This is a genomic window from Pinibacter soli (assembly GCF_029961145.1).
Taxonomy (GTDB): domain Bacteria; phylum Bacteroidota; class Bacteroidia; order Chitinophagales; family Chitinophagaceae; genus Pinibacter; species Pinibacter soli.
Genome location: NZ_JASBRG010000003.1, coordinates 1 through 115,343, shown reverse-complemented (window position 1 = coordinate 115,343; position 115,343 = coordinate 1). Strand labels below are relative to the sequence as shown.

The 115,343-nt window shown below is 41.1% G+C and carries 92 protein-coding genes (1 of these 92 running past the window's edge); 36 read left to right on the top strand and 56 right to left on the bottom strand.

Annotation, left to right across the window (positions count from 1 at the left end; all coding sequences use genetic code 11):
• From QJ048_RS04940 to QJ048_RS04930, 3 genes are all read left to right on the top strand, one after another.
• Window positions 1-782 carry the 3' portion of a hypothetical protein gene (locus QJ048_RS04940; RefSeq protein WP_282333221.1) on the top strand. It extends 373 nt beyond the left edge of the window, so only the last 782 of its 1,155 coding nucleotides appear in the window; the start codon falls outside the window, past its left edge; the stop codon is at window positions 780-782.
• Between the two features lie 247 nt (window positions 783-1,029).
• Entirely contained in the window at window positions 1,030-1,890 is an 861-nt protein-coding gene (locus QJ048_RS04935; RefSeq protein ID WP_282333220.1) for a hypothetical protein, read from the top strand.
• A gap of 217 nt (window positions 1,891-2,107) precedes the next feature.
• Window positions 2,108-2,536, top strand: a complete 429-nt coding sequence (locus QJ048_RS04930) for a CBS domain-containing protein (protein ID WP_282333219.1) — start codon at window positions 2,108-2,110, stop codon at window positions 2,534-2,536.
• 117 nt (window positions 2,537-2,653) lie between these two features.
• On the opposite strand, the gene QJ048_RS04925 is transcribed toward QJ048_RS04930, so the two are convergent.
• The gene (locus tag QJ048_RS04925) at window positions 2,654-4,762 is read right to left on the bottom strand and encodes an endonuclease MutS2 (protein ID WP_282333218.1); all 2,109 of its coding nucleotides are present in this window, start codon (window positions 4,760-4,762) and stop codon (window positions 2,654-2,656) included.
• Between the two features lie 145 nt (window positions 4,763-4,907).
• On the opposite strand from QJ048_RS04925, the gene QJ048_RS04920 reads away from it, so the two are divergent.
• Window positions 4,908-6,110, top strand: a complete 1,203-nt coding sequence (locus tag QJ048_RS04920) for a lactonase family protein (protein ID WP_282333217.1) — start codon at window positions 4,908-4,910, stop codon at window positions 6,108-6,110.
• Window positions 6,111-6,264: 154 nt separating this feature from the next.
• Here QJ048_RS04920 and QJ048_RS04915 read toward each other — a convergent pair whose 3' ends face one another.
• The 9 genes from QJ048_RS04915 to QJ048_RS04875 all read right to left on the bottom strand — a co-directional run bounded on the left by QJ048_RS04915 (window position 6,265) and on the right by QJ048_RS04875 (window position 16,239).
• Window positions 6,265-6,747, bottom strand: a complete 483-nt coding sequence (locus QJ048_RS04915) for a VOC family protein (protein WP_282333216.1) — start codon at window positions 6,745-6,747, stop codon at window positions 6,265-6,267.
• 126 nt (window positions 6,748-6,873) lie between these two features.
• The gene (locus tag QJ048_RS04910; protein ID WP_282333215.1) at window positions 6,874-7,473 is read right to left on the bottom strand and encodes a YdeI/OmpD-associated family protein; all 600 of its coding nucleotides are present in this window, start codon (window positions 7,471-7,473) and stop codon (window positions 6,874-6,876) included.
• Between the two features lie 22 nt (window positions 7,474-7,495).
• Window positions 7,496-8,872 carry a glucuronyl esterase domain-containing protein gene (locus QJ048_RS04905; protein ID WP_282333214.1) on the bottom strand — a complete coding sequence of 459 codons (1,377 nt, stop codon included), beginning with the start codon at window positions 8,870-8,872 and terminating at the stop codon, window positions 7,496-7,498.
• Between the two features lie 5 nt (window positions 8,873-8,877).
• Window positions 8,878-9,675, bottom strand: a complete 798-nt coding sequence (locus QJ048_RS04900; protein WP_282333213.1) for a polysaccharide deacetylase family protein — start codon at window positions 9,673-9,675, stop codon at window positions 8,878-8,880.
• Between the two features lie 46 nt (window positions 9,676-9,721).
• The gene (locus QJ048_RS04895) at window positions 9,722-11,842 is read right to left on the bottom strand and encodes a S9 family peptidase (protein WP_282333212.1); all 2,121 of its coding nucleotides are present in this window, start codon (window positions 11,840-11,842) and stop codon (window positions 9,722-9,724) included.
• Window positions 11,843-12,152: 310 nt separating this feature from the next.
• A complete protein-coding gene (locus QJ048_RS04890) occupies window positions 12,153-12,902 on the bottom strand; it encodes a succinate dehydrogenase/fumarate reductase iron-sulfur subunit (protein WP_282333211.1) in 750 nt (249 codons plus the stop codon).
• 186 nt (window positions 12,903-13,088) lie between these two features.
• Entirely contained in the window at window positions 13,089-13,391 is a 303-nt protein-coding gene (locus QJ048_RS04885; protein WP_282333210.1) for a four helix bundle protein, read from the bottom strand.
• Window positions 13,392-13,450: 59 nt separating this feature from the next.
• A complete protein-coding gene (locus QJ048_RS04880) occupies window positions 13,451-15,424 on the bottom strand; it encodes a fumarate reductase/succinate dehydrogenase flavoprotein subunit (protein WP_282333209.1) in 1,974 nt (657 codons plus the stop codon).
• A 116-nt stretch (window positions 15,425-15,540) separates the two neighbouring features.
• Window positions 15,541-16,239 (bottom strand): succinate dehydrogenase cytochrome b subunit, encoded by a 699-nt coding sequence (locus tag QJ048_RS04875; protein ID WP_282333208.1) that lies wholly within the window; start codon window positions 16,237-16,239, stop codon window positions 15,541-15,543.
• Between the two features lie 728 nt (window positions 16,240-16,967).
• Between QJ048_RS04875 and accD the strand changes: the two genes are divergently transcribed.
• The 3 genes from accD (at window position 16,968) to QJ048_RS04860 (ending at window position 19,655) form a co-directional block, all read left to right on the top strand.
• Window positions 16,968-17,882, top strand: a complete 915-nt coding sequence (gene accD, locus QJ048_RS04870) for an acetyl-CoA carboxylase, carboxyltransferase subunit beta (RefSeq protein WP_282333207.1) — start codon at window positions 16,968-16,970, stop codon at window positions 17,880-17,882.
• A gap of 105 nt (window positions 17,883-17,987) precedes the next feature.
• Window positions 17,988-18,425 (top strand): SsrA-binding protein SmpB, encoded by a 438-nt coding sequence (smpB, locus tag QJ048_RS04865; protein WP_282333206.1) that lies wholly within the window; start codon window positions 17,988-17,990, stop codon window positions 18,423-18,425.
• Between the two features lie 99 nt (window positions 18,426-18,524).
• The gene (locus QJ048_RS04860) at window positions 18,525-19,655 is read left to right on the top strand and encodes a hypothetical protein (RefSeq protein ID WP_282333205.1); all 1,131 of its coding nucleotides are present in this window, start codon (window positions 18,525-18,527) and stop codon (window positions 19,653-19,655) included.
• A 138-nt stretch (window positions 19,656-19,793) separates the two neighbouring features.
• Here the strand turns inward: QJ048_RS04860 and QJ048_RS04855 are convergent, their stop codons facing one another.
• Window positions 19,794-20,837, bottom strand: coding sequence for a Gfo/Idh/MocA family oxidoreductase (locus tag QJ048_RS04855; RefSeq protein WP_282333204.1), 1,044 nt, complete (start codon window positions 20,835-20,837; stop codon window positions 19,794-19,796).
• Window positions 20,838-21,225: 388 nt separating this feature from the next.
• Between QJ048_RS04855 and QJ048_RS04850 the strand changes: the two genes are divergently transcribed.
• The gene (locus QJ048_RS04850; RefSeq protein ID WP_282333203.1) at window positions 21,226-23,898 is read left to right on the top strand and encodes a valine--tRNA ligase; all 2,673 of its coding nucleotides are present in this window, start codon (window positions 21,226-21,228) and stop codon (window positions 23,896-23,898) included.
• 178 nt (window positions 23,899-24,076) lie between these two features.
• Here QJ048_RS04850 and QJ048_RS04845 read toward each other — a convergent pair whose 3' ends face one another.
• The 8 genes from QJ048_RS04845 to QJ048_RS04810 all read right to left on the bottom strand — a co-directional run bounded on the left by QJ048_RS04845 (window position 24,077) and on the right by QJ048_RS04810 (window position 36,467).
• Entirely contained in the window at window positions 24,077-25,261 is a 1,185-nt protein-coding gene (locus tag QJ048_RS04845; RefSeq protein WP_282333202.1) for an acetyl-CoA C-acyltransferase, read from the bottom strand.
• Between the two features lie 163 nt (window positions 25,262-25,424).
• On the bottom strand, window positions 25,425-26,276 hold the full coding sequence (locus tag QJ048_RS04840) for an RDD family protein (protein ID WP_282333201.1): 852 nt from the start codon (window positions 26,274-26,276) through the stop codon (window positions 25,425-25,427).
• Between the two features lie 29 nt (window positions 26,277-26,305).
• Window positions 26,306-27,532 (bottom strand): hypothetical protein, encoded by a 1,227-nt coding sequence (locus tag QJ048_RS04835; protein ID WP_282333200.1) that lies wholly within the window; start codon window positions 27,530-27,532, stop codon window positions 26,306-26,308.
• Window positions 27,486-29,915: a DUF2339 domain-containing protein gene (locus QJ048_RS04830; RefSeq protein ID WP_282333199.1), complete on the bottom strand. Its 2,430-nt coding sequence runs from the start codon at window positions 29,913-29,915 to the stop codon at window positions 27,486-27,488. Before QJ048_RS04830 ends, QJ048_RS04835 begins: the two co-directional genes overlap by 47 nt.
• A 252-nt stretch (window positions 29,916-30,167) precedes the next feature.
• Window positions 30,168-31,190 (bottom strand): tetratricopeptide repeat protein, encoded by a 1,023-nt coding sequence (locus QJ048_RS04825; RefSeq protein WP_282333198.1) that lies wholly within the window; start codon window positions 31,188-31,190, stop codon window positions 30,168-30,170.
• A gap of 111 nt (window positions 31,191-31,301) precedes the next feature.
• Window positions 31,302-33,347 (bottom strand): 1,4-alpha-glucan branching protein GlgB, encoded by a 2,046-nt coding sequence (gene glgB / locus QJ048_RS04820; RefSeq protein WP_282333197.1) that lies wholly within the window; start codon window positions 33,345-33,347, stop codon window positions 31,302-31,304.
• A 301-nt stretch (window positions 33,348-33,648) separates the two neighbouring features.
• Complete coding sequence (locus tag QJ048_RS04815) at window positions 33,649-34,923, bottom strand: glucose-1-phosphate adenylyltransferase (protein ID WP_282333196.1); 1,275 nt, start codon at window positions 34,921-34,923, stop codon at window positions 33,649-33,651.
• 122 nt (window positions 34,924-35,045) lie between these two features.
• Entirely contained in the window at window positions 35,046-36,467 is a 1,422-nt protein-coding gene (locus tag QJ048_RS04810; RefSeq protein WP_282333195.1) for a glycogen synthase, read from the bottom strand.
• Between the two features lie 389 nt (window positions 36,468-36,856).
• Between QJ048_RS04810 and QJ048_RS04805 the strand changes: the two genes are divergently transcribed.
• The 3 genes from QJ048_RS04805 (at window position 36,857) to QJ048_RS04795 (ending at window position 40,478) form a co-directional block, all read left to right on the top strand.
• Window positions 36,857-38,308, top strand: a complete 1,452-nt coding sequence (locus QJ048_RS04805; protein WP_282333194.1) for an MFS transporter — start codon at window positions 36,857-36,859, stop codon at window positions 38,306-38,308.
• A 129-nt stretch (window positions 38,309-38,437) separates the two neighbouring features.
• Complete coding sequence (locus tag QJ048_RS04800) at window positions 38,438-39,397, top strand: ROK family protein (RefSeq protein WP_282333193.1); 960 nt, start codon at window positions 38,438-38,440, stop codon at window positions 39,395-39,397.
• Between the two features lie 178 nt (window positions 39,398-39,575).
• Window positions 39,576-40,478 (top strand): histone deacetylase family protein, encoded by a 903-nt coding sequence (locus QJ048_RS04795; protein ID WP_282333192.1) that lies wholly within the window; start codon window positions 39,576-39,578, stop codon window positions 40,476-40,478.
• Here QJ048_RS04795 and QJ048_RS04790 read toward each other — a convergent pair whose 3' ends face one another.
• Window positions 40,479-41,318: an alpha/beta hydrolase gene (locus tag QJ048_RS04790; protein WP_282333191.1), complete on the bottom strand. Its 840-nt coding sequence runs from the start codon at window positions 41,316-41,318 to the stop codon at window positions 40,479-40,481.
• An 18-nt stretch (window positions 41,319-41,336) separates the two neighbouring features.
• Between QJ048_RS04790 and QJ048_RS04785 the strand changes: the two genes are divergently transcribed.
• Window positions 41,337-42,107 (top strand): Rossmann-like and DUF2520 domain-containing protein, encoded by a 771-nt coding sequence (locus QJ048_RS04785; protein WP_282333190.1) that lies wholly within the window; start codon window positions 41,337-41,339, stop codon window positions 42,105-42,107.
• 112 nt (window positions 42,108-42,219) lie between these two features.
• Here the strand turns inward: QJ048_RS04785 and QJ048_RS04780 are convergent, their stop codons facing one another.
• The 4 genes from QJ048_RS04780 to pdhA form a co-directional block, all read right to left on the bottom strand.
• Entirely contained in the window at window positions 42,220-42,942 is a 723-nt protein-coding gene (locus QJ048_RS04780) for a (Fe-S)-binding protein (RefSeq protein ID WP_282333189.1), read from the bottom strand.
• A gap of 96 nt (window positions 42,943-43,038) precedes the next feature.
• Window positions 43,039-43,539: a 6,7-dimethyl-8-ribityllumazine synthase gene (ribH, locus tag QJ048_RS04775; protein WP_282333188.1), complete on the bottom strand. Its 501-nt coding sequence runs from the start codon at window positions 43,537-43,539 to the stop codon at window positions 43,039-43,041.
• A gap of 73 nt (window positions 43,540-43,612) precedes the next feature.
• A complete protein-coding gene (locus QJ048_RS04770; RefSeq protein WP_282333187.1) occupies window positions 43,613-44,293 on the bottom strand; it encodes a tetratricopeptide repeat protein in 681 nt (226 codons plus the stop codon).
• Window positions 44,294-44,339: 46 nt separating this feature from the next.
• Window positions 44,340-45,335, bottom strand: a complete 996-nt coding sequence (gene pdhA / locus QJ048_RS04765; protein ID WP_282333186.1) for a pyruvate dehydrogenase (acetyl-transferring) E1 component subunit alpha — start codon at window positions 45,333-45,335, stop codon at window positions 44,340-44,342.
• Window positions 45,336-45,572: 237 nt separating this feature from the next.
• Here pdhA and recF point away from each other — a divergent pair, with 237 nt between their 5' ends.
• The 3 genes from recF to QJ048_RS04750 all read left to right on the top strand — a co-directional run bounded on the left by recF (window position 45,573) and on the right by QJ048_RS04750 (window position 49,701).
• Window positions 45,573-46,655 (top strand): DNA replication/repair protein RecF, encoded by a 1,083-nt coding sequence (recF, locus tag QJ048_RS04760; RefSeq protein WP_282333185.1) that lies wholly within the window; start codon window positions 45,573-45,575, stop codon window positions 46,653-46,655.
• Window positions 46,656-47,458: 803 nt separating this feature from the next.
• Window positions 47,459-47,740: a DciA family protein gene (locus QJ048_RS04755; protein ID WP_282333183.1), complete on the top strand. Its 282-nt coding sequence runs from the start codon at window positions 47,459-47,461 to the stop codon at window positions 47,738-47,740.
• A gap of 389 nt (window positions 47,741-48,129) precedes the next feature.
• On the top strand, window positions 48,130-49,701 hold the full coding sequence (locus QJ048_RS04750) for a hypothetical protein (protein ID WP_282333182.1): 1,572 nt from the start codon (window positions 48,130-48,132) through the stop codon (window positions 49,699-49,701).
• A 121-nt stretch (window positions 49,702-49,822) separates the two neighbouring features.
• Here QJ048_RS04750 and QJ048_RS04745 read toward each other — a convergent pair whose 3' ends face one another.
• A complete protein-coding gene (locus QJ048_RS04745; protein ID WP_282333181.1) occupies window positions 49,823-50,875 on the bottom strand; it encodes an ABC transporter permease in 1,053 nt (350 codons plus the stop codon).
• Between the two features lie 232 nt (window positions 50,876-51,107).
• Window positions 51,108-51,419: a ferritin family protein gene (locus QJ048_RS04740; RefSeq protein WP_282333180.1), complete on the bottom strand. Its 312-nt coding sequence runs from the start codon at window positions 51,417-51,419 to the stop codon at window positions 51,108-51,110.
• A 269-nt stretch (window positions 51,420-51,688) separates the two neighbouring features.
• On the opposite strand from QJ048_RS04740, the gene QJ048_RS04735 reads away from it, so the two are divergent.
• From QJ048_RS04735 to QJ048_RS04695, 9 genes are all read left to right on the top strand, one after another.
• Window positions 51,689-52,300: a TetR/AcrR family transcriptional regulator gene (locus tag QJ048_RS04735; protein WP_282333179.1), complete on the top strand. Its 612-nt coding sequence runs from the start codon at window positions 51,689-51,691 to the stop codon at window positions 52,298-52,300.
• A 54-nt stretch (window positions 52,301-52,354) separates the two neighbouring features.
• A complete protein-coding gene (locus tag QJ048_RS04730) occupies window positions 52,355-53,617 on the top strand; it encodes a TolC family protein (RefSeq protein ID WP_282333178.1) in 1,263 nt (420 codons plus the stop codon).
• A gap of 101 nt (window positions 53,618-53,718) precedes the next feature.
• The gene (locus tag QJ048_RS04725; protein ID WP_282333177.1) at window positions 53,719-54,654 is read left to right on the top strand and encodes an HlyD family secretion protein; all 936 of its coding nucleotides are present in this window, start codon (window positions 53,719-53,721) and stop codon (window positions 54,652-54,654) included.
• Window positions 54,655-54,680: 26 nt separating this feature from the next.
• A complete protein-coding gene (locus QJ048_RS04720; RefSeq protein WP_282333176.1) occupies window positions 54,681-55,619 on the top strand; it encodes an ABC transporter ATP-binding protein in 939 nt (312 codons plus the stop codon).
• 17 nt (window positions 55,620-55,636) lie between these two features.
• Window positions 55,637-56,380: an ABC transporter ATP-binding protein gene (locus tag QJ048_RS04715; RefSeq protein ID WP_282333175.1), complete on the top strand. Its 744-nt coding sequence runs from the start codon at window positions 55,637-55,639 to the stop codon at window positions 56,378-56,380.
• A gap of 110 nt (window positions 56,381-56,490) precedes the next feature.
• Entirely contained in the window at window positions 56,491-57,597 is a 1,107-nt protein-coding gene (locus tag QJ048_RS04710) for an ABC transporter permease (protein ID WP_282333174.1), read from the top strand.
• The gene (locus tag QJ048_RS04705) at window positions 57,594-58,712 is read left to right on the top strand and encodes an ABC transporter permease (RefSeq protein WP_282333173.1); all 1,119 of its coding nucleotides are present in this window, start codon (window positions 57,594-57,596) and stop codon (window positions 58,710-58,712) included. Before QJ048_RS04710 ends, QJ048_RS04705 begins: the two co-directional genes overlap by 4 nt.
• A gap of 367 nt (window positions 58,713-59,079) precedes the next feature.
• Window positions 59,080-60,090 (top strand): glycosyltransferase family 2 protein, encoded by a 1,011-nt coding sequence (locus QJ048_RS04700; protein ID WP_282333172.1) that lies wholly within the window; start codon window positions 59,080-59,082, stop codon window positions 60,088-60,090.
• Window positions 60,091-60,315: 225 nt separating this feature from the next.
• Entirely contained in the window at window positions 60,316-61,365 is a 1,050-nt protein-coding gene (locus QJ048_RS04695; protein ID WP_282333171.1) for a glycosyltransferase family 9 protein, read from the top strand.
• A gap of 71 nt (window positions 61,366-61,436) precedes the next feature.
• Here QJ048_RS04695 and QJ048_RS04690 read toward each other — a convergent pair whose 3' ends face one another.
• From QJ048_RS04690 to QJ048_RS04675, 4 genes are all read right to left on the bottom strand, one after another.
• Window positions 61,437-64,499, bottom strand: coding sequence for an ATP-binding protein (locus tag QJ048_RS04690; protein WP_282333170.1), 3,063 nt, complete (start codon window positions 64,497-64,499; stop codon window positions 61,437-61,439).
• A 13-nt stretch (window positions 64,500-64,512) separates the two neighbouring features.
• Window positions 64,513-64,908: a response regulator gene (locus QJ048_RS04685; protein WP_282333169.1), complete on the bottom strand. Its 396-nt coding sequence runs from the start codon at window positions 64,906-64,908 to the stop codon at window positions 64,513-64,515.
• Window positions 64,909-65,138: 230 nt separating this feature from the next.
• Window positions 65,139-65,648, bottom strand: a complete 510-nt coding sequence (gene purE / locus QJ048_RS04680) for a 5-(carboxyamino)imidazole ribonucleotide mutase (RefSeq protein ID WP_282333168.1) — start codon at window positions 65,646-65,648, stop codon at window positions 65,139-65,141.
• Window positions 65,649-65,875: 227 nt separating this feature from the next.
• A complete protein-coding gene (locus tag QJ048_RS04675; protein WP_282333167.1) occupies window positions 65,876-66,577 on the bottom strand; it encodes a tRNA threonylcarbamoyladenosine dehydratase in 702 nt (233 codons plus the stop codon).
• Between the two features lie 176 nt (window positions 66,578-66,753).
• On the opposite strand from QJ048_RS04675, the gene dnaG reads away from it, so the two are divergent.
• On the top strand, window positions 66,754-68,751 hold the full coding sequence (gene dnaG / locus QJ048_RS04670) for a DNA primase (RefSeq protein ID WP_282333166.1): 1,998 nt from the start codon (window positions 66,754-66,756) through the stop codon (window positions 68,749-68,751).
• Window positions 68,752-68,984: 233 nt separating this feature from the next.
• On the opposite strand, the gene QJ048_RS04665 is transcribed toward dnaG, so the two are convergent.
• The 6 genes from QJ048_RS04665 to rpsO form a co-directional block, all read right to left on the bottom strand.
• Entirely contained in the window at window positions 68,985-69,662 is a 678-nt protein-coding gene (locus QJ048_RS04665; protein WP_282333165.1) for a YdeI/OmpD-associated family protein, read from the bottom strand.
• 190 nt (window positions 69,663-69,852) lie between these two features.
• Complete coding sequence (locus tag QJ048_RS04660) at window positions 69,853-70,683, bottom strand: M48 family metallopeptidase (RefSeq protein ID WP_282333164.1); 831 nt, start codon at window positions 70,681-70,683, stop codon at window positions 69,853-69,855.
• Window positions 70,684-70,785: 102 nt separating this feature from the next.
• Window positions 70,786-71,445 (bottom strand): glycerol-3-phosphate 1-O-acyltransferase PlsY, encoded by a 660-nt coding sequence (gene plsY, locus QJ048_RS04655; RefSeq protein ID WP_282333163.1) that lies wholly within the window; start codon window positions 71,443-71,445, stop codon window positions 70,786-70,788.
• A gap of 72 nt (window positions 71,446-71,517) precedes the next feature.
• Window positions 71,518-72,330 carry a 50S ribosomal protein L11 methyltransferase gene (gene prmA, locus QJ048_RS04650; RefSeq protein WP_282333162.1) on the bottom strand — a complete coding sequence of 271 codons (813 nt, stop codon included), beginning with the start codon at window positions 72,328-72,330 and terminating at the stop codon, window positions 71,518-71,520.
• A 188-nt stretch (window positions 72,331-72,518) separates the two neighbouring features.
• Window positions 72,519-74,690 carry a polyribonucleotide nucleotidyltransferase gene (pnp, locus tag QJ048_RS04645; RefSeq protein ID WP_282333161.1) on the bottom strand — a complete coding sequence of 724 codons (2,172 nt, stop codon included), beginning with the start codon at window positions 74,688-74,690 and terminating at the stop codon, window positions 72,519-72,521.
• 156 nt (window positions 74,691-74,846) lie between these two features.
• Window positions 74,847-75,119, bottom strand: a complete 273-nt coding sequence (gene rpsO, locus QJ048_RS04640) for a 30S ribosomal protein S15 (protein WP_282333160.1) — start codon at window positions 75,117-75,119, stop codon at window positions 74,847-74,849.
• Between the two features lie 237 nt (window positions 75,120-75,356).
• Here rpsO and QJ048_RS04635 point away from each other — a divergent pair, with 237 nt between their 5' ends.
• From QJ048_RS04635 to QJ048_RS04625, 3 genes are all read left to right on the top strand, one after another.
• The gene (locus QJ048_RS04635; RefSeq protein ID WP_282333159.1) at window positions 75,357-76,364 is read left to right on the top strand and encodes a Gfo/Idh/MocA family protein; all 1,008 of its coding nucleotides are present in this window, start codon (window positions 75,357-75,359) and stop codon (window positions 76,362-76,364) included.
• 67 nt (window positions 76,365-76,431) lie between these two features.
• Entirely contained in the window at window positions 76,432-77,298 is an 867-nt protein-coding gene (locus QJ048_RS04630) for a glycosyltransferase family 2 protein (protein WP_282333158.1), read from the top strand.
• Window positions 77,299-77,483: 185 nt separating this feature from the next.
• A complete protein-coding gene (locus QJ048_RS04625) occupies window positions 77,484-78,611 on the top strand; it encodes a glycosyltransferase (protein ID WP_282333157.1) in 1,128 nt (375 codons plus the stop codon).
• A gap of 20 nt (window positions 78,612-78,631) precedes the next feature.
• Here QJ048_RS04625 and QJ048_RS04620 read toward each other — a convergent pair whose 3' ends face one another.
• The 4 genes from QJ048_RS04620 to QJ048_RS04605 all read right to left on the bottom strand — a co-directional run bounded on the left by QJ048_RS04620 (window position 78,632) and on the right by QJ048_RS04605 (window position 81,703).
• On the bottom strand, window positions 78,632-79,318 hold the full coding sequence (locus tag QJ048_RS04620; protein ID WP_282333156.1) for a cell division ATP-binding protein FtsE: 687 nt from the start codon (window positions 79,316-79,318) through the stop codon (window positions 78,632-78,634).
• 128 nt (window positions 79,319-79,446) lie between these two features.
• Window positions 79,447-79,686, bottom strand: a complete 240-nt coding sequence (locus tag QJ048_RS04615; RefSeq protein ID WP_282333155.1) for a DUF2188 domain-containing protein — start codon at window positions 79,684-79,686, stop codon at window positions 79,447-79,449.
• Between the two features lie 6 nt (window positions 79,687-79,692).
• Window positions 79,693-80,148, bottom strand: a complete 456-nt coding sequence (locus QJ048_RS04610; RefSeq protein ID WP_282333154.1) for a hypothetical protein — start codon at window positions 80,146-80,148, stop codon at window positions 79,693-79,695.
• Between the two features lie 61 nt (window positions 80,149-80,209).
• A complete protein-coding gene (locus tag QJ048_RS04605; RefSeq protein WP_282333153.1) occupies window positions 80,210-81,703 on the bottom strand; it encodes a nucleoside recognition domain-containing protein in 1,494 nt (497 codons plus the stop codon).
• 281 nt (window positions 81,704-81,984) lie between these two features.
• On the opposite strand from QJ048_RS04605, the gene ychF reads away from it, so the two are divergent.
• On the top strand, window positions 81,985-83,085 hold the full coding sequence (ychF, locus tag QJ048_RS04600) for a redox-regulated ATPase YchF (RefSeq protein ID WP_282333152.1): 1,101 nt from the start codon (window positions 81,985-81,987) through the stop codon (window positions 83,083-83,085).
• 133 nt (window positions 83,086-83,218) lie between these two features.
• Here ychF and QJ048_RS04595 read toward each other — a convergent pair whose 3' ends face one another.
• Window positions 83,219-83,719 (bottom strand): phosphoribosyltransferase family protein, encoded by a 501-nt coding sequence (locus QJ048_RS04595; protein ID WP_282333151.1) that lies wholly within the window; start codon window positions 83,717-83,719, stop codon window positions 83,219-83,221.
• 201 nt (window positions 83,720-83,920) lie between these two features.
• Here QJ048_RS04595 and QJ048_RS04590 point away from each other — a divergent pair, with 201 nt between their 5' ends.
• Window positions 83,921-85,237: a 4Fe-4S dicluster domain-containing protein gene (locus QJ048_RS04590; RefSeq protein WP_282333150.1), complete on the top strand. Its 1,317-nt coding sequence runs from the start codon at window positions 83,921-83,923 to the stop codon at window positions 85,235-85,237.
• Window positions 85,238-85,496: 259 nt separating this feature from the next.
• On the opposite strand, the gene QJ048_RS04585 is transcribed toward QJ048_RS04590, so the two are convergent.
• The 8 genes from QJ048_RS04585 to QJ048_RS04550 all read right to left on the bottom strand — a co-directional run bounded on the left by QJ048_RS04585 (window position 85,497) and on the right by QJ048_RS04550 (window position 97,237).
• The gene (locus QJ048_RS04585) at window positions 85,497-86,705 is read right to left on the bottom strand and encodes an MFS transporter (RefSeq protein ID WP_282333149.1); all 1,209 of its coding nucleotides are present in this window, start codon (window positions 86,703-86,705) and stop codon (window positions 85,497-85,499) included.
• A 234-nt stretch (window positions 86,706-86,939) separates the two neighbouring features.
• Complete coding sequence (locus QJ048_RS04580) at window positions 86,940-90,128, bottom strand: efflux RND transporter permease subunit (RefSeq protein ID WP_282333148.1); 3,189 nt, start codon at window positions 90,126-90,128, stop codon at window positions 86,940-86,942.
• Between the two features lie 112 nt (window positions 90,129-90,240).
• Window positions 90,241-91,380: an efflux RND transporter periplasmic adaptor subunit gene (locus QJ048_RS04575; protein WP_282333147.1), complete on the bottom strand. Its 1,140-nt coding sequence runs from the start codon at window positions 91,378-91,380 to the stop codon at window positions 90,241-90,243.
• Between the two features lie 31 nt (window positions 91,381-91,411).
• A complete protein-coding gene (locus tag QJ048_RS04570) occupies window positions 91,412-92,737 on the bottom strand; it encodes a TolC family protein (RefSeq protein WP_282333146.1) in 1,326 nt (441 codons plus the stop codon).
• A 298-nt stretch (window positions 92,738-93,035) separates the two neighbouring features.
• Window positions 93,036-93,917 (bottom strand): DMT family transporter, encoded by an 882-nt coding sequence (locus QJ048_RS04565; RefSeq protein ID WP_282333145.1) that lies wholly within the window; start codon window positions 93,915-93,917, stop codon window positions 93,036-93,038.
• A gap of 293 nt (window positions 93,918-94,210) precedes the next feature.
• Window positions 94,211-95,005: a polyprenol monophosphomannose synthase gene (locus tag QJ048_RS04560; RefSeq protein WP_282333144.1), complete on the bottom strand. Its 795-nt coding sequence runs from the start codon at window positions 95,003-95,005 to the stop codon at window positions 94,211-94,213.
• A gap of 74 nt (window positions 95,006-95,079) precedes the next feature.
• Complete coding sequence (locus tag QJ048_RS04555; RefSeq protein WP_282333143.1) at window positions 95,080-95,850, bottom strand: 3'-5' exonuclease; 771 nt, start codon at window positions 95,848-95,850, stop codon at window positions 95,080-95,082.
• 34 nt (window positions 95,851-95,884) lie between these two features.
• Entirely contained in the window at window positions 95,885-97,237 is a 1,353-nt protein-coding gene (locus tag QJ048_RS04550; protein WP_282333142.1) for a UDP-N-acetylmuramate--L-alanine ligase, read from the bottom strand.
• Between the two features lie 617 nt (window positions 97,238-97,854).
• Here QJ048_RS04550 and ytxJ point away from each other — a divergent pair.
• Window positions 97,855-98,181 carry a bacillithiol system redox-active protein YtxJ gene (ytxJ, locus tag QJ048_RS04545; protein WP_282333141.1) on the top strand — a complete coding sequence of 109 codons (327 nt, stop codon included), beginning with the start codon at window positions 97,855-97,857 and terminating at the stop codon, window positions 98,179-98,181.
• A 93-nt stretch (window positions 98,182-98,274) separates the two neighbouring features.
• On the opposite strand, the gene QJ048_RS04540 is transcribed toward ytxJ, so the two are convergent.
• Complete coding sequence (locus tag QJ048_RS04540) at window positions 98,275-98,895, bottom strand: DUF3347 domain-containing protein (protein WP_282333140.1); 621 nt, start codon at window positions 98,893-98,895, stop codon at window positions 98,275-98,277.
• Between the two features lie 384 nt (window positions 98,896-99,279).
• On the opposite strand from QJ048_RS04540, the gene QJ048_RS04535 reads away from it, so the two are divergent.
• Both QJ048_RS04535 and QJ048_RS04530 read left to right on the top strand, forming a co-directional pair.
• Window positions 99,280-101,244 carry an ABC-F family ATP-binding cassette domain-containing protein gene (locus QJ048_RS04535; RefSeq protein WP_282333139.1) on the top strand — a complete coding sequence of 655 codons (1,965 nt, stop codon included), beginning with the start codon at window positions 99,280-99,282 and terminating at the stop codon, window positions 101,242-101,244.
• Window positions 101,245-101,421: 177 nt separating this feature from the next.
• A complete protein-coding gene (locus QJ048_RS04530) occupies window positions 101,422-103,665 on the top strand; it encodes a patatin-like phospholipase family protein (RefSeq protein WP_282333138.1) in 2,244 nt (747 codons plus the stop codon).
• A 336-nt stretch (window positions 103,666-104,001) separates the two neighbouring features.
• On the opposite strand, the gene QJ048_RS04525 is transcribed toward QJ048_RS04530, so the two are convergent.
• The 6 genes from QJ048_RS04525 to QJ048_RS04500 form a co-directional block, all read right to left on the bottom strand.
• Window positions 104,002-105,060 carry a formimidoylglutamase gene (locus QJ048_RS04525; protein ID WP_282333137.1) on the bottom strand — a complete coding sequence of 353 codons (1,059 nt, stop codon included), beginning with the start codon at window positions 105,058-105,060 and terminating at the stop codon, window positions 104,002-104,004.
• Between the two features lie 187 nt (window positions 105,061-105,247).
• Window positions 105,248-106,480 carry an imidazolonepropionase gene (gene hutI, locus QJ048_RS04520; protein WP_282333136.1) on the bottom strand — a complete coding sequence of 411 codons (1,233 nt, stop codon included), beginning with the start codon at window positions 106,478-106,480 and terminating at the stop codon, window positions 105,248-105,250.
• Window positions 106,481-106,589: 109 nt separating this feature from the next.
• Complete coding sequence (locus QJ048_RS04515; protein ID WP_282333135.1) at window positions 106,590-107,042, bottom strand: nuclear transport factor 2 family protein; 453 nt, start codon at window positions 107,040-107,042, stop codon at window positions 106,590-106,592.
• Window positions 107,043-107,114: 72 nt separating this feature from the next.
• Window positions 107,115-108,794, bottom strand: coding sequence for a urocanate hydratase (hutU, locus tag QJ048_RS04510; RefSeq protein ID WP_282333134.1), 1,680 nt, complete (start codon window positions 108,792-108,794; stop codon window positions 107,115-107,117).
• A 54-nt stretch (window positions 108,795-108,848) separates the two neighbouring features.
• Window positions 108,849-110,405, bottom strand: a complete 1,557-nt coding sequence (gene hutH / locus QJ048_RS04505; RefSeq protein ID WP_282333133.1) for a histidine ammonia-lyase — start codon at window positions 110,403-110,405, stop codon at window positions 108,849-108,851.
• 76 nt (window positions 110,406-110,481) lie between these two features.
• A complete protein-coding gene (locus tag QJ048_RS04500) occupies window positions 110,482-110,967 on the bottom strand; it encodes a MarR family winged helix-turn-helix transcriptional regulator (protein WP_282333132.1) in 486 nt (161 codons plus the stop codon).
• A gap of 329 nt (window positions 110,968-111,296) precedes the next feature.
• Here QJ048_RS04500 and QJ048_RS04495 point away from each other — a divergent pair, with 329 nt between their 5' ends.
• The 3 genes from QJ048_RS04495 to QJ048_RS04485 all read left to right on the top strand — a co-directional run bounded on the left by QJ048_RS04495 (window position 111,297) and on the right by QJ048_RS04485 (window position 115,109).
• Complete coding sequence (locus QJ048_RS04495) at window positions 111,297-112,676, top strand: serine hydrolase domain-containing protein (RefSeq protein WP_282333131.1); 1,380 nt, start codon at window positions 111,297-111,299, stop codon at window positions 112,674-112,676.
• A 408-nt stretch (window positions 112,677-113,084) separates the two neighbouring features.
• Complete coding sequence (locus QJ048_RS04490) at window positions 113,085-114,239, top strand: MFS transporter (protein WP_282333130.1); 1,155 nt, start codon at window positions 113,085-113,087, stop codon at window positions 114,237-114,239.
• Between the two features lie 153 nt (window positions 114,240-114,392).
• A complete protein-coding gene (locus tag QJ048_RS04485; protein ID WP_282333129.1) occupies window positions 114,393-115,109 on the top strand; it encodes a hypothetical protein in 717 nt (238 codons plus the stop codon).
• The last annotated feature ends 234 nt before the right edge of the window (window positions 115,110-115,343 follow it).

Genomic DNA, 115,343 nt, shown 5'->3' with positions numbered 1-115,343 from the left:
GCACTTTTGTGGCAATGAATACTTTGGATAGCAGTTTCTGCGGCCGAGGCACTGTTTTCCTTCGAAAAGAGGCTATTTCCGATTTTTATAAAGAACCTTTTGTTGCGCGTAAAGAAAAAGAAATCGCGAAAAAATTAGCCGCTGTAAATGCAGTTCCAAAACCTATAGATACTGTGCAAACCAAGCCTGCGCCGGTTGCTAAAACAAAAACGGCACCAGTTGCCAAAACATCTCCAAAACCAGCGACAGGTACGCCTGCAAAAAAACCTGCAACTAAGGAGGCTGCACCGATAGCAAAAGCCGCACCTCCCAAAAAGCCGGAGACAAAGCTAACACCACAAGAGATAGAACCTATTTCCCGACCAGACACGCCTAAAAAAACAGTGGTCGTTTCACCGGGTAAAAGCTTTTCAACAAATATTCCTTCTGTGATCAAAAACAGGGAAAACGAGGTGACAAAAACAATTATCGTTAAGAGTAACGAGGTTGATCTGTACATTTACGATAATGGTACCATTGACCATGATACCATTTCGGTTTACCTGGATAACAAATTGGTAGTATCTCACAAAATGTTATCACTCGAACCAATCATTGTGAAAGTAAAACTTGATACAACAAACAATTATCATGAAGTGGTGATGGTGGCAGAAAATCTTGGTGATATACCTCCCAACACTTCGCTTATGGTGGTAAAAGCAGGCGATCAACAATATGAAGTACGCATTAGTTCAACGGAACAGAAGAATGCGGTTGTGATATTTAAGTATGCGGGGGATTAACAGTAACTGAATAACTGAATTCTCATACGATTACTTAACTGCGAATATACCTAACCGTTACCATTAACTCACACCTGTTGGCGTGTTTCAAAAAATAATGGCATAGAAAAATAATATAGTGCGCAGTGTAAGACGTCTACTTTTTTAACACTCCCTAAAGCCTTCTTTAAACTCAACAATAACTTTTCTTTTACCATTTCCTTTGAAAGCGTGTTGAGCAATTAATTACTTTTAATGGTATCAAACCATGATTAGAAAACACCCGCTGGCATTTACCATCATTGCATTGTTTTGTTGTTGTGCATGTACTGCGCAGGATCTGGCAGGGATCTGGCGGGGATCGCTTATCCAGGATTCCGGCGGCTGTTTTCCCGTGTACAATATTGAAATGCAGATCAACTTTGCCAATAATAATTTGCAAGGCAAATCCTATGATTTTTATGATACCGAAAGACTGGTGCAGTTATCTTTCTCAGGAAAGTTCAATCCGCTTTCAAAACGGATTGTCATCATTGAGAACAAAGTAATTCGTTATAGCATTCCTTCTGACTGTGTTCCGTGCATTAAAACTTACATGCTGCAGTACGATTCAGCCAACCACGAAGAAGTTTTGAAAGGTGAGTTTAAAGGTTATGCGATGGATACAAAGCAGCCGTGCCCTTCCGGCAAGATCATTTTACGACGTGCTACTACACCTGTCTTTAAAACCGATATTGACCAAAGCGACGAATTGGCCCAGCTACAGGAAACCGTTCAACTTAAGCCTCGTAAAAAGGAACTGGAAAAAGAGCTTGTGTTTCATACTCCTACTATTAAAATTCAACTGTACGATAATGCAGAACTTGATGGCGATACAGTAACCGTATTACTAAATAACCGTCTGCTGCTGTACAAAAAAATGCTCACGGACAAGGCACTTAACCTCGAAGTAAATGCATTTTCTGACGTAGACTACGAATTGATTATGTATGCCGATAACCTCGGCCGCGTGCCACCAAATACAGCCGTGATGGTGATCACCGCCGGCAAGCAGCGATACGAGGTACATATGACGTCTACGCTGGAAAAAAGCGCGGTAGTGAGGTTCAGATACGAGAGGGAGAAATAACTGAATAACCGAATAACTGAGTAACTGAATAACTGAAAGTTTCCATTTTTAAAGGCCTTTTAGCATTTCAAACCTATCAGTTATTCAGTTACTCAGTTATTGACTACTTCGCTCATTATCAATCTAAAGCAAATGCAACAATTACAGATCTCCGCTGCATTTTCTTTTTTGCATTTTCTTTCTTATCTTATAGCAACTAAAAACAAAAGGGATTGCTATGAAAAAAGTATCAGACATTTTAACCCAAAAAAAGTACACTTTGATTGCTGTCACGCCAGACACTACAGTGCTGGAAGCGCTTAAAGTGATGGCAGAAAAAAACATCGGATCCGTATTGGTGATGGAAGGTGATGAATATTTCGGACTGCTCACCGAACGTGATTATGCACGTAAAGTGATCTTGAAGTCAAAAGCTTCTACCGACACAAAGGTCTATGATATTATGTCAATCGGCTTGCCGAGAATTACTCCCGATAATTCTATTGAGGTGTGCATGCATTTAATGAGTGAGAACAATATCCGCTACCTGCCTGTATTTGAGAACGATAAAGTAACTGGTATTATTTCTGTGAACGACGTGATCAAAGCGATCGTTTCACATCATGAAGAAACTATTGCTCATTTAGAGAGCTATATACACAGTTGAAAATTGAAAGTTGAAAGTTGAAAATGCAGAGTGCGTTTACTCAAATTTTCGATTGACCTTCAAACAATTTAAAAAGGACTTCAATAAGTCCCATTTTCAACTTTCAATTTTCAATTTTCAATTACCTTCTACTATTTTCTCTTTCACCAAAACCAAGTCCTTCATATCAACCTGCATAGGTAGCAAGCCGATCTTCACAACGGCTTTTTTGCCGCGTACTTCAAGAACTTCTCCTACCTGGTGATTCTTTTTCATTTTTACTTTGCTGCCCACGGCGATCTCCCCCTGCACTTCCGCAAATTTTGATTCCACTTTTTTCTGCAATTTGTTCACCACTTTTGTTTCATCTTTCTTGAACAAAAGGGCGAACATTTGCTTCATCACTTTTTCCTTGTCATCCGTTTTTTTCCACTCGATCAGTATCTGTTTTATTTTACGATCCATGTCTTTCAGATAAGCGATGCGGTCCTCGGTTATCTTGTTTTGTTCTTTTAAAACTTCTACCTGCTGGCGATGACGCTCTTTGTCCATTACCTGCTGCATTTCTTTTTTCAGCTTCTCATTTTCGCGAAGCAAATGATTCAGCTCTTTTTCTTTCTTCTCAAGATCGCGGAGGTCCTGCTCTGTTGCATTGAGCAATTTATCCAAACGGAAATGATCTTCATCTACCATTTTTCTCGCACGGGCAATCAATGATTTATCAAGACCAATTCTTTCAGCGATAGAGAAGGTGTATGAGCTTCCGGGTTTGCCAACGATCAGTTTATACATCGGCAGCAAACTGGCTTCATCAAAAGCCATTGCGCCGTTTATAATACCCGGCGTTTTATTCGCCATTACCTTAAGATTAAGGTAGTGCGTAGTAACTATACCGAACGAATGCTTGCGGGCCATTTCTTCCAAAATTACTTCTGCAAAGGCGCCACCAAGATTCGGATCACTACCGCTTCCCAACTCATCGATGAAGAACAAAGTTTTTCCATTTGCACTTTCTATGAAATACTTCATGTTCTTCAGGTGTGAACTATAGGTGCTCAACTCAAATTCTAAACTCTGTGTATCACCAATGTGAATCATGAGTTGCTTGAAAATACCCATTTGCGAAGATGGATGTACAGGCACCAGCAAACCGGCTTGCACCATCATTTGCAATAATCCCACGGTTTTTAAAGTAACCGTCTTACCACCGGCGTTAGGTCCGCTGATCACCAATATTCTGTTTTTCTCATCCAACGTTACAGCAACCGGAATGGTTGGTTTGCCAGATTTTTTATTGTACAAAAACAACAGCGGGTGCATGGCTTGTACAAGATGCACATGGGCTTTGTCGTTTACAACGGGATATTCGCCATTATAGTCAATCGCCAGTTTTGCCTTGGCGCGAATGAAATCATATTCGCCCACAATGTTGTGATAGTGCTGCAGCAACGGCGCATGAACAGAGAGTTTGGAAGTAAGCTCACGCAAAATGCGATACACCTCACGGCTTTCTTCGTGCTCCAGGGAAAAGACTTCGTTGTTCAGTTCAATTGTTTCTTCTGGCTCAATAAAGGTGGTGCGTCTTGTGTCGCTTTCGCCATGCAAAATACCTTTCACCATTCTTTTTTGCTCCGCAAAAACGGCAAGGACTCTCCTTCCATTAAGGAACGCTTCTTCAATGTCGGCCAGATATCCCTGCTTGTTCAGTTTGGAAACGATCTTGTCGAACACACGACGCAAGTCAGTCCGTTTGCGGTATAGATTCATTCGAATACGCTGCAGGTCCTCAGAGGCATTATCCAGCACATTACCATTGTCATCCAGTATTTCGTTGATGTGTTGTTGAATGGCTTTTTCATAATGCGAACCTTCAATCACTTTTGCTAATGCATCGTAAACTTGTCTTCTTTCTGCATCGAACCAGCGGAATATATTTTGAATGCTCTCCGACAGTTTTTTTATCTGCATGAATTGATCACCGCTGAGCACAGCCCCCGGGATCCCCAGCAACTTCAGGTCCTTCGACAGGTTCAGTGTGTAATCATTAGGAAAATAAATGCCATTCAACACCAGTTGCCTGTATTCATGGCTTTGTTTTAATTCAACCTGTATGAATTCATTTTTTGTATGTATGCGTAATTGCTCAGCTTTCTTTTTTGCGTACTCACTTTTGCAATGTGCCGTCAGCAAGTCCTTTACTTTATCAAATTCCAATTGGTAGACGGCCGATTCCGGAAATAATTTCAACTGCTGTATAATTTAGGCTGCAAATTTCGGCCAAAGTTTATTATAATTGACATACTTTTTTCAGGAATTAGAAGTTAGGAATCAGGAGTCAGAGAAGACTAAGAAATGATCAATTATTACGAAACCTATACAAATCAAAAATTGCATGAAAAATCCTTTAACCCCGATAACCGTTTTAACGATTATTGCATTGCTTTCATTTTCAGGAGCTTTTGCGCAGAAGAAAAAGAAAAAATCAACTGCACACAAGCAAAGCTCCACGAAACCTGCATCCACAGCTAGTTCGGCTTCTCCTTCGGAACCTTACTTATTGTTGGGGACGTATACCTTTAGCGGCAAAAGCAAGGGAATTTATGTGTACAAATTCGATGCTGTTACCGGCGAAGCGACAGAGGTAAATAATGTACCGAGTTCCAACCCATCTTTCCTGGCACTTTCTCCAGACCGGAAAACGGTTTTCGCTGTCAATGAAGACAAAGGCCCGGGAGCCGTATCTTCCTATGCTTTTGATAAAAAAGACGGGGCTCTTTCTTTCATAAATACCGAGCCAACTTCAGGTGAAAACCCATGCTATGTAGCAACGAGCAAAAACGGGAAATTTATTGCCGTAGCGAACTACAGCTCGGGCAATTATCTTATTTATCCTGTAGAAAAAGATGGCAGCATTGGCGAACCCGTTGAAAAAATAAAAGATGAGGGAACGGGACCAAATACAAAAAGACAAGAAAAACCACACGCCCACGCAACGGTTTTTTCTCCTGATAACAAATACCTTTTTGTAAATGATCTGGGCACCGATAAAATAATGGTGTATCATTTCAATGCATCGACGGGCAGCCTTACTCCTGCAAATACGCCCTTTGTAAAAGTAAAGCCTGGCAGCGGTCCGCGCCATATGACGTTTGACGCCAGTGGTAAATTTGCTTACCTGATGACCGAGCTCAGCGGCGAAGTGGTAGTGTACAAATACAATGAAGGTCAGTTCAAAGAGGTTCAAACTATATCAAGCCACCCTGCAGATTTCAAGGGAGCAATCGGTTCTGCCGACATTCATATTTCTCCCGATGGCAATTTCCTTTATGCATCCAATCGCGGCGACGCCAATTCCATTGCTATCTTTAAAAGAGATGCAGCTACAGGTAAATTAACATCAGTTGGTTTTCAGCCAACTTTAGGTGTTACTCCCCGCAACTTTAATTTCGATCCTTCGGGAAATTTCCTACTGGTGGCCCATCAGCAAAGTGATAATGTAGTAATTTTTAAAGTAGATAAAAAAACAGGTCTGCTAACGGATACTGGCAAACGCATTAATGTGGGAAGTCCGGTTTGTGTGTTTTGGGTGAAATAGAGGAATTCAATTAAGAATTAAGAATTGTTTCTGTGTTGCATCCGGAGAGTGAGTTTAATCTCCGCTTTGCTAAGGAGAATTATGTTTAATAACGAAATTTCGACCTAAAGCATTCTTAATTCTTAATTCTTAATTCCTAATTCTTAATTGACATTTAAATCAATGCCAGAATCGCATCCAAATCCAAATGCTCCGTTACCATCATAAGGTTTCCATCGGCATCCAACGGCCATTCTTCTTTTGGTCTGTCCCAGTATAATTCTACTCCGTTGCCATCGGGATCATCAAGATAGATGGCTTTAGAAACTCCATGATCGGAGGCTCCTGTCAATGGATATTTCGCGTCCAGCAATCTTTTTAAGGCAACTCCTAAATCTCTTTCTGTGGGATACAATATCGCTGTATGAAACAAACCAGCAGCATGAACCGGAGCTGGCCCGGTGTTCTTGCTGTACCAGGTATTCAGGCCAATGTGATGGTGATAGCCTCCTGCCGAAAGAAACACAGCCTGTGTTCCGTACCGCTGCATGATCTCAAATCCAAGAATGTCTTTATAAAATGCCAGCGCCTTATCAAGGTCGGTCACTTTTAAATGCACGTGACCGATTCGTGTTTGTGGTGGTATGGTGTACGTCATAGTAAACAATTTAATAATTGAAAGTTGAAAATAAATGAAGTTGTCAGGCTTTAGTTTTGAAATATTTTCATCAATTCCTACAGTTGTGCCAGCAGCCAATTTTCAATTTTGAATTTTCAATTTCCCCTACCGGTATTTATCGTTCAGCTTTCTTTCCTCCGCGCACATCGCAACTATTTTGGCGATGCGGTCGTTGCGGGTTTCTTCGCGCTTGGCAGTGGTTACCCATTCAACAAATTCTTTCTTGTAACCGTATGTAAGTTCATCGTAAAATGTTTTTGCATTCTTATTTTTTGCCAATGCTTTTTCAAGATCTTCTGGCGTTTCAACCTCTTTGTTTTTAACCACTCTTTTATAACCTTTCTTATTGATCGCAACAGATTCTTTGATGTAAGCCGTTAATGTTTTCTCATCTATTTCGCTTATGTCAACATATTTTATAGAACGGCTAAATTCGTTGTCAACGCAGTGATTAAAAAGTTTCTTTGCATCCTTCATTGCGTCTCCATTGAAGAAAGTAAGCTTCACGTGCTGCTTGAAAGCACCATAGCCGCAAACCATTCCATTGGACGCATAATGCGGCCCCCACTTCCATTCTTCCGCAAGACTGTCGTCCGCATTCAAAATAATGGAGCGTAGCTTTGTGCAGATTGCCTTAGAAAATTCCGGCAATTCTTTGATATAATCCGTAATCTCTTTTGACGCGTTCTTCTTTGCTGTAGGCATAATTTCTTTTTAAGTAATCAAATCATTTCTTCCAATACTTATCGGTATAAGATAAGAATGTCGGCCAGTTTGGCCCGGTGGTGTGTCCGCCGCCATGTTGACGAAATGCAATGTCACCGTCGCTTAAGCCCGTTTCTATCGGAGGCATTTGCGTAGTGCCCAGTCCTTTTTTCCCAAGTAATTCATAAACAGGTCCTGCATACAACCCGCCAAGGAACAGACCTTTTCCGTCGATCCAATTGCCTTCCACCAACGGAGAACCTACGCTGATAAACACCGGTCTTGGTGCGCAAAGAGCCACCAATTCGTGCGCATCGACAGGAAGGTCATTAGGCGTTAAGGGACCTGCATATTTAATAAAATTTCCTGCGAACCAATGATACTCTGATGATGACGCAAGGTTCTCTACCTGCTCACCAAATGTTCGACGCAATATTTTGCCGCCTCCTGCTCCGGAAGAGCCGATGAACCCAATGGAAATGCGCGGTTCATAAGCCATGGCAACAAGTGCGGCTTTGCCGTAGCGTGAAAGACCTTCAATGGCAATTCGTTTTTTGTCGACCGCTTTATCTGTTTCAAAGTAGTCAATTGCGCGACTCGCACCCCATGCCCATGCACGCAATGTGCCCCAGTCATCTGGCTTGCGAGGTTGACCCTTATTGACCAAACCTATAATACCCTGCGTTAATCCTGCCCCATTGTCTGCCTGATAACTCGTTGGTACAAGAATCGCATAACCATAACCTTTAGCCAGCACCTGTTGCTGCCATGTCGGTTCTTTGCTGGTATTTTGCGCCCGCATTCTAAAGCCCGGTGGAAATACGAAAGTAAATTCCATGACAACCGGCACCGGCGTTACTACATTTGCGGGCGTTGTTAAAGTGAGGTCAATATCGACTTTTATATCGGAGTAAGCGCTGTTGTCAACGTGTCCGAGCAACTTTTTTGTTACAACAGAAATGTCTCCATTTTTTTCATTCACTACACTCACTACCTCCCATTTTACAGTCGGTACATTGGCAGGAAGGCGGCCATATATTTCACGATCAAAATCTTCTACAATCTCCGGCCGGCGCTTGTTCCACCAGGTGTTGGCGTTTTTAACTTTTGCGCCGTTCTTTAAAACAAGAGGATCGGGCAAAGACGTGTATGTCGTGGCTTTCGACTCATCCGCATTTGCTGCATTCGGTGCTTTCGGGTCACCGGATGGGCCGGGACGCAAAGAATCTATATGCAACAACTTCATCATTTTTTGGTGATCCGCCTGCGATGCCGCCTGGATAGCTTTCCTATCTGCGCGCCACAAACTGTCACGCTTCAAACTATCAGCAACATTGCTTTGGGCAAATGCTGTCGTTAATAGGATATGGGAAATGAACAGGCAAGCGATCCTTTTCATGTGGTTTACTTTGATGATGATTGATAACGTTGAATATAGTCTGCTACTTCTGTCATCGGCGCGGTCCATATCTCCTTTTCGTGCTGTTTCAGGAAATGCAGTAACTGGCTATGTGCCTGCAGTGAAACGTTAAGCGAATGTCCACCTCCCACTCCGTGAAATAAGAACACGATCAATGTGTGCGAGGCCATTGCTTTTTGAACAAGTGAAATAAGCTGCTCTCCTGATTCTCCGTTGATGCCATAGCATCCTATATCGTAAAGCTTCACATCCTGAATGTGCATCATTTCCGGCCTTACGCTGCGAGCGCCTGTAAATTCTTTTTTTATCGGATCGAGATAAAATGAATCACTGATCTTTATATCTCCACACGGATAGGCAAACGTTCGCGAAACCTTACCATCAACGGCTTTCAGCAAAGAGTTCATCATGTGTATCTCCCGATCAATTTGCTGAACGGTATAATTGTTCAGGTCATTATCTGCTTTCACAAATTCCCTTCCCGGCCTGTTTCCAATACATGGATGATAATATGTGTGGTTTCCCAATTCGTGTCCCTTATCTGCGATGACTCGCCAGTCAGCTATTCGCCTATCGACGTTACCTGCATGATTCGACAAATAAAATGTCCCCCTTAATCCAAGCGAGTCAAGGGCCGGAGCCACATTGACTATGTCTTCATCAATCGCGTCATCATAAGTTAAAACGACAGCACATTTTTTATGGTGCCACAAAGTATCCTGCGCGTTAACCCAATAGCCAAACAGCAAAAAAAGAAGCAGGCAATAGATTTTGATATTCATATGGTTTAGTTGTTGGTTGTGTTTTGAAGTTGCTGGCTACCTGCCACTATTCTTTTATTCCCTCCAGATCAATCAGGAACGCATAATCCCTCGCAACTTCTTTCAATCGCTGGAACCTGCCGCTGGCACCTCCGTGGCCCACGTCCATATTTATGTACAGCAATAGTTTATTGTGATCTGTTTTTAATTCACGCAGTTTTGCGACCCATTTTGCAGGTTCAAAATATTGCACCTGGCTATCGTGTAAACCGGTTGTTACCATCAGGTTTGGATAAGCTTTCTTTTCTACATTGTCATAAGGAGAATAGCTTTTCATGTAGAAATAGCTGTCTTTATTTTTTGGATTTCCCCATTCATCAAACTCACCTGTTGTTAGAGGAATGCTTTCATCAAGCATCGTTGTAACAACGTCTACAAAAGGAACCGCAGCAACGACTCCACGCCACAAATCCGGACGCATGTTCATCACAGCACCCATCAACAAGCCTCCGGCGCTTCCGCCATTTGCATATAAATGCTTAGTGCTCGTGTATTTATTCTTGATTAAGAATTCTGCGCAATCTATAAAATCAGTGAAGGTATTTTTCTTGTTAAACATTTTTCCATCTTCATACCACTGACGTCCCATCTCCTCACCACCACGAATGTGTGCGATGACAAATGCGAAACCTCTGTCAAGCAAACTTAACCTGGCACTGCTGAACGAAGGATTCATGCTGTTTCCGTAACTGCCATAACCGTATAACAACAATGGTTGGTTTCCATCTCTCTTAAATCCTTTTTTGTATACAATTGACAACGGAACTTTTGTTCCATCGTGTGCGCTTGCCCACAGGCGCTCTGTTTCATAGTTTGCAGCATTATAGCCACCTAATATCTCTTGTTGTTTTAATAGAAAATTTTCTTTTGTCGCCATATCAATATCAAACGTCGATGGCGGCGTGATCATTGATTGATAATTGTAACGGAGTTTTGTGGAATTGAAATCCGGATTGTATGCGACAGAAGCAACGTAAGCTGACTCTTGGAAATCGAGATAATATTCTTTTTTATCTGCCCATCTGATTACGCGAATTTGAGTAGCGGCTTTGCTTCTTTCGCTTAGCACCAGATAGTCGTTAAAGAGTTCCATTTCATCCAGCAATACATCCGTGCGATTCCCGATTTCTTCATGCCATGCATCTTTAGAAGTATTGTTGACAGGGCATTTCATCAATCTAAAATTAAGAGCGTTCCAGTTTGTACGTACGTAAAAATCGCTTTTGTAATGATCTACAGAATACAACATGTCCTTTTCTCTTGGTGCAAAAATTGTAAACTCATCATTTGGATTACTTGCTTTGATAAATCGTACCTCAGACGAAAGCGTGCTGTTGCTGTAGATAAAAATATAGTCTTCGCTTTTGGATTTTTCTATCCACGTATTGTAGGTTTCATCCTGTTCAAAGAAAACTACTTTATCTTCTGAAGCTGGCGTGCCTATTACGTGTTTCATGATCTTTTCACTGCGAAGGGTGTGATCATTCTGCAAAGTATAAAAAACCGTTTTGTTGTCATTTGCCCAAACGACGTTGCCAGTTGAAACGGGAATGATGTCTTGCAACAACTCTCCTGTCGCAAGATTTTTAAAATAGATCTGGAATTTTCTCCGACTCAAAGTGTCCACTGCATAAGCGAGTATATTATTATCCGGACTTACAGCAAGCACCCCAACAGAATAATATTTGTAACTGGCGCCTTCAACGTTCGCATCGAGCAACAATTCTTCGTCGCTGCTCATCGAAGTTTTTCGGCGCGTATATTTTGCGTACTCCTTTCCTTCTTCGGTTTTGGTGATATACCAATACCCTTTTTTGAAGTAAGGAACAGATTGATCTGTTTGTTTGATACGACCGAGCATTTCGTTGTAAAGCTTGTCCTGCAAGGCTTCAGTATGCTTCATGTTTGCATAAAAGTAATCGTTCTCTTTTGTGAGATAATCAACAACCTTATTGCTATCCGGCCCTTTGAGCCAGTATTCATTGAGCCAGTAATAATTGTCAACTCTTTTATCGCCGTGCTCTTCTAATATTTTGGCTTTCTTTTCGCAAACCGGTGGCTGCAATTGCGCTTCAACTATAGTGTTCATAACGGAAATCAGTAAAATGGTTAAAAATGCAAGTCTCATAAAAGGGTTAGGTTTAGGTATGAATTTAAGATTAAATACGGGAAAACGGAACGCAGATAACACTGATTGGACCATTTACACAGATTTTTTCCGGGTGCATTAACCCGTTTCATATTCAAGCACTTTGCGGAGACTATTTGAGATTTGAAATTTGATATTGGGCAACCCTTCTGATTTCGAATATCAAATCTCAAATTAGAAAATCAGTGCAAATCAGTCCAATCAATGTCATCTGTGTGCTCACTGTGCTCACCATCAAACAAAAAAGACCGCCTTTCAGCAGTCTTTCGAAATAAATATTTTGGAAAAATTAGTTATTCACTGTCAATCCTGCTCCAAGGTATTCGTTGTTCAGACGAGCAATGTTTTCCAAAGAAATTTCTTTAGGACAAACCGCTTCACAAGCACCGGTATTTGTACATGAACCGAAACCTTCTTTATCCATTTGAGCGATCATGTTCAATGCGCGACCCTTATGCTCTGGCTGCCCTTGTGGTAACAATGCCAGGTGAGAAACCTTTGCAGAAACGAACAACATTGCAGAGCTATTTTTACAAGCTGCTACGCAAGCACCGCAACCGATGCAAGCCGCTGCTGCAAAAGAAGCATCAGCATCGTCCTTATTGATTGGAATTGCGTTTGCATCTACCGCGTTACCAGTGTTTACAGAAATGAAACCTCCCGCCTGAATGATGCGGTCGAATGAAGTTCTGTCTACCATCAAATCTTTGATCACAGGGAAAGCGTTTGCTCTCCATGGCTCTATAGTGATGGTGTCACCGTCTTTGTAAGCACGCATGTGCAACTGGCAGGTTGTGTTTGCATGCCATGGACCATGCGGCTTTCCATCAATGTACATGGAACAGGTTCCACAAATACCCTCACGGCAGTCGTGGTCAAATGCAATAGGATCCTGCCCTTCTCTGATCAACTGCTCGTTCAAAACGTCTACCATTTCCAAGAACGACATTTCCGACGAAATATCGCTCAGCTTGTACGTTTCAAAACCACCTTTTGCTTTATTGTTTTTCTGGCGCCACACTTTGAGTGTGAGATTCATGTTATAATGTTCCATAGCTATATAAATGTGGAAATGTGATAATATGGAAATGTGATAATTTATTTCAAATGCAGAAACCTAATTTTCGCATTCCCCATTCAATATTTTTTTAATGGTCCAAATAATTGTTTTAATAATTTTTATTGTACAGCTTTCTTTGTTGACAAAATAATTTTTGAAATAATTCTAATTACTTCTTCCGCATCCGCCTTCAAACAAATTGTTCGTGGGATAATACTCGCTTCTTTCGCACAAGGCTATCCAATACAATGCTTCATTCGCCTCTTTTACAGCAATTTTCATTTTGTGGATAAAGTCCGATCTACTCTCAGCATGTTGAGCTTCAAAAACATTAGCACCAACACTTGTTCCGCAACGTAATAGTTGATTAGCTATTGCAAATTTTCTTAACCTCTCCAGAGTTTCGCAGAACTCTATTACTTTAATTGAAAAATTCATAGATTTTTCTAAAATAACATTCGTCTGCATTTATCCGGCGTTATTTCGGCTCTGAATTTTCACATTCATCACATTTTCATATTTCCACATTACTTATAGGAACGTTGCGTAGGTTTAGCTACATCAAACGTCAGATCTTCTTTATGCAACTCCCACTGGTGTTCGCCTTTGTATTCCCATGCGGAAACGTAGGAGAAGTTAGCGTCGTCGCGTTTTGCTTCGCCTTCTTCGGTTTGGCTCTCTTCGCGGAAATGACCGCCGCAGCTTTCGTTACGGTTCAGTGCATCGATACACATCAACTCACCTAACTCGATGAAGTCTGCAACACGGTTTGCTTTATCCAACTCAGGGTTCATCTCGCCGATTTCGCCCGGAATTTTAAGATCGCTCCAGAATTCTTTTTTCAATTGCTGGATCTCTGTGATCGCTTCCTGCAAGCCTTGGGCGTTACGGGCCATGCCGCATTTGTCCCACATGATCTTACCAAGACGTTTGTGGAAACTTTCAACAGTTTGTTTACCCTTAATGCCCATCAGCGTGTTAATGCGATCAGATACTTCTTTTTCTGCCGCTACAAATGCAGGATGATCTACTGGTATTGCTTTGGTCGCAATTTCATCTGCCAGGTAGTTACCTACAGTATAAGGTATTACGAAGTAACCGTCCGCAAGGCCCTGCATCAAAGCAGAGGCACCCAAACGGTTTGCACCGTGGTCGCTGAAGTTTGCTTCACCAAGACAATATAAGCCAGGAATTGACGTCATTAATTCGTAGTCAACCCACAATCCACCCATTGTGTAGTGAACTGCAGGGTAAATGCGCATTGGCACTTCGTATGGATTTTCACCGGTGATCTTGTCGTACATGTCAAACAGGTTACCATATTTCTCTTTTACTACAGCTACACCATGTTCGCGAACCACTTCGGCTGAAGGGTTTTCAATACCATGTTTCAGGCATTCGATTTTACCGTAACGGTCGATCGCATCCGCATAATCAAGGTAAACGGCTTGTTTAGATGTACCTACCCCGTAACCGGCATCACATCTTTCTTTCGCTGCACGGCTCGCCACGTCACGAGGAACGAGGTTACCGAATGCAGGGTATCTTCTTTCGAGGTAATAATCTCTCTCTTCTTCAGGAATATCTGTTGCTTTGCGGTTGTCGTCTTTTTTCTTTGGAACCCAGATACGTCCGTCGTTACGCAATGACTCTGACATCAATGTTAACTTGGATTGGTAATCTCCCGATACTGGAATACAGGTCGGATGGATTTGCGTGAAACAAGGGTTTCCGAAATAAGCTCCTTTTTTGTGTGCTTTCCATGCTGCTGTTACGTTACAGCCCATCGCGTTAGTAGAAAGATAGAATACGTTACCGTAACCACCTGTACACAATAACACAGCGTGACCAAAGTGACGCTCCAATTTTCCAGTTACCAGATCGCGTGCAATGATACCACGGGCTTTGCCATCTACCATTACCACTTCCAGCATTTCGTGGCGTGAGTATTGTCTTACATTACCCAAAGAAATCTGGCGCTCCAAAGACTGGTAAGCACCTATCAATAATTGCTGACCGGTTTGTCCGGCAGCGTAGAAAGTACGTTGTACCTGTGTTCCACCAAATGAACGGTTGCTGAGCAATCCACCATATTCGCGTGCGAAAGGAACACCTTGCGCGACACACTGGTCGATGATGTTAACACTCACTTCAGCGAGGCGATGTACGTTTGCTTCACGAGCTCTATAGTCACCACCTTTAATTGTATCGTAAAACAGACGGAAAACGCTGTCACCGTCATTTTGATAATTTTTTGCAGCGTTGATACCGCCCTGTGCAGCAATACTGTGCGCACGACGAGGAGAATCCTGGAAGCAAAATGTTTTTACTTTGTATCCCAATTCGCCAAGAGCAGCAGCAGCAGAAGCGCCTGCCAAACCTGTACCTACTATAATAACTTCAATTTTACGCTTGTTAGCAGGGTTTACCAGCTTAACGTGTCCTTTGTAGTCATTCCATTTTTGGTCGAGCTGACCGGCAGGAATTTTTGAGTTCAGCATATGAATTTGAAAATTTGAGCGCCGGAAGCATGATTGCATCGTGTTTTCCGGCCGATTATTGTCAAATGATTTTAATCTAATTTTTCCCTACAACATCTAAACAGTTCGTCTATCTCCTATTTTACCCAACCTAAGTGCATGCTGATTGGCATCAGGGCGAATAGAAGCACTACGATGATGGAAAATGCAACGCCTGTTGCCTGGATGAGAGACATATATCTTTTATTAACTACTCCAATGGTTCTGAAAGAACTTTGAAAGCCGTGCAGTAAGTGAAACAACAAAGAAGCACATCCAACAAGGTATAACGCTACAACCCACGGTTGTTGGAACACCTCTATCATTCTTCTGTAAAGATCATGGTATGGTTTACCATCGATTATAGTTTCTTCCAGGCCCGTGATGCGTGAAGGAACCCAGAATTGAGCGATATGTACAATTAAGAAAAGAAATACCAAAGTACCCAGCAGACCCATGCTGCGGCTGTACCATTTACTTCCGCGGTTACCCAGTTTTACAGCATAACCTACAGAACGTGTGCTGCGGTTTTTCATTTCAAGTGCGTAACCCTGGAAAATGTGTAGCAAAATACCGGCAAAAAGACCGATTTCAAGTAAACGTGGTACCCAATTCGCTCCCATGAAATGGGCAGCTTTATTAAACATAGCACCATGATCTTCGCTGTCAAACCATGTTGCAAAAATGCAGGCATTAAGTCCTACGTGTACAATTAAAAAGAGAATTAGGAAAATTCCTGTGAGAGCCATTACAAACTTTTTGCCGATCGAGGAAGTAAAAAATTCAGACCATTTCATGTCAAACTATTATTTATCTTTTTATGAGGCCTTAAAAATAACTGAGGCTTAAACGCTGATTGTTACACAATTATTTCAAAGGAAAGTGCTTAGTTGAGCTATAATATCCTGAAAATTGACACAATTCGAGATTCCACAGCAGGGTTATATAGCAATTTTCCGTTTTAGACTGTGCAAAAATAAGGCACTAAGTATTTCAACTTGCTTTTCTCCAGATATTTTTATGACAATTCCATGATATTCCGCATTAAGCACTCAAATTCTTATTATCAGATTATCAAAAAACTACTTTTACGGACAGATGCTTCTGACAAAGGAGTTACTTTATTTGTCTTTCGGCAATACATTTATATATATTATATATAATAGATGATGAAACAATCAAAACCGATGAATCCTGCAGAAAGATACCTTGAGCACTTAGATAATATTTTTAAACTAGAGCCTCTATTTTGAAAACCAACAGCTTGATCGAGGGGATTCGGGGATTTACATCAATTGTTTATAAAGACATTCCTGGATCCGGGAATTGGATATTTATAAGAAAATAGGACTTGAAGCATTTTGGAGTCATCCCGGCTTTGACAATTATAGTATTAGCCGGAAAAAGATAACAATATGATATGGCGCTTCTCTCCAGCTAGCTCAACTCCGGTTTTCAACTTTCAATTTTCACCTTTCAACTAAATTCCTATCTTAGCCGCCCATTTTTTAAACTTTTTAAACGCATGGCAAAAAACGAAGACGATTTTTCAGCTAATCTTGCCGGAGAAGACGGTCAGAGTGAAGAATCAAAATCAAGTTGGTTCAAGCGCATCAAGAAAGGTATCCTGACAACTACTTCCGAAAAAAAAGAAACACCAGAGGGACTTTGGGCAAAATGTCCTGAATGTAATTATATATCTACGGTTACTGAGTTGAAGGAAAATCTGTTTGTTTGCCCAAAATGTAATTACCATCACCGTATTGGTAGTTCAGAATATTTCGACATCATTTTCGACAATGGCGAACATAATGTGATGTTTGAAAACATCCGTTCAAAAGACTTTTTACACTTTACAGATCTTAAACCCTATCAAAAACGACTGGAAGAAACATGGAAGAAAACGGACCTTACCGATTCCATTCGTGTTGCATCAGGTAAAGTTGATGGCGAAGATTTTGTAATTGCCTGCATGGACTTCGAATTTATCGGTGGTTCATTGGGTAGCGTAATGGGAGAAAGAATTTCAAGAGCGGTTGATTATGCGATTGAGCACAAAACACCATTGATGATCATCTGTAAAAGTGGTGGCGCCCGTATGATGGAGAGCGCATTCTCTCTGATGCAGTTGGCGAAGGTTTCCGGCAAATTATCTCAATTGACGGACGCTAAAATCCCTTACATTTCCTTCCTGACCGATCCATCTTTTGGTGGTATTTCTGCGTCATTTGGTATGTTGGGAGATTTAAACATCGCGGAGCCTGGCGCCCTGATCGGTTTTGCCGGACCTCGTGTAATTAAAGAAACAATTAAGAAAGATCTTCCAGAAGGTTTCCAAAGAAGCGAATTCTTATTGGAGCATGGCTTTTTGGATTTTATAATAGATAGGAAGGCTTTGAAAGAAAGACTTTCAACACTTCTTGTTCTCTTTAAGAACTAATATTTAGAACGCAGATGACGCAGATTGTCATGATTTTTCATGATAAGATCGTAATTGATCATGACAATCTTGATAATCTGCGTTCTATTTTCATAGCAAATCAAAATGGCAGAAATTAGAAACAGATCGGCTTTTCACGAATACTACATTGAAGACACTTATGTAGCGGGGATTGTACTGGTTGGAACGGAAGTGAAATCATTGCGTGCAGGAAAGGTAAGTTTCAATGACAGCTATTGTTATTTGCACAAAGGCGAAATGTACATTAAAAGCCTGCACATTTCTGAGTACGCTTTTGGAACTCTTTACAAACACGAGCCAACGCAGGAACGCAAGCTGCTGCTTACCAAAAAAGAGTTGAAAAAGCTACAGGGAAAAACTACTGAGAAAGGCTATACCATTGTTCCGCTCCGTATTTTTTTCAACGATAAAAACCTGGCCAAAATCGAGATAGGACTTGGAAAAGGTAAAAAACTTCATGATAAACGAGAAACCATCAAACAACGCGATACCGAGCGTGAAATCAAACGATATTTAAAGTAATTTTATCTAAGCCGGGCCATTATAAATCTAATATCTTAAATAACAGCAAAAACCTTTAACTGGCATGAATTTTAATACATTTTAGTACCACGACAAACTATGCGAACGAAATTATTACTTCTTTCTGTTCTCTTTCATTTAAGTATCCAGGCTCAGAATGTTACCGGCAGCTGGTATGGCAACGCCGACGTAATGCTTTCAGGGCGCCACAACAATTATCTCGCAGAGATGATCATTAAGCAAAAAGGTAGTGAAGTCGTTGGTATTTTAGGTTACTATTTCAAAAACGGTTATCAGAGCGTTTACATTCATGGCAACTATGACAAAGCTTCCAGAACAATTACAATAGACAATATTCCCATTACTTATTTCCGTGCAAAAGATATTGATGGCGTTAATTGCTATATGGACTTCACGGGAACACTTGTGGTTTCGAGAGTGAAAAGCAATATCAACGGCTATTTTTCAAGCGATCCAAAATATAAATATACCTGCCCCGAGCTCCGTGTTACATTCGATCTTGACGCTGATGAAGAAAATAAACAAGACAGCCTGATAAAAAATTCTGTTGCGAAAAGATTTTGGCAACCACAGCAACAAGACGTAATTGTTGAGAACGAAAAGCCCGTAGTTAAAGATACTCCAGTCGTTGCAAAAACGAATCCCTTGGTTATTGCAAAAGACACTGCTGATATAGCTAAAACAGAAACACCTGTCGTTGCTAACGACACGCCTGCTGTTGTTGCTATAATTGAAAAAGAAGAATCGCTCAAAGCCGCGAAGCAAACTGTAGTGAAAACAGCAACACCTGTGGTTGGTCCCATTGCCATTGCAGCAGCTCCGCAAGTTCCGTCAGAAAATGAGTTACTGATCAAAGCATTTGAAAAAAGGAAGAACACATACAGTCACGATCTTGTTGTGACTTCGGATTCTGTCCGGGTTAGTTTTTATGATAACGGAGAAATTGATGGTGACATTATTTCGGTCCTTCTGAATAATCAGCCGATTCTTGTAAAGCAAGAGCTTGCGGCGACGGCATTGAACATCTACATCGTATTAGACAAAACCAAAGAAATAAATGAACTGAGCATGTTTGCTGAAAATCTCGGCAAATACCCGCCCAATACAGCATTGATGGTATTGTATGATGGAAACCAGCGACAGGAAGTTTATTTATCGAGCAGCCTTTCGCAGAACGCGACGATAAGGATTAAAAGAAAACACAATTAGCAATTAAGAATTCTTCATAGGCTGCATTCAATACTGGATGCAGCTTTATTATTTAAAAACGCGGTATCACGCGAGGCAGCGTGGTGTTATTGCAGGGCGTATGCGATACGCCCCTACGGATTCCCTAACTCCTAATTTCTAAAACTTCACAACCTTCTTCCCTTCGCTACTTTCAAATGCGGCTTCAATTACACGAATAACATTCAGGCCATCTTCAGCGCTAACGGGAACGGGCTTGTCAAGCCGAATCGCTTCGTATACCTGCCTGAAATAATCATTATAATTTCCAAGGAGTGTATCAATGTAATCGCGAACAACTGTTCCGTTTTTTTCGGTGTGCAACAATCCTTTTTCAGTGTCTGGTTCAACGCCCCAATCCGCAGTATTCGGCAATATTTTTTTATCAAGATTTGCTTCCTGCACATCCCCTCTCGATTTCACAAAAGAACCCAAAGTACCGTGTAAGCTGTATGCAGCAAGCGCTTCACGTACAAGATAACTACTTTTTAGTCTTACCCTTAATTCAGGATAATACAGCAGCACTTCAAAATAATCATCCACTTTAGAGATTTCGCGAATGATACGGATATCCCCGAAGACTGCTTCAGGCAAGCCAAAGAGCGTTAATGCCTGATCAATTAAGTGAGATCCTAAATCATATAATGCGCCGGTGCCGTCGCCCGGCATTTCTTTGTGCGTTTTTGGACTAAGCTCCTGTTTATAACGATCGAAATGAATTTCAGCTTCCACAATTTTTCCGAGGTAACCCTCATCGATCACTTTCTTAACCGTTTTAAAATCACTGTCAAACCTGCGATTGTGGTACACTGCAAGTTTTCTGCTTTGTTCCTCAGCAAGGGTTTGCAACTCCTTCGCCTGGTCAGAATGTACAGTGAATGGCTTCTCTACTATCACATGTTTGCCTGCCAGCAAAGCCTTTTTTGCGTATTCGAAGTGAGTGGCGTTTGGCGTATTGACGATTACCAGTTCGATGGCATCATCTGCAAGCAAATCTTCATAATTGTCGTAAGAAATAATAGATGGATATTTTTCAGCTGCCAGCTTTTTACTACGCTCCCATACGGCATACAATTCAAAGTAGGACAACGTTTCAATAAACGGAGCATGAAACAATCTGCCGGACATGCCGAAAGAGCATAGCGCTGTTTTAATAGGCTGCATGATGTTTTTTTGGTTCGGTGTTAAAAATGAGGCTTAGTGAAAGGGAATGCAAAGATAGTTTAGGAATTTGAAAATTTGGGGATTTGAAAATGAAGAAAGTACGCAAATGACGCTGATTTAGCAGATTTACACTGATTTTTTCAAGCACGACCATCAAACTATTTAGCACATACCCCGCTGTCTAGCAATTCAGATACTCTTTTACTCAGTTATTCAACTATTAAAATAGATCCATGAAAATCCGTCCAATCCGCGTCATCCGTGTGCCATCTCATCTGCGGCAATCTGCTCAATCTGCGTTATCTGCGTTCCATTTTTGCGTTCCATTTTTGATTATTTTTGCAGCCCTCCGCATTGTAAATTTTGCGGCAAAATTTTATTAAAAACAATGGAACTCAGTAAAAATTTTATTCCTGCAAGTGTAGAAGGCAAATGGAACAAGCATTGGCAACAGAAAGGCTATTTCAACAGCAAACCCGACAATCGTCCGGCGTTTACAGTGGTGATTCCGCCACCAAACGTCACCGGCGTATTGCACATGGGCCATACTTTGAATGAAACGGTGCAGGATATTTTGGTGAGAAAGGCTCGCATGAGCGGCTTTAACGCTTGCTGGGTTCCTGGTAGCGACCACGCTTCTATTGCTACAGAAGCGAAGGTGGTGCAAATGCTGGATAAAGAAAAAGGCATTAAAAAGGCTGACCTTAGTCGCGAGGAGTTTTTAAAATACGCATTCGAATGGAAAGAAAAATACGGTGGCATCATCTACAACCAGATCGAAAGATTGGGTTGTAGTGTGGACTGGAGCCGTGTGACCTTTACCATGGACGATCATTATTACAAAGCGGTTATTAACGTTTTTGTTGACCTCTATAATAAAGGATTGATCTATCGCGGCGCCCGCATGATCAACTGGGATCCGGCGGCTAAAACGGCTCTGAGTGATGAAGAAGTTGAATACAAAGACCTGCAGGGCAAACTGTATCATGTAAAATATGACCTGGTTAGCGCCGATGGCAAAAACATTGGTTGCATTACCATTGCAACGCAGCGTCCAGAGACCATTATGGGTGATACTGCTATTTGCGTAAACCCAAATGATGAACGTTATACAAAACTGAAAGGTGCATTCGCGGTTGTTCCGTTGATCAACCGCCGTATTCCAATTATTTTCGATGAATACGTTGACCCTTCATTTGGTACAGGTGCATTGAAAGTAACACCTGCGCACGATATCAATGACTATAACTTAGGATTGAAGCACAATCTTGAAGTTGTAGATACATTGAATGAGGACGGTACATTGAGCGCGGCAGCACAAATTTATGTTGGAGAAGACCGTTTCAAAGCAAGAAAAAAGATCATTGCTGAATTAACTGAAAAAGGATTTTTGGTTAAGGAAGAAGAATATCAAACACGCCTTGGTTACAGCCAGCGTACAGGCGTTGTTGTAGAACCACGCATTTCCACACAGTGGTTCCTTAAAATGAAAGAGCTGGCAGAGCCTGCATTGAAAGCCGTTGTTGATGGTGACATCAGAATACATCCGGGCGATAAATTTTTGGCTACATATAAATATTGGCTGGAAAACGTGAAGGATTGGTGCATCAGCCGCCAGCTTTGGTGGGGACAGCAAATTCCTGCATGGTACTCTCCTGATGGCACATGTGTCGTAGCTGCGACTCGTGAGGAGGCATTCATGTTGTTTGAAACACAGTGGTCCGCAGGTGGTGATCAGTTTAATGATCAACTCACTTCTTCCCCGTTTACCATCAACGATATTAAACAAGACGAAGATGTGCTGGATACCTGGTTCTCTTCATGGTTATGGCCTAGTGAAGTATTCAATGGCATTTCCGATCCAGGCAACGCTGAAGTAAAATATTACTACCCTACTTCTGTTTTGGTTACCGGACAAGATATCATTTTCTTCTGGGTGGCGAGAATGGTAATGGCAGGTTTGGAATATGAAAAGCAGATTCCTTTCAAAGACGTTTACTTCACCGGAATGGTGCGTGATAAACAAGGAAGGAAGATGAGTAAGAGTCTTGGCAATTCTCCTGATTTGCTTGAGTTGATTGACAAATACGGTGCAGATGCGGTTCGTTTTGGTATCATGATCTCATCTCCTGCAGGAAATGATTTGCTGTTTGACGAATCTTCTTTGGAGCAAGGAAGTTTCTTCAACAATAAGATATGGAACGCATTGAAGCTGGTGAAAATGTGGGAAGCAAGAATTGACAATAGTAATTCAGGCGACAATTCCACTTTTGCTATCAGCTGGTTTGAGAGCCGTTTGAATGAAGTAAAAACAGAAGTGGATTCGTTGATGAAACAGTTCCGCCTGAGTGAGGCTTTGAAAACAATCTACTCCCTCATTTGGGATGACTTCTGTAGCTGGTATCTCGAGTGGGCGAAGCCAGGCTTTGAGCAACCGATCAATGATAGTGTCTATCAGAAAACAATTGCATTCTTTACAGACTTGCTACATCTACTGCATCCATACATGCCATTTGTAACAGAAGAAATTTATCATTTGCTGGAAGAAAGAAATGAAGATTTATGTGTAAAACAATTTGCGCCAATTAGCAAGGTTGATAAGGCGATTTTGGCAAAAGGAAATTTGCTGAAAGATTCCATCACTGCAGTTCGTGATGCCAGAAATAAAGCACAATTGAAACCAAAAGAAACAATTGAACTGAGTATTCAAAGCAATGAGCAATCTGCATACAGCGACATTACGGAGCTGTTAAGCAAACAAGTAAACGCGAAGAGCTTTGCTTTTGCCACTGATGCTGTTGCTCAATCGATCAACGTTGTTGTTGGAAAAGATAAATTCTACCTTGTTACTGAAACACCTTTAAATACAGGACATCAGAAGGAGGAGCTGGAAAAAGAGCTGGAATATCAAAAAGGCTTTTTAGCATCTGTAGAAAAAAAATTAAGCAACGAACGTTTTGTTCAAAATGCAAAACCCGAAGTTGTGGAATTTGAAAGAAAGAAAAAAGCAGATGCTGAAGACAAGATTAAAGTGATTGAGGAGAGCTTGAGGGCAATTTGAAATGTACTAATTTGAAAATAAAAAGGTGCAGCATTCTTTATTGAGTGTTGCACCTTTTCATTTTTATGTTTGCTTGATAGAAACCTTTAATCTCTCTTCTTTCATCACAATATCGAACCTGCAAAAAAAAGAGATGCAACACTCTATAACGAATGTTGCATCTCAAATCTTCAAATTCTCAAATCACTTCTATCACCATCGCACTTGCTCCTCCTCCGCCATTGCAAATGCCGGCAGCTCCGTAGCGTGCTTTGTTTTGTTTTAATACGTTTATGAGTGTAACAATTATTCTTGCGCCACTTGCTCCCAACGGATGTCCCAAAGCTACTGCACCGCCATGCACGTTTACCTTTGCTGGATCAAGTTTCATGCGGCGGGTGTTCTCAATACCTACAACAGCAAATGCTTCGTTCAATTCGAAGTATTCAATATCGCTCATTTTTAAACCGGCTTTTTCTACCGCTTTTGGAACAGCCAGTGAAGGGGTAGTTGTAAACCACTCGGGTGCCTGTTCAGCATCTGCGTAGCCAATAATTTTTGCAATTGGTTTTAATCCCAATGCTTCTGCTTTTGACTTGCTCATTAGTACAAGTGCCGCGGCTCCATCATTCATCGTTGATGCGTTTGCAGCGGTTACTGTTCCGTCTTTAACGAAAGCAGGTTTCAGTTCAGGAATTTTATCAAACTTAACGTTGAAAGGTTCTTCATCTTTGTTAAACAAAACAGGATCCCCTTTGCGTTGTGGGATTTCCACAGGCACAATTTCATCAGCAAATTTCCCTTCGTTCCATGCAGATTGCGAACGTTTGTAACTTTCTACAGCAAAGGCATCTTGTTCGCCACGGCTGATATTGCAATCTTTCGCACAAAGCTCAGCAGCGTTGCCCATTGCTTTTCCATCGTACACATCAGTTAATCCATCTTTCGCCAAACCATCAATGAAAGCAGCGTTGCCGTATTTGTTTCCCCAACGCATTGAGTCTGCATAGAAAGGTACGTTGCTCATACTTTCCATACCGCCAGCTACTACGATGTCCGCATCTCCCAATAAAATACTTTGTGCTGCACTGGCGAGAGATTTCATGCCGCTGGCGCAAACTTTATTTACTGTTGTACAATTCACTTTGTCTGGCAGGCCGGCAAATTTTGCTGCCTGTCTTGCTGGCGCCTGACCAAGATTTGCCTGGATCACGCAGCCCATCAAAACATCGTCAACCAATGAAGGATCGACTCCTGCTTTTTGCAACGCGCCTTTAATGGCGATCGCACCCAATTTTGTTGCTGAAAATTCTTTTAAAGCGCCACCAAAACTTCCCATTGGCGTGCGTACTGCTGAGATGATATAAACTTCTTCCTGTTTCATAAATGGCAATGTGTTGGAACTGCGACATTTAAGCTGCAATTCTCATGAATGTTTAATTTAGACTAGGGTCAAATTTAGTGATTTTCAGCGTTGGAAAATGTGAACAAATCGCGAAGACGGGGTTTTAAGGGACCAACGTTGTAGTTGGCTCGGATTCAGATTCTCAGGTAAAATAAGTATCGAAAGCGTCTGCTTCTGCTTCCCATTCATACTTGTCGTGAATCACATAAGTGCCGCTGAGTTCATCATGCCAGCCACGATTACGGAAAAGAAAAGAAAGCGCATCAAAAGGAATGAAACGAGATAAGGCTCTTTTCATAACGTCCCACGATCCAGCTTTTTGGCCGCGTTCATCTACAACAATGGTCCGCGAAACTATTTTTCCAATGGTTACTTTGAAAGCGGCTTCCATAACGAAGTAATAGATAAAAATCAGCAGCAGTTCCATTATAATAAGCTGTGCGTCACTTATGAATCTTTGATAGGCATATGATATGTTGTTATAGAAAACAACACCCAGAAAAACTATATCAATTACCCGATGCATGAAACGAAGATTCTTAATAACAGGAGAAAATGTTGACACATTTCCTATGCCGTTATTGTATGTTTGGTATTTTGGAACCCGACAATTTTGCAACGCTAAAAGCGAAATAAAATTTATAACAAGCAATGCAAGGGTGGTAAATGCAATGCGGAAAAAGTCAGGGGTACTTTCAAACATATCAAGAGTTGTTCTTGTATACAACAGCAACCAATTAATAGTCCAAATTATGCCTGTAAAGCATTGATAAAACACGAATATTCGCAGCAATTGAGAGTATTTAAACCTTGTAACAAGAAATTGCACATAAGCCACTAACCCAAACACAGAAACCAGTACATGAACCCACGATACTTCTGATACACTTGAATGTCTATTCTGGTAAACGTGGGCGAAAAAGATAACCCAGTTGTATATTGAATATGCCAACTCCAGGCCAACAAGTGTCGCAGCGATTTTTAGTTTGTTCATAGGCTTGATTATAGGGGTAAATGAGCAGTTTAATTTTTCTTTTGTACATCCTTTACCAATCGCACTGTAAAGAAAGCCAGCACTGCAAGTACAATAACCAAAGTGATCCACAACCATTTCTTGCTGGCCTCAACTTTCTTTGTCGTTTCTGTCACATTTTTTTCAATAGAACCAACCGCGATATTTTTCACCACTTGAGGAATACTGTCTTTGAAATTCTGTAATTCATACGACGGTGCTTTTGCCGCAGAATCATTCATGTACAACGCATATTTTTTGCCGGCATCGAGCGATGCAATGAGTTGTTTACGCGATTGAAAAGTTTTTACTGCAGTAACAGTAAGCGGAGGGTTATCACCATTGTAAATTTTGATCGTCCATTTCTTGTCGTTAAAGACGGGAATTATGAAACTATGATTTGAATCTGCTTTTACTGTATGTGAATAGTTGCTGAACCCTGCTTCTATAGTGAGCTCGCGTTTAAAAAACATTGGACCTTTTACGTCGAAATCTATCTTCTCAATGTGATATCCGGAAGGATTTCCGATTACTATGTAGCTATAACCGTCAGTACTATCCTTCTGCGAAAACCTAAGTTCAGGATTGCTAACATAAGGATCCATCGCTTTCGTTTCTTCAGTAACTGATCTGATAACCGAGGTAATATTTAGCGGTGAGTTCTTTCCATTGTTAATTATTAATTTATAAAAATGATAACCACTCAACGGAAAATTTATTTGCTGTAGATAATCATCCTTCTCTGTTGACGAGGCATTGGAAAAGTAAATATTCTCAATGATGGAATACCAGTTCTTTTCATCATCACTTCCCATCAATGAGGCACTGCGCATTACATCGGCATTTTTTATGACCAATGTCAATCCATTTAGTTTTCCTACTCCTTTGTTTTGTACAACAATAATGGACTTGCCGCTGTCGTCTACCTTATTTTGTAAAACAGACAAAGTATCAAAGCGATTATCAATCTTTGGCGCAGCAGCATTACGAATGATAAAAGGCACCTGCCTTTGCTGCTCATCCAAAATGCGGATGTCACTTAAATCTGTTTTTACAAAACCACTAATTGCAGGCGAGATATCAATACTGTAAAATCCTGCAGAATCAGGCACTTGCAGCATTGCTTTGTTTTTAAATTGTGCCTGTGTTTGTAAACAACCTGCCAGGAAAAGCAGCAAGGTCAGGCCAATGTTATTCTTGTAATTTACCCTGTTCAGTGTTTTCAATAGGTTTGTCATCTATAATTATTTTTTTCAGTCGCTGATACATAAAGGATACAGTAAGCAATAGTGCACCCAACAAAATGAACGCAGCAATTTTTCCGCCTGGCGAAATATTGCTTAGATCGTACGCAAACAATTTTATGATTGTTACCCCAAACAAACACAACGCAATAATGCGCAATGCTTTGAAGTGATAACGCAATCCCAGCCAAATGATAATAAAGGACGAAATACCCCACAAGATGCTTAATCCTGCTTTCGAGAATATTCGTTCTGCCACTTGAACCTGATCGGCATTATGCGCATAACTCCAAACATACAGGTGTTGTATTTCAATACTGAGAACGATGATCAAAACAATGGTTGTCGCGCATGCAAAAGCATTTACAAGCGATCCCAATTCTTGTTTATGAGCAATCATGTATTGAATAAGAAGACCAAGGATCAATAAATATAAGATCACACCCAGCCAATGAACAATGAAATGTGCCGCTCCTGTATTGTTTGCCAGCATCTCTTTTTCCAGGTCATATACTGAAAAGTTATTGATCAAATAGTACATGAAAAGAACAGCCGGCACCAGGATTCGCACAACTTTCCCTATCTGAACTTTGAAATAATGCAACACAATAAAACCTACAATGACAAAAGTATAAACATATAAAGGCAGATAGATGTCTTCTAACGACAGCGATGGATAGCGATGCCTGAACTGATAATTTATTTCAAGGCAACCCGCAATAAAAAGTATCGAGGTTCCAAGGATAATGTAGACATTCTTTACTTCTTTGTTGGTCAAAGGAGTTGCATACACGGCGCTTTGATCCTTCCGCATCAGTGCGTACATAAGGTACAATGCTATCGATACAACCACCGAAGTCAAAAAGCCTTTATTGACAATCACAGGTATTACTGCGTCATTGCCATACACGTTTATCCAATCCATAAAAAGGCTTCCTGCGACCAGTAGGGTGATAATAGCAGAAGCAATTTTCATTAATTGTATTCCTGATTTTTGATACAGCCAAAACAGGACCACCAATTCCGCTGCCCAAAACATTGTGATGTAATTGCCTTTCAGTTGTACCGGTGCAGCAAGCGAAATGAAGCTAAGCGTAATGCCAATAAGCAGGTAAATAAAATTGCGGTCAACTCCTTGCCTTTTAAACAAAACATAAGATAAAATCAAGTTGAGCAAACCTAGTGCTGCAGTAAACAACCCTGTATAGTCGAACAAATGCCAATGCTTTAAGAGATAGTATCCTGCAGCAAAATAGGCAAGATTTATACTGAGCAGAATGATAAAATCGAATGCTTTGAGCTTCCCTTTTTTTGCAACGTGATAAATAAGATTCATCACTACAAACATTATGTAGAAGATGGTTCCAAAAAGAAAAACACCAATGTATGAAAAGTTTGGCGCATCGCTTTTTGAAACAATAAATCCGCCATAAATAAGTACCGTAAAGAAGAACGCAATGAAATTTATCGGTCGCCATTGCTTGTAATTGGCCAACACAATCAATCCTGTGTTTAAAATAACTAAATAAGTAAACAGCACTATGTAATTTCCATCTCCCCTGCTTACCAAAAATGGCGTGAGAAAGCCACCAAGTGTAGCAATGATGCCCAGTTCAATTCGATCGTACAAAATGGAAATCAAAATCGCAAACGCCGTGATGATCACCATTATGATAAACGCCACTGTTTGTGGAAACAAATTGTATTGATGAAAGGCAAATGCTATCGTGAAATAAAATACAGTAATGCCACCCCCTGCAAGTACAGAGCTGAATGGTCTGTAATTCTCGCGCAACCTATGTGCCAAAACTTGAAGTATGGCGCCGCACAACAGTCCAATGGACACTCTTCCAACCTCACCGATCCATTCCTGGTCGATGGCATACTTTACAAAGAAAGCGATGCCTAAAACCAGAATCGCAATACCAATTTTATTGATAAGATTTTCTCCAATGAATTTTTCTATATCAGGATTTTTCGCGAGCCATTTTGCAAAAACACTTTCCTGTGGTTCTGCAGGTTTTGCCACCGCAATTGGACGTGGTGCGGGATTTATCGGCACAGCCTTTTCTTTCGGCTCATTTGTAAACAAGGCTGGCTCCGGCTCTTTCTGCGGCGGAGCGGCTTGCGTCATCGGCTTTGGAAAAGGAACAAAAGTCTCAGGCTGTTTTGGCTGTTCTTCTTTCTTTTGCGGAGAAGCCTGTGGTGAAACTATGTCAGGAGCAGGCGCAGATGCTTTGCCTTTTAGTTGTTTGATTTCGTTGTGCAGCAAATGAATAGTGTTATCCAGTTGCCTTAGGGTGTTGTCATGCCGCGATGCTCTTGAAAGCAAAACGACTAGCAGCACCAGCGCTACTACCAGTAGAAATAGTTCCATACGATCCAGGGTTTATCCACGCAAAATAAGGAATAACCCGTTAAGATGGTAGCGAAGGAGAAATTTGAAAATTTGACGATTTGAAAATTTGAAAATGCATTCTGTGCATGCCGTTGACTTCTTATGCGCCGCTAACTGTTATGGATAAATGAAAATGCACCGGCGGACCGGTGCATTTTCAAAATATTTATGTTGCACGTTTTGGGCGCATCAGGGCGAATGCGATTAGCCCCTACCATTTTCAACTTTCAATTACATTGGCATTTTCCGTTCTTCTTTTAGTTTCGCCAAATTAGGATCCATTGCAATCGCTTTATCGCAAAGCTCCTGTCCTTTTGCCGTTTCTCCTTTCTTTTGGTAAGCCAGGCCGATCATATAAACAGCGTTGGCATTTTTATTATCAATAGCAAGAATCTTATCCCATGATTCTATTGCCATGTCATACTTCTTCGTGTGATAATATACTTCGCCAATGCTATAAATTACTTCCACATCCTGCGGTTTGTGTTGCTGCAATTCTTCCAGCAATGGAATGCCTTTGTCCCACTGCTTGGTATTCAGGTATGCGTTGGAGAGGTTTTGCAAATAATCATTGGTTCTTTTGTATCCGTTTGCGCCGGCGCGTTCCAACCAGTAAATAGACTTGTTATCATCCGGAATTGCGTAGTAGGTCAAGCCTGCCTCATACATCCACAATGTTTTTGTGGAGTCAAGTGCAATGGCCTGCTCATAGCAGCCTGCTGCTTTTTTATAATTGCTCATTTCTATCAGGCAACGAGCGCCGAGGTATGGAACTTCTGCATTTTTGTTATCGTCTTTGTAAGCCATTTCGAGGAACTCCAGCGATTTGCCGTAGTTCTCCTGCTCGTAGTAGGCTTTTGCAATTATGTAATTATTGTTGGTACCGAGATGGAGCGCTTTTGCCTGTTGAGCATATTTAATGGCATCATCCCACTTGCGTGTCCAGAAGTACAGATTTGTAAGATTGCTAACCGCTGTTGTATCGTCTTTTTTTGCTTCCAGTACTTTCAAAAATGATTTTTTTGCATCCTCATATTTGCGTAGTTCGACCGCGACCTCGCCCAATGCTCGTTGAGCATCACTGTTTTCCGGTTTAAACTGTACTGATTTTTGAAAATTGTTAAAAGCAGGTAAATAACGACGGGCAATTTTTTCTTCAGTGCCCTTTCGGTAGAAATAATCGGAGCTGTCTGTTTGCGCAAAGCCCTGGCTTACGGCCAAAACAGTCAGCACAGTAAATAGTGGTCTTTTCATTTGTGCAACTTTTGGATTTAAAACAGTTGGGATATAGGATTCGCGGTGCAAGTTAAGCAACAATAAGCCCTTAATTTACACTTGTGCAAAAATTTAAATATATTTTAAATATTATTTTAAAATCACAGCACTTAACGCTGGTAAATGCACATTTATTTCATAAAGTTTGTGCTTTTTATCCAGAATTTTTATTTCAGGAAATGGATTGTACACGTCGCCGGTTCCCCAGTATTTTTCATCGTTACTGTTAAAAATTTCCTTCCACGAATCTTTTCCACGTACGTGGACTTTCCAATCGAGATGAACAGTAGGTGTCATATTTAAAATTACCAACAGGTCATCCTTTGCTTTTTCACCTTTTCGCTTAAAAACAATGATGGCATCGGACCGGTGATTGAGGTCAATCCATTCAAAACCATCGGAATCGAATTGCCTTTGGTATAAAGCGGGTTCATTTTTAAGTAAATGACAAAGATCCTTTACACATTCTTGCATTCCCCGGTGGCTGGCGTGCTCCAATAAATGCCATGGCAGCTCGCTTTTATAGTTCCATTCTGTGGTGGCAGCGAATTCATTTCCCATGAACAACAATTTGCCTCCGGGATGTGCAAACATGTAAGAATACAACAAACGAAGGTTGGCGTGTTTTTGCCACTCATCGCCGGGCATTTTGTACAGCATTGGTGATTTTCCATGTACAACCTCGTCATGACTTAAGGGCATCATGAAATTTTCGTCATAATAATACATCATGCTGAAAGTGAGATCATCCTGGTGATGTTGCCGATCGTACGGATTACACTTGAAATAACGCAGTGTATCGTGCATCCAACCCATCATCCATTTCATACCAAAGCCCAAACCTCCTGAGACAGTAGGTTTTGAAATGCCGGGCCAGTCTGTGGCTTCTTCCGCGATGGTTTGTATGTCATGAAAGTCGCGGTATAAGGTCTCATTAAGATCTTTGATAAAAGCAATAGCTTCGAGGTTACCGTCTCCGCCAAATTCGTTTGGCTCCCACTCCCCTTCTTTGCGCGAATAGCTGAGTTTCAACATCGAGGAAACGGCATCTACGCGAATGCCATCTGCGTGGAATTTATCAAACCAGAATCTCGCACTACTTATCAAAAACGATTTTACTTCGCCCCGTTTATAATTGAAAATGTAAGAGTTCCAATCGGGGTGAAACCCCTTGCGCATATCGGCATACTCATATGTGTGTGTGCCGTCAAACATAAACAGGCCGTGTGCGTCGTATGGAAAATGCGAAGGCACCCAATCGAGGATAACACCTATTTCTGCTTCGTGAAAAGCATTTACAAGATCCATAAAATCCTGCGGGGATCCGAAGCGTGATGTAGGCGCAAAAAAACCTGCGCCCTGGTAGCCCCAGCTTCCGTCGAAAGGGTGTTCCATTATGGGCATGAATTCCACGTGCGTGAAGCCCATTTCCTTGACATAAGGCACCATCCTTTCTTTTATTTGCTGATAAGTGTTGTAAGATTCTTCGTCATTCGCATCAGGACGCATCCAACTTGCCAAATGCACTTCGTAAACGCTCCACGGCGAATCGAGCTTGTTGTGTTTTTTTCTTTTCTTCATCCATTCCTTATCGTTCCATTCATAGCCGAGCTCCCAGGCGATGGATGCCGTTTGTGGCCTTATTTCCCAGAAATGTGCAAAAGGATCTCCTTTGTCAGTCTCTACGCCCTGAAAACCTACGATATGATATTTGTAAACTTCGCCGTTTTTGAATCCCGGTATGAATCCCTCCCAAATGCCACTTTTATCCCAGCGGGGAAATAAGTTGTGCTCAAAATTCTTCCAGTCATTGAAATTGCCAATTACTGACAAGGATGTTGCATTCGGAGCCCATACGGCGAAATACATTCCTGCTTCTCCGTTAACTTCCAAAGCATGCGAACCGAATTTTTCATACAAACGATAATTCGTTCCATGTTGAAAGTTCAACACATCCTCATTGGAGAGCAGCGTATAGTTCCATACATTTTTTGAAGTATCAATAAAATGTGACTGTTCGTAGGGAAGGTTATTCAATTTGTTTTTCTTTTTAGATGATTTCTTTCGCGTTTTCTTGTCATGACCGTTGGTTGCGGCAACTTCCTTGAGCAGTTTATTTTTCACTTTTTCACTCATGGCGATAGGTTTTGAGAGAGGGAACACAGATTTTCATGATTGTCATGATTTCTCTTTGTAGAAATTACAACAATTTGTGTTCCTGAGAAAGAAAGAACGCAGATTCTCAAGATTGTCATGATCTGTTATGACTTTTGCTTGCAAACAACATCTTAAAAAGAATCTTGAAAATCTTAAAAATCATGAAAAGCTGCGTTCCGCATTTTTGTAAAAAAGAACGCAGATTTTTCATAATCGCTCTGCTTATTAAAATTCAATCTTAATAAATCATGACAATCTTGAAAATCTGCGTTCCTATTTATTAAAGCACAAATCCGTTTGGAATAACCGCTCCTTTTTTGATCACGACAATGCCGTCTTTAACTACATACAAAGGCTCGTCAACATTGGTTAAATGCGAGCCGCCATTGATGCGCACATCATCGCCTATGCGACAGTTCTTATCAACGATGGCGTTGTTTATGTAACAACGGTTGCCTATCCCTATGATCGGAATGCCACCTTTTTTAGCTTGCTCCATTTCGGGAATGGTCTCGAAGTAATCATTACCCATTACGTAACTGTTTGCGATAGTAGTGCCGCTTCCAATTCTTGATCTTACCCCAAGCACACAATTCTCAACACGCGACGCATTTATGATAGAACCTTCTGCAATCAATGCCTTTTCCAGAGTGGTTCCGCTGATCTTTGCCGGAGGCAACATGCGTGCACGTGTAAAGATGGCGTTGTTGTTGTCAAACAAATTAAAATCGGGCAACTCTTTTGTAAGGCCCAGGTTGGCTTCAAAGAAAGAGTGAATGTTTCCTATGTCTGTCCAGTAACCATCATATTGGTAGCTTGTAACTTTGTATTTGTCGATGCTTTCGGGAATGATCTCTTTACCGAAATCTGTAGCATCTTTCTTTTCATTTTTCAACAGATCGAAAAGCAATTTTCTATTGAAAATATAGATACCCATCGAAGCAAGATAGACCTTTCCCTGGCGCCTCATATCATCACCGGTGTCACTCACCCACTCAGGCAACAACTCTTTTTTGGGCTTTTCAATAAATGAAGTGATGTGTTGTTTTTCGTCAGATTTTAATATGCCAAATTCCGGAGCATCACGTTCCGTAACTGGAATGGTTGCGATGGAAATATCGGCTCCTGTGTCTGTGTGATGAGTAAGCATTTCAGTGAAATCCATTTGATACAACTGGTCACCTGAAAGGATCAAAATATAATCACTTTCAAATGGCTCAAGATGTCTCAAACTTTGACGAACCGCATCAGCCGTTCCCTGGAACCACGTGATGTTATCAGGTGTTTGCTCTGCTGCCAAAATATCAACAAAAGCGGAACTGAAGGCGCTAAAGTGATAGGTGTTTTTAATATGCCTGTTCAGCGATGCCGAGTTAAACTGCGTCAATACAAACATGCGATGGATGTTTGAATTAATACAATTGGAAATGGGAATGTCCACGAGGCGATACTTTCCTGCAATAGGTACGGCCGGTTTACTGCGACTTGCAGTAAGAGGATATAAACGCGTTCCAGCGCCGCCTCCCAAAATCACGGCCATCATTTGTTTTGACATATTAAGCATTATGAGTTAACAATAGTGTTATTTATGGAGTTGAAAATTGAAATTGAAAGTTGAAAATGCGAAGTGTACAAAGGTTAACAACTCTCAACTAAAAACTCATTTTCAATTTTCAATTATTTCGATTGTAACGACTCGTACACCCCTATGTATTCCTCCGCACTTTTATCCCAGCTAAAATCGAGTGCCATTATTTTCTTTTTCAGTTCGTTCATTTTGCCCGGCTTGTCTTGCAATTTCAATGCTCTGTAGATGGCATTGGTAATGTCGCCAACACTCAAGTCATTAAATACAACACCGTAACCTCCAGGTTCTTCACAATCAATCACGGTGTCTTTTAATCCGCCTGTGGAGCGCACAATAGGAATGGTTCCGTAGCGCATCGCATACATTTGGTTGAGCCCGCAAGGCTCGACCCGGCTTGGCATCAGCAGAAAGTCTGCCCCGGCATACATTTGGTGGCTCAGTTGCTCGTTGTACCCAATTTTAGAATTGTAGAAACCCATCCACACACTTTTCATGCTCTCAAGCTGGCTCTCAATCCACCACTCACCATTTCCCAAGACAAGGAAATTCATTTTTGTTCCGATATGGTACAAAGAATCACCTATGGCGCCGGGCAATAGTTCAGCGGCTTTTTCGCCAACCAATCTTCCTATAAAAATGATCAGCGGTTTATCTACATCAAGTTTAAAAGTATCGCAGAGTAATTTTTTGTTCGCAGCCTTTCCTTTTTCTAATGTTTTTATGTCAAAATGGGAATCGAGATAAGAATCTGTTGCAGGATCCCAAACTTTGGTATCTATTCCATTAAGAATACCTATACATTTTCCTCTTTCAAATTCAATAAGCGCTTCGAGGCCATTGCTGTTATAACGTAGTTCGTTTAAATAATTCGGACTCACCGTTGTCACCTTCCACGCACACTTGATACCTGCTGCCAACGGATTGATCACACCGTTCCAGCCCAGCAAACCACCGGACCACGCATCCCATGCGGGAATGTAGTTGCTTCTGTCCCAGCCCATCCAGCCCTGATATTGCGCATTGTGAATGGTAAGCACTACCGGCACCCTCGAAAGATGGCGGTATGCAAAACAATGCTGCATCATAAACGGGATGAACGATGTATGATAATCGTGAACATGGATTGCATCCGGGCGATGTCTCCAGACACTGATCCAATCCACTACTGCAATCTGGAACGCAGTGAATCTTTCAACGTCATCATCGTAAGAATAGATTTTTTCCCTGTCAAGCAGACCCGGTATGTCAACCAGATAAAGATCAAAACCCAGTTTATTTGTTTTTTCTTTGATTATTGTATAGTCGAACCATCTGTGGCCGAGAAATGTGCCACTCTTGTGTACAACCTCCCATGTATTGTCAAACAGGAACTTTGTCCTGTACATGGGCATTACCACCTTGGCAATGTGCCCCGCCTGGTTTTGGTATTTTGGCAACGCTCCTACTACATCGCCCAAACCTCCCGCCTTTGCTACCGGATAACATTCCGCTGATACGTGAATTATTTCCATATGCTCTTCGTTATAAATTAATCCTTATTCTAAAAAATGTTCCGTGATTACAATCACAAAAAAGCTGACACTAGTTTGGTGGTGAAACTACTTCATACTATCGCTTGCAAATGTGCAATGGAAAACCGGCCCAAAACTTTGTGAAGAGTTCTTTGGCCTCTATCCTGATAAAAGTTACTCTAAAATAATCATAACACAAAGTACAGCGGAAGTATAGGTTTGTACATTGATATAGGCAGTTCAATTTAAGAAGGATTTGCATTCGAAATGCATTTGCATTAAAAAAAAATTACTTTATGAGTAAAATGTTTATTCTTTTTATCGAAATCAGTTTAATGTCGTGAAAAACCATTTATTTTTAAGCCTTCAATTTAACAACAACAACTAATATGAGTCAACAAACGAAGTGGTCCCAGTTTGGAACGCTGGTCACTGTATTTTTCTTCTGGGGTTTCGTAGCCGCGAGCAACGATATCCTAATTCCCGTTTTTAAAAAGGCCCTCGGCCTTGCCCCCTGGCAGTCTCAATTAATTTCGGTTGCTTTCTATGTGGCCTACACTGTAGGTTCAATTATTTATTTTGGCGTTTCCAGGGCAAGCGGTGGCGATATTCTGAACCGCATTGGTTATAAAAATGGGATCTCTTTAGGTCTGATCATTTCCGCGATTGGTACCTTGTTATTTTACCCTGCGGCGCAAACCTCCTCTTATGGTTTATTACTTGGCGGACTTTTTATTGTTGGCCTCGGATTCTCTTTGCAACAAACTGCAGCCAACCCGCTCGCCATTGTAATGGGTGATCCGAAAACAGGTTCACAGCGCTTGAGCATGGCTGGTGGTATTAATAACTTTGGTACTACCATCGGACCGTTGCTGGTGAGCTTTGCTATATTCGGCAGTGTTTCCGGCGGTAATACCACAGCAAGCATCGAATCTGTGAAAACGCCCTACCTCATACTCGGCGCCGCTTTCATCGTAGCAGCCCTCATCTTTAGATTTTCTTCTGTACCAAACAAAATACACACAGTATCTGATGATGTCGTAGAAGATCCAAAAGATCACCTCTACAAAGACAGAGGCTCGGTTTTCAAATATCCTCAGCTTGTGTTGGGCATGATCGCGATCTTCATTTATGTAGGTGTGGAAGTATCTACAGCATCCAATCTGCCATTGTTCATTGAAAAACACCTTGGCCTTGATACCAGCCAGGTTGCGCCTTACGTTTCCCTTTACTGGGCAAGCTTGATGATTGGCCGTTGGACAAGTTCAGTAGGTGCTTTCAACCTAAGCAAAGGCATTACCAAAGTTCTTGGCTTTATTATGCCTTACCTGGCATTCCTTGTGTTCATCATTGCAAATAAAATCGCCGGTCATGATGTGGTTCCATTCTACATTTATGCAGCCGTGATTGTTGCGCTGATCATTGGTGATTACTTCAGCAAAGGCAATCCTGCCCGTCAGTTGCTGATCTACTCAGCTTTGGCAATAACAGCACTTATCATTGGTATGCTGGCTGACGGTATGGTAAGCACTTTTGCGTTTATCAGCGTTGGTTTGTTCTGTAGCACTTTGTGGCCTTGTATTTTTACCCTGGCAATCGCAGGTCTTGGAAAACATACCAACGAAGGCGCAAGCTTCCTGATTATGATGATCATGGGTGGCGGCTTGATACCATTGTTGCAGGGTGTATTGGCCAGCGATGCTATTTTGGGCATACAATACTCTTATATAATATGTGTTGCGTGCTTTATTTACCTGGCATTCTATGCCGTAAAAGCAAAATCGCTGCTCAAAGCTCAAGGCATCGACTATGATTCTTTAGAAAGCGCAGGAGGACATTAGCGTGTAATGATGTGCGGTGTACGGTGTACGAAATACTTCAGAGTGCCAAACTCAAATGAATTTCGTACAACGTACATCCTACATAGTACATCCTTTACTATCTTGCATTACTTATAAACCATCTTTACAATGACTTCTTTAGCAATTGGTATTGACATTGGCGGAACAGGTACCAAATTTGGTATCGTGGACCGTAATGGCAATGTGTTATTTTCCAGCGAAATTTCCACTAAGAAACATACACAGGTAGAAACATTTATCGACGAACTGTATGATGCAGTTCTTGAACTGATTAATAAAACGGGAGGCGTCGGACGCATGAAAGGCATCGGCGTGGGCGCCCCAAACGGCAACTTTTACACAGGAACAATTGAATATGCACCTAACCTGCCATGGAAAGGCATAGTGCCTCTGGCAAAATTGCTGGAGAACAAATTTCAACTCCCGGTTACACTTACCAATGACGCCAACGCCGCGGCGATCGGCGAAATGATGTATGGTGCGGCAAAAGGAATGAAAGATTTCATTATGATCACCCTGGGAACAGGCGTTGGCAGCGGTATTGTGGCAAATGGTCAGTTGATCTATGGCCACGATGGTTTTGCTGGCGAACTTGGTCACACTATTGTAATTCCTGATGGACGTTTTCATCCTGGTACAGGAAAACATGGTTCGTTGGAGATTTATGCTTCGGCGACGGGTGTGAAATTGACTGCGCTTGAATTGCTGAACAAAAATGCTGAAGATAGCCTTCTGAGAGTTGTTCCCGAGGCAGAAATGGATTCCAAAAAAGTGTATGATGCAGCGATCAAAGGTGATAAAATTGCGAAGGAAGTTTTTGAATATACCGGTAAAATTCTTGGCTTAGCATTGGCAAACGCAGTGATGTTCTCCAGCCCTGAAGCCATCATTCTCTTTGGCGGACTTACCAAAGCGGGTGACTTCATCCTGCGGCCGACACAAGAGCACATGGAAGCCAATCTGATCAAGATCTTCCAAAACAAAGTAAAACTCATAGTGAGCCATCTGAAAGAATCTGATGCAGCTATTTTGGGAGCGAGCGCTTTGGTATGGACAAGTAACAATTAAGAATTAAGAATTAATAATTTTTCCTGGTTCAGATTTCTAAACTTAATTCGACTTTCATAATATTTAAAGGGCAATATTCGACAAGAATGCTGCCCTTTAATTTTACACCTAAAGCAATGTCAAAAAAGACATAATGCAGCGCACAAAGAATTCTTAATTCTTAATTCTTAATTGCCCCATGATTCACATTGCTCACTCTCCCCTCTACTCTCACCCTCTCCCCGAAGGTCATCGCTTTCCGATGTTGAAATACGAATTGATTCCTGAGCAGTTGAAACATGAAGGAGTGATCACGCAGAAGAATATTTTTACGCCAGCGATTTGCCCTAAAGAAACGGTTTTACTAACGCACACAAAAGAATATTACAACAAACTGATCTACCAAACCCTAACTGCAAGCGAACAGCGAAAGATCGGATTTCCTCAATCACCATTGTTAACAGAACGTGAACTCGTCATTGCGCAAGGAACAATTGATTGTTGTTATCATGCGATGAAAGATGGTGTGGCGCTGAATATAGCCGGAGGCACGCATCACGCGTATGCAGACAAAGGTGAAGGATTTTGTCTGTTGAACGATATGGCAATTGCAGCGAATTATTTGTTGCACAAAAAGAATGCGGAGAAGATCATCATTATTGATTTGGACGTGCACCAGGGAAATGGTTCTGCCAGGATATTTGAACATGAACCTCGAGTATTCACATTCAGTATGCACGGCGCACACAACTATCCTTTTCACAAAGAAAAATCTGACCTCGACGTGCCATTATTGGACGGAACGGACACGAACACTTATCTATCTGTTTTGCAAAACACTTTGCCCGGTTTACTTGAAAAAGAGAAGCCGCAATTTGCCTTCTTTCTCTCCGGCGTTGATATTCTCGATACCGATAAGTTTGGAAAACTAAAAGTTACAATGGAAGGCTGTCGTCAAAGAGATGTATTTGTGTTTGAAGAACTAAAGAAAAGAAACATTCCTGTGGCGGTTGCCATGGGCGGCGGCTACTCTGCTGATGTAAGAAAAATTGTAGAAGCACATTGCAACACTTTCAAAGCAGCAATTGATATCTTCTCCTGATCATAAGAAATCAATCACCGCCTTCACTACTTTATCATCGTGATATATTTTCCGATGCCCCAAACCCTTTGTGGTGATAAATTGTATGTGATCGTGATTCGCACTGATCACAGGAACAACGTCACTGTATGGCGTTATATCATCATCCGCATCGTGTATCCACAATATTTTTGCTTTGATCTTTTTTACCGCTCTTGCGATGGAATACTCAGAAGAATGCTTGCCCCCTTTCTCAATAATAAGCTCTTCAAATTCTTTTCTAAAGGAATCTTTGAGATTCAGCATTGCGAAAAAAAGATCAATAGCAGTTGACGTTTCTGTCGCCGGCGCAATGAGCGCCACTTTGTAATCATCGCCGTGTTCAATTTTTTCAAGGAAATGGGTGATCGCCAAGCCACCGAAAGAGTGTGCCACGAAGTTTTGAATTGGGCCAAACTGGTTGTAGGCTGCTTCAATTGTTTTTACGTACAAAGGCAGCAAAATTCTGTCGCCGCCTGACTCGCCGTGTGCAGGCGCATCGACCGCCAATACCTCGTATCCTTTATCGATAAGCAATTGAATGAAATGATCAAAATTTTTGCTGGCGCTTTGAAAACCATGCAAAACAAGAACTTTTTTACCCCCTCCTTTGTTCCATCTGTACGCCATTACAGGAATGTTATCAACCTGCATGGGTAGTCGCTCAACCTTATCAAACAAAGCAGATTGTTTTCGCGATCTTGATACCGGACTGCTGAACAAATCAAACGCTTTTTCAGCTGCACGTTTTTTCGAAACAACCGAAATAAGTTTCAGCTTGCTGCTGATGTAGCGGATCGCAAATTTTTGTTTTAATTTCATCACCCCAAAATTAGTGTAATGAACATTACGATTATAGGAACGGGCAATGTTGCAACAGTTGTAGGCCACAAGCTTTTACGGGCCTCACATACCATTGTGCAGGTACATGGAAGAGGCAACGAAAAAACGTCTCAACTAGCCAGGGAGCTGAAAGCTGTGCCCTGCTACGATTGGAGCGACATTTCAAAAGATGCGGATCTGTACATCATCGCTATTTCTGACAATGGCCTGTACGAACTGCCCGATGATTTTCATTGCGATAACCTGGTGGTGCATACAGCTGGCTCGGTAAGTAAAGAAGTGCTTAAAAAAATCTCCCCACGTTACGGAGTTTTCTACCCACTGCAAAGTCTCAAGAAAAACAGCGATGCCGATATTGAAATCCCACTCCTTGTGGATGCCAATAGCAATGCAGACATTAGTATGTTGATTGAATTAGGAACAACAATCAGTGAGGAAGTTGCCATTGCAAATGATAATAAAAGATTGCACCTCCATGTGGGTGCAGTGATTGTTAATAATTTCACCAATCATCTTTTTACGTTGGCAGATGACTATTGCAAACATCAGGACATTAATTTCGAATTGTTACTACCGCTTATCCGAGAAACAGTTGGCAGACTTAATACCAACGCCCCCTCTACAATGCAGACAGGGCCTGCGATGCGCAGAGATGTAACAACAATAGAAAAACATCTTAAACTGCTGCAACACGAACCGCAGCTGAAAAAACTGTATCAGGTTTTTAGTGATGAGATAATGGAGAGATATCAGTTTGATGCTAGTTGAAAGTTGAAAGTTGAAAACGGAAAATTAGCTGTGTGAAGTAATCGAATTGAATTGCTAGTCTCTTGCCAAAGCAACAAGTGTTCATTTTCAATTTTCAACTTTCAATTTTCAATTACTCCCATCCACTCGCCAGCACATCCGCCAAATGAATTGTCTTAATCTTATTGCCCTTAAAGTTGCTGCGTCCGCCTATATGCATGAGGCAGGAAAGATCTGTGGAGATTATATATTCTGCTTCTGTGGCTAATGCGTTACCAATTTTTTGGTCGGCCATAGCTACAGAGATGGGTTCAAATTTCACGGCAAATGTTCCACCGAAACCGCAACAGGTTTCAACATCGTTCATTTCAACGAGCTCAAGTCCTTTTACGTTTTTCAGCAATTTGCGTGGCTCCTGTTTGATCTTGCATTCACGCAAACCCGCACAGGAATCATGGTACGTTGCCTTAGCTGAAAAGGTTGCGCCTACATCTTCCACTCCTAAGACCTTTACCAAAAACTCAGAGAATTCGTACAAACGATTCCCAAGGTTCTTTACATCATTGTGAACGGAGGAATTATCGAACAATTTTGTATAGTAATTTCTCACAAAACCTGTACATGAAGCGCTTGGCGCAACGATATAGTCAGTTCCGGAAAAGTCTTTAATGAATTTAGAACAAACGTCTTTCGCTTCATCCTGGAATCCTGCATTATAGGCCGGCTGGCCGCAGCAGGTTTGATTCTCGTTGTAGGAAACCTCACAACCAAGTTTCCGCAAAACCTTCACCATATTGAATGCCGTTTGCGGATACAATTGATCAACGAAACAAGGTATGAATAGTTGTACGTTCATGTTAGAATAGTTGTTTGTTGTTAGTTGATAGTTGTTAGACTTAACACTCCTATCAAACTCATTTTCAACTTTCAATTTTCAACTTTCAATTATAGCCTAGTGCTCAAAGCTTCTCTTTAGTGCGATCATCTTCAATGCCGTAATTGCCGCTTCTTCGCCTTTATGTCCATGCACACCGCCTACTCTTTCGTCAGCTTGTTGCTGGTTATCTACCGTCAGCACACCAAAAATAACAGGCACAGGTAACTGAAGGTTCAGATTCACCACACCGTCTGTAACCGCTTTACACACATAATCGAAATGCGGCGTATCTCCACGCAGTACAACACCCAGCGCAATAAAGGCATCGGGCTGTTCGTAAGAGTTTTTCTTTGCTTCCCAGTATGCTTTTACGCCAAAAGAAATTTCAAAAGCGCCGGGAACCACGATCGTCTTTACATTTTCTATACCGTGCTCTGCAAAAACTTTTCTGCAGCCATCTTCAAGCTTGTTAATTGTTACTGCGTTCCATTCTGTTTTCACAATAACAATACAGGCATCCTTTGGAAGAATGCCTGCATTTATTTCTAGTAAACTACTGTTTGATACTGTTGCCATTTCGAAACTTAAGGTAAAAAAGTCAAAAGTCAAAAAAGCGAACCCTTTTGAATTTTGACTTTTGAATTTATAATTATTCTGTTACGCCCAGTCTCGCAAGGTATTTATCGATAGACATACCTCTTTCGCTACGAGGGTATTTTGTTTGAATTGTTTTGTACAACTCGATAGCTTCTTTTGTTTTACCAATTGTTTCAGAAAGCAAGCCTGCGCGGAAAAGATATTCCGGAGAGTTGTAGTCGTCTTTCTCAAACAGAGTACCTGCTTTTTTATACTGGTCGATTGCTTCTTCTTTTTTACCGGAATCAGCATATGCATCACCAAGCAAAGCAAGGGCTCTTGCTTCGAATTGCTTAGAGCTTGTAGAGAACGCTTTCAAATATTTAATCGCGTTAGCATAATCACCCAATTTCAAATAGCAGTCACCTGCATAGAAATTAGCCAGGTTACCAGCTTTTGTTCCGCTAAATTTAGAAGCAACTTTTACAAATCCAAGATTTACATTGTCGCCATTAAGAGCAAGGGTCAATGAATCCTGGCGGTAATAGCTCTCCGCTCTGAAGATTGCATCACTGGCCTTTTTCTCACTTGGCTCTTTTACAAGATACTTGTAGCCAAAATAACCACCTACAACGATGATTAAAGCAGCGAAAGCAAATACAATCGCTTTGTTATTTTTATCCCAGAAACCGGTCATGCGATCAACCACTTCATTTCTTTCTTCGGTTTGCTGAACCTGATTAACGTCTGCCATTTTAGTTCTAATTACGGTTTAATTTAGTTTTTAGTTATGCTTGAGATTAGTCAACAATAAATGGATAATTCTGATCAACGTATACATCCTTCAAAACCTCATCGTCTGAAGGCAGCGGAGATTCTTCTGCGAATGTAACAGCTTCTGTAACCTGGTCAGTTACGCGTTTGTTGATTTCGTCGATCTCTTCCTGAGTTGCAAATTTGTTGTCAAGAATTGTTTTCAGCACCATTTCAATCGGATCTTTCTGTTTGTACTCTTCCACCTCTTCCTTGGTGCGGTATTTCTGAGGATCAGAAATAGAGTGACCCTTATAGCGGTAGGTCTTGATTTCCAATAAAGTAGGCCCACCGCCTTCACGAGCTCTTTTCACGGCTCTCGCCATGCCTTCGTGAACTGCTTCTGCGCTCATACCGTCAATACTGTCAGCAGGCATTTCAAACGCATCAGCCATTTTATAGATATCCACTACGTTAGAGGTTCTTTCTACAGAAGTACCCATTGCGTAATGGTTGTTCTCACAAATGAAAATTACAGGCAATTTCCAGGTCATTGCCATGTTGAACACTTCGTTCACCATACCTTGTCTCGCAGCACCATCGCCAAAGAAAGTTAAGCAAACGTGATCTGTTCCTTTATATTTTTCAGCGAAAGCGATACCGGCGCCAGTTCCGATCTGTGCACCTACGATACCATGCCCACCGAAGAAATTAACGTCTTTTCCAAAAAAGTGCATACTGCCACCCTTTCCTTTCGCACAGCCCGTAGCTTTACCATACAACTCGGCCATACAACTTTTTGCGCTTACACCCTTGGCAATTGCCAAACCGTGATCGCGATATCCTGTAATGAACGCATCTTCCGGTTTTGTAGCGGTCATACAACCTGCTGCAATCGCTTCCTGCCCAATATAAGCATGAAAGAAACCACGAATTTTGCCTTCCATTTTATATTTCTCTTCTGCCATTAACTCGAACTCGCGTATAAGCTTCATGAGTTCGTACCAATACAAATAAGTTTCTTTGGAAAATTTTGTTGCCACAGTATTCAAATTTGACGGGCAAAGATAAGGGTTTAGCAATTTGAAAATCTGAAAACTCGAAAAAAAGAAATGTGCTAATTTGAAGATTTGAAAATTTGAAAATGAAGGGGTTACCATTCCTGACAAATAAAACAATTCTATTATATATTTTAATTGTTTTATTTTTTTAAAAAATAGTGCGCACCGCAATTTTCAAATTTTCAAATTGCCACATTTTCAAATTACCTTGCGTTCTTCATGCTTCAGATCCAGGACATAACAATCGTTCAGTTTAAGAATTATTTGGCGCAATCTTTCAACTTCACCGAAAAGGTCACGGGAATTTGTGGGAAAAATGGCATCGGGAAAACGAATTTGCTGGATGCGGTGTATTACCTGTGCTTTACCAGGAGCTATTTCACCAAAAGTGATGCGCAAAACGTGCAGCAGGGATTAAACGGTTTTCGACTGGAGGGAAATTTTACGCTGAACGGTGAATCCCACAAACTCACCAGCATTTTACGGGAAACGGGAAAAAAGGAGTTTTCTGATAATGATACGTTGTATGGAAAACTGTCTGAGCATATCGGCAAATTTCCCGCGGTGATGATCGCCCCGGACGACGTGCAAATTATTACCGGCGGCAGCGAGGAACGCCGACATTTTATAGACGCTCTGTTTTGCCAGGTTGATCATCAATATCTGCTGCAACTTATCCAATACAATAAAATATTACTCCAGAGGAACAGCGTTCTGAAACAATTCGCAGATCAACGAAGAGTGGACGAACATTTACTGGAAGTACTCGATCACCAGTTGATCGCGGCGGGGAATTACGTATTTGAGCAAAGAAAAGAGCGTCTGCAAAAGTTTATTGAATTGGTAAAACAATTTTATCAGCAGATATCGGGCGAAACTTATGTTGTAGACATTATGTACGATAGCCAGCTTACGGCCAACTCATTTATCAATTGCCTGCATTTGTCAAGAGAAAGGGATCTCTATCTGCAACGCACAAACGTAGGTATACACAAGGATGATATCGAGTTAAAATTGTTTGAGAAGCCTTTCAAGCAAATCGCTTCACAGGGGCAACGAAAGAGTTTACTTTTTGCCTTAAAACTTGCTGAGTTTGAAACCCTGCAACAGGAAAAGGGATTTGCTCCTATCCTGCTACTGGATGATGTTTTCGAGAAACTTGACGAAAACCGGATCAACAATTTATTGCAATGGGTTTGCTCGCATAACGACGGACAGGTTTTACTAACTGATACACACTGCGATCGTTTGTCGAATGCATTTTCTGCACTGAACATTCCGCAACAACTTATCAAGCTATAGTGCTTCATTTCTAAAAAACAAAAAAGACACTTACCAAATAAATGTCTTTACAATTGTTTTCGGGAGAGTACGGATTAACGCATTGCAGTCTTGCATGGATTGGATTAAAAACGGGCCTAACGAACGATGGTTTTTCCGGACATATTGGATATAATTATTGATCTATTGTTTTCAAATAGTGTACGGATTTCTTTAGTTTTTCTGATAGAATGGATAAAAACGGGCCTAACGAACGATGGTCTTTCCGGAAATATTGGATATAATTATTTCATCTATTGTTTTCAAATAGTGTACGGATTCTTTTAGTTTTTCTGATAGAATGGATAAAAACGGGCCTGTGCGAATTTTATAGAGACAAGGCAATGCCTTGTCTGTACGGAGAGTGAAATAAAAGTGTTCCGGCAATTTTCGAAAGAGTACGGATTAAGTATGCTTTCTCACATCATTACGTAGGGAACGCCAACGAGCCGGAACACCAATTATTTGTATATAATGAAAGGGTTAAAGAAGGAACTCAGTTGATATTGGATTTAAGTTTTTTTCTTTCATTATTGGATTAACACATATAAGAGGGAGGTTGAAAAAGAAAAGTTGCAACACCCCATAGCCGATACAGGTTTTCATTCAACTGTAGAAGATTTAATAAAGTATTACTTACTGAAAAACAATTATTTACGAAAAAACAGACTTTTCGTTGTTTATAATTTAAACCGTCCTACCAGACTACCTGCCTCCGCCTTCTAATTCCTAACTCCTAATTCCTAATTCCTAATTGATTCCTACCTTTACCGCAACTTATCGTTATGGGAGAATATTCAATAGGAGAAGCACTTAAACAGTTCCTAAAAAACAGCAGGCTAAATGGTTATATGCAAGCCATTCAGATAGAACAGGTTTGGGAACAAATTATGGGTAAGACCATTGCTAAATACACGGAAGACATAAAAATTCATGGGAATAAGCTTTATATAACGACTACCGTTGCTCCCCTTAGAAACGAATTGATGTTTCAAAAAGAAAACATTATCAAGCAGGTAAATGAGGCGCTGGGCGAAAAAGTGATTAAAGAGGTGGTCATTAAGTAATTGAGAATTGAGAATTGAGAGTTGAAAGTTGAAAATGAAGAGGCATTTAGCATCAATTCCGGGACTTACGTATTAATTCTTAATTATTAATTATTAATTGCTCCACCGTATCTTGCAAAAAAATAAGCCCTCTGTAGAAACAGAAGGCTTTAACGATTGCTTGCCATATGAAAAAAAGTTCTGGTAATTTTTGTGCTGATTACAGCTTTATCAAATGATTTTCAATACTATACGACCCGCTTACCCTTTTTCGTCTCATTTGATATATCAAAAATACTTTGCGAAAAACAAGATTTATAACCATTTTGATGAAGATTTAATCATGGCAAAAAGATTATATCTTTATTTAAATTCCTGATGATTAAGCGCTTCAGACTTTTTTTTAGATTATGTCCAACAGATATTCAGATATATTGTTTCAGTTGATCCATTCCCTTGAAAAAGCGGAAAAAAGGCATTTTAAATTGTACATCAAGCGAAGTTCTGCTAAAGAGGACCTCAAAATTGTGCAATTATTTGATGCTATGGACAAGCTTAGCGAATATGATGAAAAATTATTATTAAAGAAATTGCCCGGCATTCTAAAGCCCCAGCTTTCCAACTTAAAAACACATTTATACAAAGAAATTCTCGCCAGTCTAAGGTTGCTCAAAAGTGCCGACAGCATCGATCTTCAGTTGAACGAGCAATTTGACTACGCCCATATTCTGTACAAGAAAGGTCTGTTCCTTCAAAGTCTGCGCCTACTGGCCCGAACGAAGGAAATGGCGAAGAGCAACGAGAAGTTCTTTTTTCTTCCACAGATCATTGCCCTGGAAAAACGCATCGAGACGCTTCACATCACACACACAATGCAAAGCCGGGCTGAGCAGCTTGCCAAAGAAGCAAATGAATCGAGCAGAAGGATCGATATGGTTGCGAGGCTTTCTAATCTTGCCATGCAGCTTTATAGCTTTTACATAAAAAATGGCCACGCCCGCAATGAGAAAGATGAAATGGGGGTGAAAAAATTTTTTAAGGAAAACCTTCCACCTGACGCATATAAGGAAACGGGCTTCTACGAGTTGCTTTACCTGTATCAAAGCTATTGCTGGTATGCATTTATTCGCCAGGATTTTTTGATGTACTATCGCTACACACAGAAATGGGTCGACTTATTTACCGACCAGCCTACAATGATCCGGGTTGAAACAGGCAACTATATTAAAGGTTTACACAACCTGTTAAACTCGCATTACGACTTGCGCAATTATGAGAAATTCGAAATTGATCTGAAGCGTTTTGAAGAATTTGCAGAAACTGATCGTGTGAAGGACCACGACAACTTTAAAGTGCAGTCCTTCGTTTACATTTATAGTGCAAAGCTCAATCTGTGTGCCATTACAGGTTCATTCCAACGGGGGCTTGAATTGGTTCCTCACATTAATGAAAAGCTGTCAGAATATGCGTTGTTCATCGATCAGCATCGCGTACTGGTGATCAATTATAAAACTGCAATGATTTATTTCGGCAGCCAGGATTATAACACCTGCATCGATTATTTGCTGCGCATTATTAATGACAATGTTGACATGCGAAGTGATTTGCAAAGCTATGCACGTCTTCTGCATTTAATGGCACATTACGAATTGGGCAATTTTGACCTGGTGGAGTATCTTACAAAATCAGTTTACCGCTTCATGTCGAAGCGTGAAAACCTTACGGTGGTGGAACAAGAGATGTTTAAGTTTTTGCGCAACTCATTTCACGTATCCCGCAGAGAATTAAGAGCGGAGATGGAAAAATTCCTGCAAAAGACCAAGCAGCTAGAAAAAAACCGCTTCGAAACCCGCGCCTTTGCTTACCTCGACATTATTTCATGGGTGGAAAGCAAACTGTACAACAAAACAATGAGCGAGATCATCAAACAAAAATACCTGGACCATAAGGTTAGGAGGTATTCTGAGGAAGAGAGAGCTTAGGCAATTTGAAAATGTGAAAATGTGGAAATTTGAAAATGCGTTAGGTCGGTCATTCGCCATTACGGTTGTCCATAATAAATACAGAATGACGCACACAATGAATTTCCACATTTCCACATTTTCAAATTCGTTTCACCCTCGGATCAATCACTCCGTAAAGAATATCAGCTAATAGATTTACAAGAATAAATAAGGACGCACAAACGAGTACCGAGCCCATTACCACGGGAAAGTCGAGCTTCTCCAATGCATCAACAGTAAGCTTGCCAATCCCCTTCCATCCAAAGATATATTCAACGAAAAAAGCGCCGGCTAAGAGTTCTGCGAACCAGCCTGTGATGGCTGTTATGACAGGATTTAGCGCATTGCGTAATGCATGTTTCCATACGATCACATTTTTGCTTAATCCCTTTGCGTAAGCTGTTCTTATATAATCCTGATTGAGTACATCGAGCATGGAGCTTCTTGTAAGCTGCGCTATGATTGCCAATGGGCGTATACCAAGTGTTATAGCGGGCAACCAAAGATTTTTCAATGTCAAATATTTTTCACCTGTCACTTCATCAATATCAAACCAACTACCTGTCATATGAAGCCCCGTGTACTTGCTTAACACAAATCCAAACACATAAGCGATGATTATTCCCATAAAAAAAGAAGGAGCAGAAATGCCGACAATACTTAAGAAAATGGAGGAAGTATCCATCCACGTATCTTTCTTAACGGCAGCGGTTACACCCAAAAAAACACCAATAACAGTTGCGATGATCATCGCTGCGACCGCTAATAATAATGTGCCCGGCAAGACTTCCATAATTAGTTGCCAGACTTCCCTTTTACTTTGATATGATCTGCGCAGATAAGGTACTTTAAGACCTATTTTGGTTTGGTCCGTTCCAATAAATAAACCATGCAATTGCTTGTTGCTAATATCTGCAGTAGAATGAACAGCTATGGGAGAAACATCATTGAGGTACCACAGAAATTGCTTCCACTTTGGTTGATCAAGATAAAGTTCCTTTCTGATATTTTCCTGTGTGGCAGCGTCTGCACGCTGTCCCATTACCAGTCTCGACGGATCACCGAAACCCTGGAAAAGGAAAAACACAAATACTACAACGCCAAGCATCACCAATATTCCATAAAATAATTTGCGGACAATGTATTGTAGCAAAACAGCAGTTTTAAATGAAACAGTTATTCTTAGCAAAGTAAATTAGTTCAAAATGATGAACCAGAGAAATTGGAGGCATGATGCAGGGTGCGCGATGTACGGTGTACGAAAGGCCTGTAGATGGAAATCCAAACGCAAGCGCGGGCTTCTGCATAAAAAAATTGCTTTGCGAAACAAATGCATCTCGCAAAGCAACTATTCATTACTCAAAACTCACAACTTAGAACTTTCCTCAGTTCGCTTCTTCGGCTTCTTCTCCCCTCTTCACAATATCGCCGTTTTGGAAAAGTATGCCCTTTAGTATTTCGCGCCATTCTTTATTCTGCCGTAGTAAAAATTCAAGGTCCATTCCAAAATGTTTAAACTCTTCTTTCTGTGCATTTTTCATGATGGCAACAGCGTCTTTGTTTTTTTCAACCGACATACGCTGTTCATACCAGTTGATCGCTTCCGCTTCTTCTGATAATGAAGTGATCATGCGGGCAAATGTCCTGGTTTCTTCGGATAGTTCCTCAGGTGGTTCGTGGTATTGATCAAATCCCATAGAATAATTTTTTTGGTTTAAGTATGATGTAAATGTTGATCAATGGCAAATATTGTTCCACGAGGAATTAGAATTCAGGAATTAGGAATTAGCCAGGTGTAGCAAGCTTTCGCCCTATGAACAACGCTTCGCACTAAAACACTAACAACTAATAACTAACAACCAATAACTGAAATTTCCTTTTTTTCGACTTTGCAAAATTTAATCAAATGATTAAAAAATATTTTTAAATATCAAATTCATTTTTAATTTTGTGCAAACATCTTGCCATGGCTAAGCAAAAAAAGGATTTGTCAACGGAAGAAAAGATCAAAGAAGCCGCACGTAAAGTCTTTACCAGCAAGGGATTTGCTGCTGCCAGAACAAGGGACATTGCAGATGAAGCAGGTATGAACCTGGCATTGCTAAACTATTATTTCAGAAGTAAGGAAAAGCTTTTCGAAATGGTAATGATTGAAAATCTGCTGCACTTTATCGGTGGTATCCAAACCCTCCTCTATGATACTACAACCACTATCGATGAAAAGATAGACCGTTTAACCAACTATTACATTGATCAAATAATTGAACACCCTGATCTTCCGCTATTCATTCTAAATGCGCTGAAAAGCAACCATAAATTTCTGAAAGAAAAGCTAAACAGGAACATAATGCTGAAGTCACATTTCATGCAACAGCTCCAGGCAGAATTGAAGAAAAATAACAAGAAAATCAAGCCGTTGCATTTCGTTATCAACACTTTCAGCATGATCATCTTTCCGTTTGTTGCGAAACCGCTATTGATGGAAGTAGCATTAAGCAAAGATGCCGAGTTTATTGAGCTGATGAATGAGAGAAGGAAACTGATACCCATTTGGATAACAACAATACTGAGGTCATAGTCTATATAACCGTCGGTAATCAAATGAATACATTATTTTAAAAATTCGAGCAGGATGTATAAATCAATCACCATTTCTTTACTTGTTGCTTTACATTGTCTCTCCGTCATGGGCCAGACAAAGCAGCTTACGCTTGAAGAATGCTACGAGCGGGCGAAGCAAAACTATCCGCTGATAAAACAGCGCGACCTTATTTCTAAATCAAGGGATTACTCAATTGACAATGCCGCAAAAGGGTATCTGCCGCAGATCAACATTGTGGGGCAGGCTACGTATCAGTCTGATGTTGTTGAATTTCCGAAAGCCCTGCAGGGAACGATCTATCCAACATTTAGTAAGGAGCTTTATAAAGTAGGTGCAGAGTTAACGCAAACCATTTACGATGGCGGCGCGATAAAATATTCAAAGGAAACACAAGCGGCCAATGCTGCTCTGCAGGAGCAAACGCTGGAAGTAAATTTATACGCAGTAAGAGAACGGGTGAACCAATTGTTCTTTGGTATTTTGTTGATTGGCAGGCAAATTGAATTAACGGACCTGAAGAAAAATGATATACAAAGCGCACTAAGAAAAACACAAGGCGCTTATAACAATGGAACTGCCTTCAAAAGCAGCGTTGATGAACTAAAGGCAGAAATGATCAACGCCGATCAAAACAAAACTGAACTGCAGGCGAATAGAAAAGCGTATTCGAACATGCTTTCCATCCTGATCAATTTAGCCATTACAGACGATGTGCAGCTTGTAAAACCGGGCAACCAGACATTGTCTTCAAACATTAACAGACCTGAACTGCAACAATACGATTATCAAAAGAAGCTATTCGACATACAGGAAAGACAAGTTGAAATTGCACATCTTCCCAAAGTCAGCGCATTTGCACAAGGCTATTACGGAAGGCCGACTTACAATTTCATCAGCAACGATTTCGGTTGGTATGGCATGGTTGGCGTACGTTTTAACTGGCCAATAACAGGATTTTATACCAACAAAAATGATAAGCAGTTGATCAGCATCAACCGCTCCAATGTTGACGTACAAAGAGAAACATTCTTGTTTAACACGCAACTCTCTTTGTCTCAACAAAGCGAAGACGTTTTGAAATACAAACAACTTTTGCAACAGGACCAGGAAGTTATCGATCTGCGAGGCGCCATCAAAACCGCTGCCAATGCCCAGTTAGACAATGGCGTGATCACAACGCATGACTTCATCGTAAAGGTTAACGATGAAAGCCAGGCCAAATTAAATGCAGCGTTGCACGAGATCCAGATGCTGCAGGCGCAGTATAATTATAAGAACACCGCTGGGAATTGAAAGTTGAAAATTGAAAATTGAAAATGGCAGGGGCGAATCGCATTCGCCCTGTGAAAAAAAACAATAGCATCCATCAATAATAACATTTCAAAAGATATTTCATGAAACATAAAATCACTTTTGCTTTACTGATCACTACCCTTTTTGCAGCGTGCAATGCTGATAAAAAAGATTATGATGCATCGGGAAATTTTGAGGCAGACGAAGTCATTGTATCTGCTCAGCAAAATGGAGAGCTTCTTTCTTTTACAGTCACTGAGGGAGATACAATACAGAAAGATGCGGTTGTAGGAAAAATAGATGTTGCCGGTGTGGAATTTCAACGGGAACAAGTACAGGCCACTATCCAATCTTTAAAAGAAAAAACAACAGATCCGCGCCCCCAACTGGAACTGACCAAAAAGCAATTGGCTGTTCAACAATCTCAACTGGAACAACAACAACGAGAAAAAACAAGAACAGAAAACCTGGTAAAAGCTGATGCGGCAACGCGTAAACAACTGGATGATATCAATGCATTGATCGATCAATTGCAAAAGCAGATCAATGCTACCAAACAACAGATCGTTTTGCAGGAGACAAATATTGCTACGCAAAACAGGAGCATTATGAGTGAAAAATCTCCTTTGCAAAAATCTGTTGATACATACAATGATCAGATCAGGAAAGGCAATATCATCAATCCACTCGCAGGTGTGGTGCTGACAAGGTATGCATTACAAGGCGAAATGGCAACCTTGGGTAAAGCGTTGTACAAAATCGCAAACATCGATACAATCTATCTGAGAGCTTATATTTCAGGTACACAATTGTCACAAATCAGGCAGGGACAAAAAGTCTTAGTACGCATTGATGATGGCAAAAAAAATTACAAAACCTACCAGGGCAATATTAGCTGGATATCCGACAAATCTGAGTTTACACCAAAAACAATTCAAACAAAGGATGAAAGAGCGAATCTTGTTTACGCAATGAAAGTAAGAGTGAAAAATGATGGATTTTTGAAAATAGGAATGTACGGCGAAGTGATACTGTAATTTGAAAATTTGAAAATGGAGAGTGCATGAGCGCTATTAAAATTGAACATATAACGAAGACATACGACAAGGGCAATGTTACTGCACTGAATGATATTTCGCTGGAAGTGGCGAAGGGCGAGCTGTTTGGACTGATTGGACCGGACGGTGCAGGGAAGTCATCTTTGTTTCGCATACTCACAACACTACTGATCGCAGATAAAGGAACGGCAACAGTTGACGGCTTTGATGTTGTGAAAGATTATAAACAAATAAGAGGTTGCGTTGGCTATATGCCTGGCAAATTTTCGCTTTACCAGGACTTGACTGTTGAGGAGAACCTTACCTTCTTCGCTTCGTTGTTTGGCACCAGCATTTCTGAAAATTATGATCTTATAAAAGACATCTACGTTCAAATAGAACCATTCAAAACAAGACGTGCGGGAAAACTATCCGGAGGCATGAAACAAAAGCTGGCCCTGTGCTGTGCGCTTATTCACAAGCCTACGGTCTTGTTTCTAGACGAACCAACAACCGGGGTGGATGCCGTTTCCCGCAAGGAGTTCTGGGAAATGCTGAAACGATTGAAAGAACAACAGATCACCATCATGGTTTCTACACCGTATATGGACGAAGCCAATTTATGCGAACGCATTGCGCTTATTCAAAACGGCGAATTGCTTTCTGTTGATACACCCGAAAAAATAGTCGCCTCCTACCCTCAACAACTTTATGCTGTAAAAGCGGATAATATGCACAAAATATTGAATGATGTGCGATTTTATGAAAATCTGCAGAGCGTGTATGCATTCGGCGAGTACTTGCATACAACTTTCAAAAATGATGAGGCACAGATTGAGTCAAAGTTAACAGCGTACCTGCAACAAAAGAACAATTCAGGTATTGAGATCAAAAAAATTGAGCCGACAATCGAAGATAGTTTTATCCGTTTGATGACAGAGGCTTCGCTTATCAAACAACATTGATTAACAAACTTAGAGCCATGGAAGAAAAAGCCATCATATGCAAGGACCTTACAAAGCAGTTCGGCGACTTCGTCGCTGTGAACAAGATTTCATTTGAAGTGGATTCAGGTGAGATATTTGGTTTTCTTGGAGCAAACGGTGCGGGCAAAACCACCGCCATGCGCATGCTTTGCGGGCTTTCTTTTCCGAGTTCGGGAGAAGCAACGGTAGCGGGTTTCAATGTGTTCAATCAACAGGAAAAGATCAAAAGAAATATCGGCTACATGAGTCAGAAATTTTCACTGTATGAAAATCTTTCCATTCTTGAAAACATTGAATTCTTTGGTGGCATCTATGGTTTATCAGACAGACAACTAAAGGAGAAAGGGGAAGAACTTGTCAACACTTTGAGACTGCAAAAAGAAGCGAAGAAAATGGTGGGTGAATTACCCTTGGGTTGGAAACAAAAACTGGCATTCTCAGTTGCGATCATTCACAAACCAAAAATCGTCTTTCTGGATGAACCAACGGGGGGCGTTGATCCCATTACGCGCCGACAGTTTTGGGATTTGATTTACAAGGCAGCAGATGACGGCATTACAGTGTTTGTGACAACACACTACATGGACGAAGCAGAGTATTGTAATCGCATTTCTATAATGGTTGATGGCAGGATTGATGCGCTTGATACGCCGACGAATTTGAAAAAACAATTCTCAGCCGAAACGATGAATGATGTATTCTATGAGTTGGCCAGAGGTGCAAAACGATCGGACAATTAAAAAATCGGAACGCTGATTTTCATGATTATCATGATTTGTCAAAAGCGAATCGATATCATAAAAATCATGACAATCATGAAAATCTGCGTTCCTTCTCAACTTTCAACTAAATGAAACAATTTTTAGTCTTTGTAAGAAAAGAGTTTTATCACGTGTTTCGTGACAAGCGAACACTGTTGATTCTTTTTGGTTTACCTATAATGCAAATCTTGCTTTTTGGTTTTGCGCTCACCAGCGAAATCAAGAATGCAAAGATTGTCGTAGTCGATTATTCAAAAGACGCATCGACGCAAAAGATCATTACGAAGATTGCAGCCAGCAGTTATTTTACCATTGAGCATAATATTTTGTCGTACGACGACATGGACAAAGCATTTAAGCAAGGCAAAATAAAATGTGCGATCGTATTTCCATCTTCGTTTAATGAGGACCTGAAACATACAAACAAAGCCAGCATACAAATCATAGCTGATGCAAGTGATCCAAACACTGCAAGAACGCTGACAAACTATTTGATCTCTATTATTAGCAACTATCAAGCGGAAATCAATGCAAACGTTCAAGTTCCTTATCAAATACAACCGGAGCTGAGAATGCTTTATAATCCTGAGTTAAACGGCTCCATGAACTTTATTCCCGGCGTTATAGCATTGGTGTTGATGATCATTTGCACTACCCTAACTTCTGTTTCCATTGTAAAAGAAAAAGAGTTGGGCACAATGGAAATCCTTTTGGTTTCGCCATTTAAACCGCTATATGTCATTCTTTCAAAAGTGATCCCTTTTCTTGCATTGTCATTCATTGATCTTATTGTTATTCTGCTGCTGAGTAATTATGTACTGGGCGTGCCGATCAGAGGGAATATTTTCTTACTGCTAATGGAAAGCACCCTATTCATCATCACTTGTCTTTCATTGGGTTTGCTTATTTCCACCGTTACGAATTCACAACAGACAGCGATGCTCATTTCTATGATGGGTATGATGCTGCCCACTATACTTTTCACGGGCTTTCTTTTTCCGTTGGAGAATATGCCGTTGCCGTTGCAGATAATCTCGAATGTAGTTCCATCACGTTGGTATTATTATGTGGTGAAGGCTGTCATGTTGAAAGGGCTTGGATTGCAGGCGGTATGGAAACAAACACTCATTCTTTTGGGCATGTGCTTTTTTCTCTTAACCGTTAGTTTTAGAAACTTTAAAATTCGACTCGCATGAGAACATTAAAATTTTTATTGCGCAAAGAATTTAAACAGATATTTCGCGACAAGGGCCTGTTGCCACTCATCTTCATCATGCCAATGATACAGTTGCTGGTAATGCCACTGGCAGCAAATTTCGATGTTAAGAATGTGAATGTTGCGATCGTAGATCATGATCATTCAACTTATACGCAGCAACTGGTTAATAAGATCGGGGCGTCCGGATACTTTCGTATAGCGAATTACAGCGATTCTTATAAGGAAGCACTGCACCTTGTAGAGCATGAAAAGGCAGACATCATTCTTGAAATACCGCAAAATTTTGAACGCAATCTTATTCGTGAAAACAATCAAAAAGTCTTCCTTGCCGCAGATGCCATCAACGGTGTAAAGGGCTCTATTGGCAGCGCCTACCTCACTACCGTACTCACAGATTTCAACAGCGACGTACGATTAAAATGGGTGCAGCCACAACGACTCGGCGCTGTAAGTACCATTGGCATCGATTATTCCAACTGGTTCAATCCTTTGATGGACTATCATAAGTTTATGGTACCTGCAATCCTCGCATTGCTGGTTACAATGGTGGGGGGATTCGTAGCTGCATTAAATATTGTTCGTGAAAAAGAGATTGGAACCATAGAGCAGATAAACGTTACGCCAATTAAAAAATGGGAATTTATTTTAGGTAAAATGATTCCTTTCTGGCTCATTGGCATCTTTGATTTTACGCTGGGTCTGTTGATCGCGAGGTTCGTTTATGGCATCATACCAGTGGGCAGCATTGCAACACTGTATTTGTTTGTTAGCGTTTATATGATTGCATTACTTGGTTTCGGACTGCTCGTATCCACTTACAGTAGTAATCAATTGCAGGCAATGTTTGTAGCATTTTTCTTTATGATGATCTTTATTTTAATGAGCGGATTGTTTAGTCCGGTAGAAAATATGCCACAGTGGGCAAAAGTGATTTCCAACCTTACGCCTGTCACTCACTTTGTTGAAGTAATGCGCATGATCGTACTAAAAGGCAGCACATTTGCCAACATCAAAAAACAATTCTTCATCGAGATCATCTTCGCCGTTGTGCTGAATAGCTGGGCGATCTGGAATTACCGTAAGACAAGTTGAGAGGGAGCACGCAGATGACAATGATTAGACTGATTTGCGCTGATTTATTTTCTACAGAAAATTTCCTGCGAGATCGCCAGGGTACAAAGGATTTGTTTGCTGGGATACAATCTAATGTTCTTGCAGTCGCCTCCCAAAAGCAACTCTGAACTCCTTGACAACCTCTCCCTTTTGTATAAAATCAAAAAGAATCAGTGCAAATCAGTCTAATCAGCGTCATCTGCGTGCTATTAAAACTGTGGATTTTTTTCTACCCTACTATTTCTGAGCTCTTTGAATATTTGGAATCCGGGAGGGTATATAATTTGATTGTTCCCCCTATGGGGTTGAACCTCAAACATTTTATTTCATCTTCTACCTCCAAATTATGAACATCTGCCTGTCAATCGTAGTCCCCACATATCAGCATCCAGCCGCGTTGCTGCTATGCCTAAAAGCCTTGCTGGTTCAAAGTTTCGATAAAAACAAGTACGAGATTATTGTTGTTTCCGACGGTCCCGACATGGCAACCCATCAGATTGTTTTTGATCTTATCAAATCAAGGCCGGAAACACCCATAATCACTTTTTGTTACCTGCCTTATAAAAAAGGAAGAGATGCAGCAAGAAATCTAGGGTGGCAGATGGCAAAAGGAGAACTCGTGGCTTTTATTGATGACGACCACGTAGCAACTGCGGACTGGGCAGAAAGTTTTTGGATGGAACATCTGAAACACGAACATGAAAGTATTGTGTTCATCGGCAACGTAAATACGAGCAGGGTTTCACTTCTCGATACATCAAAGAATGAAGTGCAACCAATATCAGCTTCAAACTGTGCAAGCACTAAAACAACGCTCAGCAAAATAAAAGGTTTTGATGAAGATTTTTCGAGAAGCTGGGGCGATCAAAATGCGCTGCATTTTAAAATGCTCACCAGCAATGTTCCTTTTATACAAGTAGAGGGTGCGACCAGTTTCAATGCAGTGAGAGATGTTAACTGGGGAATCAACATCTGGCAGTCAAGACAACATGTTTACAAGTCAAAATTGTTCAGAAGCAGCAGTGAGAGCATACCGTGGATCAATTATACAATCATGACACTTCTTTTCGCGTTTACGTTTGTGGCCTGGTTCTGGGATCTTAATCCTTTTGCATTGATTGCTTTAGCAACATGGTTCCTGATGGTTATTTTGCTTACCATCAAGCGAATGGAAAACATTATTCCATCCTTTACCAATATTGTCGAAATGATGGCCACGTCCATGTTTCTGCCATTTCTTTCTATTTATTGGTCTTTGAGCAGCACGTTTAAGCTCAGAATATTGCATCTCTCCAGAAACAAGAAGAAATACGAATCCTATTTTAACAGCAGCGATGGAATTCCAGCGTCTGCTTAGTGTTAAGTTAAAAGTAAAAAATCAAAAGTAAAAACTGAATGCTGCAAGCACTAGTGTAGCCTAAAAAGATTCTGTTGTCTTGGTTCCAAAACGTATAAACGCTAAGCTTTTGAAACTTTATTTTTTACTTTCTACTTTTCCAGTAACAATTCAGCCCGTGAAATCTTAATCACATCGATCCTGCGACTGTGAGACTGAAAAATATTGTGATTAAAATTTTCGTTCATGATTTTAGACAAAGGCAACATTCGCAAAATTGCCATTTTCCGCGCTTTATCTCTTGGGGATTTGATATCTGCCGTGCCTGCTTTCAGAGCTTTACGAGCAGCATTTCCTGATGCTGAAATAGCTTTGGTCAGCAAACAGTCTGCGTCTGCATTTGTCTCCCGTTTTCCGCAATACATCAATCGTTTCATTGAATTTCCCGGTTACGAAATATTGAAAGAACCGAAAACAGATGCACATACATTCTTGCATTTTGTGCAAATGATGCGTCACGAAAAGTTTGATTTGATTTTGCAAATGCATAATGATGGCACCGGCATCAACAAAATGATTTTGTTATTTGGTGCTACATATGTTGCAGGTTTTTATCCAAAGGAACATCCTTTAAACGCTGATCTCTTTATTGCATATGATGAAAGCAAAACGACCACTGACCGGTTGCTACAATTACTCAATCATCTGGGTATTGAAACGACCAGTAACAAACTCGAATTTCCCCTTACCGAAAAAGATTACAAAGAGTTTGAGCACTTGCTTCTTCCTCTCTATTTCCGGAAGTTCATTTGCATTCATCCCGGCGCACGTGGTGTTTGGCGCCAATGGCCACGCCGCTACTTTGCTCTTATAGCAAACTATTTTGTAGAACAGGGATACACATTGTTGATCACCGGCTCCAAAGAGGACGCGGATATTAACAACGAAGTGATCAAATACATTCGCTATCCTGTAATTGATCTTACCGGTAAAACTTCTCTTGGCGTGTGGGGCGTGCTTGTTAAAAATGCACTGATGGTGGTAAGCAGTTGCACTGCCATGGCGCAAATGGCCATTGCGTGCGAAACGCCGAGTGTAGTTGTTAATGTCGATGGCAGCTGCGATGAATGGGAGAAATTAAACAAAAAGAAACATCTGTTCTTTGACTGGCAAAAACACCCCCAGGTAGATAAAGTTTTTATGCAGGTAGTACTCATGCTCAACAAACTAAAAAGCAAAACATCAACTTCGCACGAGCAGGACAAGTTGGTGCCGATAAAGTTTCAGGAACAATAACTGAATAACTGATTAACCGAATAACTGAAGCTTATGTTAGCCAAGCTCTTTAACTTTAAACTTTCAGTTATTCAGTCATTTGCCACAGGCAAATAAATATCAAACGTCGCACCCGCATTCTCCGCGCCGTGCGCAGCAATGCACCCGCGATGATTTTCCACAATTTTTTTGCAAATAGCAAGGCCAATGCCTGTTCCGCTGAAACGTTGTTTATCGCTATTCAAACGCTGAAATATGGTGAAGATCTGGTCAGCATATGATTGATCAAATCCTATTCCGTTATCTTTAAATGATAAGTGCAAGTAGCTTTGGTCTTTTGCAACTTCACATTTGGTATTGAAAATATCTTTCCCTTCTTCAATGGCACGTCTTATTTCTATAACAGGTTTTTCCTGGTTGTTAAATTTCAAGCCGTTGCTGATAAGATTATAAAACAGTTGGTTCATCTGCAATGGAATGGCTTTGATAACCGGCAAAGAAGTGAATTTTATCTCAGCATTCTTTTGTTTGATCAACACCTCAAAATCGCTGATAACATCCGTCAGGATTTTGTTTAAGTCGGTCTGTACAAACTCCTCATTTATTTTAGACAGTTTAGAAAAGTTAAGAAGGTCCTTTATCAAGATCGACATTCTTTCAGCAGATGCGTTTATTTTTTCGAGATAACGTTTTACATCAAACGCAGGCAGTTCAATGTTCCTGTTGATGAGATCAGCAAAGGTTTGTATTTTTCTAAGCGGCTCCTGCAGATCGTGACTCGACACATAAGCAAATTGTTCCAGCTCTTTATTGGTTCTTCTGAGTTCTGTGTTTGTCTGCTCAAGTTTTTCGGATGCCTTCTGCAGTTCCTTTGTTCTTTCTTTCACTTTGTTTTCCAATGCGTCATTGACCTCTTTGTGCATGTTGGCAATTTTCAATTGCGAGCGCACCCTTGCCAATAATTCTTTGGAGGAGAACGGTTTTACGAGATAATCATCTGCACCAATATTATAGCCTTCTATTCTCGCTTCCTCTCCTGCTCTTGCCGAAATAAAAATAACCGGGATGGTATCAGTTGAAGCGTTGCCTTTGAGGGCATACAGCAATTCAATACCATCCATTACAGGCATCATGATATCACTTAGAATAAGATCCGGTCTTTGATGATAAATTTTGCTCAATGCATCTTTACCATTTTCTGCTGTCGCTACTTCGTATTCTTTGTTGAGCAAACGACCTACGTAGTCACGCATATCGCTGTTATCATCTACTACAAGAACACGATATTTTTTTCCATTTATTTTTGACGGGGCAACTGAATCTTTCCGTTGCTTATCACCGGTAAGGCTTATGGCTTCATTTACATAAATGCTCGAAAGAGAAGTGGTAAAAATTTCATCGTCTCTTTCCTGAATTTGATCTACCGGCAAATGGTCTTTTCCAGCCGCGATACACACACTGAAGACGGTTCCGACGCCTTCTTTACTTTCGACGCCGATGGTTCCGTTGTGCATTTCTACCAACTCTTTTACAAGCGAAAGTCCAATGCCAGTTCCTTCATAAGTGCGACCGCCGGCGTTCTTCACACGGTAGAACCTGTTAAACAATCGCGGCAATTCTTTTTCAGGAATGCCAATGCCCGTATCGCTGACACTCAACAGCACATTGTCATTTTTCTCTTTCAGCTGTATTTCAATTTTTCCAGACAGCGTATATTTGAAGGCGTTAGATAAAAGATTCAACACTATTTTCTCCCACATTTCCTTGTCAACGTACACTTTATTACTCATCTCCATTATGCTCACTTTATATTCAAGTCCCACATTTTCTATCACACTTCTGAATGTGCTGGAAATGTCTGTAGTGAGTTGAGATAAATTCACGGGCGAAAAACGAGCCTGAGCTCTACCTGCTTCAATGCGGCTGAAGTCAAGCAATGTATTAACCAGTCGCAATAACCGCATGGCATTGCGATGCGTAGATTCTATATTGGCAATATGATCATCATGCAAATCATCTGCATTGCTAAGCATGTTCTCCAACGGACCGAGCATCAAAGTAAGCGGTGTACGAAATTCGTGACTGATGTTGCTAAAAAAAAGTGTTTTCGCCTTGTCAATTTCCGCAAGTGCCTCTGCACGTTTACGCTCCTGGTCATATGCGTACAACGTGCTTATGCAAGTTGCCACCTGGTCAGCTACCAGTCTGAAGAAATCAAGATATTTTTCGTCAGGCTGGCGAAATGGATTTAAACCAATTACCATCAGTGCAAAAGGAAATGGATGACCGGATTGCATCAGAGGAATCACGAGACAATTATTTGGCGGTTTTGTCCACGCACTTCCGGTAACCTGGCCTATGACCTGTTGCGCATTTTTAAATACCTTCAACTTGCCTTCGTCAATCACATGCTGAAAAAGGGAAGCTATGCCCTGCTGCGATTGAATATTTATTTCATCGGGCAAAAGCGTCTTAAAACGGTCTTCTGTTGCATCTTGCAGCTTTGCAACCTTTTTATCTTTTAATTCATAAATAGCAGCGAAAGGAAAATCGTGCGGATTCTGTTTTAAAAGATGTATGGTCTTTTGGTAAGCTTCTTCATTGCTTGTGCAATCAAGAATGTATTTGCCCAGATCTTTTAAAGTTCTCAATTGGCGTTCGCCAATGATACGATCTGTATCGTCAGTATTTGCGCATATAATTCCTGCTGGTCTTCCGTCTTCACCAGGAACGGGGCTATATGAAAAAGTGTAATAGGTTTCTTCGGGATAACCGTTGCGCTCCATGATGAGCAATAAAGCCTCGTCGTATGTGCCGGTATTTTCCTGCAGACATATTTGTGCTCTCGGCCCTGCTTCATCCCAAATATCCGACCATACTTCAGATGCTGGCTTGCCCAAAGCCCAGGGATGTTTGCCGCCCACAATGGCCTTGTACGGATCGTTGTAAAGATTAATCAACTCTTTTCCCCACCATACAAACATTGGCTGGCGCGAAGTCAAAACAATACGCACACAGGTCTTTAAACTTTGGGGCCATTCTTCCACACTTCCGAGCACAGTATTTCCCCAATCCATCGACTTCATCAGCTCACCCGTTTCGCCACCGCCTTCAAAAAGCAGCAACGAAGCTGATTCTAATTTGGCTCCGGTCATCAGGTTATCTTTTTTAGATAGATACTTTAAATAATTCTGCCAACGTATCTACAAGGGCAGACAAGCTGCTAGGCTTTACAATATATTTTGAAGCGCCCATTTCTTTTGTCTCCATATGCGACCTTTCGTCTTCGGCGGTTGAGTAGATAATAAGGGGAACATTATTCAGACGGGGCATTTTCCTTATTTCAACAAGGCATTTTCTTCCGTCCATCCTTGGCATATTCAGATCAATGAAGATATATTCCGGTAAAAAAGAGGGATCATTTTCAAGCAGTTCAAGCGCTTCGAAACCACTGCTTGCATAAACGCATTGCATGGAACTGTTGGCTTCCCTAACAGCCAGTTCAAAAATCTCCTGGTCATCCAGGTCGTCGTCGATCAGCAGAAGTGTTGGAGCTTGGTTCATAACGTTGAATCAATTGCGAATACAACTGTAGCAGTTTAACTTTTCTCCCTAAAAATAATATTTAATGTGAAATGAGTAAAGAGGGGAAGATAATTGAGAGTTGAAAATTGAAAGTTAAAAGTGAGTTTCAGGTTTGGGATTGCCGACGGTGTTAAAACGCCTTTTTTATCTTAACGAGTTATAGTTTTCTACTCATCATTCAACATTTTCAACTTTCAATTTTCAATTCACTAAGCATCAAAACTATTGGGCTGACCGCCCTCTTTCAGCTTGTCTACTTTTTTCAAGACTTCTTTCTCAAGGTTTTGTTTATAGGCAGCCACTTTGTTGCCGAGGTTTTCATCAAATGCACCGAGAATTGTCGCAGCAAGTATACCGGCATTTTTTGCAGCATTCAATGCCACTGTTGCTACAGGAATACCATTTGGCATTTGCAGAATGGACAAAACAGAATCCCAACCGTCAATCGAATTGGAAGACTTAATAGGAACTCCAATCACCGGCAAAGAGGTTATCGAAGCTACCATGCCAGGCAAATGCGCTGCTCCACCGGCACCTGCGATAATTACTTTTAAACCTCTGTCTTTTGCTTTCTGCGCATACTCAACCATACGCAGCGGTGTACGATGCGCCGATACCACAGTAAGCTCATACGAAATGCCAAATTCTTTTAAAACATCAGCAGCAGCCTGCATTATACTCAGGTCACTATCACTGCCCATTATTATTCCTACGTTCATGGATGCAAGTTAATTTGAAAAATTGAAAATAAGAGAGAACGCAGATTTTCATGATTATCATGATTTGCTATGATTTTGATTAGAACATGAAAAATCATAACAAGATTTGATTGAGATTCATTTATGAGTAAAGTTGGCAATGGCGTTTGTGATTGCTAAGAATCGGCTAACTCATTTTCAAAAATCATAAGAAATCATGATAATCATGAAAATCTGCGTTCTGTCTCCTAGCCCATCAGGTCCCTGATGACAACACTCGCGCATGTACATCCAAAAATCGCGGGCATGTAAGAAATCGTACCGATTATGGATTTTTTGGGTAATGCCTTTTCGGTTACGATCACACGATCTTCGTCGATATCTTCCGGCGAGAAAACGGCCTTGACATTGGAAATATCTACCTTGTTCAAATGCTTTCTAACATAACGGGCAAGTTTACAGCTATGCGTTTCTGACAAAAAGCTCGTCTTAACCTGCGATGGATCCATTTTTCCGCCCGCCCCCAAAGAACTTACCATCGGTACCTTTAGTTCAATACAGATCTTAATAAAATTCACCTTTGCCGAAAGTGTATCAATACAATCCACAGCATAATCGAAATGCCCATTTTGCACGATCTCGCGGGTTCTTTCACCTTCAATAAATTCGGGGATAACGGTTAGCTCTATCGCTGGATTTATATCACGGATACGCTCGGCCATCACCTCCGCTTTTAATCTCTTTTCTGTAGAATGAAGTGCCGGAATCTGTCGATTGGCGTTGCTGAGGTCCACCACATCTGCATCCACAATCGTCATTTTTCCAATGCCGGCACGGGCGATCATTTCTGCGCAAATTCCTCCTACTCCGCCCAGGCCCACCACCAATACATTTTTCGATTGTAATTTTTCTACTTTTTCATCTCCCAACAACAGCTGGGTTCTACTCATCCAGTAAGGGATCATAATTGGTTGCGTTAGGGTGCAAATATAGTTGAGAGTCAATTGAAAATTGAAAGTTGAAAATTGAAAATGGCTATAAAGCGTTGTTTCTTCAATAATTACATTAACTCTCAATTTTCAACTTTCAATTTTCAATTCTCAACTCTTTCACTAACTTGCCCCCGATGATTTCGCAGGACACGATACAGCAGATATTAAGCAGAATTGATATTATTGATATAGTTGGTTCATTCGTAAAATTAAAAAAGCGAGGGTCCAACTATATTGGTCTATGCCCATTTCACAATGAAAAATCACCCTCTTTTTCGGTAAGTCCATCAAAGGAAATCTATAAATGTTTCGGATGCGGTAAAAGCGGCAACGGCATCGGCTTCATCATGGAGCACGAAAAGTACACTTATGTGGAGGCACTTCGCTGGCTGGCCAACCGCTACAATGTGGAAGTGGAGGAAACCGAAACCAGTCCGGAATACAAGGCACACATGCAGGTCGCCGACAGCCTGCATGTGATCAACGCATTTGCGCAGAAATATTTCGCAGATATTTTGATGAGCAACGAGGAAGGTCAGGACATAGGCCTGAGCTACCTGAAACAACGTGGTTTTCGCGAAGAGATCATTCAAAAATTTCAACTCGGCTACTGCCTCGAAAGAGGAAATGCTTTCGCAAAAACAGCCATCGCCAATCAATACAATCCCGAGTATTTGCAAAAATCCGGATTGGTAGTACTACGCAATGACGAGTTGATGGACAACTATCGCGGTCGTGTAATTTTTCCCGTTCACAACAACACCGGAAAGATTATTGGTTTTGGTGCCCGCATTATTAAGAAAAATGATAAGGCACCTAAATACATCAATACGCCTGAAAATGAACTGTACCACAAAAGTAAAATTCTTTACGGCACATACTTCGCACGCCAGGCAATTGATAAACAGGATGAATGCTTGCTGGTAGAAGGCTATACAGACGTTATTTCGTTGCACCAGGCCGGCATTGAAAACGTTGTAGCAAGTGGAGGCACATCTCTTACACAGGACCAATTACGCCTTGTAAAAAAATACACGAACAATCTCACCATCATTTACGATGGTGACGCCGCAGGCGTGAAGGCTGCATTGCGCGGTCTTGACATGGCACTGGAAGAGGGACTGAACGTAAAACTGGTATTGATTCCAGACAAAGAAGATCCGGATAGTTACGTAAATAAAGTTGGTACAACTGCGTTCCGTGAATTTATTGCGGCCAACAAAAAAGACTTCATTCTTTTTCAGTTGGAAATTACTTTGAAGGATGCAGCAGGTGACACTACTAAAAAAGCCGCCGTTGTAAACCAGGTTGCTGAAAGTATTTCCAAGATCAACAAGGCCGAAGACTTTACAAAACAGCAGGACTATATCCGTCAATGTTCGGAGATCCTTAAAATTGAAGAACATGGTTTCACAACGCTGGTAAATAAATTCATCCGTGAAAGAGTAAGCAAGCAGGAAACAAAACACCAAGGCCCCGCTCAAAATTCCGGCCCGGCGCCTGATGGCGATTTTCCTTTCTTTCCGGAACCCATGTACGATGAGAATGGGTTTGAAATCCAGGGACCGCCTCAAGAGTTCCAGCAGCAGGATGACACCATCAATCTTATTTTAAAAGATGAGTTGCAGGAACGTTCCGTGGTAAGAGCATTGCTGGAATTTGGCTTGAAGGAATGGGAAGGAAAGAAACGCGTAGCCGACTATTTTTTTGAAGAAATGATAGACGACGATCTGTTTGACAACAAACAATTATTGCACATCATTCAAACCTACAAAGCCTGGTACGACGCAGGTTTGGAACCAACGTCCAAAAATTTTCTTTATCACGAAGACCAGTCGATAAGCTCTATAGTTGTTTCCATTATGGATTTCCCTTACGAGCTTAGCCCGAAATGGAAAGAGGAATACGACATGCCTGTGGCATCACGGGAAGATGTATACGTGCAGGAAGTAATTTCCACACTTAATTACCTAAAGCTTCGCAAAATAAAGCGCCTGATCGAGCAAAACCAAAAGGATCTCGAACAGCCGCACACCAGTGACGAACAAATGATGCTTCTGCAAACACATATGCACCTGAAGCAATTGGAGAAAGACATTTTGAAGAAAGTAGGAACGGTGATCTTGAAGTAATTGAAATTGAAAGTGGAAAGTTGAAAACGCTTTAGGGGCAGCTTCAAAACTTAGATCATACATATTCTCCAGCTGAAGAGTGCGACGCAAGTAAAGGCCCAATAAGTATCCACCGCTGGTAACCAAAATAAAAAGTCCCGCAAATGCGGGACTCTAAATATTTACTTTAACTGTTACGCGGAAATAATTTTCAATTTTCCACTTTCAATTTTCAAATAATTCTCAACTCTCAACTACTTATCAACTGGAGTTTTCTTCCCTTCAATCAACCTGTCAATCGCAGCTTCAATTCTCTTCAAACGGGTTTCTTCTTTTCTTGCAGCAGTGATCCAGTTTACGTACTCTGTTTGAGCAGCGGCAGAAAGCTTTTCGAAAAATGCTGTCGCCACTTTACTGCGTCTTAACGCTTTTGCGAAATCAGGAGGCGTTGCTACTGCTTTCTTTTTTGTAGGAGCAGCTACGGCAACATCATCATCGCCCTCTTCTTCCTCTTCAAATATTTCCTCTTCGACTACTACAACGGCTTGTTCATTTTTGTGGAACCTGATGGCCGTCCATACATGATCAAGTGTTACCTCATCCACATTCTCATAACCAGCATCAGTAAGCATTTGCCAACTACATGCCCTGTTTAAATTAGAGGCGATCTTGGAGCTCGACTTTGGATAGGCTACCCAAAATTTCCCCTCATTGTTCAATGCAGGCAACACATCTGCAAGTATACCATTCAGCTGACACTCGTTGATGGCAAATACAACGGCGAAATCAATTCCGCGTGATTTCAACAACGGAGTCACATTTTTTGCAAAGAATAATTTACTGAATTGTTTTTCGATCGTAGATGGTAAACCCTGAATGAGCAAGTTCTTCTCCTCTTTTAACTGAAGTTTCTCAATCACATTTTGCGACATATTTCAAACGTTTAATCTAATTGGTTAAAAAAGTTGCAGAAGTGCAAAGGTAGACTAATTGTGCGTTTTATGAAATATAGATCGCATAAAAATCCCCTTTTATCTATAAAAGGGGATTTTTTGTTCGTTATACACAAGGCAATGCCTTGTCTCTACCCGATATTCTGTCTTGCCGCTACATATATTAACCTTATTTAGAAGCGTTTGTAGCAGGTTTATAGTACTTTAAAGCTTCCGGCATGATCTGTTGCAGTTGTGCAATCCTTGTTGATTCTATCGGGTGGGTGCTCAAAATTTCCGGTGGACGACTGCTTCCTTCACTTGCTTTTTCCATTCTTTGCCATAATGGAATTGCCTCGCGTGGGTCGTAACCCGCCATTGCGCAGAAATACAAGCCGAATTTATCTGCTTCCAATTCATCTTTACGTGAAAAAGGCAACATTACTCCCACTTGTGAACCGACGCCGTAAGCGGTCATAAATAATTGCTGTGTTGCTGCAGGTTTGCTCGCCAGCATAACACTCAAAGCTTCGCCGCCATATTGTTGTACAAGTCCCTGGCTCATGCGCTCACTACCATGTTTTGCAACTGCGTGCATTACCTCGTGACCCATTACAACAGCCAATGCATTTTCGTTTTGCGTAATTGGTAACAATCCTGTGTATACGACGATCTTACCGCCTGGCATACACCATGCGTTTACTTCGTTGGACTGCACAAGGTGGTACTCCCATTTATAGCCTTGCAGTTGATCAGACATATTGTTTGCCGCAGCATATTGCGTCACCGCATTCGCGATTCGCTGACCAACGCGTGTAACCATTTGGGCGTTTTTGTCTGCTGCAGAAACTACTTTAACTGAATCAAGAAACTGGGTGTACTCTGTCAACGCCATTGCCTGCACCTGGGATTCAGGAACAAGACTTAGTTGACTTCTCCCCGTAAAACCATTCCGCGTACATGATGACATCATTGCCGCTACGGACAATGGTAATAGAAAGGTTGAAATTATTCTTTTCATAACGATGCTGATTATACAATATTCTTAAACAATCATCGTACCACCGGTAATAGATTACTAAAACCCGGTAATAAAATGTTCGAAGCAGTATTTGAAAGAAGGTTAATCTTTGATTTCACGGCGACGCTGTTTTCTGCGGTCGCGGTATTTGAGGATAGGCACTTTACTCTCAGATCCTTTTAAGATTCTGCTGATGTTTTTCTGATGGGTAAGAATCACCATTAAAGCCACAGCCACCGCAAAGATGCGATAAGCGTGATTATCAACGTTAAAAATTACCAGGATAAATATTGGGAAGGCAATGCTCGCAAGAATAGAACTTAACGATACAAAGCGGGTAAGATATAGCACTAATAAAAATACGCCGACGCAACAAAGAGAGCTCCACGGCGAAACGCCCAAAACGAGACCAAACAAGGTTGCCACGCCTTTTCCTCCTCTGAAATCTGCCCAAATCGGGAAAATATGTCCTAGTACCGCAGCCAGTCCAAGGCCTATTTGCAAATTTGTTCTGGCGAAATCATTTTCAATTATGTAAGGAAGAAGATAAACAAGTTTTACAGCAAGCAAACCTTTCAGCATATCCACAATCATCACAAGTGTTCCCCATTTTGACCCTAGCACACGGAATGTATTTGTGGCACCGGCATTGCCGCTGCCGTATTCGCGAATGTCAATATCAAAGAAGTAACGGCTTACCCAAACGGAGGTAGGTATTGATCCAAGCAAATAAGCCAGTACTATAATCAAAGCTTCTTTCATTTGAATATCGGGTGTAGTTGGAAATCAAAAATAGGGAAAACTACCTTAAAAAATTCGTCTTCCGCCGTTCATTTACTGCATTTTCAGACAAATCCAACTGTTCCTTTCAATTGTTTCTACGTTTTTCAGGTTATTCTTCAGAGCCTCTTCGAGTATAATTTCTCTATCGGTATACAGCAAACCGCTAAGTAACAAAACGCCATCTTTTGCAAGATGTTGCTTCATTGCCGGCAAAAATTGAAGAATCACATTACGGTTTATATTGGCAAGTATAATATCGAATTGCTTTCCCTCATTCATTTCATCGGCCCGGTACAAATGTATTTTATTACAGCGATTTCTTTCCAGATTTTCGTCAGCATTTTCAATACTCCATACATCATTGTCAATGGCTGTAATGGTTGCAGCATTTTCTTTTTCAGCTAAAATTGCCAGCACTCCTGTCCCTGTTCCAAAATCGAAAACGGTTTTTCCTGAAAAATCCAATGCCTGCATCGCCTGAATCATCATGTAGGTTGTGGCGTGATGACCTGTACCAAAACTCATTTTCGGAGTAATGATGATCTCGTGTTTTACATTCGGAATTGGCGCATGAAAATCTGCACGGATCGCGCAATAGTCTCCAACAACCACCGGCTCAAAATTCTTCTCCCACTCTTCGTTCCAGTTCTTGTCTTCCAGTTCGCTTTTTACAAAATGCAAATCATTGATGGTGCAATAGGTTGTAAAAGCATCTTCATCAAAATCTTCTACCGGCACAAAGGCTTTCAGCTTCTTCCTGTCTTCTTCAAACCCTGTAAATCCCATGCCTGAAAGAACAGCGATAAGAATATCTTTTTGATCTTCTTCGAGCGGAGATATGAATGCAAATTCGAGATAGGTCATTTTTTAATTAAGAATTAGGAATTAAAAATTAAGAATTCTTTCTGTGACGCACCAATAGAGGTGGGCAAGCAACTATCGTGTTTAAAATTTCAAACCCTTCAAGTCATCACAATATGAAAAGCTGTGTTGTCCCTTATAAAAAAAGTGAGCCTTGCGGCTCACTTTGACTAAAAATTATGTGTTCGCAATTAAGCTTGCTGATCGCCCTGAGGTTTAGGCATGCCTTCGGGCTTTGGCAACAAGATCTTGCGTGATAATTTGAATTTACCTGTTTTAGGATCTGTACCTGTAAGTTTCACTTTCACTACATCACCTTCTTTCAACACTCCTTCAAGTGTTTCAAGACGTTTCCAGCTTACTTCAGAAATATGCAACAATCCTTGTTTGCCAGGAAGGAACTCAACGAAAGCTCCGTAAGGCATGATGGATTTTACAGTAGACTCATATACTTCACCTACTTCAGGAACAGCAACGATACCTTTAATCCAAGAAACAGCTTTATCAACTGATTCTTTTTTGGTACCGAAGATGCTAACTTCACCCATGTTGTTTTTCTCTTCAAGGTTGATAGTTGAACCAGTTTCGCGTTGAATTTCCTGGATCACTTTACCACCTGGTCCGATAACAGCACCGATGAATTCTTTATCGATGAACAATTTCACCATACGAGGTGCGTGAGGTTTCACGTCTGCTCTTGCAGCAGGAACAGCTTCGTACATAGCGTTCAGGATGTGCATACGGCCACGGTTTGCCTGAGCAAGCGCCTGGCGCATAACTTCCATGCTTAAGCCATCTACTTTGATATCCATTTGCACGCCGCAAATACCATCGCGTGTACCAGTTACTTTAAAGTCCATATCACCAAGGTGATCTTCATCACCAAGGATATCAGTCAACACAGCGAATTTTCCTTCTTTAGTGATCAATCCCATTGCCACGCCAGAAACGTGTTTAGGAACAGGAACACCCGCATCCATCAACGCCAGTGAACCGGCGCAAACAGTAGCCATAGAAGAAGAACCGTTTGATTCAAGGATATCACTTACAACACGCACCGTATAAGCGTAGTCGCTACCCGGCATCATTTGTTTTAATGAACGCATTGCAAGGTTACCGTGACCAACTTCACGACGGCCAGGACCTCTCATCGGTTTAATTTCGCCTGTTGAGAACGGAGGGAAATTATAGTGTAAAATGAATTTTGAATACTCAGAGTTTGCAGCGCTTTCAACAAGCAACTCATCCAATGGTGTACCCAAAGTAACAGTTGTTAATGATTGCGTTTCACCACGTGTGAACAATGCAGAACCGTGCGGAGTTGGAAGAAGGTCTGTCTCCATCGCAAGAGGACGAACATCTTCTAATCCACGCCCATCAAGACGTACACGGTCGTTCAAAATCATATCACGTACAACATGGTATTGCAGATCGTGATAATAATTCTTAGCAAGTTTCTTAACCTTATCATCAAGATCTTCGCCTTCAGCCACATTGTATGCAGTTTTCAGGTGAGCAAGAAGTTCTTCCTGAATTTCGTCAAATTTATCACCACGCTCGTGCTTGCTGCTTTTTGATTTAGCCACCTCATATACTTTGGAAGTAGCGAACTCATTTACTTTGCCACGCAATTCTTCGTCCTGAGCTGGTTTAGTGTACTCTCTTTTTGTAGTGATTCCTTTCGCTGCACGCAGTTCTTCCTGCGCTTTCACCTGGATGCGAATTGCATCGTGAGCAATTTCGATCGCTTTGATCAGGTCTTCTTCGCTACATTCTTTAGATTCACCTTCCACCATCATGATGTTCTTATCAGTGGCAGCGATGATGAAATCCATATCAGCGGTTGCAAGTTGGCTGCGGTATGGGTTAACCACATACTCGCCGTTGATTCTCGCAACACGAACTTCGGAGATGATTTCCTGTACAGGAATATCAGAAACAGCAAGTGCTGCAGAAGCTGCAAGACAAGCCAATGCATCCGGCATAACTTCCGGATCGCTTGAAATCAATGTTACAAGAACCTGAACATCGCAAAAATAATCTTCAGGAAATAATGGACGCAAGGCGCGGTCAATAAGGCGGGAAATCAATACTTCGGAGTCGCTCAGTCTTCCTTCTCTCTTAAAAAACGAACCGGGGATGCGGCCCGCAGAAGCAAATTTTTCCTGGTAATCTACCGTTAAAGGGAAAAAGCTTTGTCCTTCTTTAGGCTCTTTGTTTGCTACTGCTGTAGCGAGGATGATACAGTTGCCCTGGCGTACTGTAACTGCGCCATCTGCCTGACGGGCCAGCTTACCAGTTTCAATGGTTACTGTGCGGCCGCCACCTATATCAAATGTTTTACTTATTGGCTGTGATAGCATAAGTTGTGTTTTTTCATAGCAACACAATCAAGCAAGGTGGGAATAACGGGGTTGCTATGATCTTTTAATGTTAATTAGTAGTAATTCGCCAACATGCAAAAAAACTATTCCCAACCATAATACACAGTTGGGAATAGTTTATATATACATGATAGATTATTTTCTGATTCCTAGTTTTTCGATCAGTGCACGGTAAGCTTGCAGGTTGTGCTTGCTCAGGTAAGTTAACAAGCGTTTTCTTTTACCTACCAGTTGCATTAATCCGCGGTGAGTAGAGAAATCTTTTTTGTTAGCTTGCAAGTGCTTTGAAATTTGACTAATGCGCTCTGTTAAAAGAGCAATTTGGCCCTCGATAGAACCTGTATTGGTAGCGTTTCCACCAAAGTCTGCGAAAATTTTTGCTGTCTTTTCTTTTGTTAAATACGGCATCTCAATTTCTTTTTAAAAAAACATCCGATTAAAAATTCTTAATTAATTTGGCTGCAAATGTATAACAATTAAATTAAACGGCCATATTAATACCCAATTTTTAGCTATAATTGCATAATAAGACTAGAAACTCTTTCGAAAGGACCATATTTCTTTAATAATCACTTTTTTAGCCCCGTTTCTCAATAATCACACTACATTTACACGTTTAGTTACAATGAGTTAACAGATTTACACATGGTAAAATTCGGTTTAATTGGTTGCGGGAACATCAGTTCCAGGCACGCAGAGCAAATGGTACGCGTGGGCAAGTTGCAGGCGGTCTGCGACATTGTTCCTGAAAAAGCGCAGAAACTGGCAGATAAATATAATTGCAAAGCCTATTCTTCGGTTACAGAAATGCTTAAGGCTGAAAAGCACCACCTGGATGTTGTTTCTGTTTGTACGCCCAATGGCCTGCACGCAGAACATTCAATTGCCGCATTAAAAAAAGGCTATCATGTGCTTTGTGAAAAACCAATGGCTATTTCTGTTGCAGACGGACTTTCGATGATCACTACCGCTGATGAAACCGGAAAAAAGCTTTTTGTGGTGAAATCTTCTCGTTACAATCCAGCCATCATTTCCCTTAAAAATGCATTGGAAAGCAATGCTTTAGGTAGAATTTGCAGCTTCCAGCTAAATTGTTTCTGGAACCGCCCTCCTGCTTATTATGAAAATAGCTGGAAAGGCTCCGCCGACCTGGATGGAGGAACATTGTTTACACAATTCAGCCACTACCTCGACGTTCTTTGCTGGATGCTGGGCGATTGCAAAAATGCTTCCGGCATAAGAAAAAATTTCACCCACGGAGAAAGCATTTCCTTTGAAGATACCGGCAGCGTTGTTTTGGAAATGAAAAATGGAAGCATCGGGGGCATCAACTGGTCAATCAATACATTCAGGAAAAACATGGAAGTCTCACTGACGATTATCGGTGAAAAAGGTATTGTGAAATTGGGCGGAGAATACATGAACACACTTGAATACCAATCGATTGAAAATAGTACACTTGAGATTGAAGGTTCTGATAACCCTGCTAATGACTATGGATTTTATCGTGGTTCCATGAGTAATCATGATAAAGTTTATGACAATCTTATAATGGCGCTGAAAGATCCGGCACACCCATTCGTGAATGGAAATGACGGGTTAAAAACAATTGAATTGATCCGGATGATCTACCAAAATGCGCCTTTGGTATGATTAGTCAATATTTAATTACAGATAAAGAATTATCTTTTGTGCAACAACCCGTTTTAGTTGCATAAAGATGGATGTAACAAAAGTGCAACCCAACACTAACGATACTGGAAATTTCTACGCCGGTCCGCTGATCAGTGTGATCATTCCCGTCTTCAATGCTTCGCAAACCATTGAGCGCACTCTTGCATCAATCGAAAATCAGACTTACAAAAATTTTGAAGTAATACTGGTAGACGACGGCTCTACCGATGATAGCAGTACAATAATTACACGTTATATCGCTGCCGGAGAATCTTCTTCAAATATTTCTTATCGTCTTCTTCATCAGACAAACAAAGGTGTTTCAGCTGCGAGAAATGCAGGCCTGCGTAATGCAACCGGCGTGTTGCTTGCATTGCTTGATGCAGATGACGAATGGCTTTCGGATAAAACAGAAAAGCAACTCAATATTCTGCAAAACAATCCACACATTGACCTCATCGGAACTAATTTTAACGACGGCGTCATTTTTTTACCCGGTTATGCAAAAACAAAAAAATCGTATCCGGTAACCTTGAAACAGTTGCTGTATAAGAATTTCTTTGCAACGCCAACTATTATTTTTAAAAGAGAGATTATAGAAAAAGATATTTTTTTCGATGAGGGCATGAAATTTATGGAAGATCAAAATTACTGGATGAGAATATGTCTCGCCGGATTCTCGTGCGCCTTCCTGAATGAAAATCTCGTAATTGCTGGCAATGGCAAACCGCCATTTGGACACGCAGGTTTGTCCTCGAACCTTCCCGAGATGGAAAAAGGAGAATTGTATAATCTCCGGCATGTTTATAAAAACAATGGGATAGGTTTTGTGGAATATAATTTTTTAAAAGTCTTTTCAACTTTAAAATTTTTTAGAAGATTATTCATTTCCAATTTTAGAAAGAATGTGTAGATATTTTTTGAATAAAGGCTGAAAGCTATGTTAAATCCATGCTTTCACAACACTTGCTAAACCTTTTGTTTTTGGCTCTGTTAGTATATTGAGAGGCTTTACTAATACAACCGGAACGGCTCAGTCAACTACGAATGGAATAGAAGAGAAAATAATTTCCTTTTACTAAACGTTATTGGCACTTCGTGGAGAAACACTTACATATGGTTTGTCTTGATGTCCCCTACCCTATGGACAATGGCGGAATGTTCGACTTATTTTGCAAAATAAGGGCCCTTCATGATATTGGCATTAAGGTTCACTTACACTGTTTTGAATACGGTCGTGGCGAACAATCTGAATTAAATAAGTATTGCGAAGAGGTTTTATATTACAAACGAGCCAGTGGCCACAAAGGCTTTTCCGTTAGTATTCCATACATCGTTGCATCAAGGCGATGCGAGAAACTGCTTGCTAACCTGCTAAAGGATGACTATCCTATCTTGCTGGAAGGGGTTCATTGCACTCATCATATATTCAACAACCTGATGCAGGATAGAAAAATATTGCTGCGTCTTCACAATGTTGAATCTGACTACTACTATCATTTGTACAAGCATGAGAGATTTCTTCCCAGGAAATTATATTACTACCTGGAAAGTAAGCTGTTGAAGAATTATGAAAGAAAGGTGGCGCAGCAGGTTCCCATTGTTGCGCTTGCACTGAAAGATGCGGCTACATACAAAGAAAGTTTTCACGCAAAAGATATAAACTATGTGCCTCCATTTGTTCCTTTTACGGATGTTAAAAGCGAAGAGGGCCTGGGCACGTTCTGTCTTTATCATGGCAACCTGAGCCGTGCTGAAAATGATAAAGCAGCAAGATGGCTGATAAAAAATGTTTTCAACAAAATTCAAAAGCCTTTTATCATCGCGGGGAAATATCCAGGTGCAAGGTTGAAAAGACTCGTTCAGGTAAACCCGCATGTGCACCTGGTGGAAAATCCTGATGAAGCTGAAATGCAGGACCTGATTGCAAAAGCTCAGATCAATATATTGCCGTCGTTTAATGGAACGGGCTTCGAACTGAAACTTTTAAATGCGCTTTTTAATGGACGGCACTGTGTTGTAAACATTCCGGCGGTGGAAGATACCGGCATTGAAGAAACCTGCCACATTGCAACAGATGAGAACAGCTTCCGTAAAATAATTTCGCAGCTGTACTACAAACCATTTTCTGAATCTGAAATACAACTGCGAAAAAAATTATTAGCAGCTTTTAATAACAATAAGAATGCTGAAGCGCTTGTAAGATTGATATGGTGCAACGCGTAATGCCCAATCCAAAACGCTACTTAGATTGAAATAGTGGCGTTGTCTTCTACCCTTCCTCTTTCTGTTTTTAAAGTACGTGCAGGATATTTTGAAATAACAATATAATCATGCGTCGCCATGATGATGGCTGTACCGTAGTCGCGGCAGATGTGGAACAAAAGCTGCATGATCTCATCAGATGTTTCGGGATCAAGGTTTCCCGTCGGCTCGTCGGCAAGGATCAATTTCGGAGAGTTCAGCAAAGCCCGTGCAATATCTACTCTCTGCTGCTCGCCGCCACTCATTTCAAAAGGCATTTTAAACCCTTTGCTTTTCAAACCAACTTTATCCAAAACATCAGCGATTTTTTCATCCATCAATTTTTCATCTTTCCAGCCCGTTGCACGCAATACGAATTTCAGGTTGTCGTTTACATTTCTGTCTGTCAGCAATTGAAAGTCCTGGAACACAACGCCAAGATTACGACGCAGGAATGGCACTTTTTTCCAGTCCATCTCTTTCAGGTTAAAACCTACAACCGTACCATTTCCCTGTTTCAATTGCAGATCGCCATACAATGTCTTAAGTAAACTCGATTTGCCGGTTCCTGTTTTACCTACCAGGTACACAAACTCACCCTTGTTTACTGTTACATTCACATCTTCCAAAACCAGGTTATCACCCTGGTAAATATTCGCGTTGGTTATTTCTACAATTTTATCAGACATAATGATTTATTCTATTTTAACCTGTTTAAAACAAAACTAATTAATTCTAAGGTTTTTAAACCACTTCGTTACTAAATACAAAAAAGATACCTCAAAGGGTATCTTTTTATACTAAACGATAAAATAATTTATTTAGTGCCGGCCACTATATAATTTTCCGTTCTTTCAATTTCACCATTTCTTCTATGAACAATCATCTGAGTATGCTTACTGCGAGCAATATTGCGAGCAATAGATATAGCTTCTGTTTTTGAATCGGTAATAACAGTGAATGAGGTTGCTTTTGAAGCTTTCACTACCCAACCGTTGCCCAAAGGAAGCACATATTGAATATCATTTTTCAAAGCTGAACGAGATGTCTTCATCATGTAAAACTAAGTTATTTGTTTTAAAATAATGCCAGCTGCGGTCATAAACTCTTGAGCTTTCTTTGCTGTCCAATGTTGTCTTTGATAACGTCTCTCCGGATTCCAGCAACACACTAAAAGCCATTCAGCATAACAGAATCTAACGATTCGCGCCTCAGCACCACTGAATTTTATTAAATCGACCAATTTATGATTTCTAATTTGTCTTATCTGACTAAGTGTTATCCCGGTCCTTAAAACGTTAAATGCAGCTAGTTGACTAGCATATTGTTGCATTTCAGCTGACGTTTCCGGAAATCCATTACTAAAGCATAAGGTCTTGCTTAATTTTCTTTTAAAACTAAATTCGAGCGCATATCCCATCATGTATACAGCACCGTTATACCGCTGATTTTGCATTAAAGTTTCAGCATCTTTTAACTTCTCTGTGGCAAGATACTTAAGTGTATGTAAACCAATCATAATCGCGGGCAAAACTAAGTAACCTTTGTGATAAAACGCCTTGACATTTCGCTACTATTTACTAACTAAAGAACACAAACGCCAACACTATCGACGTAATAATTCCCACCAGATCTGCCAGCAACATCGCGGAGATGGAATAGCGTGTATCTTTTACAGCGACTGCGCCAAAGTAAACTGCAATTACATAAAATGTAGTATCGGATGAACCTTGTAAAACGCAAGATAAGCGTCCAGCAAAAGAATCCGGGCCGTGATTGGTCATCGTAGCGATCATCATGCCGCGGGCACCGCTTCCGCTTAATGGTTTTATTAAAGCCGTTGGCAAACCGTCTACAAATCTTGTATCGACATGCATCGCGGTAAACAAACTTTTCATTCCGTTGATGATGGCATCAAACGTTCCGCTGGTATTGAGCAAGCTGATTGCGACCAACATTCCTACTAAGTAAGGAATGATGCGAATAGCCGTTTCAAAACCTCCTTTTGCACCGTCAATAAATGCATCAAACACGTTGATTTTTTTATAAACACCACCGATGACAATTAAAAGGAAAATGGTAAGAATTAAGCCATTACTGATCACACTTGAAAAAGACTGTACGCCTTTAAAATCCAAGGTTCGCAAATAAATTACGAGGACGGCGATCAATGCAGACAAACCACCAACCCACGCCAGTATTACAGGCTGTAGCAGATTTATTTTTTGTTTAAAGGAAACAATAATCATCGCAGCCAGTGTCGCCGCAAAAGTGGCGATCATACAGGGTACAAAAATATCGGTTGGATTGGCAGCTTTCAGTGCAGACCGTGCCGCGATGATACTCACGGGAATCAATGTTAAACCCGATGCATGCAAACAGAGAAACATGATCTGCGCATTGGAAGCCCTTTCTTTATTGGGATTTAGCTCTTGTAAGCTTTCCATTGCCTTTATGCCAAAAGGTGTCGCAGCATTATCAAGGTTTAATAAGTTGGCCGAAAAATTCATGATCATGTGGCCCATAGCCGGATGATCTTTGGGTAACTCTGGGAACAATTTTGAGAAAAATGGGCCGATCAATCTCGATAAAAACCTTATTCCGCCTGCCTTTTCCGCAATGGCCAAAAATCCCATGAACAGCGCCATGATACCAATAAGATTCAAACAAATATTCACCGAATTGAGACAGGTCTGAATAATGCCGTCGGTTTTGCGCACTAACTTTTTCCCCACTTCTTTATAGGTAAGCAGTTTTGCTTCGGGATATAAAGCCTGCAATTTGCGAATCGAATCTGATTGCAGTTGATTTGAAATAATCACGTTTGGCGCATGCGCCGAATCACTGTCAACATATCCATAGTTTGCAATATTCTCCGAAAACTTTTTTCGCGAAGCAGCTTCGGTCATTGCCGGCTCGCCCATAGTAGCATAGTAAACAGTTTCATAAGCATCACTCGATTTTCCCACCACCATTCGGCTGAAAATATCTTTGTCCTGTAGCCCAAAATACTTGAATGCTCCTACCAGAACCGCAACTATTATGAATGCCGACCATATCCTGCTTAATGCCATGAATTAATTTGAAAATTTGAAAATATGAGAAAGCCTAATATGCAAATTTGAAAATGTGCTAATTTGAAAATGCTTTCTGTGTAAAATGCCAATATACGACTGAATTACCTGATATGAAACGAGTTATTTCAATTTTATTATGTCAAAGGAGTTCAAAATGCATTCATGAAGCGGCTGTTCCATTTTCAAATTTTCAAATTTTCAAATTTTCAAATTAGCAAGCTATCTTTGCGCCCCGGATAACGGGCTTAATACATTTAAATTAATAAACATATATAATCATGGGATTGAAAGCAGGGATTGTAGGATTACCAAATGTTGGAAAATCTACCTTGTTTAACGCAGTTAGTAACAGTGCAAAGGCTCAGGCCAGCAACTACCGTTTCTGTACCATCGAGCCGAACGTAGGTTTGGTAGATGTACCTGACGAAAGAATCACCAAGCTGGAGGAACTGGTTAAACCTAACCGCACTGTGCCTACGCAAATTGAAATCGTTGATATCGCGGGTCTTGTTCGCGGTGCGAGCAAAGGCGAAGGTCTGGGAAATAAATTCCTGGCAAATATTCGTGAAGTAGATGCGATCGTTCACGTGATCCGTTGTTTCGAAGATGAAAACGTTCTTCGTGATGAAGGAGCGATCAATCCGGTTTCTGATAAAGAAATCATCGATACAGAATTGCAGTTGAAGGACCTTGAAAGTGTTGATAAAAAATACCAGCGTTCTGAAAAACTTGCTAAAACAGGCGATGCCAAAGTAAAAGCTGAGTTCGAAGTGTTGAAACGCTGCAAGGCGCATCTTGAGCAGGGAAAAAGCATCCGTTCACTGGATTTAAGCAAGGAAGATAAAGCAGCTATTGCAGATCTGTTCCTTTTAACAGAAAAGCCAGTGTTGTATGTTGCAAACGTTGATGAGCCTTCTATGCATACGGGAAACAAATATTCACAGGCATTACAAGCTGCCGTTGCTGACGAAGATGCAAAGGTGATTGTCATGAACAACTCCATTGAGGCGCAAATTGCCGAAATGGAAAATGCCGATGATCGTGAATTGTTCATGGGTGAATATCACATGGAAGAACCTGCTTTGAACAAGCTGATCCGCTCTACGTACAGCCTGTTGCAATTGCAAACTTACTTTACTGCCGGTGTGCAGGAAGTTCGCGCCTGGACGATCCACGAAGGTTGGAAAGCGCCGCAAGCGGCAAGTGTGATCCACACAGACTTTGAAAAAGGTTTTATTAAGGCTGAGGTTATTGCGTACACCGACTTCGTAACGCTGGGTTCTGAAGCTGCCTGCCGCGAAGCGGGTAAATTAAGAATTGAAGGCAAGGAATATATTGTGAAGGATGGCGATGTGATGCACTTCCGCTTTAACGTTTAGTTAGTTGAAAATTGAAAATGGGTCTCCAGCTCAGCTTCACTCAAATATTTAAGCAGCACGATTTGTGCTGCTTTTTTTATTTAAAGAACATTCCGCATAAATGCATTTTCAACTTTCAACGTTCAATTTTCAACTACACTAAGTATGCTCCTGTAACCTCTCCTCCTTCCACCTCCACAAAAATGTGCTCCTGCAAAGTGGTAGCGAGTGAAACGCCCACATAATCTGTGTTTACCGGATAAACTTTATGCGTTCTTTCAACTAAAGCAAGGGTTTGAATTTTTTTAGGATGATATTGTAGAAAAGGCTTTAGTGCGTACAACATCGTTTTTCCGCTATTGGCTACATCGTCTACAACAATGATAACTGCATCATCAAAATTTTCTGTGCTGCTGATTTCTATTTCGCCAGGATTTCTTTTATCAAGATTCAGTTCTATTACATCAATGTCACCGGGAAAAATCGACTGCAATAATTTCCTGAGATAATGTGCCATGGCAACACCGTTATCTTTTATGCCGGCAAGGATGAGGCGCTTCTCTCCCACATTTTGCTCCGCTATCTCATAGGCCATTCTTTCCAGCTTTTTTGTTGCTATCTTTTTATCGAGGATATAATTTTTCTGTTCGCCCATTATTATTGAATTGAAAGTGGAAAATTGAAAGTTGAAAGTTAAGGAAATCTATTTTGACATTAATGGCTTAGAAATTCAAATCAAAAAAATCATAACAAATCTTGACAATCTTGAAAATCTACGTTCTTTCTCATTTTCAACTTTCAATTTTCCATTTTCAATTATCTAAACTAATTTCGGGCACGTAATCAAAAACTCGCCATGCACATTTTTCAGCAAATTGCTTTTGTGGTCATTTTAGCTGTTGCCATCTGGATGTTCAGCAAAAGAATATCTGCAATCCGAAGAAATATATTGTTGGGCAAAGATGAATCCTACAAAGACCACCCTTCCGATCGCTGGAAAAATGTGTTCCTGCTGGCTTTCGGACAAAAAAAGATGTTCCGCAACCCTCCTGTAGCAATTCTACACTTCTTTGTATATGCCGGTTTCATCATCATCAATACCGAGGTGCTTGAAATATTGCTGGACGGTATTTTTGGAACGCACCGTCTTTTCGCGGGTTTTCTCGGCAGTTTTTACGGTGTACTGATCAATGGTTTTGAAATTCTGGCTGTTCTTACAATTATCGCCTGTGCAACTTTCCTGATCCGCAGAAATATCATTAAGCTGAGACGTTTTATCAGTCATGATTTGGATGGCTGGCCACGTAGTGACGCGAACTACATTTTGATCACGGAGATCATTTTGATGATATTGTTCTTAAAGATGAATGCATGCGACACTGAGCTTCAGATTCGCGGCGTAGCACATTTTATAGAACACCCAACCGGCAATTTCATTTTCTCTCAATACCTGCATCCATTATTAAATGGCTTCAGCGACAACACGCTTATGGCATTTGAAAGAATTTGTTGGTGGTTACACATTGTAGGCATTTTGGCTTTTCTAAACTATCTACCTTTTTCAAAACATTTACATATTCTGTTGGCATTTCCGAATGCGTATTATGCACGTTTAAAACCAGAAGGCTATATCAAAAATATGCCCGAGGTGCAAAATGAAGTGTTATATGCGATGCAGCCTGAACTGGCTCCTGCAGACGCGGCACCTCCTGCAAAATTCGGCGCGAAAGACGTCACAGATCTTAGCTGGCGCAATTTACTGGACGCCTATTCCTGCACGGAATGCGGACGTTGCACAGCGGCTTGTCCGGCCAACCAGACAGGCAAACTCCTTTCTCCGCGTAAGATCATGATGGATACACGCGACCGTATTGAAGAGGTTGGTAAAAACATCGATGCGAATGGTGAGTTTAAAGAAGATGGAAAAACATTACTCCACGATTACATCAGCGTTGAAGAACTAAGAGCATGTACCACCTGTAACGCCTGCGTAGAAGAATGTCCTGTGAGCATCAGCCCGCTTGAAATTATTATGGAACTGCGACGTTCTCTGATCATGGAAGAAAGCAATGCTCCACAAGAGTGGAACGGTATGTTCAGCAATGTAGAAAATAACTTTGCTCCATGGAAGTTCTCGCCGGATGACAGGGATCATTGGGCAGTAGAGAGCTAGGGACCAAGAACTAGGAATTAGAAATTAGTTGGTCTTCGATATATTGGAGACTTGTAGATAGGATTATCAATGTTATGAAGTGAGCATTGGTAATCCTATTTTGCTTTTGTTGCGTCGCACCCTTCAACGGTTGAATAGGATTGAGCGAACGCGCTCTTCGAAGCTTCCAGCTTCGGAGCAATATTCCATCGCCTGTGGCGATTATTTGTTGCCAGAGGCAACAGAATAGTGCTGCGAGGCTACAAGCCTTGCAGAGCACCTAAACCATCTTCCCCTCAAACCTTTTCAACAAAAACATTCCCAACGCAACTGTACCACAAATAATACTAATCACCCACCACAGCGTACGAAACCCTGCATACTGCGCCACCTGCGAGCCTAATGCCGGCGCGGCAATCTGCGCACTTGACCATGCAATGGTATACAATGCCGCATAACTGCCTCTGTTGTGAGGTTGGGTTCGTCCAATCCAATAGCTGTTCATAAACGGAAGACATTGTATTTCCCCTAACGTTATCAACGCAGTAGTAAAAACGGCGACTATAAAAAGTGATGGCAACACATTCAGCAAAATATATGCAAGCCCAATGCAAAGAATGCCATTGGTAATATAAAATAGATTGTGGCGTTTGCCTTCTATTTTATGAACAAGAATCATCTCAATAAACGCAATGATCAATCCGTTTTCCGCCATTAACAACCCGATCTGCTGTTCTGTAATTTTCCATTCTGACTTGAGGTAAACAGGTTGCATACCGAACAACTGTAAAAAGCAGGTTGCAAAAACGATGGTTAAAATAATGAACGTAATGTATACCTTATCACGATAAGGGGATGATATTGCTGATTGCTGTTCGTGGGAGGTTTCATGTTTTTTGTAATCTACTCTCGGCAATATCTTTAACATCAGCAAGGCTGCGAAAATATTTGTGCAACCATCCACCCAAAACAATAAATGATAATTGTGCCCGGCAAGAAATCCTCCCAATGCACCACCAACGGACCATCCGAGATTGATGGCAAAACGATTCAGTGAATAAGAACGGGTCCTATTTTCTGGCGAACTGTAAAACGCAATGGCCGTAGAATTTGCCGGTCGAAAAGATTCATTGCAAAAACTAAGAATAAAAACACCGATACAAAGCGAAAGAAATGTTGTAAGAAAACCAATCACCATAAATAACAAACCGCCGCTCACCAATGCAGTTATCTGCACAGGATAAAAGCCCATCTTATCAGTGAGCTTGCCCCCAATAAATGCTCCCGCAATAGCGCCCAATCCAAACAGACCCATTATGATACCAGCCTGCGTTAATGTAAAGTGTAATTTCTGCGTAGCATAAATCGTCATGAAGGGAACAACCATCGTTCCACTCCTGTTAATCAACATTACAAGCGAAAGACACCATGTAGATCTGGAAAGGCCCTTATAAGCATCACGATAAGTCTGAACAGCAGTTGCTAGCATAGCTGCAAGTTAATTTGAAAATATGCTAATTTGAAAATTTGAAAATGAGGAAGAACGCAGATTGTCACGATTGTTATGATTTTTTCTATTATCCTTTTGTTCTTTGCTGGCGAATTCCTCAAAAATAAAAGCCTCCGAAGAAAACTCTCCGGAGGCTTTACTATTAATCTTAATAAATCATTACAATCGTGACAATCTGCGTTCCATCTCTCTCATTTTCAAATTTTCAAATTATCACATTTCTTCTTGGTAACCATCATTGGTCTGTCTCTTCTCTCTGCCACTCTTAATGTCCTGTAAACGTTTTTCAGGATATGCAATGCGGCTGATCAATACGAACAACACAGGAACGGTGAAGATGGCAAATAGCGTGGCTGCTATCATACCGCCCAGTACCGTATAACCAATTGTTTGCCTTGCAACAGCACCGGCTCCGTTGGAGAACACAAGTGGCAATACACCCAAAATGAAAGCCAATGATGTCATCAGAATTGGACGCAGACGAATCCGAACAGCATCCAATGTGGCCGACACGATGGGGATGCCCACATCTACCCTTTCTTTCGCGAACTCAACGATCAGAATGGCGTTTTTGGCCGCGAGACCAATCAGCGTGATCAAACCAATTTGCGCATATACGTTGTTGCTTAAAGATTTCGTAAAGGTCAAAGTAAGAATCGCACCGAACGCACCTAGTGGTACCGCCAGCAATACTGAGAATGGCACGGACCAGCTTTCATACAATGCAGCAAGGAACAGGAACACGAAAATTACCGACATCGAGAAGATGATTACCGTACTTGATCCTGCATTGATCTCCTCCCGACTCAAACCGGAGAACTCGTAACCGTAACCATTCGGCAACACCTTTGCAGCCACTTCTCGCAATGCCTGGATGGCGTCTCCACTGCTGTAGCCGGCTTTTGAATCACCGTTGATCTCCGCAGAACGGAAAAGATTATAGTGGCTGATCATCGGCGCACTTTCAACAACCTTGTAGTTAGTAACCGCACTTAACGGTACCATGGCGCCAACCTGGTTGCGAACATAGTATTGCTGCAGGTTTTGAATATCGCCACGATATAAAGTATCGGCTTGCGCCAATACGCGGAAACTTCGTCCATAAGCGGTGAAGTCGTTCACATAGCGGCTTCCAAGGAATGTTTGCATAGTTGAGTACACGTCACTAATAGATACACCCATACGCTTCGCTTTCTCCCTGTCCACATCCACCTGGTAACCGGGAGTGCGTGCAGTAAAGAATGAAAAGGCTCTTGCGATCTCCGGACGTTTGTTTGCTTCCATTAAAAAGTTCTGAAGCACTTTTTCAAAAGCCTTGATATCGTCATTACTTTCACGCTGTTGCAGGATAAAGCTGAAACCACCTGTATTACCCAGACCCGGAATGGCCGGCGGCGGAATTACGATGATATTTGCTCCCTGTATCGACGCAAATTTTTGTTGAAGTTTTGCAATAAGTGCATACAATTGCTGTGATTTATCTTTCCGCTGATCCCACTCTTTTAATTGTGTAAACACCGTACCGCTATTGGATTTGGAAGCAAACGTAATGGCGTTCAAACCACCTAGCGCCGCATAGTGCTTCACTTCGGGCACATCTTTCAAAATGTTCATTACGCTATCAAGTACTGCAAGGCTTCGCGTTGTTGAAGCGGACTCTGCCAACTCAAAAGTTATGTACAAACGGCCTTCATCTTCTGTAGGAATGAAGCCCGTCGGTTTGTTTTTAAACAGCAAGAATGCTCCCACGAAAAGACACAACAGCAACATTACCACATATCTTGATCCCTTGATTGCTTTTCTTACTCCCAATGTATAGTTCAAACTTGTTCTTCTGAACCACTCATTGAATTTGAAGAAGAACTTGTCCAAACCTTTAGAGTTTTTATCAAGGTGTTGAGGTTTCAACATAAGTGAACACAATGCCGGAGTAAGCGTAAGGGCCACAAACGCGGAGATTACAACAGAGATTGCGATGGTGATCGCAAATTGCTGGTACAAACGACCCACGATTCCCGGAATAAATCCAACCGGAACGAATACCGCAGCAAGGATCAGAGCGATGGCAATTACCGGACCGGAGATGTCCTTCATCGCACGATGTGTCGCCTCTTTTGCGTCAAGCCCTTGTTCGTCAATGTAATGTTGTACCGCTTCTACTACCACAATAGCGTCATCCACCACAATACCAATGGCCAGTACGAATCCGAAAAGCGTCAATGTATTAATTGTAAAGCCGAGTGGTATGAAGAATATAAACGTACCTATGATCGCTACAGGAATGGCCAGAACGGGAATGAGTGTTGCTCTCCAGTTTTGAAGAAACAAATACACCACTAAAATAACCAGTGCAAGAGCGATCAACAAAGTTTCAATTACCTCGTCGATTGATACTTTCACAACGGTTACAGATTCAAAAGGAACTACGTAATCAACATCTGCAGGAAACGACTTTTTAAGGTTGTCCATTGTTTTCACAACGCCATCAGCAGTCTCAAGGGCGTTACTTCCGGGAGCCTGATAAACGAGCAAATAAGAAGCTCTTTTACCATCAACGAAAGAGTTACTTGTATAGCTGAATTTGCCCAATTCAACACGTGCAACATCTTTGAGGTAAACAATGGATCCATCTTTTGGATTCGTGCGGATGATAATGTTTTCAAACTCCGACGTCTTGCTGATGCGGCTATTACTGAACACCGTGTATTCAAAAGCCTGCACAGAATGTTGCGGAGGTCCGCCGATAGAACCTGCGGCCACCTGCAAGTTTTGCTCCTGCAAGGCTGCAATTACATCAGTTGCTGTGAGGCCAAGATTCGCCATTTTGTCGGGCGCCAGCCAAACACGCATACTGAAGTCGTCCGCACGGGTGAAGATATCACCCACCCCTTTTGAACGCAGCAGGGCATCTTTAATGAAGATGTTGGTATAGTTGTCGATAAAAGAAACGTTGTGTGTTCCTTTTGGTGAATACATCGCTACCAGCATCAAAATGCTCGGGTTACGTTTTCTAACAGTAAGGCCCAAACGTTTTACGTCATCAGGCAGTTGTGGAGTGGCAATACCTACACGGTTTTGCACGTCCAAAGCTGCGATGTCAATATTTGTACCCAGTTCAAAGTTTACATTGATAGTAGTACGGCCATCACTGGTACTGTTACTTTGCAGGTATGACATACCCGGTGTACCATTGATCTGTACCTCTACAGGCGTTGTTGTCGTTTGCTCTACCGTTTGTGCATCGGCACCTGTATAGCTACCCGTAACCTGCACCACAGGTGGTGTGATATTCGGGTATTGACCTATCGGCAGCGTGATTAACGCAATCACTCCCACCAACACGATTACAATAGAAATTACAATCGCTGTTACCGGTCTTTTTATAAAAGTATCTGCAATCATATTATGTCTGTTGATTCTTGAAAGTCAAAATTCAAAAGTTAAAAGTCAAAAAAACGAACCGACATCCCCTATCACTTTTTGAATTTTGATTTTTTACTTTTTACTTGAAACATTAATGAGCCTGTGATTTAGCTGCAGTGGAATCACCAATGTTTGCGGGCTTTACTACCGAGCCTGGTCTTAACTTCTGCACACCTTCCACTACAATCTTGTCGTTCAAATCAAGACCTTTGTTTACAATTACTTTATCGCCAACATTTTTACCAAGTGATACTTTGCGTTGTTCCACTTTGCTGCTATCCCCCACTACATATACAAAGTACTCACCCATTTGCTCAACCACTGATTTGTAAGGGATAACAATACGTTGACCTTCGCTGCCATTCTTAACACGCACAATGCAGCTCATCCCAACTTTAAGAACGTCCAGTGGATTTTCAAATTCCAACCTTACTTTCAAAGTAGCGGTTTGAGGATTAACAGCTCTGTCCATTACACTGATCTTACCGGGATATTTGTAACGCATGCCATTGGCACTTGCAATAGTGAATGTTGAATCAGACAGATTTTTATCGATCAATCCAACAAAAAACGGCACTTGTTTTTCATCAATGTTAAAGTCCACAGCTATTGGATTGCTGGTAGAAATGACGTTCAATATTGTACTGCCTGGGGAAACTAAGGCACCTTTTTTCACTTGTGAAAAGCCAATAGTTCCATCCATCGGAGAAGTGATCACAGAGTAACGAAGGTTCGCGCTCAAGCTGGCAACATTCGCCTGCGCCGCTGCTACCTGCATTTTTGCAGCTTGCAAATCTGCTTCGGCATAGTCTACTTTTTGTTTTGCGATTGCGTCTTGTTTCAACAATTGGTTATACCTGTCTGCATCTTTCTGCGCTTTATCCAAAGCCGCTTTTGCCGAGTTCAGGTTTGCAACCGCCTGGTCATAACCTGCCTGGTACTGCTGCTGGTCGATAGTGTATAGCTTTTGTCCTTTTTTTACTTTTTGTCCATCCTGGAAGAAGATGCCCGTGATATAACCAGTTACCTGCGCTCTCACTTCCACTTCATTTAAGGAACTAATCACACCAGGATATTCATCAAAGTATGTTGCGTTTCCTTCCTTCACATTATCAACCACTACAGGAACGGGGGGAATAGGTGCAGCCTGTTGTTGCTTGGGTTTACAAGCGGTGAACATTACTATTCCAAATACAAAAACATACAAACAGTGAATGGTTTGCTTTATCATATATCCGAATGTTTATCTTTTAAAAGTTTGATTATTGTATAAGTCCCAATGCCCTGTCTACATCTATTTTGCTTGAAAGCACTTCAAACAGTGCATTGAAATAATTTAGTTGAGCCGTACGCAAATCCGACTGCGCTACAATTACCTCGAGGTATGTTTTGATACCTTCTTTGTATTGCAGATCTATGATGTTGTACACATCATTTGCCAGATCCATGTTTTCTTTCAGCACCAGATAGTTATTCATATTTGCCTTGTACACCGCAATTGCTGTGGTATATTCAGTGTTGATAGATTTTTTCAACGCAAGGAAATCCCAATCCATTCGTTTCAATTCCAGTTCAGCCTGACGCACCTGGTGAATTCGTTTCGTTCCCTGGAACAGAGGCACTGCAACGGTTAAACCAAATAGTGAATTTGGATAATCTGTACTGTATAGTTTTGCAAACTCGTCGTTTTGATACACCAGGTTATAATTACCAAATGCTCCCACACTCGGCAGGAAACCCCATTTGTAATACTTGAGGTTCGCTGTCTGAAGCCTTTGCTGTGTCTTCAGCAATTGATACTCTATTCTGTTGTCGTAGTTGATTCCGGCGCTTGTATCGACTATTATTTTTTCTTCAAGCTTCGATTTGTCTGCCTGAATCGCAATGTTGACTGTGCTGTCATACCCCATTTGTTGTTTGAGATATTCATATTTTGCCTTTATGCCCTGCTGACTGGAGAACAGTTCTGCTTTAGAATTATTAAGGGAAATAATGGCACGTTTGTAATCCGTTTTGTCGGTAAGACCAGCATTGAACTGACTGTACGCATCCTTCAAACTCTTGGCGAGCCTTTCAGTGTCTGCCACCAACACTTCAATTCTTTTTTGTGAAAGCAATACATCATAATACGCTCTGCTGACATTTGCGACCAGGTCTATTTTATAACCCGTAGAATTTTGTCTTGCTTGCGTGCGTACATCATTCGCTGTGCGTGAAGCCAGCAAAACATCTCTGTTGAAAATGCTTTGATTAAGAGAAAATCCCAGTGTGCTGGTGTTTGGCGCGCCAAATTTAACCGGTTTTTTAACTCCGTTGGCATCGGGAACCAAAGACACAGGAAGCTGTGTATAATGCTGCAGGTTGTAGTTGAAATTTACCTGCGGCAACCAATCAGCCAATGCCACTTTTACCTGCTCATTAGCAATATCAATATCCATGTTTGCCTGCTTATAGGCAGGCTGATGTCTTAATGCATATTGAATACATTCATCAAGATCAAACCGTGTGCTGTCTGTAGTTTGCGCGTTTATTCGAAGAACTGAGATAACCAGGAAAACCCATAAAAGTCCTGTTTCTTTTTTTTTCATATATCTCATCAATGATTTAAATTTTAAGAATGAAATCCTATACTGATCCTGGGCTTTGCCGAAAATCGATTTGCAGAAATAAACGGCAAAGAACCAAAATCAACATCTCATTTCTATATTAACTTATTGATTTTTAGAAACTTTACTGTACAAACTTTAAAAAATACGCAAAAGTCGACAGTTGTTGGATACTAGTTGTCAGAAGGAAATAACACAGCAAGCCTGACGACGAAAAACCATCGACTAACAACCAAAAATTATGGCAAGTAATGAAACCCAGGTAAAACCGTACGGAACCCTAAACGGCCATCGAATGTATTTTTTTCCTGACGCGAACCATTTGTAAAATCACTGCGACAAAAATCAGGAAAACACCCACATAGAATCCGTTGCTCAGGTATTTGTTTTCATGGAACAGAAAGAAAGCCAGCAATATTCCGTAAACAGGTTCGAGGTTATAAGTAAGGTTAACTGTAAAGGGTGAAATATCTTTTAGAGCATCTAAAGATATATAAAAAGCCAACACTGTACATAACCAGCTCAATATGAGCAGCCACAGCCAATCGAGCCCTGCAGGAAGTGAAAACCCAATTTGTGAGGCCGATAAATAGAATGGCATTACGCAAGTCAGAACAACAAAACCTCCGCTCAACTCATATAGTGTAACCGTTCCTGAATCATGTTTTCCAAGCAGCTTCTTATTAAGTATCGTGAACAATGAAGCCAGAAAAGCAGCTACAATTCCAAAAATGATCCCAACCTTATACTGAATATCAAAATGAAAAATAAGCGCAATACCTCCTACGGAAACCATTCCGAGCAATACCTCCTGAAAAGCTATTCTTTTTCGCAGCAAAATTGGTTCCATTAACGCAGAAAAGAATCCCATGAGTGAAAGGCAAACCAGCGATACGGAGACATTTGCATATTTGATGCTTCCGTAAAAAGCCACCCAATGTGTCGCCACAACCGCGCCCACTCCCACCATTTGCAAAAGATCTTTAAAAGATACGGGAATGATCTTTTTCCGGAAGGCATATATCACCCACAGCGTAACCACAGTTATCAGCATGCGATACCAAACCAGCAATGATTCATTAAGTGAAATCAGTTTTCCCAGAATACCGGTGATCCCGGCAAGGAAAACGGCTATGTGTAGTTTTATAAATGCACCCTTCATAATTGAGGTTGCAAAGATGGGGGAAAGATTTTGACAAAGAACGCAGATTGTTAAGATTGTGATGATTGGTAGTGATTTCTTTAAAAAACACCTACTAGAATCGAAGATGTACGAGTACGATGCGCAAAAGTCATTGGGAAGTAACTCCTCAATGTATTCCGTACATCATATCTGCATATATCTTACTTAATAAATCATGAAAATCATGACCATCTGCGTTCCGTTCTGTACATAAAAAAAGGACCCGTAATAGTTACAGGTCCTTTCCTTTTAATAAACTTTGATAAAAAAGACTATTTGGTTTTTGCAAAGACTTCTTTCTGGAAGCGCGGCATCTGAACCACGTCGTTATTTTTTACCCTATTGCTATAATTTTTAAATAAGCTTTGCCAGCGCAAATTCAATACTCCCAAAATACCTTCTTTTACTATGCCTTTGTTCATTTTAGAAGCACCATATTTTCTGTCCTGGAAAATGATAGGCACCTCTTTTATTTTAAAACCAAGTTTCCACGCTGCGAATTTCATTTCTATCTGGAATGCATAACCAACAAACAATATTTTATCAAGATTAATTGTTCTCAATACGTCGTTTGTGTAGCATACAAATCCGGCTGTAGAATCTTTTACAGGAATCCAGGTGATCATGCGGGTGTACAGTGAACCTCCTTTTGAAAGCACCACTCTGTCCCACGGCCAGTTTACGTTTCCACCACCTTTTACATAGCGGGAACCAACGGCCACGTCTGCACCCTGATATTTACAGGCTTCGTACAAACGGCTGAGATCTTTGGGATTATGAGAAAAATCAGCGTCCATTTCAAAAATGAACTGATAATCCCTGTTGAGGGCCCATTTGAACCCATGAATATAAGCCGTACCTAAACCAAGTTTACCTTTTCTTTCTTCAAGAAAAAGTTGACCGGGAAACTTTGATTGTAGTTCTTTTACAATCTCTGCCGTCCCATCAGGAGAACCATCATCAATTACCAAAACATGAAATTTTTCATGCAATCCGAAGACCGCATGCAAGATATTGGAGATGTTTTCCTTCTCGTTGTAGGTAGGTATAATTACTATTTTTTCCAAGGCAAAAATATATTAATGCAAATGTAGAACTTTTAGCCGCTAACCATTTCCCAAATTTCGCACATATGTGCATTTTATCCCTTCTTTAACAATGTACGATTCAGTATTTCCGTGAGTTTTTGCTTGGTATGGAGTGGAAAATCGCCTTTCATCATCCAATCGTAGTACTGTGGCTCCATTTTTAAAACTTCTGCTACTGAACGTCCTTTGTATTTGCCGAAGTTGAAGATTTCCACGCCTTTACCATCCATAATAAAGCGGCGGGCAAAATCAACAATCATGTCATCGCCAGTAAATTTAAGGATATCGTCAATTGTATTACCAAGATTGGGGTAGCGTTGTACCTGCGCAACCAGGATTTCCAGTGTTGCAGTTGCATCAGCCTCTGCGCTGTGGGCATCTGTCAGGTCTTTTTCACAGTAAAATTTATATGCTGCGCTCAATGTACGCTGCTCCATCAGGTGAAATACTTTTTGAACGTCCACCAGTTTGCGGTTTTTCATGTCCAGCTCTATACCCGAGCGGAGAAACTCTTCCATCAGCATTGGAATATCAAAACGGTTGGAATTATAACCGGCAAGGTCTGTATTATCCAGAAACTGCTTGATCTCGTTTGCAACAGCCTTAAAAGTGGGTGCATCCTTAACCATTTCATCGGTAATGCCGTGAACCGCGGTGGTTACCGCAGGAATAGGCATACCTGGATTGATGAGTTTACGTTTCACTGTTTTTGTACCATCTGTAAGCATTTTTACAATGGCAATTTCCACAATACGGTCCGTACTTAAATTAATGCCTGTCGTTTCCAGATCAATAAAAGCCAGTGGACGTGCTAATGATAACATGAATATTAGAAATTAGGTATTAAAAATTGGTATTTTAAACGATCTCTTTCGCAAAAGTAAGGATATCCAATCCATCATAATTGCCGGAACTCATTAAAAGGAGATTTGCATTTTTGTAATCTTGCTTTTGCAACCAATCCTGCAGTTTGTTTTTGTCATTGATCACTACCAAACCTTTCTTATCAAAACCTTTCTCAACTACAGGTGGATCAAGCGGTGGCATTCTTTTCAATTCGAGCGCATGATTGCTATAGAAAACAACGGCTTCGTCGGCTTTATCCATGGCGCCTTTGTACTCGCTCATAAACTTTTCATTCAAACTGCTGAAAGTGTGCAGTTCAAAAACAGCAATCAGTTTTCTGCCGGGAAACTGCTGTTTCACAGCTTCTATTGTCGCTTTTGCTTTCGAAGGTGCATGCGCAAAATCGCGGTAAACATTTGTTCCGTCGTTCTTTGCAAGCAGTTCCAATCTTTTGGAAGCACCTGTAAAACTTGCTATCGTTTTGAGGAAAGTATTTGTATCAACACCGGCCTCTTTACATGCATAGTACGCCGCGTTCAGATTAAGCAGGTTGTGATTGCCAAACACATTTAAAGTAGCAGTTTGATTATCAATCACCACTTTTGTTTGTCCGTTCTCAATCGTATGCTCCGGAATTGCGTACGCGATTTTGCGAACTGTGGAAGGATGGGCTGAAACCAGTTTCTTTAAAACTTCATCTGTTTCGTTGTAAATCAATACGCCGCCCGGTTCAATTTTATCGATAAATATATTGAATTGTTCCAGGTAGAAGTCGAAGGTTGGAAACACATTAATGTGGTCCCACGCAATCCCTGTAATAATAGCCACATGCGGAAACAGGAAATGAAACTTCGGTCTTTTTTCTATTACGCTTGCAGGGTATTCATCACCTTCGCAAACGATCAACGGCGCGTCGGTAATGGCAACTGACTGATCAAATCCTTCAAGTTTTGCTCCAACCAAATAGTCAAAAGCTTTTCCCGAATTTTTCAGCACGTGCATGATCATGGAAGTTGTCGTTGTTTTACCATGACTTCCTCCAACAACAATCCGTTTCTTGTTTTTGCTTTCTTCGAAAATGTATTCCGGAAACGAGTGAATATTGAGGTTGAGCGATTTCGCTTTTTGCAACTCGGGATTGTCTTCACGGGCGTGCATACCCAGGATCACCGCGTCTATATCGGTAGTTATCTTTTCCGGATACCAACCATCCTTTTCAGGCAGAATACCTTCCTTTTGGAGATTGGATTTTGCGGGTTCAAAAATTTCGTCATCACTACCTGTTACAATATATCCTTTCCTTTTTAGTGCAATCGCCAACTGATGCATTACACTACCTCCTATTGCTATAAAGTGAACTTTCATTTAAGTCGTGCGTTATAAGTTTTAAATTATAAGTTTTGAGTAATGAGTTCTCACGGATTGCCTTGATTTTGAGCGCATTTTGTTCGCGAACATACCCATAACTCACTTCCTGCAATCTCGTTAAGTTTCCACAAGTAATAAGTCTTGAGAGGTGGATTTCGAATTGAAAGTATTTGTTGGAGAGACATACTTATAACTCAAAACTCACAACCCATAACTTGCTTTGCAAATATGCACTAAAAAAAATCGTTTTCTCTTGCTTAATCAAATTTTATAATGCATCTTTGCACCTAGTCTAAATAACTCCTAATAGTCCTATAGTACCAACACCAATTCCTCGTTCCGTTTTCCTTTGAATTCCACGTATTTGTTGCATGATGCTACCCCGTAGCACCGTCTTTTTTTTAACTTTAAATACCAGAAAATGAAAACTAGAATCTTTATTGTGTTGGCACTTATCGCTACAGTAGCGTTAACATCATGTTCTTCATCAAGAAGTGGTTGTAAAGCAACTGCCGGCATGATCGGTTACAGATAATCTATTAACTTTTTCAATAATTGACTTAAGGTTACTTTTGTAAATCAAGAGTAACCTTTTTTAATTATTTGCACCTATTATGAAGTGGAACATATTGAACTCAGAGCAGCAGTTGGACGAAATAAAGAAGAATTCTGGCACAAAACCGCAAGTGATTTTCAAACATTCTACCCGATGCTCCGTTAGCAGCATGGCTAAAAGCAGACTTGACAGAGAGAAGGAAAACGAAAAAGCCGACTTTCACTATCTTGATCTTATCGCACACCGCAATATTTCAAACAAAATCGCTGAAGATTTCAGCATTCGTCACGAGTCCCCGCAAATATTATTGATCAAAAATGGCGAATGCGTTTACGACGAAAGCCATATGGGGATTAATATAGATGAAATTGAGGAGAAGTTCTAGGGATTGAATAAACTGAATAAACTGAGTGTCATATTCAATCGTGCACAACGAATTTGAAACACTCAGTTTATTCAGTCTATTCAGTTTATTCAATTATTCTGCGGCTTTTGCTGGCTCGCTCGCCGCACCAAAATCAAGCACATCCTGGGTCTCGCCGCAGTTTAGCATTTTACTGCCGAAATATGGGTTTTTAATTTCTTCCAATTGGCTCAGCCATGCAGCGCCTGCACTGTTAAATGCCATCGGGCAAAACTGATGGTAGATTTTTTGTTTATCGTAACGAACCGTTCTTACCAGGTCGTACATCGCGTCAGAGATCATTTGGAATTCTTTTCTTTTTGCTTCAATGTCTTTCTCTCCCACCAGACCTTTTGCGGAACCACTAATTGTACCAGTATATGATTGAGCAGTAGATTGCAGCGCTCCGGTTGAATCAGTGAGAGCTTTTACATTCAAACTATCTGCGTTAACTGCCAGCTTTTTTGCTGCAGCGTTTGCTTTTGCCGAATCCGTGGCCACCAAAGCATCTTTCAATTCGAAATAATTGCCCAGCAGTTTCTCAAATGACTGATTGAATTCGTTTGAATTTTTACTAACAACCGGTACAGTAGGTGGGGCTTCCTGCTTTTGTTCTTCCGCTTTTTTATTGCCACCACCACCGCAGGAAATAATGAATGCTGAACCGACTACTGTTGCCATTAACAGATTTCTCATCGTTTTTTTATTTTTTATGGGTAAGAAAGTAAGGCACACACATGACACTGATTGGCAGATTAACGCTGATCAGAGATAAGTCAAAAGTGAAAAATCAAAATTCAAAAACTATTAGCGCAGTCACGCCAAATAACGGGTTTTCACTTTTGATTTTTTACTTATCTGGGCAAATCAGTCCCATCTGCATCATCTGCGTGCTCTCTAATTTTTCAAATTAATATGCTTTTTCAAAGATAGCTAAAGCTTTTACTCCGCTGAATGAATTATTTTTGCATCCCGTTGCCGGGAGACCTTTTTCTTTCGGCAATTTTTTAAATACTAAAAAAAGCAATCGTCTTTTTCACCATTGATAATCAATCAGAAAAAGAATCGCCGCAAAAAATTATGTTAATAGGTCTACAGAACGTTACGTTTGAGTTTGGTGCAAGAACAATAGTTGAAGATGCTACATGGCACATCCAGCCGAATGAGCGCATTGGTCTCATTGGTTATAATGGTACGGGAAAATCAACTCTGCTGAAAGTGTTGGTGGGCGAATACCTGCCGTCCAAAGGAACGGTGGAAAGAAGCCGCGGCACCACTATCGGTTATCTTCACCAGGATCTTTTGAGTTTTGATACCAACGACAGCATTTTGCAGGTTGCCCTCGGTGCTTTCGAAAGGGTATTACAATTGGAAAAAGAAATTGAAGAACTGGGTATCGAACTGGAAAAAACCGGCGACGAAAAAACTTTGCATGAGTACTCTGACCGTCTCCACGAAATGGATACGCTTGACGGTTATAATATTCATCACAAGACAGAAGAAGTTTTGCAGGGTCTTGGTTTCAGCAATGCCGACCTTCAAAGACCTTACAAAGAATATAGTGGTGGATGGCGCATGCGTGTGCTGCTGGCCAAAATGATCCTCCAGCAACCGGATGTTTTGCTCCTCGATGAGCCGACGAACCACCTTGACCTTCCTTCTATCGAATGGTTGGAAAAATACCTGACGCACTACAAGGGCTCTGTGGTAATTGTAAGCCATGATAAATACTTCCTGAATCGCATGGTAACGAAGATCGTGGAGATATATCAGCGTGAAATTCATCAGTACACAGGCAACTTCGAATACTACGAAAAGGAAAAAGAACTGCGTGTAGAAATGCAACAACGTGCATTCGAAAACCAGCAGGATTATATCCGTCAGCAGGAGCGTTTTATTGAACGCTTTAAAGCCAAAGCCAGTAAGGCGGCGCAGGCACAGAGTGTGCAAAAACGTCTCGACAAAATAGAACGTATCGAAGATGTGGAAATTGAAAGACCGAACATCAGGATCAACTTCCAGGTTGACAAAATTCCTGGAAAAATTTTGGCAACACTAAAACACGTGACCAAAAGATTCGGCGATAATACAATTATTGAAAATGCATCGGCAGAAATAGATCGCGGAGATAAAATCGCATTGATTGGGGCGAACGGTAAAGGTAAGTCTACCCTGCTGCGAATCATTGCCGGTGTTGAACAATTCAGCGAAGGAGAAAGGGTTTGGGGCCATAACGTGCAAGAGAGTTTTTATGCCCAGCACCAATTAGAGGATTTGAACCTGAATAATACGATCCTTGATGAAATGAAGGAATGCGGTAGCCAGAAGACAGATGTGGAGCTGCGTACTTTATTGGGTTGCTTCCTGTTTGGCGGCGAGGCTGTTGATAAAAAAATAAAGGTACTAAGTGGAGGAGAAAAAGCAAGGGTTGCACTGGCAAAAACGATCGTCAGCAAAGCCAACTTCCTGATGCTGGATGAGCCTACGAACCACCTTGATATGCACTCTGTTGAACTGTTGATCGAAGCTTTGAAAAAATACGAGGGTAGTTTGATCCTGGTAAGTCACGACCGTTATTTTGTACAAAAGACGGCAAACAAGATCTGGGAAATTGCCGATCATGAGATTAAAGAATTTAAAGGCACTTATGACGAATACGTAGAGTGGAAAGAAAGAATGGCGGCCCAACAAAAAAATGCTGAGAAAGTCGAAAAACCAGCTAAAGCAGAGGTTAAACCAGAGCCCGCTCCTGCACCAAAACCTGCAGCCAATAACAACCAGGGAAACGCCATAAACAAGGAAGCTCAAAAAGAACTGCAAAAGCATCAAAGGCAGTTTCAACAACTGGAAGAAAAAATTAACAAGTTGAAAACACAACAGGCTAAACTGCAAGAACAACTTGGCAATCCTGAAACATATTCTGATAAAGGAAAATTCACTCAAACTGAAAGCAACTACAAAAAAGTGAGTGAGGAGATTGCGCAGCTAAATGCCCAGTACGAAACGACCTTCGAAAAGATCGTGGAGCTGGAAGCGCAGGTGTAATGACTGAATAACTGAGTAACTGAATAACCGAGTGGTTCGAATGCTCAACACTTAACGCTTAATACAGCGAGTTTGTGTTGAGCATTCTGCATTAACCGTTAAACCATTCAGTTATTCAGTTACTCAGTTATTCAGTTATTCCCTTTTCTTCCTTAGATTCGTGTTACAACAGCGTGTATGCTCAGAGGAAGAATCATCTGTACAACTCTTATTCTATTTAGTTACTTCTCCCTGTTTGCTCAATCCGGACCGGCACCGAGGCCAAAAATTGGATTGGTGCTAAGCGGCGGCGGAGCAAAGGGACTTGCGCATATAGGCATACTGAAAGCATTGGACTCTGCAGGACTTCACATCGATTATATTACCGGGACAAGCATGGGCAGCATCATCGGCGCTTTGTATGCGTCGGGATATACGGCCGATTCTATAGTGCATATTGCACATAGCATCGACTGGGACCTTTTGCTTTCCAACCAATCGCAAATGCGCAGTTATATGATGGAAGAAAAGGATGAATATGGACGATACACCATCGAATTACCTTTTGTGAATGGGCGCTTTAAATTTTCTTCAGGCCTGCTTGAAGGTGAAGAACTTTGGCTGAAGTTTTCCGAGTTATTCTTCCATGTTTACAAAACCACCAATTTTGATAGCCTCCCTATTCCGTTCAAATGCGTCGCCACAGATCTTTCCAACGGAAAGGCGGTTGTAATTGATTCGGGGAATATTGTAACGGCGCTTCGTGCCAGCATGGCTATTCCCAGCGTATTTACGGCGGTAGATTATGAGGGAAGAAAACTGGTAGACGGTGGGTTGATCAGGAACTTCCCTGCAAGCGATGTAAAAAAAATGGGTGCCGATATTATTATCGGAAGCGATGTGGCGCAAGGATTAAAATCGCCCGAAAAGCTCAACTCACCTATTGAAGTTTTATTGCAGATTGCTTTTTTTAAAGAAGCAGAATTAAGGCCGAGTGAAGACAGTCTTTGCCAGGTGTACATAAAGCATGATGTAGAAAGATATACGTCTGCAAGTTTTTCCAGCAGCTCCGTCATTATCGACTCTGGCATTAACATGGGAAGAAGATACTATTCCTATTTCAAAAAGATCGCAGATTCCTTGAACGTATTGTATGGTGAACGCGCCTATATCATGCCCGTTATCAAAAGAGATTCAACCGTTATCATCGATTCAATGCAAGTCGTTGGATTGCGTTTTACAGAAGAAAGCTTTTTGAAAAACATGATGCGTTTAGAATTGCATCAGCCTTATACCGAAAAGGACATTTCGAAAAGAATACGCATGGCATTTGGTACACGTTACTATAATAAGATAACTTACCAGTTAACGCCGCTGGATTCGGGGCATTGTAAGATAACGCTTAATATAGCCGAGAATCCGCAAAGCTTCGCAAAATTCAGCTTGAACTATAACCGTACAACGGGTGTGGGCGCAGTGGCTAATCTTACAACAAGAGACTGGCTGTTTAAAAAGACAAGAGATATTGTAACGGCAAACCTTGGCGACAACATCAAAGTACGGGCGGAACACATGCAGCTTTTTGGCAAGAAAGGGGCATGGAAAGTATTGCTTCTGGACGGCAGTTACGAAAACCAGGAACTGACGATATACGATGATTTCAGAACCGCCGGATTATATCAGCAGCGTTATTCGCATCTTGGTGCCAAACTGCAAACGTCCCGCAAACGCAGCATGACATTTGGCGTGGGTGCCGCTTACGAATGGATACATTATCACCCAAAAATTCCTGCGCCTGAATCCTTTTCAGGAAATGACAATCAATGGAACACATCATTTTTTTTCAAGTTTAACACACTTGACAAGCCAACTCTTCCATTAAAGGGCATTCGTACGGAACTATCCATGAACTATGTTTTTAACCAATCGCCCAATGCTTTTATTGTACATGACAACGATGTAAAGACTCCAATTGATTCGCTTTTCAATTTCACCAACCATGTGGGACTTCATTTTTTCCTGGAAGGTTATAAAACAACTAAGAGGAATACATTCTCCACCTTGCTGCAGGCGGGTGCATTGTTTAACAACAACCAGATACTATTCAACGACTTTTTTATCGGCGGGTTAAACAGTGTAATACATAACCAGGTATTGTTTGCGGGGTTGCCAGAAGCTGCAATTATTACTCCATCCTATCTTACCTATCAATGGGGCTGGCGCAGAGGCTGGTTCACTAACACTTATACAATTTTGCGTGCCAATATTGGCATCTACGATTATATTCAACAAGACAATACTTTCCAAAGACCCAAGTGGCTCACGGGCTACAGCGGAACGCTGGGCTACACATCTCCATTAGGCCCAATTGAATTTAGTGTGATGTACGGTGACCAATCGAAGAAAGTGACAACCTATGTAAACTTTGGATTTGCGTTTTAGAGAGCACACAGATGACGCTGATTGTACTGATTTACACGGATCTTTTTTCAAATAACTGAATAACTGGTCCACGAAATTCTAAATGCGAAAGTGATTGCATAATTATTTTTATTTACCGGCATGCCAACGGCTTAAAAAACTCATTTGACATCCACAAAAAAAGTTTAGTGAAATGACTTTCACTAAACTTTGAGCAAACTCTTTATGGTAAATAGTTTCATGAGATTCTACCAATCATTTTTCAGTAATATGCCGAATAAAAAATCCGTGTAAATCAGTCCAATCGGTGTCATCTGCGCGCCACTCCCTCCATTTTCAACTTTCAACTTTCAATTTCTACAAATTATCCTCTGAATTTTCCACGTGCTGCGCTTTCAGGAAATCTGTCACTAAGTAGCTCACTAGTTTGCCAATAGTATCATCTCTCCTGCCATCGCTTAATTGCGCCGCGCCTTCGCAAATGTGCAGGTACGCTACATTGGCTTCTGATGCTACCATGTTGATGTAATGGCGTGCATGGATTGGTGATATGCCGCAAGGAGAAATCGCACTGCTCAATACATTTTCAATCGCGTCAAGATCAAGTTCTATACCGCAGGCGGTGTCGTTTGTAAAATCTATTCCATCTGCAATGGCCTCGATAAAGTTTCTTTTGCCATGCAGGAAAATATCTTCGTATGTAATGCAGTCAAAGAATGGATTGTTTACAATATCCATCCAAACATTTTGCGGCAAATAATTTTCGTGGATACCCAGCATAAAATATTTCTGCAGGTAACCATCCTCTTCAGCATAGCGGAAACCGTTGCCGCTGTGTCGGCCTTCTGCGGGTCGATAATCACTGTGCGCATCCAGGTTGATCGCGTTGATCTGTGCCAATGGAATGACACCGGCTTTATGCAAACCTTTTGCAGCACCTTTGATCAAAGGGTAAGCATTGTTATGTCCGCCGCCAATTATGATTGGAATTTTTTTGTATGATGAGATTGTTTTAATCAGATTTTCAACTTCTTCATCAATTGCATTTACGGCATGGCGATAAGCTTCAATTTTTTCATCAGCATTTGTCACGTTGCCTTCAATCACATGCGATAGTGCAGAGAAATCAAAATGTCCCAAAACTACGATGTCATTTGCCTGTAAAAAATCATTGCTTTGTACATTGAGAAAGCTTTGAATAAATGGCTGCCACGCTGTGTCAGCGCCGCCTTTTCCATGATTGGCCCTTACGCCAATATCTTCTGAAATGCCTACGATCACAAAACGAGCAGGAGATGTTTCCAGGTCCGCAACACTTTTTACAACAGCAACTTCTTCTCCTATTTTAGTCTCAAATTTTCGAATGTGTGTAAACGAAAGGATGTCCTTTTTAGTGTAAATTTTAAGATGCTGCATAAAAGTAGTTTATCTACTAAAGCTATTGTTTTGTTTCAAATAATCTTGAGGTTTGTGGAAATAAATTTTAACACACTGACTAAAATCATGTACGAAGTAAAGTAGGAGGTACGATGTTCGGTGTACGAAATTCGCTAGACTTTTACTTAATAATGACTATCGTACACCGTACTCCGCACATCGTACATTATACGATCTCGCCATTAATCATGACGTTATCAATAAGATTGCTGCCGAATGAATATGGCAGATAAGCTATAGAAGAAACGGGTTTTGTAAAAATCAAATTGGCTTTTTTGCCTTTAGTAATGCTGCCAACTTCATCTTGCAGTTCCATCGCATAAGCACCATTTAGCGTCGCTGCATTAATGGCTTCCTCTGGTAACATTTTCATTTGAATACAGCTAAGCGAAACGACAAAATTCATGTTGCCACTTGGCGAAGAGCCGGGATTAAAATCTGAAGCCAAGGCCACTGCACAATTTGCATTGATCAGTTGTCGTGCTGGCTGCATAGGCATGCGCAGGAAAAATGCAGCGGTTGGCAAAAGCGTGCCAATCACCGGAGAGGCGCCGATTGCTGCAATATCTTTCTCTGTCATCGTTTCCAGATGATCCATCGAAACAGCCCCGAGCTCAATACCTTTTTCTATACCGCCAATGCTATTTAATTGGTTAACGTGCAGTTTCGGTTTTAAACCGTGTTGGATGCCTGCCTTGCAAATCGTTTCCATTTCTTCGGTAGAAAAGAAACCTGTTTCGCAAAAAACATCGATATAATCTGCTAATTTTTCATTGGCTATTACAGGCAACATTTCATTTATGATGGAATCAATATAGCCCTGGTGATTTTCTTTGTATTGAACAGGATAAGTGTGCGCTCCTAAGAAAGTGGCTTTGATGGAAAGCGAAGATTTCTCTTTCAGTTTTTTTATTACGCGTAACATTTTCAACTCGGCGTCAACAGATAATCCGTAGCCGCTCTTTATTTCAATTGCGCCGGTACCGAGTTTACTCAGTTCTTCTAAACGTTTCCATGCCTGAGCAAACAGTTCTTCCTCTGATGTGTGGCTAAGCTTATTTGCCGAGTTTAAAATGCCGCCGCCTTTTGCAGCGATCTCCGCGTAACTCAATCCGTTTATCTTGTCAACAAATTCTGTCTCGCGGCTGCCGGCAAACACAATGTGCGTGTGGCTATCGCACCAGGCGGGCAAAACGAATGCGCCGTTGGCATCAATGGTGTTTGCACTGCTTGTTTGAAGATCACTCATCTTGCCGTAGTCCGCAATGATGCCATCTTCGATGATGAGGTACGCGTTTTCAATTGTGGGCAGTTCCCTCAGAGCATCACCTCTTAATAAAATACTTTCCTCTCTTACTCCTACTAATTGCGCGATATTCCTGATTACTAATGTAGACATTCGATAATTTGATTTTAACAAATTACCACTAAGGCACTCAGGTCACTAAGTTTCACTAAGAGAACCCTTAGTGCGGCTTAGTGACCTGAGTGTCTTAATGGTCAATATTTTACTCTATGCACTTCTCTTTTCTCCTCGTATCAATAATGTATTGAATTTTCCACTTGCCATCAAGCTTCACCAACTGAAATGAATTCACACCGCAGTGACTGAATTTATCGCCCAGGAAAAATTGATACGGCGTCCACGCAGAAGCAAGATCCGCATCGATTTTGATTGTCTCAAATTGTATTCTTTCATCAAACACCAACGGATGTGGCTTTGCCACAAACTCAATAAATTTACTCATTTCTTCTGTCCTCACTATTACCTTTTGGTCTTTATTAGTTACTACTGTTTGAAGAACAGCATTCGGAGAAATAGCACTGATCAGCAACGCAGTATCGGAAGTTTTCATTCCTTTAAAAAAATTGTTGATCGTTTCTTTAATCGCAGATTCTTCTGATTGTGCATGCAATAACGAGCAAAAGCATAAGAGGGCAATGGTTAGGGCGTATTTCATGATAATAATTAAATAATTGAATCGAAGACTAATAAAATGAATTCCTAATTCCTAATTCCTAGTTCTTTTAATCTATTTCAATCTTTCGGAAATATCCAATCCAAATTTTCTCGACGTGTCCTTTGCAATGTCATAACCGGCATCTGCGTGACGGATAACACCCATTCCCGGGTCGTTTCTCAATACACGGCTTAAACGCACTGCTGCATCGTCCGAACCATCAGCAACAATAACCATTCCAGCATGAATACTGTAACCCATACCAACACCACCACCATGATGTAGACTCACCCAGCTTGCGCCTCCTGCTGTATTTATCAATGCGTTCAACAACGGCCAGTCAGCCACCGCATCACTGCCGTCAAGCATCGCTTCCGTTTCGCGATTAGGACTGGCTACAGAACCTGTATCAAGATGGTCGCGACCTATTACTATCGGCGCTTTTACTTTTCCGGATTTCACCAATTCATTAAATGCAAGACCTGCCTTTTCACGCTCACCCTGCCCCAGCCAGCAGATACGCGCAGGCAAACCCTGGAATGAAATTTTTTCTTTTGCCAGCTTCAACCAGCGCTGCAGACTTTTATTTTCAGGAAACATGTTGGCAATTAGTTCGTCTGTCACCGCGATATCCGCAGGATCGCCGCCTAGTGCTGCCCAGCGGAATGGACCTTTACCTTCACAGAACAATGGCCGTATATAAGCAGGAACGAATCCAGGAAAATCAAACGCATTTTTCAAACCTCTCTCCTGCGCACGTGCACGAATGTTGTTGCCATAGTCAAAGGTAATCCCCCCCATTTTTTGCAATTCAATCATCAACTCAACATGCAGCTTCATGCTATCATAGCTAAGATCGATGTATTGCTGAGGATTTTCTTTACGCAAGACATTTGCCTGTTCATTCGTTAAAGTATGAGGAATATAACCGATCAAAGGATCATGTGCAGAGGTTTGGTCCGTTAAAGTATCCGGAACGATTTTTCTCTCCACCAATCTTTGCAGTAAATGCACCGCATTGCACAACACACCAATGCTCAGTACTTCTTTGTTTGCTTTCGCTTCCAATGCGCGGTCGATTGCTTCGTCAATGTCTGTTAGCTTAATATCAAGATATTTTGTTTCAAGTCTTTTATCAATGCGCCATTCTTCTACTTCTGCAATCAGTGCAACCCCTTCATTCATTGTTATGGCCAAAGGCTGAGCGCCACCCATTCCCCCCAGTCCGGCAGTTACGTTCAATGTACCTTTTAATGTGCCTCCAAAATGTTTGTCAGCAGCTGCTGCATATGTTTCATAAGTACCCTGCACGATTCCTTGTGACCCAATGTAGATCCAGCTTCCCGCAGTCATTTGGCCGTACATCATCAAACCTTTTTTCTCCAGTTCATCGAAGTGCTCCCAGGTTGCCCATTTAGGAACAAGTTGCGAATTGGATATCAATACACGCGGAGCATCTTTGTGAGTACGTAAAATGCCGACAGGTTTACCACTTTGTATCAGCAAGGTTTCATCTTCATTCAAATCTTTCAAGGCTTTGATGATCAGATCAAGGCTTTCAAAATTTCTTGCTGCTTTACCACGTCCGCCATATACGATCAAATCGTCGGGCCGCTCGGCTACATCGGGATTTAAATTGTTTAACAACATACGCAATGCAGCTTCCTGTACCCAGCCTTTACACTGTAATGCAGAACCGGTAGGTGTCTTATATTTTTCAACGTCGTAACGTTTGTAAGTAGTTGTGCTCATGTTTAATTTAGTTGTTAGTTGATAGTTAGTGAGATGTACATAGTACTTCTTACATTAAAAATTAAAGTTTTCAAATCCTTTACCTAACACCACTCCTTTCTCCCTCGCAAACGCATCTACATTTTGTACAAAAGAATAGTCGTGGATAATGCTTCTGATAGCGTTGATGTCGTTTGCAAAAATTCTGTCTTCCTCTGCGAAGCCTGCAAATTTGCGGACATACTCATGTGCAAACTCAAGCAATTCGCTGCTTCGCAATGGCCTTCTGAATTCGATCGCCTGGCAGGCACTCATTAATTCGATCGCTAAAATCCATTCGAGATTATCTATTACCTGGTTCAATTTTCTTCCGCTAATGCTTCCCATACTTACGTGATCTTCCTGCCCCAATGAAGTTGGAATACTATCTGCACTTGCGGGGAAACATAATGTTTTATTTTCTGTAACCAGCGCTGCTGTTGTATATTGAGGAATCATGAAGCCACTGTTCAGGCCAACATCTTTCATCAATAACATCGGCAATCCCCATTTTCCTTCCAGCAACAGATAGCAGCGACGATCCGAAATATTTCCCACTTCAGCTGCTGCGAAACATGCGTAATCAAGGGGTAACGCCATTGGCTGACCGTGGAAATTTCCACCACTGATCGTATCATCTGCCGAGAAAATAATTGGATTATCTGTTACCGAGTTCAATTCTATTTCAGTCAATTCATTCAAATGCAACCACGAATTACGGCTCGCACCGTGCACCTGCGGCATACAACGCAAACTATAGGGATCCTGTACCCTTCCGCAATCCATATGACTTTGCATGATGTCTGAATGCTGCAATAGCAATCTCAATCTCTGAGCAACCAATCTGTTTCCTGCATATGGACGCAGCTGATGCAATCTTTCATCAAACGGAGCCTTAGTGCCGGTTAATGCTTCCAGGCTCATCGCACCGATGATATCAGCAGCTTCCAAACAATTGTACATGCGCTCAACTGCTTTCACTGCGAATGCTAAAATAAATTGCGTTCCATTGATCAACGCCAAACCCTCTTTCGGACCGAGTTGTATGGATGCTAAATTGTTTTGTTGCAAGACGCCGGATATATTTTGGCGCTTGCCTTTGTAGAAAACTTCGCCCAAGCCTATCAACGGCAAAAACAAATGGCTTAATGGCGCCAGATCCCCACTTGCGCCAACACTTCCTTTTTCCGGAACAACTGGAATAACATCATTGTCGATGTGCCACATAATTCTTTCCAGCGTTACCAATTGCACTCCAGAAAACCCTTGCGCCAAAGCATGCACTTTCGTGATCAACATAAGCTTTGCAATTTCCTCAGGTATTGCATTGCCAACGCCTACGCTATGACTTTGCAAAATCTTGTGTTGCAGCAATCGTGTATCCTCCGGAGAAACGGGTTTATTTGCCAGGATGCCAAAGCCAGTATTTACGCCATACACAGTTCTGTTATCATCCACAATTTGTTGCACATCCCGCTGGCTCTTCTTAATCTTTTCCAATGCTGCATTACCTAGCACACCTTTTATTTTTCCAGATGCGATCTGCAACGCAATACTTGCTGTTAAGTGATCAACTCCGTATTGAAAGGTCATATGAGTTTATAGTTGTTAGTTGATAGTTGTTAGGAATTGAAAGTTGAAAAATGAGAAAGCACCCCATTTTCAACTTTCAATTTTTCAATTTATTCTCTATTCTGTTGAACAAGCTCGCTGTTTGCAGTCCCTGCTCTACTCCACCTATTGCTTGCAGAACTTTTCTGCTGTCTTTATTTTCATTGATCAGTTCCTCCATGGAATCCTGTAGTGCCTTCCAAATGGGCTTCACCTGCTGCAGCAATTGATTTCCCTTGCTTGTAAAAGTTAAGACTTTTTTGCGGCCATCATCTTTTGCTTTGCTGATCTTTATTAAGCCTTTAGATTGCAGATTCGTAACCAATTGACTAACGGCAGAATGCGAAATATTGAGCTCGTCTGAAATGTCTTTGATGGATACGGCCTGTCTTTCCGACAAAATATAAAACACCGGAAACCAGGAAGCATCGAACTTAATCTTATGATGCTTGTACAGATCATTTACATCCGCAAGAAAGCTCTCACTCAACCTGCGCAAGCGACTGCCAAAAACCAAAAATCCAAGTGATTCGTAAAAATTCATAAATTATATAAGTACTTATACAAATATAGCAGAGTTTTCATTTTGTGCAAAAATTTTCACGCAAAGGTTTTCACGCAAAGACGCCAAGGAGCAAAGACGCATAAGGCTTCTCGCGGCGAACGCAACGGAGCAGCGACGCAACGGAGTCAAAACTACATGCGGCATTCGCTTGCGTAATAAAATATACTCTTCCTTATGCGTCTTTGCTCCTTTGCAGCTTTGCGTAAAATCCTCCGCGTCGCTGCTCCGTTGCGCTCGCTGCGTGAAATATCTTTCTTCTCTTTGTGTGAACTACATTTTTTATTAAGTTAGGCTTCTAATTGTCCTATATGTATCGTAAACTTCGGATTATCCTTCTTGTCGTTCTGGCGATTGTACTCACTTTTGTCATTAGTTTTTGTTGGCGATCTTTCCCGATTATTAGCGGCTATGGTGCAAAGAATCTCTGCTCTAATGTTTTCATAGCGGGAAGGTCTCCGGAGGATGTGATCAAAAATGAACTGGAAGGTTTTCCCCTGTCGCTTGGAACGTACAAAGTAAACCTGCAGGACTCTTCAGTAACGGGCACTGTATTTGGCTTTGCAAAAAGGGTCGCGATCTACCGTTCAGGCATGGGAGCAACACTGTTGAATGGAGTCAGCAAAGAAGATTTTTACAAGGAACCGAGAAAAACAGTTGCACCATATCTTACGCTTGCAGATCCGGCATTGTGGCCCTACAGCAGCAAAATGAACGACTCCGTGATTGCAGGCATTGATAAAAAACTGATCAATGTTGCATTAGACTCTGCGTTTGGAGAGCCTGGAGAAAAAAAGAACCGAAGAACAAGAGCTGTTGTGGTTGTTTATGATGGACAGATTATTGCAGAAAGGTATGCCGATGGCTATAGCTCCAGATCCAAACTTATTGGTTGGTCAATGACAAAAAGTATTACCAATGCTTTGCTGGGCATTTTGGTGAAAGATGGCAAACTGGATGTAAACGCACCAGCACCAATCGCAGAATGGAAGAACGATGATCGTAAAAACATTACTTTAAAAAACCTGATGCAAATGTCGAGCGGTTTGAAGTGGGAAGAAAATTATACCAAGTCGTGCGATGCCACCAACATGTTGTATAAAGAAAAAGACATGGGCGGCTTTGCGTTGCAAGCTCCGATTGAAAGGAAACCAAACACTTTCTTTTACTATTCAAGTGGAACCACAAATATCTTGTCTCACATCGTTCGCGAAACCATTCCTGCCAGTGAGTACGAGAACTTTCCATATACAAGATTATTTTACAAGATAGGTATGAATAGCGCGGTGATTGAACCGGATGCCGGTGGCACTTTTGTCGGTTCATCCTATTCATTTGCAACAGCGAGAGATTGGGCAAAATTTGGATTGCTGTATTTGAACGATGGTGTTTGGAACGGCGAACGCATTTTGCCGGAAGGCTGGGTAAAATACAGCACTACACCCGCAACTACACACCCTATGGGTATGTACGGAGCTCAGTGGTGGCTAAATGCAGGCGCGCCTGGTAATCCTGCAAAAAGAGAATATCCCAACGTGCCCGCTGACTGCTATTGGGCGGACGGCTACGAAGGACAATATGTTTGGGTAATTCCTTCAAAAAAATTAGTGATTGTAAGACTCGCTTTAGAACATGGCAACAAGATGAATGCGGATAAATTCCTGCATGATATAGTGAACGCCGTTCAATAAAACGGAACGCAGATTTTCATGATTGAGATGATTTTTTATGATTTGAAAATTGACATTTGATATTTGCAATTTGATGTCGTTTAGTTAAGCAACTTGTCAATTACTTGGTTGCTATGTCCAGGAAAGAAAGACTGCTTGTCATCCCGACGAAGGAGGGATCTGCGTGATTGTTTACGCAGAGTGTTCGTTAGTGTTAGGCCCAGATCCCTCGTTCCTCGGGATGACAAGCGAGATGCTTTTGTTTTTTCAAACACTTAACTAAACGACATTGTATTTGCAATTTGATATTCAGGCTAGCGTTAAATAGCAAATATCCATTCCAAATAAAAAATCATCACTAATCATGACAATCATGAAGATCAGCGTTCTCTCTCATCTTCAAATTTTCAAATTATTGTATTTTTGTGCATGCTCAAATCTTCCAGTGCGTTTTCCGCTCGTGCGGCGATCTCTGCTTTCTTCTTTGTATCGGGTTTTAGTTTTGCAAGCTGGGCTTCACGCATTCCTACATTAACGCAGAAATTACATTTGAATGAGGCGCAATTGGGAAGTATATTGTTCGCAATGCCACTTGGCTTAATGCTTACACTTCCCGTGACCGGTTTCTTATTGAGCAAATTCAGCAGCAGGAATATCATGGCCGCAGGTGCAGTTATTTTCACGCTGGCGCTAACTGCCATTGGTTTCGCACAAACGCCGTGGCAATTAGCTGTTATTCTCTTTTGCTTCGGTTCCTCACGCAACTTCATGCATATCGCAATGAATGCACAATCTGTGCAGGTTCAGCATTTATACAACAAATCGATTATTGCATCTTTTCATGGAATATGGAGCCTCGCAGGTTTTGCAGGTGCTGCAACGGGGGCATCAATGGTATATTTCAACATCTCTCCTGCCGTTCATTTCACCATTGCAGCAGTACTTTTGCTGATTGTAATTGTTGTTGCTTCACGTTATAGTTTGCCTGATACAGAAACCGCAAAAGAGAAACGTCCAGCATTTATTTTGCCTGATAAGTCACTCGTAAAGCTTGGGCTCATTGGCTTTTGCAGTCTCGCGTGTGAAGGAACAATGATGGATTGGGCGGGCATTTATTTTAAAGAGGCGGTGATGGCTCCTGCAAAATTGATCACCGTTGGTTACATTGCGTACATGACCGCTATGACAATTGGTCGCTTTGTGGGCGATAAACTCATCAATTTATTAAGCGTAAAAAATGTTTTGCAGATCAGCGGCGCATTGATCATGTGCGGCTTATTGCTTTCCGCAGGTTTTCCATTTTTCATACCTTCTACAATAGGCTGTATTCTTACAGGTTTTGGCGTGTCGTGCATTATGCCAATGATCTTCGCTCTCACCGGAAAAAACACAACGATGAGTCCGGGCACAGCAATTGCAGCAGTATCTACGGTAAGTTATCTTGGCTTCTTAATGGGACCACCGTTGATCGGTTATATTGCGCATGCAGCGGGCATCCGCTGGTCTTTTGCAACCTTTGGTATGCTTGGTTTGCTGGTGATTATTCTTACTACTAAACTGAAAATCGCGAATCGGGAATCGTGAAACGTGAATGGGTTTCCGAAGGCTTTGCAACAGCTATTATTTTGACAGTTTCATCCTGCTCGAAGGATATTCATGATTCACGATTGACCATTAACGATTATTTGAGAATGTAATTCTGTTTTCGTATTTTCATATAGACCAAAATACCTGTGTATGAAAACATTATCCGAAACCTGGTTTGCCGAAGGCTACATAGATTTTGAGCTCAAAAAATATACACTTCTGGCCTACTTACAGGAGGTGGGTAGATATTTTGCAGAAAATAAACTTTACCCTCAACTAGGCGACCTGGTTTTCCACTACAATAACATTGTTGCGTTCAGAGAGAATAAAAAATACCTGCAGGAGCATTTTCCCAAAACACTCACTGGCATTCAAATGGAGAAACTTCAATTGTTGTACAACCAAATGATTGAAGACGACGAACTGATGCAGGAGCTTGAAAGCATTATCAATTATTCTGCCGGCAAAATGAAGAACACCATCACAAACGGCACGGAGATCTATGAGTTTGTGGAAACAAAACTGAACATCTTCCCTATTGGCATTGTGCCACTCGAGCATAATGAAGGATATTTTTTCCTGAATGAAGGCAAATACAACCTTACCCGTGTGTATCAATATCACTTGAGTTTTTTTGAAAAACACGATGAAAAATACCGCACCATTGTAACTGAGTATGTTGACTGCTGGGAAAGAAATATGGTGAACACCTACGAAAATATCAAAGCTGAACTGATCAGGAAAAACAAGACGTTACCAAATCCCGCAGTATATTCCATCGAAACAGAACTTTCTTATCCGCTGGAGGAAACGTTGTTGCCGATTGCGAAAAGAAGCCTGGTGAGGTTGATAAGTAAAGCAGCGTGAGTGGCGAATTAATAATTAATAATTAACAATTAATAGGTGTTGCAGCATAACCAGAAAATAACTTCTTCATATTCTATAAAAAAATAAGGCGGCATTCAGTAACGAATGCCGCCTTATTAATTCTTAATTATGCCTCGTCCTGAAATAAGTTGACACAAAAGTTGACTTATACAATGAAAGCAACAAAGAGTGGTAATCTAAAAAGGACCCAGAAGGATTATAGTTTATCGTTCA

Excerpts from the sequence above, each read along its gene's own strand:
- QJ048_RS04935 (WP_282333220.1), top strand. The coding sequence starts at position 1,030 with ATGATTAGAAAACACCCGCTGGCATTTACCATCATTGCATTGTTTTGT.
- QJ048_RS04930 (WP_282333219.1), top strand. The coding sequence starts at position 2,108 with ATGAAAAAAGTATCAGACATTTTAACCCAAAAAAAGTACACTTTGATT.
- QJ048_RS04920 (WP_282333217.1), top strand. The coding sequence starts at position 4,908 with ATGAAAAATCCTTTAACCCCGATAACCGTTTTAACGATTATTGCATTG.
- QJ048_RS04915 (WP_282333216.1), bottom strand. The coding sequence starts at position 6,747 with ATGACGTACACCATACCACCACAAACACGAATCGGTCACGTGCATTTA.
- QJ048_RS04910 (WP_282333215.1), bottom strand. The coding sequence starts at position 7,473 with ATGCCTACAGCAAAGAAGAACGCGTCAAAAGAGATTACGGATTATATC.
- QJ048_RS04905 (WP_282333214.1), bottom strand. The coding sequence starts at position 8,872 with ATGAAAAGGATCGCTTGCCTGTTCATTTCCCATATCCTATTAACGACA.
- QJ048_RS04900 (WP_282333213.1), bottom strand. The coding sequence starts at position 9,675 with ATGAATATCAAAATCTATTGCCTGCTTCTTTTTTTGCTGTTTGGCTAT.
- QJ048_RS04895 (WP_282333212.1), bottom strand. The coding sequence starts at position 11,842 with ATGAGACTTGCATTTTTAACCATTTTACTGATTTCCGTTATGAACACT.
- QJ048_RS04890 (WP_282333211.1), bottom strand. The coding sequence starts at position 12,902 with ATGAATCTCACACTCAAAGTGTGGCGCCAGAAAAACAATAAAGCAAAA.
- QJ048_RS04885 (WP_282333210.1), bottom strand. The coding sequence starts at position 13,391 with ATGCAGACGAATGTTATTTTAGAAAAATCTATGAATTTTTCAATTAAA.
- QJ048_RS04880 (WP_282333209.1), bottom strand. The coding sequence starts at position 15,424 with ATGCTGAACTCAAAAATTCCTGCCGGTCAGCTCGACCAAAAATGGAAT.
- QJ048_RS04875 (WP_282333208.1), bottom strand. The coding sequence starts at position 16,239 with ATGAAATGGTCTGAATTTTTTACTTCCTCGATCGGCAAAAAGTTTGTA.
- accD (WP_282333207.1), top strand. The coding sequence starts at position 16,968 with ATGGCAAAAAACGAAGACGATTTTTCAGCTAATCTTGCCGGAGAAGAC.
- smpB (WP_282333206.1), top strand. The coding sequence starts at position 17,988 with ATGGCAGAAATTAGAAACAGATCGGCTTTTCACGAATACTACATTGAA.
- QJ048_RS04860 (WP_282333205.1), top strand. The coding sequence starts at position 18,525 with ATGCGAACGAAATTATTACTTCTTTCTGTTCTCTTTCATTTAAGTATC.
- QJ048_RS04855 (WP_282333204.1), bottom strand. The coding sequence starts at position 20,837 with ATGCAGCCTATTAAAACAGCGCTATGCTCTTTCGGCATGTCCGGCAGA.
- QJ048_RS04850 (WP_282333203.1), top strand. The coding sequence starts at position 21,226 with ATGGAACTCAGTAAAAATTTTATTCCTGCAAGTGTAGAAGGCAAATGG.
- QJ048_RS04845 (WP_282333202.1), bottom strand. The coding sequence starts at position 25,261 with ATGAAACAGGAAGAAGTTTATATCATCTCAGCAGTACGCACGCCAATG.
- QJ048_RS04840 (WP_282333201.1), bottom strand. The coding sequence starts at position 26,276 with ATGAACAAACTAAAAATCGCTGCGACACTTGTTGGCCTGGAGTTGGCA.
- QJ048_RS04835 (WP_282333200.1), bottom strand. The coding sequence starts at position 27,532 with ATGACAAACCTATTGAAAACACTGAACAGGGTAAATTACAAGAATAAC.
- QJ048_RS04830 (WP_282333199.1), bottom strand. The coding sequence starts at position 29,915 with ATGGAACTATTTCTACTGGTAGTAGCGCTGGTGCTGCTAGTCGTTTTG.
- QJ048_RS04825 (WP_282333198.1), bottom strand. The coding sequence starts at position 31,190 with ATGAAAAGACCACTATTTACTGTGCTGACTGTTTTGGCCGTAAGCCAG.
- glgB (WP_282333197.1), bottom strand. The coding sequence starts at position 33,347 with ATGAGTGAAAAAGTGAAAAATAAACTGCTCAAGGAAGTTGCCGCAACC.
- QJ048_RS04815 (WP_282333196.1), bottom strand. The coding sequence starts at position 34,923 with ATGTCAAAACAAATGATGGCCGTGATTTTGGGAGGCGGCGCTGGAACG.
- QJ048_RS04810 (WP_282333195.1), bottom strand. The coding sequence starts at position 36,467 with ATGGAAATAATTCACGTATCAGCGGAATGTTATCCGGTAGCAAAGGCG.
- QJ048_RS04805 (WP_282333194.1), top strand. The coding sequence starts at position 36,857 with ATGAGTCAACAAACGAAGTGGTCCCAGTTTGGAACGCTGGTCACTGTA.
- QJ048_RS04800 (WP_282333193.1), top strand. The coding sequence starts at position 38,438 with ATGACTTCTTTAGCAATTGGTATTGACATTGGCGGAACAGGTACCAAA.
- QJ048_RS04795 (WP_282333192.1), top strand. The coding sequence starts at position 39,576 with ATGATTCACATTGCTCACTCTCCCCTCTACTCTCACCCTCTCCCCGAA.
- QJ048_RS04790 (WP_282333191.1), bottom strand. The coding sequence starts at position 41,318 with ATGAAATTAAAACAAAAATTTGCGATCCGCTACATCAGCAGCAAGCTG.
- QJ048_RS04785 (WP_282333190.1), top strand. The coding sequence starts at position 41,337 with ATGAACATTACGATTATAGGAACGGGCAATGTTGCAACAGTTGTAGGC.
- QJ048_RS04780 (WP_282333189.1), bottom strand. The coding sequence starts at position 42,942 with ATGAACGTACAACTATTCATACCTTGTTTCGTTGATCAATTGTATCCG.
- ribH (WP_282333188.1), bottom strand. The coding sequence starts at position 43,539 with ATGGCAACAGTATCAAACAGTAGTTTACTAGAAATAAATGCAGGCATT.
- QJ048_RS04770 (WP_282333187.1), bottom strand. The coding sequence starts at position 44,293 with ATGGCAGACGTTAATCAGGTTCAGCAAACCGAAGAAAGAAATGAAGTG.
- recF (WP_282333185.1), top strand. The coding sequence starts at position 45,573 with ATGCTTCAGATCCAGGACATAACAATCGTTCAGTTTAAGAATTATTTG.
- QJ048_RS04755 (WP_282333183.1), top strand. The coding sequence starts at position 47,459 with ATGGGAGAATATTCAATAGGAGAAGCACTTAAACAGTTCCTAAAAAAC.
- QJ048_RS04750 (WP_282333182.1), top strand. The coding sequence starts at position 48,130 with ATGTCCAACAGATATTCAGATATATTGTTTCAGTTGATCCATTCCCTT.
- QJ048_RS04740 (WP_282333180.1), bottom strand. The coding sequence starts at position 51,419 with ATGGGATTTGATCAATACCACGAACCACCTGAGGAACTATCCGAAGAA.
- QJ048_RS04735 (WP_282333179.1), top strand. The coding sequence starts at position 51,689 with ATGGCTAAGCAAAAAAAGGATTTGTCAACGGAAGAAAAGATCAAAGAA.
- QJ048_RS04730 (WP_282333178.1), top strand. The coding sequence starts at position 52,355 with ATGTATAAATCAATCACCATTTCTTTACTTGTTGCTTTACATTGTCTC.
- QJ048_RS04725 (WP_282333177.1), top strand. The coding sequence starts at position 53,719 with ATGAAACATAAAATCACTTTTGCTTTACTGATCACTACCCTTTTTGCA.
- QJ048_RS04720 (WP_282333176.1), top strand. The coding sequence starts at position 54,681 with ATGAGCGCTATTAAAATTGAACATATAACGAAGACATACGACAAGGGC.
- QJ048_RS04715 (WP_282333175.1), top strand. The coding sequence starts at position 55,637 with ATGGAAGAAAAAGCCATCATATGCAAGGACCTTACAAAGCAGTTCGGC.
- QJ048_RS04710 (WP_282333174.1), top strand. The coding sequence starts at position 56,491 with ATGAAACAATTTTTAGTCTTTGTAAGAAAAGAGTTTTATCACGTGTTT.
- QJ048_RS04705 (WP_282333173.1), top strand. The coding sequence starts at position 57,594 with ATGAGAACATTAAAATTTTTATTGCGCAAAGAATTTAAACAGATATTT.
- QJ048_RS04700 (WP_282333172.1), top strand. The coding sequence starts at position 59,080 with ATGAACATCTGCCTGTCAATCGTAGTCCCCACATATCAGCATCCAGCC.
- QJ048_RS04695 (WP_282333171.1), top strand. The coding sequence starts at position 60,316 with ATGATTTTAGACAAAGGCAACATTCGCAAAATTGCCATTTTCCGCGCT.
- QJ048_RS04690 (WP_282333170.1), bottom strand. The coding sequence starts at position 64,499 with ATGACCGGAGCCAAATTAGAATCAGCTTCGTTGCTGCTTTTTGAAGGC.
- QJ048_RS04685 (WP_282333169.1), bottom strand. The coding sequence starts at position 64,908 with ATGAACCAAGCTCCAACACTTCTGCTGATCGACGACGACCTGGATGAC.
- purE (WP_282333168.1), bottom strand. The coding sequence starts at position 65,648 with ATGAACGTAGGAATAATAATGGGCAGTGATAGTGACCTGAGTATAATG.
- QJ048_RS04675 (WP_282333167.1), bottom strand. The coding sequence starts at position 66,577 with ATGAGTAGAACCCAGCTGTTGTTGGGAGATGAAAAAGTAGAAAAATTA.
- dnaG (WP_282333166.1), top strand. The coding sequence starts at position 66,754 with ATGATTTCGCAGGACACGATACAGCAGATATTAAGCAGAATTGATATT.
- QJ048_RS04665 (WP_282333165.1), bottom strand. The coding sequence starts at position 69,662 with ATGTCGCAAAATGTGATTGAGAAACTTCAGTTAAAAGAGGAGAAGAAC.
- QJ048_RS04660 (WP_282333164.1), bottom strand. The coding sequence starts at position 70,683 with ATGAAAAGAATAATTTCAACCTTTCTATTACCATTGTCCGTAGCGGCA.
- plsY (WP_282333163.1), bottom strand. The coding sequence starts at position 71,445 with ATGAAAGAAGCTTTGATTATAGTACTGGCTTATTTGCTTGGATCAATA.
- prmA (WP_282333162.1), bottom strand. The coding sequence starts at position 72,330 with ATGACCTATCTCGAATTTGCATTCATATCTCCGCTCGAAGAAGATCAA.
- pnp (WP_282333161.1), bottom strand. The coding sequence starts at position 74,690 with ATGCTATCACAGCCAATAAGTAAAACATTTGATATAGGTGGCGGCCGC.
- rpsO (WP_282333160.1), bottom strand. The coding sequence starts at position 75,119 with ATGCCGTATTTAACAAAAGAAAAGACAGCAAAAATTTTCGCAGACTTT.
- QJ048_RS04635 (WP_282333159.1), top strand. The coding sequence starts at position 75,357 with ATGGTAAAATTCGGTTTAATTGGTTGCGGGAACATCAGTTCCAGGCAC.
- QJ048_RS04630 (WP_282333158.1), top strand. The coding sequence starts at position 76,432 with ATGGATGTAACAAAAGTGCAACCCAACACTAACGATACTGGAAATTTC.
- QJ048_RS04620 (WP_282333156.1), bottom strand. The coding sequence starts at position 79,318 with ATGTCTGATAAAATTGTAGAAATAACCAACGCGAATATTTACCAGGGT.
- QJ048_RS04615 (WP_282333155.1), bottom strand. The coding sequence starts at position 79,686 with ATGATGAAGACATCTCGTTCAGCTTTGAAAAATGATATTCAATATGTG.
- QJ048_RS04610 (WP_282333154.1), bottom strand. The coding sequence starts at position 80,148 with ATGATTGGTTTACATACACTTAAGTATCTTGCCACAGAGAAGTTAAAA.
- QJ048_RS04605 (WP_282333153.1), bottom strand. The coding sequence starts at position 81,703 with ATGGCATTAAGCAGGATATGGTCGGCATTCATAATAGTTGCGGTTCTG.
- ychF (WP_282333152.1), top strand. The coding sequence starts at position 81,985 with ATGGGATTGAAAGCAGGGATTGTAGGATTACCAAATGTTGGAAAATCT.
- QJ048_RS04595 (WP_282333151.1), bottom strand. The coding sequence starts at position 83,719 with ATGGGCGAACAGAAAAATTATATCCTCGATAAAAAGATAGCAACAAAA.
- QJ048_RS04590 (WP_282333150.1), top strand. The coding sequence starts at position 83,921 with ATGCACATTTTTCAGCAAATTGCTTTTGTGGTCATTTTAGCTGTTGCC.
- QJ048_RS04585 (WP_282333149.1), bottom strand. The coding sequence starts at position 86,705 with ATGCTAGCAACTGCTGTTCAGACTTATCGTGATGCTTATAAGGGCCTT.
- QJ048_RS04580 (WP_282333148.1), bottom strand. The coding sequence starts at position 90,128 with ATGATTGCAGATACTTTTATAAAAAGACCGGTAACAGCGATTGTAATT.
- QJ048_RS04575 (WP_282333147.1), bottom strand. The coding sequence starts at position 91,380 with ATGATAAAGCAAACCATTCACTGTTTGTATGTTTTTGTATTTGGAATA.
- QJ048_RS04570 (WP_282333146.1), bottom strand. The coding sequence starts at position 92,737 with ATGAAAAAAAAAGAAACAGGACTTTTATGGGTTTTCCTGGTTATCTCA.
- QJ048_RS04565 (WP_282333145.1), bottom strand. The coding sequence starts at position 93,917 with ATGAAGGGTGCATTTATAAAACTACACATAGCCGTTTTCCTTGCCGGG.
- QJ048_RS04555 (WP_282333143.1), bottom strand. The coding sequence starts at position 95,850 with ATGTTATCATTAGCACGTCCACTGGCTTTTATTGATCTGGAAACGACA.
- QJ048_RS04550 (WP_282333142.1), bottom strand. The coding sequence starts at position 97,237 with ATGAAAGTTCACTTTATAGCAATAGGAGGTAGTGTAATGCATCAGTTG.
- ytxJ (WP_282333141.1), top strand. The coding sequence starts at position 97,855 with ATGAAGTGGAACATATTGAACTCAGAGCAGCAGTTGGACGAAATAAAG.
- QJ048_RS04540 (WP_282333140.1), bottom strand. The coding sequence starts at position 98,895 with ATGAGAAATCTGTTAATGGCAACAGTAGTCGGTTCAGCATTCATTATT.
- QJ048_RS04535 (WP_282333139.1), top strand. The coding sequence starts at position 99,280 with ATGTTAATAGGTCTACAGAACGTTACGTTTGAGTTTGGTGCAAGAACA.
- QJ048_RS04530 (WP_282333138.1), top strand. The coding sequence starts at position 101,422 with ATGCTCAGAGGAAGAATCATCTGTACAACTCTTATTCTATTTAGTTAC.
- QJ048_RS04525 (WP_282333137.1), bottom strand. The coding sequence starts at position 105,060 with ATGCAGCATCTTAAAATTTACACTAAAAAGGACATCCTTTCGTTTACA.
- hutI (WP_282333136.1), bottom strand. The coding sequence starts at position 106,480 with ATGTCTACATTAGTAATCAGGAATATCGCGCAATTAGTAGGAGTAAGA.
- QJ048_RS04515 (WP_282333135.1), bottom strand. The coding sequence starts at position 107,042 with ATGAAATACGCCCTAACCATTGCCCTCTTATGCTTTTGCTCGTTATTG.
- hutU (WP_282333134.1), bottom strand. The coding sequence starts at position 108,794 with ATGAGCACAACTACTTACAAACGTTACGACGTTGAAAAATATAAGACA.
- hutH (WP_282333133.1), bottom strand. The coding sequence starts at position 110,405 with ATGACCTTTCAATACGGAGTTGATCACTTAACAGCAAGTATTGCGTTG.
- QJ048_RS04500 (WP_282333132.1), bottom strand. The coding sequence starts at position 110,967 with ATGAATTTTTACGAATCACTTGGATTTTTGGTTTTTGGCAGTCGCTTG.
- QJ048_RS04495 (WP_282333131.1), top strand. The coding sequence starts at position 111,297 with ATGTATCGTAAACTTCGGATTATCCTTCTTGTCGTTCTGGCGATTGTA.
- QJ048_RS04490 (WP_282333130.1), top strand. The coding sequence starts at position 113,085 with ATGCTCAAATCTTCCAGTGCGTTTTCCGCTCGTGCGGCGATCTCTGCT.
- QJ048_RS04485 (WP_282333129.1), top strand. The coding sequence starts at position 114,393 with ATGAAAACATTATCCGAAACCTGGTTTGCCGAAGGCTACATAGATTTT.